At 38.1% G+C, this 115,343-nt stretch carries 94 protein-coding genes (2 of these 94 cut by a window edge); 43 read left to right on the top strand and 51 right to left on the bottom strand.

The genetic code is table 11. The features are described from left to right. Window positions 1–1,059, top strand: the 3' portion of a protein-coding gene (gene recF, locus ABR854_RS14620) for a DNA replication/repair protein RecF (protein ID WP_350266155.1). 24 nt of this gene lie to the left of the window's left edge; only the last 1,059 of its 1,083 coding nucleotides appear in the window; its start codon lies beyond the left edge, outside the window; the stop codon is at window positions 1,057–1,059. Window positions 1,060–1,112: 53 nt separating this feature from the next. Here recF and ABR854_RS14615 read toward each other — a convergent pair whose 3' ends face one another. From ABR854_RS14615 to ABR854_RS14585, 7 genes are all read right to left on the bottom strand, one after another. Further along, a complete protein-coding gene (locus ABR854_RS14615) occupies window positions 1,113–3,554 on the bottom strand; it encodes an endonuclease MutS2 (RefSeq protein ID WP_350266154.1) in 2,442 nt (813 codons plus the stop codon). A gap of 136 nt (window positions 3,555–3,690) precedes the next feature. After that, window positions 3,691–4,740 carry a 6-bladed beta-propeller gene (locus tag ABR854_RS14610; RefSeq protein ID WP_350266153.1) on the bottom strand — a complete coding sequence of 350 codons (1,050 nt, stop codon included), beginning with the start codon at window positions 4,738–4,740 and terminating at the stop codon, window positions 3,691–3,693. A 35-nt stretch (window positions 4,741–4,775) separates the two neighbouring features. Then, window positions 4,776–5,585 (bottom strand): metallophosphoesterase family protein, encoded by an 810-nt coding sequence (locus ABR854_RS14605; protein ID WP_350266152.1) that lies wholly within the window; start codon window positions 5,583–5,585, stop codon window positions 4,776–4,778. Window positions 5,586–5,713: 128 nt separating this feature from the next. After that, window positions 5,714–7,201, bottom strand: coding sequence for a gluconokinase (locus tag ABR854_RS14600; RefSeq protein ID WP_350266151.1), 1,488 nt, complete (start codon window positions 7,199–7,201; stop codon window positions 5,714–5,716). Window positions 7,202–7,305: 104 nt separating this feature from the next. Next, complete coding sequence (gnd, locus tag ABR854_RS14595) at window positions 7,306–8,208, bottom strand: phosphogluconate dehydrogenase (NAD(+)-dependent, decarboxylating) (protein ID WP_350266150.1); 903 nt, start codon at window positions 8,206–8,208, stop codon at window positions 7,306–7,308. Between the two features lie 120 nt (window positions 8,209–8,328). Beyond that, a complete protein-coding gene (locus ABR854_RS14590; protein ID WP_350266149.1) occupies window positions 8,329–9,852 on the bottom strand; it encodes a SusD/RagB family nutrient-binding outer membrane lipoprotein in 1,524 nt (507 codons plus the stop codon). A 204-nt stretch (window positions 9,853–10,056) separates the two neighbouring features. Continuing rightward, complete coding sequence (locus ABR854_RS14585; protein ID WP_350266148.1) at window positions 10,057–13,212, bottom strand: SusC/RagA family TonB-linked outer membrane protein; 3,156 nt, start codon at window positions 13,210–13,212, stop codon at window positions 10,057–10,059. Window positions 13,213–13,358: 146 nt separating this feature from the next. Here ABR854_RS14585 and ABR854_RS14580 point away from each other — a divergent pair, with 146 nt between their 5' ends. From ABR854_RS14580 to ABR854_RS14560, 5 genes are all read left to right on the top strand, one after another. After that, window positions 13,359–14,237 carry a helix-turn-helix domain-containing protein gene (locus ABR854_RS14580; RefSeq protein WP_350266147.1) on the top strand — a complete coding sequence of 293 codons (879 nt, stop codon included), beginning with the start codon at window positions 13,359–13,361 and terminating at the stop codon, window positions 14,235–14,237. Window positions 14,238–14,322: 85 nt separating this feature from the next. After that, a complete protein-coding gene (locus tag ABR854_RS14575; protein WP_350266146.1) occupies window positions 14,323–15,849 on the top strand; it encodes a gluconokinase in 1,527 nt (508 codons plus the stop codon). 37 nt (window positions 15,850–15,886) lie between these two features. Next, on the top strand, window positions 15,887–17,158 hold the full coding sequence (locus ABR854_RS14570; RefSeq protein ID WP_350266145.1) for an acyltransferase family protein: 1,272 nt from the start codon (window positions 15,887–15,889) through the stop codon (window positions 17,156–17,158). 3 nt (window positions 17,159–17,161) lie between these two features. Beyond that, window positions 17,162–18,022, top strand: coding sequence for an alpha/beta fold hydrolase (locus ABR854_RS14565; RefSeq protein ID WP_350266144.1), 861 nt, complete (start codon window positions 17,162–17,164; stop codon window positions 18,020–18,022). A 60-nt stretch (window positions 18,023–18,082) separates the two neighbouring features. Continuing rightward, entirely contained in the window at window positions 18,083–18,502 is a 420-nt protein-coding gene (locus ABR854_RS14560; protein ID WP_350266143.1) for a nucleoside-diphosphate kinase, read from the top strand. A gap of 73 nt (window positions 18,503–18,575) precedes the next feature. Here ABR854_RS14560 and ABR854_RS14555 read toward each other — a convergent pair whose 3' ends face one another. The 4 genes from ABR854_RS14555 to ABR854_RS14540 all read right to left on the bottom strand — a co-directional run bounded on the left by ABR854_RS14555 (window position 18,576) and on the right by ABR854_RS14540 (window position 26,500). Beyond that, complete coding sequence (locus tag ABR854_RS14555) at window positions 18,576–19,565, bottom strand: Gfo/Idh/MocA family protein (RefSeq protein ID WP_350266142.1); 990 nt, start codon at window positions 19,563–19,565, stop codon at window positions 18,576–18,578. Window positions 19,566–19,610: 45 nt separating this feature from the next. Continuing rightward, window positions 19,611–21,488: a T9SS type A sorting domain-containing protein gene (locus tag ABR854_RS14550; protein ID WP_350266141.1), complete on the bottom strand. Its 1,878-nt coding sequence runs from the start codon at window positions 21,486–21,488 to the stop codon at window positions 19,611–19,613. Between the two features lie 124 nt (window positions 21,489–21,612). Next, window positions 21,613–22,845, bottom strand: coding sequence for an NADP-dependent isocitrate dehydrogenase (locus ABR854_RS14545; RefSeq protein WP_350266140.1), 1,233 nt, complete (start codon window positions 22,843–22,845; stop codon window positions 21,613–21,615). A 334-nt stretch (window positions 22,846–23,179) separates the two neighbouring features. Beyond that, window positions 23,180–26,500 (bottom strand): carboxypeptidase-like regulatory domain-containing protein, encoded by a 3,321-nt coding sequence (locus ABR854_RS14540; protein WP_350266139.1) that lies wholly within the window; start codon window positions 26,498–26,500, stop codon window positions 23,180–23,182. A gap of 266 nt (window positions 26,501–26,766) precedes the next feature. On the opposite strand from ABR854_RS14540, the gene ABR854_RS14535 reads away from it, so the two are divergent. The 3 genes from ABR854_RS14535 (at window position 26,767) to ABR854_RS14525 (ending at window position 29,634) form a co-directional block, all read left to right on the top strand. Next, window positions 26,767–27,672 (top strand): DUF3089 domain-containing protein, encoded by a 906-nt coding sequence (locus ABR854_RS14535; RefSeq protein WP_350266138.1) that lies wholly within the window; start codon window positions 26,767–26,769, stop codon window positions 27,670–27,672. Window positions 27,673–27,712: 40 nt separating this feature from the next. After that, complete coding sequence (locus ABR854_RS14530) at window positions 27,713–28,780, top strand: mannose-1-phosphate guanylyltransferase (protein WP_350266137.1); 1,068 nt, start codon at window positions 27,713–27,715, stop codon at window positions 28,778–28,780. A gap of 158 nt (window positions 28,781–28,938) precedes the next feature. Beyond that, window positions 28,939–29,634 (top strand): DsbA family oxidoreductase, encoded by a 696-nt coding sequence (locus ABR854_RS14525; protein WP_350266136.1) that lies wholly within the window; start codon window positions 28,939–28,941, stop codon window positions 29,632–29,634. An 88-nt stretch (window positions 29,635–29,722) separates the two neighbouring features. Here the strand turns inward: ABR854_RS14525 and ABR854_RS14520 are convergent, their stop codons facing one another. The 6 genes from ABR854_RS14520 to ABR854_RS14495 form a co-directional block, all read right to left on the bottom strand. Continuing rightward, window positions 29,723–30,475 (bottom strand): LytR/AlgR family response regulator transcription factor, encoded by a 753-nt coding sequence (locus ABR854_RS14520; protein ID WP_350266135.1) that lies wholly within the window; start codon window positions 30,473–30,475, stop codon window positions 29,723–29,725. Further along, on the bottom strand, window positions 30,472–32,565 hold the full coding sequence (locus tag ABR854_RS14515) for a histidine kinase (RefSeq protein WP_350266134.1): 2,094 nt from the start codon (window positions 32,563–32,565) through the stop codon (window positions 30,472–30,474). Before ABR854_RS14515 ends, ABR854_RS14520 begins: the two co-directional genes overlap by 4 nt. Window positions 32,566–32,568: 3 nt before the next feature. Beyond that, complete coding sequence (locus ABR854_RS14510; RefSeq protein WP_350266133.1) at window positions 32,569–33,207, bottom strand: hypothetical protein; 639 nt, start codon at window positions 33,205–33,207, stop codon at window positions 32,569–32,571. A gap of 144 nt (window positions 33,208–33,351) precedes the next feature. Further along, the gene (locus ABR854_RS14505) at window positions 33,352–35,526 is read right to left on the bottom strand and encodes a TonB-dependent receptor (RefSeq protein WP_350266132.1); all 2,175 of its coding nucleotides are present in this window, start codon (window positions 35,524–35,526) and stop codon (window positions 33,352–33,354) included. 147 nt (window positions 35,527–35,673) lie between these two features. Then, complete coding sequence (locus ABR854_RS14500) at window positions 35,674–36,024, bottom strand: YraN family protein (RefSeq protein WP_350266131.1); 351 nt, start codon at window positions 36,022–36,024, stop codon at window positions 35,674–35,676. A gap of 83 nt (window positions 36,025–36,107) precedes the next feature. Continuing rightward, the gene (locus tag ABR854_RS14495) at window positions 36,108–36,767 is read right to left on the bottom strand and encodes a phosphatidylserine decarboxylase family protein (RefSeq protein WP_350266130.1); all 660 of its coding nucleotides are present in this window, start codon (window positions 36,765–36,767) and stop codon (window positions 36,108–36,110) included. A 143-nt stretch (window positions 36,768–36,910) separates the two neighbouring features. Between ABR854_RS14495 and ABR854_RS14490 the strand changes: the two genes are divergently transcribed. From ABR854_RS14490 to ABR854_RS14480, 3 genes are all read left to right on the top strand, one after another. Further along, on the top strand, window positions 36,911–39,493 hold the full coding sequence (locus ABR854_RS14490; RefSeq protein ID WP_350266129.1) for a tetratricopeptide repeat protein: 2,583 nt from the start codon (window positions 36,911–36,913) through the stop codon (window positions 39,491–39,493). Between the two features lie 83 nt (window positions 39,494–39,576). Then, window positions 39,577–40,314 (top strand): ABC transporter ATP-binding protein, encoded by a 738-nt coding sequence (locus ABR854_RS14485; protein WP_350266128.1) that lies wholly within the window; start codon window positions 39,577–39,579, stop codon window positions 40,312–40,314. A gap of 113 nt (window positions 40,315–40,427) precedes the next feature. Next, window positions 40,428–40,913: a DUF2911 domain-containing protein gene (locus ABR854_RS14480; RefSeq protein WP_350266127.1), complete on the top strand. Its 486-nt coding sequence runs from the start codon at window positions 40,428–40,430 to the stop codon at window positions 40,911–40,913. 115 nt (window positions 40,914–41,028) lie between these two features. Here the strand turns inward: ABR854_RS14480 and ABR854_RS14475 are convergent, their stop codons facing one another. The 3 genes from ABR854_RS14475 to ABR854_RS14465 form a co-directional block, all read right to left on the bottom strand. Further along, on the bottom strand, window positions 41,029–43,161 hold the full coding sequence (locus ABR854_RS14475; protein ID WP_350266126.1) for a S9 family peptidase: 2,133 nt from the start codon (window positions 43,159–43,161) through the stop codon (window positions 41,029–41,031). Between the two features lie 41 nt (window positions 43,162–43,202). Further along, window positions 43,203–44,027, bottom strand: coding sequence for an SdiA-regulated domain-containing protein (locus ABR854_RS14470; protein WP_350266125.1), 825 nt, complete (start codon window positions 44,025–44,027; stop codon window positions 43,203–43,205). A 106-nt stretch (window positions 44,028–44,133) separates the two neighbouring features. After that, a complete protein-coding gene (locus ABR854_RS14465; RefSeq protein ID WP_015028821.1) occupies window positions 44,134–44,355 on the bottom strand; it encodes a DUF2795 domain-containing protein in 222 nt (73 codons plus the stop codon). Between the two features lie 222 nt (window positions 44,356–44,577). Here ABR854_RS14465 and ABR854_RS14460 point away from each other — a divergent pair, with 222 nt between their 5' ends. After that, window positions 44,578–44,916, top strand: coding sequence for an L-rhamnose mutarotase (locus ABR854_RS14460; RefSeq protein WP_350266124.1), 339 nt, complete (start codon window positions 44,578–44,580; stop codon window positions 44,914–44,916). 64 nt (window positions 44,917–44,980) lie between these two features. Here the strand turns inward: ABR854_RS14460 and ABR854_RS14455 are convergent, their stop codons facing one another. Next, window positions 44,981–47,491 carry a PspC domain-containing protein gene (locus ABR854_RS14455; RefSeq protein WP_350266123.1) on the bottom strand — a complete coding sequence of 837 codons (2,511 nt, stop codon included), beginning with the start codon at window positions 47,489–47,491 and terminating at the stop codon, window positions 44,981–44,983. A gap of 106 nt (window positions 47,492–47,597) precedes the next feature. Further along, the gene (locus tag ABR854_RS14450; protein WP_350266122.1) at window positions 47,598–47,927 is read right to left on the bottom strand and encodes a PadR family transcriptional regulator; all 330 of its coding nucleotides are present in this window, start codon (window positions 47,925–47,927) and stop codon (window positions 47,598–47,600) included. Between the two features lie 282 nt (window positions 47,928–48,209). Here ABR854_RS14450 and ABR854_RS14445 point away from each other — a divergent pair, with 282 nt between their 5' ends. The 4 genes from ABR854_RS14445 to ABR854_RS14430 all read left to right on the top strand — a co-directional run bounded on the left by ABR854_RS14445 (window position 48,210) and on the right by ABR854_RS14430 (window position 53,594). Next, window positions 48,210–49,535, top strand: coding sequence for a sensor histidine kinase (locus tag ABR854_RS14445; RefSeq protein ID WP_350266121.1), 1,326 nt, complete (start codon window positions 48,210–48,212; stop codon window positions 49,533–49,535). 162 nt (window positions 49,536–49,697) lie between these two features. Continuing rightward, window positions 49,698–51,023 (top strand): vanadium-dependent haloperoxidase, encoded by a 1,326-nt coding sequence (locus ABR854_RS14440; RefSeq protein ID WP_350266120.1) that lies wholly within the window; start codon window positions 49,698–49,700, stop codon window positions 51,021–51,023. Between the two features lie 268 nt (window positions 51,024–51,291). Continuing rightward, window positions 51,292–51,717: an Hsp20/alpha crystallin family protein gene (locus ABR854_RS14435; protein ID WP_350266119.1), complete on the top strand. Its 426-nt coding sequence runs from the start codon at window positions 51,292–51,294 to the stop codon at window positions 51,715–51,717. A 344-nt stretch (window positions 51,718–52,061) separates the two neighbouring features. Continuing rightward, the gene (locus ABR854_RS14430) at window positions 52,062–53,594 is read left to right on the top strand and encodes a Do family serine endopeptidase (protein WP_350266118.1); all 1,533 of its coding nucleotides are present in this window, start codon (window positions 52,062–52,064) and stop codon (window positions 53,592–53,594) included. 1 nt (window position 53,595) lies between these two features. Here ABR854_RS14430 and ABR854_RS14425 read toward each other — a convergent pair whose 3' ends face one another. Beyond that, window positions 53,596–53,718, bottom strand: coding sequence for a hypothetical protein (locus ABR854_RS14425; protein WP_350266117.1), 123 nt, complete (start codon window positions 53,716–53,718; stop codon window positions 53,596–53,598). Between the two features lie 36 nt (window positions 53,719–53,754). Here ABR854_RS14425 and ABR854_RS14420 point away from each other — a divergent pair, with 36 nt between their 5' ends. Next, window positions 53,755–55,035 carry a M16 family metallopeptidase gene (locus ABR854_RS14420; RefSeq protein WP_350266116.1) on the top strand — a complete coding sequence of 427 codons (1,281 nt, stop codon included), beginning with the start codon at window positions 53,755–53,757 and terminating at the stop codon, window positions 55,033–55,035. A gap of 61 nt (window positions 55,036–55,096) precedes the next feature. On the opposite strand, the gene ABR854_RS14415 is transcribed toward ABR854_RS14420, so the two are convergent. Continuing rightward, entirely contained in the window at window positions 55,097–56,098 is a 1,002-nt protein-coding gene (locus tag ABR854_RS14415) for an SMP-30/gluconolactonase/LRE family protein (protein ID WP_350266115.1), read from the bottom strand. A gap of 186 nt (window positions 56,099–56,284) precedes the next feature. Between ABR854_RS14415 and ABR854_RS14410 the strand changes: the two genes are divergently transcribed. From ABR854_RS14410 to ABR854_RS14390, 5 genes are all read left to right on the top strand, one after another. Beyond that, window positions 56,285–56,962, top strand: coding sequence for an AlbA family DNA-binding domain-containing protein (locus ABR854_RS14410; RefSeq protein ID WP_350266114.1), 678 nt, complete (start codon window positions 56,285–56,287; stop codon window positions 56,960–56,962). 53 nt (window positions 56,963–57,015) lie between these two features. Beyond that, window positions 57,016–57,228, top strand: a complete 213-nt coding sequence (locus tag ABR854_RS14405) for a DUF8507 family protein (RefSeq protein ID WP_350266113.1) — start codon at window positions 57,016–57,018, stop codon at window positions 57,226–57,228. Window positions 57,229–57,231: 3 nt separating this feature from the next. Next, the gene (locus ABR854_RS14400) at window positions 57,232–57,645 is read left to right on the top strand and encodes a putative toxin-antitoxin system toxin component, PIN family (RefSeq protein WP_350266112.1); all 414 of its coding nucleotides are present in this window, start codon (window positions 57,232–57,234) and stop codon (window positions 57,643–57,645) included. A 121-nt stretch (window positions 57,646–57,766) separates the two neighbouring features. Then, entirely contained in the window at window positions 57,767–58,714 is a 948-nt protein-coding gene (locus ABR854_RS14395) for an NAD(P)-dependent alcohol dehydrogenase (protein WP_350266111.1), read from the top strand. A gap of 18 nt (window positions 58,715–58,732) precedes the next feature. Next, window positions 58,733–59,263 carry a GrpB family protein gene (locus tag ABR854_RS14390; protein ID WP_350266110.1) on the top strand — a complete coding sequence of 177 codons (531 nt, stop codon included), beginning with the start codon at window positions 58,733–58,735 and terminating at the stop codon, window positions 59,261–59,263. Here ABR854_RS14390 and ABR854_RS14385 read toward each other — a convergent pair. The 3 genes from ABR854_RS14385 to ABR854_RS14375 all read right to left on the bottom strand — a co-directional run bounded on the left by ABR854_RS14385 (window position 59,258) and on the right by ABR854_RS14375 (window position 61,190). After that, window positions 59,258–60,052 carry an amidohydrolase gene (locus tag ABR854_RS14385; protein WP_350266109.1) on the bottom strand — a complete coding sequence of 265 codons (795 nt, stop codon included), beginning with the start codon at window positions 60,050–60,052 and terminating at the stop codon, window positions 59,258–59,260. The genes ABR854_RS14390 and ABR854_RS14385 overlap by 6 nt on opposite strands. 89 nt (window positions 60,053–60,141) lie before the next feature. Further along, window positions 60,142–60,717, bottom strand: coding sequence for a peptide deformylase (gene def, locus ABR854_RS14380; RefSeq protein WP_350266108.1), 576 nt, complete (start codon window positions 60,715–60,717; stop codon window positions 60,142–60,144). An 8-nt stretch (window positions 60,718–60,725) separates the two neighbouring features. Beyond that, the gene (locus tag ABR854_RS14375; RefSeq protein ID WP_350266107.1) at window positions 60,726–61,190 is read right to left on the bottom strand and encodes a GNAT family N-acetyltransferase; all 465 of its coding nucleotides are present in this window, start codon (window positions 61,188–61,190) and stop codon (window positions 60,726–60,728) included. A 20-nt stretch (window positions 61,191–61,210) separates the two neighbouring features. Between ABR854_RS14375 and lipB the strand changes: the two genes are divergently transcribed. Further along, window positions 61,211–61,927 (top strand): lipoyl(octanoyl) transferase LipB, encoded by a 717-nt coding sequence (gene lipB / locus ABR854_RS14370; RefSeq protein WP_350266106.1) that lies wholly within the window; start codon window positions 61,211–61,213, stop codon window positions 61,925–61,927. 130 nt (window positions 61,928–62,057) lie between these two features. Next, window positions 62,058–65,249, top strand: a complete 3,192-nt coding sequence (locus ABR854_RS14365) for a WD40/YVTN/BNR-like repeat-containing protein (protein WP_350266105.1) — start codon at window positions 62,058–62,060, stop codon at window positions 65,247–65,249. 190 nt (window positions 65,250–65,439) lie between these two features. Here the strand turns inward: ABR854_RS14365 and rpsG are convergent, their stop codons facing one another. Then, the gene (rpsG, locus tag ABR854_RS14360; RefSeq protein WP_188767177.1) at window positions 65,440–65,907 is read right to left on the bottom strand and encodes a 30S ribosomal protein S7; all 468 of its coding nucleotides are present in this window, start codon (window positions 65,905–65,907) and stop codon (window positions 65,440–65,442) included. Window positions 65,908–66,052: 145 nt separating this feature from the next. Continuing rightward, window positions 66,053–66,463 carry a 30S ribosomal protein S12 gene (gene rpsL / locus ABR854_RS14355; RefSeq protein WP_015028867.1) on the bottom strand — a complete coding sequence of 137 codons (411 nt, stop codon included), beginning with the start codon at window positions 66,461–66,463 and terminating at the stop codon, window positions 66,053–66,055. 411 nt (window positions 66,464–66,874) lie between these two features. Between rpsL and ABR854_RS14350 the strand changes: the two genes are divergently transcribed. The 4 genes from ABR854_RS14350 (at window position 66,875) to ABR854_RS14335 (ending at window position 71,236) form a co-directional block, all read left to right on the top strand. Beyond that, complete coding sequence (locus tag ABR854_RS14350) at window positions 66,875–67,582, top strand: hypothetical protein (RefSeq protein ID WP_350266104.1); 708 nt, start codon at window positions 66,875–66,877, stop codon at window positions 67,580–67,582. A gap of 193 nt (window positions 67,583–67,775) precedes the next feature. Next, a protein-coding gene (gene prfB, locus ABR854_RS14345) for a peptide chain release factor 2 (RefSeq protein ID WP_350266103.1) occupies window positions 67,776–68,850 on the top strand; the annotation gives its coding sequence in 2 pieces (ribosomal slippage) (window positions 67,776–67,835 and window positions 67,837–68,850; 1,074 coding nt in all). A 273-nt stretch (window positions 68,851–69,123) separates the two neighbouring features. After that, a complete protein-coding gene (locus ABR854_RS14340) occupies window positions 69,124–69,717 on the top strand; it encodes a HupE/UreJ family protein (RefSeq protein WP_350266102.1) in 594 nt (197 codons plus the stop codon). Window positions 69,718–69,856: 139 nt separating this feature from the next. After that, a complete protein-coding gene (locus ABR854_RS14335; protein WP_350266101.1) occupies window positions 69,857–71,236 on the top strand; it encodes a protein-disulfide reductase DsbD family protein in 1,380 nt (459 codons plus the stop codon). A gap of 316 nt (window positions 71,237–71,552) precedes the next feature. Here the strand turns inward: ABR854_RS14335 and aat are convergent, their stop codons facing one another. Both aat and ABR854_RS14325 read right to left on the bottom strand, forming a co-directional pair. Beyond that, entirely contained in the window at window positions 71,553–72,170 is a 618-nt protein-coding gene (gene aat / locus ABR854_RS14330) for a leucyl/phenylalanyl-tRNA--protein transferase (protein WP_350266100.1), read from the bottom strand. A 126-nt stretch (window positions 72,171–72,296) separates the two neighbouring features. Next, window positions 72,297–73,292: a toxin-antitoxin system YwqK family antitoxin gene (locus ABR854_RS14325; protein ID WP_350266099.1), complete on the bottom strand. Its 996-nt coding sequence runs from the start codon at window positions 73,290–73,292 to the stop codon at window positions 72,297–72,299. Window positions 73,293–73,407: 115 nt separating this feature from the next. Between ABR854_RS14325 and ABR854_RS14320 the strand changes: the two genes are divergently transcribed. Continuing rightward, window positions 73,408–74,151: an SAM-dependent methyltransferase gene (locus ABR854_RS14320; protein ID WP_350266098.1), complete on the top strand. Its 744-nt coding sequence runs from the start codon at window positions 73,408–73,410 to the stop codon at window positions 74,149–74,151. On the opposite strand, the gene folK is transcribed toward ABR854_RS14320, so the two are convergent. From folK to ABR854_RS14305, 3 genes are read right to left on the bottom strand one after another with little or no spacing between them, the layout of a single operon-like run. Continuing rightward, entirely contained in the window at window positions 74,138–74,632 is a 495-nt protein-coding gene (gene folK / locus ABR854_RS14315) for a 2-amino-4-hydroxy-6-hydroxymethyldihydropteridine diphosphokinase (protein WP_350266097.1), read from the bottom strand. The two genes, ABR854_RS14320 and folK, sit on opposite strands and share 14 nt — an antisense overlap. Continuing rightward, entirely contained in the window at window positions 74,629–75,387 is a 759-nt protein-coding gene (locus ABR854_RS14310) for a phosphoglycerol geranylgeranyltransferase (protein WP_350266096.1), read from the bottom strand. Before ABR854_RS14310 ends, folK begins: the two co-directional genes overlap by 4 nt. Further along, the gene (locus tag ABR854_RS14305) at window positions 75,368–75,781 is read right to left on the bottom strand and encodes a hypothetical protein (RefSeq protein ID WP_350266095.1); all 414 of its coding nucleotides are present in this window, start codon (window positions 75,779–75,781) and stop codon (window positions 75,368–75,370) included. Before ABR854_RS14305 ends, ABR854_RS14310 begins: the two co-directional genes overlap by 20 nt. Before the next feature lie 209 nt (window positions 75,782–75,990). On the opposite strand from ABR854_RS14305, the gene ABR854_RS14300 reads away from it, so the two are divergent. The 4 genes from ABR854_RS14300 to ABR854_RS14285 all read left to right on the top strand — a co-directional run bounded on the left by ABR854_RS14300 (window position 75,991) and on the right by ABR854_RS14285 (window position 78,936). Then, on the top strand, window positions 75,991–76,791 hold the full coding sequence (locus tag ABR854_RS14300; RefSeq protein WP_350266094.1) for a penicillin-binding transpeptidase domain-containing protein: 801 nt from the start codon (window positions 75,991–75,993) through the stop codon (window positions 76,789–76,791). Window positions 76,792–76,981: 190 nt separating this feature from the next. After that, the gene (locus ABR854_RS14295; RefSeq protein ID WP_350266093.1) at window positions 76,982–78,217 is read left to right on the top strand and encodes an exo-beta-N-acetylmuramidase NamZ family protein; all 1,236 of its coding nucleotides are present in this window, start codon (window positions 76,982–76,984) and stop codon (window positions 78,215–78,217) included. A 106-nt stretch (window positions 78,218–78,323) separates the two neighbouring features. Next, complete coding sequence (locus ABR854_RS14290) at window positions 78,324–78,530, top strand: hypothetical protein (protein ID WP_350266092.1); 207 nt, start codon at window positions 78,324–78,326, stop codon at window positions 78,528–78,530. 1 nt (window position 78,531) lies between these two features. Then, entirely contained in the window at window positions 78,532–78,936 is a 405-nt protein-coding gene (locus ABR854_RS14285) for a PIN domain-containing protein (RefSeq protein WP_350266091.1), read from the top strand. 173 nt (window positions 78,937–79,109) lie between these two features. Here the strand turns inward: ABR854_RS14285 and ABR854_RS14280 are convergent, their stop codons facing one another. From ABR854_RS14280 to ABR854_RS14265, 4 genes are all read right to left on the bottom strand, one after another. Next, a complete protein-coding gene (locus tag ABR854_RS14280; RefSeq protein ID WP_350266090.1) occupies window positions 79,110–80,309 on the bottom strand; it encodes a molybdopterin molybdotransferase MoeA in 1,200 nt (399 codons plus the stop codon). Window positions 80,310–80,477: 168 nt separating this feature from the next. Continuing rightward, the gene (locus ABR854_RS14275; protein ID WP_350266089.1) at window positions 80,478–81,215 is read right to left on the bottom strand and encodes a hypothetical protein; all 738 of its coding nucleotides are present in this window, start codon (window positions 81,213–81,215) and stop codon (window positions 80,478–80,480) included. A 58-nt stretch (window positions 81,216–81,273) separates the two neighbouring features. Then, complete coding sequence (locus tag ABR854_RS14270; RefSeq protein ID WP_350266088.1) at window positions 81,274–82,407, bottom strand: XdhC family protein; 1,134 nt, start codon at window positions 82,405–82,407, stop codon at window positions 81,274–81,276. A 17-nt stretch (window positions 82,408–82,424) separates the two neighbouring features. After that, window positions 82,425–83,570, bottom strand: a complete 1,146-nt coding sequence (locus tag ABR854_RS14265) for a cysteine desulfurase family protein (protein ID WP_350266087.1) — start codon at window positions 83,568–83,570, stop codon at window positions 82,425–82,427. Window positions 83,571–83,875: 305 nt separating this feature from the next. Between ABR854_RS14265 and ABR854_RS14260 the strand changes: the two genes are divergently transcribed. Next, window positions 83,876–86,431, top strand: coding sequence for a phosphoenolpyruvate carboxylase (locus ABR854_RS14260; RefSeq protein WP_350266086.1), 2,556 nt, complete (start codon window positions 83,876–83,878; stop codon window positions 86,429–86,431). A gap of 100 nt (window positions 86,432–86,531) precedes the next feature. Here the strand turns inward: ABR854_RS14260 and ABR854_RS14255 are convergent, their stop codons facing one another. Next, window positions 86,532–88,439 (bottom strand): 3-coathanger stack domain-containing protein, encoded by a 1,908-nt coding sequence (locus ABR854_RS14255; protein ID WP_350266085.1) that lies wholly within the window; start codon window positions 88,437–88,439, stop codon window positions 86,532–86,534. Window positions 88,440–88,526: 87 nt separating this feature from the next. Next, window positions 88,527–89,717 (bottom strand): anhydro-N-acetylmuramic acid kinase, encoded by a 1,191-nt coding sequence (locus ABR854_RS14250; protein WP_350266084.1) that lies wholly within the window; start codon window positions 89,715–89,717, stop codon window positions 88,527–88,529. Between the two features lie 176 nt (window positions 89,718–89,893). Between ABR854_RS14250 and ABR854_RS14245 the strand changes: the two genes are divergently transcribed. The 4 genes from ABR854_RS14245 (at window position 89,894) to ABR854_RS14230 (ending at window position 96,366) form a co-directional block, all read left to right on the top strand. Beyond that, the gene (locus tag ABR854_RS14245) at window positions 89,894–90,607 is read left to right on the top strand and encodes a GDSL-type esterase/lipase family protein (RefSeq protein ID WP_350266083.1); all 714 of its coding nucleotides are present in this window, start codon (window positions 89,894–89,896) and stop codon (window positions 90,605–90,607) included. Between the two features lie 238 nt (window positions 90,608–90,845). Beyond that, window positions 90,846–92,138 (top strand): acetylxylan esterase, encoded by a 1,293-nt coding sequence (locus ABR854_RS14240; RefSeq protein WP_350266082.1) that lies wholly within the window; start codon window positions 90,846–90,848, stop codon window positions 92,136–92,138. Then, the gene (locus tag ABR854_RS14235) at window positions 92,135–94,219 is read left to right on the top strand and encodes a ComEC/Rec2 family competence protein (RefSeq protein WP_350266081.1); all 2,085 of its coding nucleotides are present in this window, start codon (window positions 92,135–92,137) and stop codon (window positions 94,217–94,219) included. Before ABR854_RS14240 ends, ABR854_RS14235 begins: the two co-directional genes overlap by 4 nt. A gap of 53 nt (window positions 94,220–94,272) precedes the next feature. After that, entirely contained in the window at window positions 94,273–96,366 is a 2,094-nt protein-coding gene (locus ABR854_RS14230; RefSeq protein WP_350266080.1) for a TonB-dependent receptor, read from the top strand. A 79-nt stretch (window positions 96,367–96,445) separates the two neighbouring features. Here ABR854_RS14230 and ABR854_RS14225 read toward each other — a convergent pair whose 3' ends face one another. Continuing rightward, entirely contained in the window at window positions 96,446–97,639 is a 1,194-nt protein-coding gene (locus ABR854_RS14225) for a lactonase family protein (protein ID WP_350266079.1), read from the bottom strand. A gap of 181 nt (window positions 97,640–97,820) precedes the next feature. Between ABR854_RS14225 and ABR854_RS14220 the strand changes: the two genes are divergently transcribed. Next, the gene (locus ABR854_RS14220; protein ID WP_350266078.1) at window positions 97,821–98,399 is read left to right on the top strand and encodes a GNAT family N-acetyltransferase; all 579 of its coding nucleotides are present in this window, start codon (window positions 97,821–97,823) and stop codon (window positions 98,397–98,399) included. A 50-nt stretch (window positions 98,400–98,449) separates the two neighbouring features. Here the strand turns inward: ABR854_RS14220 and ABR854_RS14215 are convergent, their stop codons facing one another. Then, on the bottom strand, window positions 98,450–99,652 hold the full coding sequence (locus tag ABR854_RS14215; protein WP_350266077.1) for a pyridoxal phosphate-dependent aminotransferase: 1,203 nt from the start codon (window positions 99,650–99,652) through the stop codon (window positions 98,450–98,452). 201 nt (window positions 99,653–99,853) lie between these two features. Then, window positions 99,854–100,660: a crotonase/enoyl-CoA hydratase family protein gene (locus ABR854_RS14210; protein ID WP_350266076.1), complete on the bottom strand. Its 807-nt coding sequence runs from the start codon at window positions 100,658–100,660 to the stop codon at window positions 99,854–99,856. A 225-nt stretch (window positions 100,661–100,885) separates the two neighbouring features. Between ABR854_RS14210 and ABR854_RS14205 the strand changes: the two genes are divergently transcribed. Then, a complete protein-coding gene (locus ABR854_RS14205) occupies window positions 100,886–102,535 on the top strand; it encodes a hypothetical protein (protein WP_350266075.1) in 1,650 nt (549 codons plus the stop codon). Window positions 102,536–102,598: 63 nt separating this feature from the next. Here ABR854_RS14205 and ABR854_RS14200 read toward each other — a convergent pair whose 3' ends face one another. The 6 genes from ABR854_RS14200 to ABR854_RS14175 all read right to left on the bottom strand — a co-directional run bounded on the left by ABR854_RS14200 (window position 102,599) and on the right by ABR854_RS14175 (window position 111,908). Then, window positions 102,599–104,995, bottom strand: a complete 2,397-nt coding sequence (locus ABR854_RS14200) for a M1 family metallopeptidase (protein ID WP_350266074.1) — start codon at window positions 104,993–104,995, stop codon at window positions 102,599–102,601. Window positions 104,996–105,250: 255 nt separating this feature from the next. Next, a complete protein-coding gene (locus ABR854_RS14195) occupies window positions 105,251–105,694 on the bottom strand; it encodes a peptidylprolyl isomerase (RefSeq protein ID WP_350266073.1) in 444 nt (147 codons plus the stop codon). 86 nt (window positions 105,695–105,780) lie between these two features. Continuing rightward, on the bottom strand, window positions 105,781–106,767 hold the full coding sequence (gene moaA / locus ABR854_RS14190; RefSeq protein WP_350266072.1) for a GTP 3',8-cyclase MoaA: 987 nt from the start codon (window positions 106,765–106,767) through the stop codon (window positions 105,781–105,783). Between the two features lie 332 nt (window positions 106,768–107,099). Further along, window positions 107,100–107,342: an ATP synthase F1 subunit epsilon gene (gene atpC / locus ABR854_RS14185; RefSeq protein ID WP_188767103.1), complete on the bottom strand. Its 243-nt coding sequence runs from the start codon at window positions 107,340–107,342 to the stop codon at window positions 107,100–107,102. Between the two features lie 84 nt (window positions 107,343–107,426). Beyond that, complete coding sequence (gene atpD, locus ABR854_RS14180) at window positions 107,427–108,932, bottom strand: F0F1 ATP synthase subunit beta (RefSeq protein WP_350266071.1); 1,506 nt, start codon at window positions 108,930–108,932, stop codon at window positions 107,427–107,429. Window positions 108,933–109,313: 381 nt separating this feature from the next. Then, window positions 109,314–111,908, bottom strand: coding sequence for a hypothetical protein (locus tag ABR854_RS14175; RefSeq protein WP_350266070.1), 2,595 nt, complete (start codon window positions 111,906–111,908; stop codon window positions 109,314–109,316). A gap of 218 nt (window positions 111,909–112,126) precedes the next feature. Here ABR854_RS14175 and ABR854_RS14170 point away from each other — a divergent pair, with 218 nt between their 5' ends. Further along, entirely contained in the window at window positions 112,127–112,972 is an 846-nt protein-coding gene (locus tag ABR854_RS14170; RefSeq protein ID WP_350266069.1) for a UbiA family prenyltransferase, read from the top strand. A gap of 136 nt (window positions 112,973–113,108) precedes the next feature. On the opposite strand, the gene ABR854_RS14165 is transcribed toward ABR854_RS14170, so the two are convergent. Next, the gene (locus tag ABR854_RS14165; RefSeq protein WP_350266068.1) at window positions 113,109–113,621 is read right to left on the bottom strand and encodes an RNA polymerase sigma factor; all 513 of its coding nucleotides are present in this window, start codon (window positions 113,619–113,621) and stop codon (window positions 113,109–113,111) included. A 320-nt stretch (window positions 113,622–113,941) separates the two neighbouring features. On the opposite strand from ABR854_RS14165, the gene ABR854_RS14160 reads away from it, so the two are divergent. Then, window positions 113,942–114,862, top strand: a complete 921-nt coding sequence (locus ABR854_RS14160) for a sugar phosphate isomerase/epimerase family protein (protein WP_350266067.1) — start codon at window positions 113,942–113,944, stop codon at window positions 114,860–114,862. A gap of 94 nt (window positions 114,863–114,956) precedes the next feature. Here the strand turns inward: ABR854_RS14160 and ABR854_RS14155 are convergent, their stop codons facing one another. Next, a protein-coding gene (locus ABR854_RS14155) for an MFS transporter (protein WP_350266066.1) crosses the window boundary here: on the bottom strand, window positions 114,957–115,343 show its 3' portion. Its footprint extends 948 nt past the window's final position; 387 of the gene's 1,335 nt are visible here — the last part of the coding sequence; its start codon lies beyond the right edge, outside the window; its stop codon occupies window positions 114,957–114,959.

Genomic DNA, 115,343 nt, shown 5'->3' with positions numbered 1-115,343 from the left:
TCAAATTTCAAAAATTACGAAGAAGCAAACTTTACGTTTTCGAGTCAGGTAAATTGTATTGTGGGCGAAAATGGCAGTGGAAAAACAAATTTGCTTGATGCGGTCTATTTTTTGGCCTTGAGCAAAAGTGCCATTCATAGCCAAGATGCTCTCAATATCAACCACGATGCCGATGTGATGATGATTGACGGTGTTTTTAGGAAAGGAGATAAGAAGCATCAAATTACTTGTTCGATTCAACGTGGGCAACGTAAGGTTTTACTACACGATAAAAAGCCTTACGAACGTCTTGCCGACCACATTGGGCAGTTTCCTGTGGTTTTGATTGCCCCAGACGACACCGAATTGATAAAAGATGGGAGCGAAGGCCGTCGTCGTTTTTTTGATGGAGTACTTTCGCAAATGGATAATAGTTATCTGGCTGATTATCAGCATTATAATAAACTTCTCGACCAGCGTAATAGCCTATTGAAAATTTTCTTTGAGCGAAATTTCCTCGACCAAGATTTACTCGATACGTACTCCGACCCCTTGGTGAAACTTGCCATCCGAATTTTTGAACAACGGAGAAACTTTATCAAGAAATTCCTGCCAATTTTTAAGAAACATTACCAAATACTCGGTGAAGGCCGTGAAGAAGTAGAAATTATTTACGAATCAGAAGTGGCGAGTGGAGATTTTGTGAAAGAATTTCGACTAAACCGTCAAACCGACGTAAAAGCCCAACGCACCACGAAAGGCATTCATAAAGACGATTATGTTTTTGAAATCGACCGTTATCCAGTTAAAAAATTTGGCTCGCAGGGACAACAAAAATCGTTTGTAATGGCTCTCCGATTAGCTCAGTTTGAGATGTTGGAGGAATTGAGAGAAGTAAAACCCATTTTACTATTGGATGATATTTTCGATAAACTCGACGACCGCCGAATTCAGAAACTCATAGAAAGTATTGATAATAAGACTTTCGGGCAGGTTTTTATCTCAGATGCTCGCCCCGAACGAACCGAAAAGATTTTAGAAAATGTGAAGGCTGAGATAAATTATATTAGGACGAGGTAGATGTAAGGCGAACAGGATACGAACGTCGCTCGGTTCGCCCCACAAATCACAAATCATTTCATCTTCACAATCGTAACGCCCTGTCCTCCACGGTCGGCGTGTTCGTCGGATGTACTGGAAACTTGCTTGTACCCACGTAAATGCTGACGAATGAGTGTGCGTAAAATACCATCACCTTTGCCATGCACAATTCTTAATTCAGGATAGCCGAGCATAATTGCATCGTTCATCAAACTATCAACTTCGCCGAGAGCTTCTTCGCTGCGTTTGCCTCTTAAATCAATATTGAAGCTGAAATTGACCATTTTTTCGTTCATGTCAATGCCCGAAACTTTGGCTTTTGGACTTTCTTTAGTGGCTTCCTTGTACTCTTTCTTGCTCATTTTCTCCAAACGATTGAGCTTGATGTTGGTTTTGAGTTCACCAATAGCCACTTCAATATCTTTTCCTTTGATGGCCAAAACTTGTCCAATGGTTGGCTGCCCTTTGATTCTCACATAATCATTTACACCAATATCTCCGCTGCCAGTTTCCCATTCTTCACCCACAGGAGCTTTGGCTTCTTCTACTTTTTGCAATTTGAGTTCTTTTTGCTCAAATTCTTGTAATTCCTGACGAATAAGCTTCGTGATATCTTTCTCGGCTTTGCCTTCTTTTATTTCACGAATCGTATTTTCTATTTTGCGGTTGGCTTCTTTTAGTAATTCTTTGGCTTGGGCTTTGGCTTCGTTCAGAATCTTCTTTTTCTCCACTTCTAAGAAACTTTTCAAGCCAGTATATTGCTCAAGGGTGGTGGTAAGTTTCTGATTTTTCTCAATAAACTCTTTGTTTTTTTCTGAGAAAACCTTTCGCTCAATCTCCAATTCCTTAATCAATTTCTCAAAATCAATCTGCTGTGTGCCGAGTTTTCGCTTGGCATTATCAACGATTTGTTTCGATAAACCAATCTTTTGAGCAACTTCAAGAGCAAACGAGCTACCAGGCTTTCCGATTTCGAGTTCGTAGAGTGGTTCTAAATGCTCGGCATCGAATTTCATTGCACCGTTTACCGTTCCGTTATGTTTATCGGCAAAAACTTTCAGATTTGTATAGTGCGTGTTGATTACACCATGAGCGTTCGATTTTAGTAGTTGCTCCAAAATCGACTCGGCAATTGCACCGCCCAAACTTGGTTCTGTTCCAGTTCCAAACTCATCAATCAAAAATAAGGTGAATTTATTCGCAAAATTCACAAAATGTTTCATATTTGTGAGGTGCGAACTATACGTACTTAGGTCGTTCTCAATGCTTTGTTCGTCGCCAATATCAATAAAAATATTCTTAAAAACGCCTACTTTCGAGTCGGGCGAAACTGGCACGAGCAAACCACATTGAGCCATGTATTGCACCAAACCGATGGTTTTGAGCATGACCGATTTTCCACCTGCGTTGGGGCCAGAAACCAACACAATTCGGTTATCTTTATCGAGTTTTATGCTCAGCGGTACTACACTTTTAGATTGTTTTTTGAAAGAAAGATACAAAAGCGGATGCTTGGCTCTGTACCATTCAAGGGCTTGGTTTTCGACCAAAAGTGGGGCAGTTGCATCAATTTCTAAGGCAAACTTGGCTTTTGCACCAATAAAATCTATGATTCCAAGAAAAAGATAGGCTTTACGCAACGCAGGTACGTGCGGGCGAATGAAGTCTGTCAAACGCTCTAAAATCTTTACGATTTCTCGACGCTCACGGGCTTCTAAATCTCGGATTTCGTTGTTAGCCTCTAAAACTTCAGCGGGTTCGATAAACGCCATTTGTCCAGTTGCCGATTCGTCGTGCACGAAACCTTTGACTTTACGTTTGTGTTCGGACAAAATCGGAATCACCATGCGACCATCACGCACCGTGAGCGACATTTCATCGCCAATCCAACCACTATTGCGAGCCGTACGGAGGATTCGCTCCAAAGTTTTTCGTAAATCGCTTTGTTCAGAAATCAATCGACGACGAATATCCATTAATTCGGGGGAAGCGTTATCTCGTACTTTTCCTCGCTCATCAATGATTTTATCAATTTGCGAAATCACCGCTGCCCAACCATCGGCACTACTTTTTCCATCGGCCAAAATGGGGAGAGAATTCGTAACGAGTGTTTTAAGTTCGGGGTAAATGTGGTCTTCTTTTACCTTAAAGAAATGAATGATTTGCTGAATCGTGCGAAGTGAGAGTTTTATTTCAAAAAATTGCTCTTCGCTCACAAAAGCACCTTCGATAGCCGCACGAGAAAGGGCTTCGCTGACATCAATATAATTTTGTTGCGGAAAATCAGACTCGGTTTGTAAAATCAACTTAAACTCGGCCGCTTGGCGATGCAAACGGTCGATTATCTTGAAATCATCAGAGAAACGAATTTTTTCGACAAAAGCACGCCCGAGCGAGCTCACGCAATGCTCGGCGATGTGTTCACGGATTTTATCGAAACCTAACTTTTGTTCTATATTTTGGGGATAAAGCATGAAAATTTGTGGTAAATCAAGTATTTGTAAGCCAATAAGTAGCCTAACTATTTTAGGCTACTTTTGTCTGTATTAAAATACAAATTTACCACAAATTTTGTTCGTTTGGGCTATTTATTGGTAAGATTAAGTACCGCTAAACCCTTTCCAACATAATTGGATAGGTTTTACGAGAAGCCCATTGTGGCACATAAATATTATCGTTGCTATCGACGCACACATCGTGTGGGTGCAAGAAAACCTTAAATGGGTCTTGTTTGCGTTGCTCTTGAAGTTGATTATTTTGATAAATTGGCTCACTTCCACCTGGGGTCGAAACAACTCGGTCATTTTTGTCCAAAATCGTGATATAACCAGAGTTCGGATAAGAATCAGACGTTGAGCGGAAAGCTGCACCGTAAAGATTTTCACCTTTGATTACGGGGCGACAAATATAAGTTCCTGGTAATGCAATCGTTGAAATATATTTACCATCGAGTGTAAAGCGTTTCCAACAGTTTTCGATTCTTGAAGTAACAATTAGCGTTGGATTTTGCTTGTTTCGAGTATCAACTACAATGCCGTGATTACACTTAAATTTATCTACGCCATCGCCGCCACCGCCCCAATGACGAATGTATTTGCCTTTTGAATCGTACTGAATTACATAATTTAAGCCATAGCCATCCGTTACAAAAATATCGCCATTGGCAGGATTTACGGCACTTTCGGTTGGTTTAAACTGAGCTGGATGGTCATAAACGCCCGTTTCTTTTGGATATTCTATCTTGAAAATTTCTTTTCCTTTTAAATCTGTCTTGATAACTTGATGGCGGTCGGTATCGCAAATGAGTAGAAATTGCTCGCCCCCTTCATTCAAAAGCGTTAATCCGTGACCGCCAATGTAGTTTGTTCCCCACGTTTCGAGCAGTTTTCCTGACTTATCATAAATCAAAACATTGTTTTTGGTTTCGTTGCCGAGCATAATTAGGCGGCCTTTGGCATCTTCTACCATTTCGTGGCAGTCATTTACGGGGTTTTTCCCAGCATCCAAAACACCCCAACCAACTTTTACTCGGTATTTGTGTGTGTTGTGTCCGATGATTATTTCATCGTTTTTGCCAAAACTGACTTCTGGAAAAGCCGAAATGGCAGTCGTGATTCCTGTAATTTTCAAGAAATTCCGACGAGTCAAAAATTCATTCATTAGTTTGTTATAAGGTTGAATAAAATGGGTGAATATTACACAGTTGCTTCGTTGATTTTAGTTTTGGGATTCATGATGTAGGTCAGAAGTTTATTTTCCTTCTGTAATTCTACGATTCTATAACCTCGGTAGGTTGTTCCCCAATTTCCGCCGATGTGAGAATCAAACATATACGGAATACCCTCGTGCGTTTTTACATTTTCTTGGTCGTGGTCATGGCCGTTGAAAACCGCTCGAACATTTTTGTATTGTTTCAATAATTCTTGAAATTCTTTGCTATCCACGGCATTATCAGTCCATTTTACGGGCGTGATATGTATAAAAATAAAGATGTTCTTCTTCTTTTTATGCTCATCGAGTTTTGATTTAAACCATTCGATATTGGGTGGAAGATATTTTCCTTCCACATTTGAAGTTGTACCGAACAAAAAAGCGTTATTTCCTAAAACATAATCGTAGTTGACAGGCACACCCCATACACGCTCCCATTGCTCGGGCGTGGCGTGGTCGTGATTGCCTTGTGTAACGAAATAGGGCATTTCGAGGTCATCAAAGAGGCTTTTTGCTGTCGATAAGAAATTTATATCATCATGAATAATATCGCCATTGATTACACAAAAATCAAATTTTTGCTCACGATGTTGAGCATTAACATTATTGATGAAGGTCTCAAAGTATGCTTTATAATCGGTTTTGGGTTGACCAAAATGCCCATCAGAAGCAACTACAAATCGGAGTTTTGATTTTTTGGAAGATAGGTTTTCGGCAAATGCAGGAATGATACTGCCATCGGCCAATAGGAATGTAGCAAATGATATTTGTTTGATAAAGTCTTTGCGATTCATGGTCAGAATAAATGAATAGTTTTAAGCAATGAATTTGCATCATTTATTTGATTTCAACAAAAAACCGAGCGATTATTTAATGAAATATAACATTGAATAGTCGCTCGGTGATTGGAATGAACCGAGTTTTAGAATTCGTCTTGGAGTTTTATGTACAAACGCTCAAATTTTTGGTGTAATTGCTTATAAAGTTCAGCTTTTGTTGTATCAGGCAAAAACACTTTTGAGGTGGTTTGGGCTGAAGTTTTTGCTTCCAAACCTAAGCCTTTTAATGCTAAAAGCACAGCTCCCCAAGCCGAACCTTCAACATTATCAGTGATGACGACTTTTTTCTGAAAAACATCAGCTACGAGCTGTAACCAAAAATCACTTTTGGCAAAACCTCCGCTGGCACAGATTTCGTCAACTGGAAATTTCTCCATCAATACTTTCCCGACCGAATAGAGATTCAAAATCAATCCTTCCATGACGGCACGGGTCAAGTGTGCTTGGGTGTGATTGATGCTTAGTCCGAAAAAAACACCTTTGGCATTGGCATTCCAAACGGGTGCTCTTTCGCCTAAAATATAGGGTAGAAACAATAAGTTTTCTGCTCCTGAGGGTGTTTTTTGAGCCTTTTCTATCAAGTCTTCGGTCGAATTGCTGGTTTGTAAGACTTGTTCTTTTAGCCATTGCATCACTACCGCACCATTATTTGTTGCTCCGCCAACAACGTGCTGAGTTGAGGTGAGTAAATAATTGAAAGTTCGCATTTGAGGGTCGGTGTAGTATTCGTCCACACAAATTCTGACAGCTCCGCTCGTACCCATTGTGAAGGCCAACTTATTTTTACCCATTGCTCCAGTACCAAGATTGGCCAGCGGGCCGTCGGCTCCACCGATGAAGAAATTAATTGATGTATCATCGCCGATTTCACCACCCCGTCCGACTTCGTCAGGCCACCCCTCCTTGAAAAAAGGAGGGGAAACTTTTACTCGCTTTATTTTCTGTCTTGAAAATGTCGTCGGGACTATTTTGGGTAGTTTTTCTTCTCCAATTCCAACCAAATCTAAAGCTTTTTTGTCCCAGCATAAATCTTGGATATTCATCATGCCAGTGGCTGAAGCGAGCGATTCATCTATTTCATATTCGCCAAAGATTTTGTGCCATACATATTCTTTGATGCCAATAAATTTATGGGCTTTTGCAAAAACTTCGGGTTCGTTTTCTTTCAACCACAAAATTTTACAGAGAAATGAAAAAGGATGAATAGGCGTACCCGTTCGGTGATAGATTTCTTTTCCCTCGCTGCTTGCTTTCAGCTTGCTTCCAATTTCAATGGCACGGTTATCTGCCCAAACGATTAGGTTTGTTAGAGGTTTACCGCTTTCATCAACCGCCATAATGCTGTGCATGGCCGATGACATACTCAGTGTTTCGAGTAAGGAGCGTTTATCCAAAAAAGCCAAGCATTGATTAACTGCCTCGTAGATTTCGTCGGGATTTTGCTCACTCCAATTGGGTTGATGGTGAAACATTTCGTAGGAAATGCTCTTTTGGGTCAGAACTTTGCCCGAAATATCAAAAACAACGGCTTTTGTACTGGTTGTGCCTATGTCAAGTCCTGTGAAGTACAATTGAAAAGAATTTTGAATGAGTGACACATAATTTTGAATGATAGAATGAGTGAATGATAGAATATTCTGTGAAATCTTTATTCTATCATTCAAAACTCTATCATTCACTCATTCTTTTCCACAGCGTGTCCGCCAAATTCATTTCTTAAAGCTGCCACAACTTTTCCTGAAAATGTATCGGTCTGTTGCGAGCGATAACGCATCATTAAAGAAAGTGCGATTACTGGCGTAGCAACGCCCATATCAAGAGCAGTTTCGAGAGTCCATTTGCCTTCGCCTGAAGAGTGCATAATTCCTTTGATGGCATCGAGTTTTGCATCTTTTCTAAAAGCATTTTCTGTCAATTCCATCAACCAACCACGCACTACTGAACCATTATTAAAAAGTTTGGCAACAGCTTCAAAATCAAGGTCGTAGTTCGATTTTTCAAATACTTCAAAACCTTCGGCAATGGCTTGCATCATACCGTATTCGATACCGTTATGCACCATTTTTACAAAGTGCCCGCTACCTGCTTCGCCAGTGTATAAATAACCGTTTTCGAGAGAAATGTCTTTGAAAACTTTCTCGACATACTCAAAAGTTGATTTATCGCCACCAATCATGGTGCAAGCTCCGTTCAATGCTCCGCTTGTACCGCCACTTGTGCCACAATCGAGAAACTCGATTTGTTTGGCTTTTAGGGCGTTGTATCTTCTTACGGAATCTTTAAAATTTGAATTTCCGCCATCAATAACAATATCTTTTGGCTTCAAATATTCGCTTAATTCTTCGATAACACCATCAACAATTTCGCCCGATGGCACCATCAACCAAATTACTTTACGTCCTTTGAGTTTGCTGCATAAACTTTCTAACGAATATGCACCCAAAATGCCGCCTTCTTCTCCGATTTTATCAACCGATGCTTCATTTACATCATGAGCAACTACTTCATAATTGTTGTTTCTGAGATTTAGAGCCAAATTATAACCCATTTTACCGAGTCCTACGAGTCCGATTTGCATAATTTCTTCTAAAATTTATATATATTTTGATTAGTGCCATAAAAATACGAAACCCTACCAACAAATTCGGATAATTGAATAATTTCTCCTGATTTATTGATAGGGTTCTTGAAAAATGGCTTATTTATCCCACCAAACTTTGGTGTCTAAGTCATCGGCTCCTTGACGGCCGATGGCTTCTTTTACATTGACACTATTAACCGAAATTTCGGAGTTTGGATAGGTTAGGCGACGAATAAATGTGCCTTTAATTCCCTTCCCTGGAAATGGATTTGGTGTAAGTATAGGGAAACCACTTCGGCGGAAATTAGCAAATGCCTCTGGACCATTTAAGAAAGAAGCTATCCAATATTGTGTATTGATTTGCTCTAATGCGGTGGCAGTGTTAAATGGATTTTCTGTCAAATATGCTGTAATTGCAGTGGGAGCAACAGCTGCGTTTGCATCATAACTGGCCAATTGTTCCATGTGGAGTCTAACACCTTTGTTGAAATATGCTTCTGCCGTTGAGCCTGTTACCCAGCCTCTCTGGGCAGCTTCTGCCAGCAAAAGTTGCGTTTGAGCAGCCGTTACCAAGAAATTTGGAGCAGTGTTTTTTGCCATACGAGTTCTATCTACTTGCGTAAAATCATAGAAGCTCGCCAATTTATTCTTTGCAACTTCGGCTGAGATTGTACTATTATCAAAACCAAAAGGCATTCCTATTTGTACGGCTGGTTCAGAGCTTGCCCTTGATGCTACTTGCTCTGGACCTGATTTAGCTCCAACGTATCGAACCGCAATTGATTTCAGACGAGGGTCGTTTGTTTTCTTTAAGTAATCAACAAATGGAGCTGCCATATAAATATTAGCGGCTTCGGTTGAATTCAGCATATTACCTACGGCATTCACATAATTGGCATCGTGGCGAACCATTGCATTTTCGGTGTTAAGTTCCATTACGCCTGCTGCTACGGCTTTGCCTACAACTGATTGTGCTTGAGCGGCATCTACTTTGCTCAGACGCATACCCGCACGAAGCAAAAGAGAATTAGCAAACTTTTTCCATAAAGCGATGTTTCCGCCATACAAAACATCAGCGGCCTCTACGGTTTTTGCAGCATCTAAAGCTGTTGAAGCTTCGGTCAATTCTTTAATTATTGCAGCATAAATGGCCTGTTGAGTATCATACTTTGGCAATACAATTTGCTGCGTATAGCCTTTGGCTGCATCTGCGTAAGGAATATCTCCGTAAGAGTCAGTAGTTACCATATAAGCGTAGGCTTGTAAGATACGAGCCATGTTGTAGAGGTTTGAACGTGCAGGCAAATCTTTTGTTTGGTCGATTACGTCTTGCGTGTTTCTGATAACCGTACGGTAATATTTTTGCCAGTTCTGAACCGTATTATCACGGCTATCTTGATTAAAGTTTGCTCCCGTTAAAACCCCAGAGTTAGGCGATACCATTTGTTGTACGATGCCTTCTTCATAAATGACTGTACCTGGAGCATACGTGCAATTGATGGTCGCATTATTCAGTATAAAAACTGGGTTTACAGATGTTGCGGCTGTTTTATTGATATTCAGTTCGTCGAAACCTTTATCGCAGCTTGTTAGCCCCCAAAACGGAATAGATAACAATAAAGCTTTTACTATATTTTTCATTTCAAATTCATTTTTAAATTGATTACTTAGACTTCTGAGGCTTATGAAACTGTTTTAGTTAATATTGTTAAGTTCAAAATGACAAATTTTCGTCAATACTGCGTTGTTAAAAATCTAATTTTGCTCTGCAAAACTTCGATTTTAACGCCTTGTTTTGCCAAAAATTGGCCTATTTTGATTCATAAAACTTAACTTAAACAGTTTCTAAAACTTCACATTCAAATTAAAGCCCATGCTTCGGGTTGTTGGTAAACCGTGCGACTCCATACCAACAAGGTTATCAGAAGAATAACCAAACGATTCAGGGTCGATATTATCTACCCATTTTTTGAGTAATAATACGTTATTGGCCACTATGCTAAGTTTTGCTCCTTTGATGACAGAATTTTTAGGCAAAAACTTCGTGAAGTCATAGCCAGCCGTAATCTGACGCAATTTCCAGAAACCTCCGTTGTAAACAACTGGTTCGATGAGGGCCAATGAACGAACTACCGACCAGTAATCTTGTACGTTTGCTTTTACTGTATTTGGCTCGCCTTTTTCGTTTACACCAACACCAATAACGCCACCAGTATCACGACCAACAAGGGTATTTTTGTGTAAACCATGACGATAAAGGTTAAAGTTTGAACCCGATAACATCATGTTTCCTAATTTGAAATCAATCAATGCTGAGAGTGTAATACCTTTATAATTGAAAGCGTTATTGATACCACCTACCCATTTTGGTAAAGCACTGCCATACGAAATCAAGTCGGTTGTGCGAAGTGGAATACCATTTGCACCAAAAATCTGTTGGCCATTGGCATCACGACGATACCCGAAACCATAAATCTGACCCATTTCTTGACCAACTACTTGGCGAAGTTCTCCGTTGAAAACGTGTGTTCCAACCGTAATTCTTTCGCCAGGGGTATCTGTCAATAAGCTGAGTACTTTTGTTTTATTGTAAGACCCATTTAAAGTAATATCCCATTGGAAGTCAGAGGTTTTCACAGGAACTAAGCTCAATAATGCCTCGGCACCATTGGTACGGCTACGTCCGCTATTGATGAGGGTATTAGTAAAGCCCGAAGCATCAGAGATTTGTGCCGAAACGATTTGGTCGGTTGTAATTTTTTGGTAAACCGCAAAATCTAAACCTACTCGATTATTAAATAATTTCAATTCGATACCCGCTTCTTTTTCTGAGGCACGCATCGGACGAAGGTTTGCGTTTGGAAGTGTATTTCCTGACGAACCTCCAACTGGCTGCATTGCTCCTGCTGGATTACTCAACAAGTTTGAGTTGATACCATAGAATAGATTGTTAGAATAAGGCGAAACGTCAGTATCGCTACCAACCTCGGCATAAGCAACTCTCAATTTACCGAAATTCAACCAACTTGGTATATTATTGAATGATTGCGAGAAAACATAACTTCCCGAAACCGATGGATATAAAATGCTACGATTCTCGGGCGAAAGTGTCGAAAACCAGTCGTTTCTTGCGGTTACGTTTACGAATAAGAAGTTTTTGTATGAAAATTCACTCGAACCATAGATTGAGTTTACGGCTCTTTCAGATAAACCATAAATTGGGTCTTTTACACGGCCGTTCATAACTGTATATAAACCTCTCACAACAAAATCCTGAACAGCAGTAGAGTTCAAATCCGAACGACGATACATTTGATTTCCACCAAGATTGACATCAACACCAAAATCTCCGAAAGTTTTTGAAGCAGCAATCAAGATGTCGGCATTGGTTTCTCTAAATCTTCTCGATTCTTGTGTAAATGCACCATTCACAAAACCCGCAGGTGCGGCAGCCAACGAAGCTGTACCCGTTGCGAAGTTATTGAACTCTTGGTCACGTGACCAAAAATCTTGTCCGACACGACCTTGAATATATAGCCAATCAGTAAGATTATACTTTACCGAAACATTACCAAAGATTCTATCTCTACGAATATTCTGAAATTGCTCCGATAGCGTAAAATACGGGTTCGTACGATTCATGAATCTTGAATAGATGTATTCATTTCCTGTGGCATTAAATTTCTTTTCTTCCAACAAACTCAAAGGCATTGAGTTAGCCATATTTGATAGGGCAGTCGGAATCGAGTTATCTTGATTAGCAACGTTTGGTGGGTTTCTATTAAACTCGTTTGAGTAGTTGATATTTCCTGCAAAACTCAGCTTCTTCGATAAATTATATGAAAAACCTAAATTGAGGGTTTTTCTGTTGAAAGTATTATTAGGTACAATACCTTTATTATCCATATTTGAAAAAGAGAGATTCATGCCACCTTTTTCGCCCGAACTTGACAATGAAATAGTATTAGTGAAGTTTTGTCCGTTGCGGTAAAACTTACGAATACGATTATATTGTGGCTCGTAAGGAACACTCACACCATCAAATAATACTTGAGTCATACCAGGTTGAAACTTCTCGCCAAACGACCATTGACCCGAAGTTGGGTTGGCTGCTGTTGGACGGACTCCATTTTCGCCTTGACCATATTCATATTGATAATCAGTAAAATCTAAAGGAGTTTCATTCGTAAAGTTGGTGTTAAACGTTACGCCAAGACCTTTGTTATCGCCTCTTGATTTTGTTGTAATCATAATTACACCATCTTTTGCACGAGAACCATAGAGTGCTGCCGCAGTAGCCCCTTTCAGTACAGTCATGCTTTCTACATCATCAGGGTTGATAGATGATAAACCATCGCCACCATCTGATGTATTTCCACCACCTCTCACGCCGATTGAATTATCAGCACCTGCATTACCAGGGTTTGTTCCAAAGTTAGTATTATCAATCGGCACACCATTGACAACAATTAAAGGGTTATTTTGTCCAGAAATTGATGATTGACCTCTGATTCTGATTTTTGAGGTTCCAGCAGGGCCTGTTCCTAAGCCCGAGATATTCACACCCGCAATTTTTCCCGTTAGGGCATTCATCAAATTAGGCGTGCGATTTTCGGTCAATTGGTCTCTTCCTACGGTTGAGGTAGCATAACCTAATTTTTTGGCCTCTTTCTTGATACCCAAAGCAGTTACGACCACCTCATCGAGACGTTGAGCATCTTCATCCAGCGAAACATTAATTACTGATTGGTTTCCGATTTTAATTTCTTGAGTTTTGTAGCCAATAAAGCTAAAAACAAGCGTAGCGTTAGACGGAGCATTGACACTAAATGAACCATCGGCACTGGTATTTGTACCAGTGTTTGTGCCTTTTACTTGCACCGAAACACCAGGTAATGACACGCCTTCTTTAGAAGATGTGACCTTTCCCGATATTTTTTGTGCATACAAAACTGCTGATGTACACATCAACAGCATAAATAATAGTAGTGTTTTTTTCATGAGTTAAACGATAAGTTTATTTATTAGTAGCAAATTTCTGAAAGGTTTTCGGTATAAACTTCTAAATAAATTCAGCGGTGAATTTTGTAACGATTGCGTGAAATATTTGTAATATTTTTATGTGATTTTTAATAGTAAATAATTAGATGTCTCAGTTTTCTTTTCATAAGGGCAAATCGACAGAGCTTTTGGCTTTTCCTCACCTTATTGAGTTTTTTCTAAAAAAGACTCAGCAGGTGCTGCCAAGTTCGTTGCCTTTAAGAGAAAATCATGGGTTGAGAATTATTTATGTTTTGGAGGGAAAGTTAGACTGGGTAATTGATAATCAGCAGATTACGGCTTTTCCAAACGATGCTGTTTTGGTTTTCCCTAAACAAAAATTTGGGGGGGCAAAAGAAATGTGGGATGTTGGAGTGGTTATTTCAATTAGTATTAGTCCTCGTTTTTTTTCGGAAGAAGGTGAGTTAATCTTAGGAGATTGGAGCGGTATTTCCGAAATCGAACAAAAGCTTATTGGCAAACTTTTCTCGCTCAATAAAAAACCTGTCTTGCAAAATTTTAAACCATTAGGAGAAATTTTACAAAAAATTAAAAACGAAATAACAATCAACGAATTAGGCTTTAAAACTCGCATAAATCACTTATTGGATGAACTTTTGATTAGTATAGCTCGTCAAATGAGCAAGCAAGATAACCAACGAAGAGATTTTTCGCAGACTTTCCAAAAACTCGACCATGTTTTGCGTGAAAACCTCGCTCATCCGTGGACGGTGGAAGAAATGGCAGTCATTGTAGGTTTAGGAACAACAGCTTTTACCGAAAAAGTAAAATCATATTCGGGTTTTTCACCACTCAACTACTTGATAAATTTAAGAATTTCGGAAGCTATTCGCTTGCTAAAATCATCAACAAATAGTTTGACAGACATCGCTCTCGACACAGGGTTTTATTCGTCCCAGCATTTTTCAACAACATTTAAGAAACTAACAGGCTATACACCAGGGCATTATAGAAAAAATGAGTGAAGCGGTACGCCGCCCGTTTTGAATGAGTGAATGATAGAATTTAAAAGCTATTCACTCATTCAACATTCATTCACTAATTGAGTATATGGAAACTATCATAACAATCGACATCGAAACAACTGCGGTACGAGTTATCGCTTTTGACCTAAAAGGCAAGCAAGTAGCTGCTCGAAAAGGTACATATCCGACTTTTCATACAAAACCAGATTATAGTGAGCAAGACCCCGAACAAGTTTTTATTACGGTGCTTTTTGTACTAAAAGGCTTGCTCAACGACCCACTTTTTATAAAAAAAAATAAAGTACTTACTATTGTTTTTAGTTCATCAATGCATAGTGTTTTGCCTGTTGATAAAAACGGTGTTCCGTTAGGCAATGCTATTATTTGGGCTGATAATCGGGCAAGTAAGGTTGCAACTGAACTAAAAAACTCGGCTTTAGGTATAGAAATTTATCGGGCAACGGGTACGCCTATTCATCCGATGTCGCCGTTGGCAAAAATAACTTGGATAAAAAACCACGACCCCGAACGATTTGCAAAAACAAGTAAATTTATTTCGTTGAAAGAATATATTTTGCACCAATTCACGGGCGATTATTTGATTGATTATAGCTTGGCATCAGCAACGGGTCTTTTTAATATCCATGATTTAAAATGGGAACAAAAATCACTTGATTTTGCTGGAATTTCGAGTGAACACCTTTCAAAACCAACTTCAATTTTTAATGCTGACCTAAAACTTCGGCCTGCTTTGGCAAAATCATTGCGACTTTCGGATAAAACCAAGATAATTGTGGGCAGCAGTGATGGTTGTTTTGCAACGCTTGGTTCGGGTGTACTTGGCGAAGGACAGGCAACAATCTCGATAACTTCGAGTGGTGCGGTGAGGGTTGCAGGAAATGAGGTTTTGCAAGATGAAAAACAACGCTTCTTTAATTATATACTTGATAAAGGACGTTATATTTCGGGCGGACCAACTAATAATGGTGGTGTAGCTTTTGAGTGGTATGCTCGCCAATTCGGCAATTTCAATAATGGTCTTGACTTTGAAGATAGCCTCAGCGATTTGTTTAAAGATGCAGCTCAAGTGTCGGCAGGAGCAAACGGGCTGCTTTTTTTGCCTTATTTACTGGGCGAAAGAGCTCCACTTTGGAACGCCAATGCTCGTGGGGTTTATTTTGGCATAAATATTACGCATGAGCAACCACATTTTGTGCGAGCAACAATCGAAGGGATTTTGTTTGAGATTTATAGCATCGGAAAAATGCTTCAAACCTATCGCAAAATTGACAATTTGTATGTCAACGGAACTTATGCGACCTTGCCTCTTTGGTCGCAAATTATTTCGGATATGTTTGGAAAACAGGTCAATATCAACGACAACCATGATAGTGCCAATGTGGGGGCAGCGATGTTGGCTTTGACAGAAATGGGTATTTTTAGTTCGCTCGAAGAAGCTGCTAAAACTATTCAATCGTCTAAAATCTATCAACCAAATCAAGTAAATCATCAAAAATACCAAAAGTTTTATACGATTTTTGAAAGATTAAGCTACAAACTCACCGAAGAATTTGATTTGATTGCTGAATTACAACAAAATCAAGGGGATTGATTATCTTTCGGGAAAAATCAACAAACCCTAAGCATTAATGAAAGAACGCCTGACCTCAATTGACGTTTTTAGAGGCATGACAATCATGCTCATGACGATTGTAAATAATCCAGGCGACTGGGGGCATATTTACGCTCCACTCGAACACGCCGAATGGCATGGCTGCACACCAACTGATTTAGTTTTTCCGTTTTTTCTATTTATTGTAGGAATCTCTACGGTGCTTTCTATGCCTGTGAAAAAGTTTGATAAATCGGTTTTAGAAAGAATCATTACTCGTGCATTAAGAATATTTCTCTTAGGCTTATCGCTCAATTTTTTCTCAAAAATCCATCTTGGCTCTCTCGAAGGTATTCCTTTGATGCTTGTTCGCTTGGTTTTTACGGCTATCATAACGGTTTTATTACTCGGTGAATATGATCGAAAAAAGCAACTATACGTGGCTGTTGGACTATTTGCTTTGATGATGATTTTGTGTTTTAGAGGTTTTGAAGACTTCGCTTCGGTTAGAATTCCTGGGGTTTTGCAGCGAATAGCGGTTGTTTATCTGATCGTCTCGATTATTTATGCCACAACTAATACAACCGTGCAAATTATCATTGGTTTAGTGTGTTTGCTGGGCTATTGGGCTTTGATGGCTCTCGTTGATGTGCCAAATGTAGGAGCGGCTAATTTTGATAAAGGTACAAATCTTGCTGCTTGGCTTGACAATTATCTACTGTCGGGGCATCTTTGGGCAACTTCAAAAACTTGGGACCCAGAAGGTATTTTAAGTACATTGCCTGCTATTGGAACGGGTTTGGCGGGTGTTTTTACAGGAAAATTGCTCACAAATGATTTTCCAAAAAACAAAAAAGCGGTTTATCTGCTTTCGGCAGGTGTAATTGCTGTAATGATTGGCTTACTTTGGAATGATGTTTTTCCGATAAACAAAGCCTTGTGGACGAGTTCGTACGTATGTTATGCAGCAGGAATTGCCTTGATGGTTCTCGGAGCGTTGTATTTTGTGATTGATGTACTTGGTGTCGATGCTTGGACAAAGCCTTTTGTGATTTTTGGTGTGAATCCGATGTTAGTTTTTTTCTTTTCGGGAATAATTCCACGAGTTTTGAATATGATAAAAATTGCTCAGCCCGAAAATCTTGAAAACCCTACTGCTGGTTTAGTTTCTTGGCTTTATAGTCATTGGATTGAGCCATTTTTTACCGAACCCAAAAACGCTTCTTTGGCGGGGGCTTTGACTTATTTGGTGATTTGGTTCGTTATTTTGGTTTTGTTTGATAGAAAGAAGATGATATTTAAGGTTTAACAAATGCTCAAAAAAACAACTAAACGCCTATTAATCAGTTACTTGTTAATTTTAGCTGTGGCACAATTATTTTCGGGTTGTATGACTTTTCGGTTGAGTAAGGCAGATATTGATGAACAGTTTAAAAATACTACTTTCAGGCCAACTGAGCATCGAATCAAAGTTTTGGGTAGGGAAATCAATTATGCTGAAATCGGAAAAGACTCGCTACCAGTTGTGTTTTTTGTGCATGGTTCTCCCGGTTCATGGAGTGCGTTTAGTGGTTTTATGAGAGATGAAGATTTGCTAAAGAAAGTAAAAATGGTATCGGTAGATAGGGCTGGATTTGGTTATTCTGATTTGGGAAACGGTGAAAAATCTTTGGAGAAGCAAGCTGCTTATTTAAAGCCAATTGTCGAAAAATATAAGCAAAAAGACAAAAAACTCATTCTCGTTGGTCATTCGCTCGGCGGCCCAATGCTTGCTCGTATGGCCATTGATTACCCCGAATTGATTGATAACCTGATTTTTGTAGCACCCTCTATTGACCCTACGCTTGAGCCTGCTCGTTGGTATCGTTATATTTTAGATTCGGTTTTTATTCGCTACATCATTCCTCGCTCATTTCGGGCGTCAAATTTGGAGATTTTATATTTGAAAGAGGATTTAGAAGCTATGCTTCCTTTTTGGAAAAATATCCATCAGCCCACGATTGTGATTCAAGGTAAAAAAGATGTTTTAGTGCACCCAGATAATGCAAAATTTGCCCAGAAGATGCTCATTAATGCCCGAAGTGTACAAATATGGCTCAAAGACGATATGAATCATTTTGTGCCGTGGTCAAATCCAGAATTGATAAAAGAGGCAATTTTGAAGTCTTTATAAAGACATTCCCACAAAAAATAAGTAATTTTGTAAAAAGTATTAAACAAAATATTATTACACATGGCAACAAACAGAACATTCACGATGATTAAGCCACACGCAGTGGAAGCAAATAATATCGGTGGAATTACGGCAATGATTGAAGCGGCAGGCTTCAGAATCGTAGCAATGAAAAAAACACAATTATCGGCAGCACAAGCAGGTAAATTCTATGAAGTACATAAAGAAAGACCTTTTTATGGCGAATTATGCGAAATGATGTCTTCTGGCCCAATCGTTCCGATGATTTTGGAGAAAGAAAACGCAGTAGCCGATTTCCGTACTTTGATTGGTGCAACAAATCCAGCGAATGCCGAAGAAGGAACAATTCGTAAAAAATATGCAATATCAATGGGCGAAAATGCCATTCACGGTTCAGATTCTGACGAAAATGCGGCTATCGAAGGTTCGTTTTTCTTTGGAGCTATTGAGCAGTATTGATTTTAGACGACAGTCAATAGACGACGGGCGACAGTTTTTTCTATCGACCGTTGTCTGTTGACTATCGACTATTTTAATCTATTCCTTCATAAATAATTCCTGCTTTTTGTCTAACCTCATCTAAGAGGCTTATCAGTTTAACGCTCATCGAAAGTGGCATTTTTTCACTTTCTTTTTTTCCTTCTCTCACACACTGACTTACTTCTTCAATCTCGAAATTATAACCAAAAGTTTTTCGTGGAAAATTGAATTTAACTGGCTTTTTATCGGTCTCAAAAAGCGTAATTCGCTTCGCCTCCATAAATCGACCTTCGATATGAATATAGCCATTTTCGCCGTAAATCAAGGCTTCTGTGAGCGTACGTGACTTGAGTGTGCAACTCAAATTGGCCGTTGCTTCGTTTTTATAACCTAATACAAAACTTGTGGTTTCGTCGATTCCAGTTTCTCCGAAATTACTAACCGCTTGTATTTCAGAAGGATAGCCTAATAAAAGCAAACTCAAATATGCAGGATAAATACCAATATCAAGCAAAGCCCCACCACCCAAATTAGGATTTAGTAAACGTTTTTCAGGCAAAAAAGGAGCATTGAAACCAAAGTCAGCTTGTACATTTCGTACTTTTCCAATACGTCCTTCGGCAATTAAATCTAAAGTTTTCTGAATGGCAGGAATAAACCGTGTCCACATGGCTTCCATCAAAAATGTATCGTTTTCACGAGCCGCTTCCACCATTTTCTGCACTTGCTTTAAGTTCATGGCAAAAGGTTTTTCGCACAAAACAGGTACTTTATGTTTTAAGCACAAAAGTGTGTTCTCGGCATGTGAAGTGTGCGGTGTGGCGATGTAAATAGCTTCTAAATCAGGCGTTTGAAAGATGCTCTCGTAAGAATCGTAGAAATAGGGGGCATCGTAGCGTTCGGCAAAATCTTTGGCTCGTTCGAGCGAGGATGAAGACGCAACGGCATGAAGTTGGGCGTTTTTTACAGATTTCAAGTCTGTGGCAAATTTTTCGGCAATTTTACCTACACCAATAATTCCCCACTTGATATTTTTTTTCATCTTAAATCAGTTTCTTTTGAGAAGCTAAATTAAGCAAAAAACGTTTTATCGGATAATTATTTTTTCGGTGAGTTTGGTTTTGCCCATCTCCAAAACGAGAAAGTATAAACCAGCATTTATGGAGTTTGGTAATAAGACCTGCGTTTTTTGATTGTCAAGCACAATGCTTTCGATAGGAACTGGCAAACCGATGATGTTTAGTAATTGAATTTGAAAGATTGGTTGGTCAAAAGTTTCAATTAAGAAATTATTATCATCAACTGGATTTGGGAAAATAGTAACTATTCGTTCCGAAATATTGGGTTCTGAACTAAGAATAGAAACCGTTACAGTGAGTGTTTTGTAGATAAATTCTTTTCCCGCCGCATCATAGAACTTCAAACGGTAATAGTTTTTGCCCAAAAATGGCTTTTGGTCGGTATAAGAATATGATTTTTTAGTTGTAGAATTGATTGAAGCAACAATTTGACTCATAACATTAAACTTGATACCGTCAATGCTTCGCTCAACTACAAAGTTTTTAGATTGTACTTCGGTTGAGGTTTCCCAGGCAACTTTTACATATTGTTCGGGCGTAATACTCGCTCCGTAGGTCTTTATATCTACTGGCAATTGGTTTCCAATTTTTACTGCCCAAAAATCTGTTCCTCCTTTGTTTTCGGTCACATCTCCATCAACCGAGTCGGAATTTCCTGCAATAATAAAACCACCATCGGTTGTTGGAAAAGCTCCACGAGCAATGTCTGAATCTGCTCCACCAAACATTGTGTGGCTGCTTATCACACCCGAATTTTCGATGTTTACTAACCAAATATCGCCCACAGGCCCGTTGGGTTTTACTTTTCCGATAACCGAACTGCTCATTCCCATCGCAAAGAGTTTGCCTGTGCTTGCTTTTTTTATGGTGTAAAGTCCATCAATATCGTCTCCGCCAGTCAAAACTTTCCAAAGTAATCGCCCTTCGGTGGCTGAGTATTTTACTAAAACGCCATCTTTTTGACCCAAATTTGGGATCATGTCGCCATTGGTCGAATTGGTTTCTCCTACAATTATATAGGCATTATCGGAGGTTTCTATGGCCGAATACGCCATGTCCAGATTTGTTCCGCCCAAAGCCCTTAGCCATAAAAGTTGGCCATTGGCATCGGCTTTCATAATGCAAAAGTCAATAAAACCTTTCCCTGCACCTGATATTTCGAGATTTGAACCTTCTGTTCCACCCACCATCAAAAATCCACCATCAGCACAAGCAATGACTTCGTTCATAGAATCGTTTGAGGCACTTCCGTAAGTTCTTGTCCACTGAATATCGCCAGTTGAGTTGAGTTTCGACAGCCAAAAATCGGTTGTATTTATAGGATTAATTGTCGCTCCGAGGATATATCCGCCATCGGCAGTGGGTTTGATTGTAGGTTTAGCATTTGCATCGGCTCTGGCAAAGGAAATTTCGCCTACGCTATATCCGCTGGCTATTACCTTTCGCCATTCTATTGAGCCATCAGTTTTTAGTTTTAGAAGAATCAAGCCACCACGAGAACCATTTCCTGCGGCTTCTCCATCGGTTGAGGAAGTTGTCGCAACGAGTAAAATACCATTATCTTTAGTTTCCAAAACATCGGTTGCGACATCATCTCTTGTACCACCAAAAGTTTTTGTCCATTCAACTTCACCCCAATTATTAAGTTTTACTACCCAAATATCGCTTCCTCCAGCACCGCTAAATGCTTTTGAGGCAGGTACATCGCCGTCTCTATTATTATTTGTCGAACCTACGATTACATAGCCGCCATCGGTGGTTGATGTACTGGCGTAGGCATATTCATTGTTTTTACCACCCAAACTTTTTTGCCAATGAATGGCCAAGTTTTGGGAAAATGACAGTGTTTGGAAAGCCGAAAATATAAATACCAGTAAAAACCTCATTATGACCTTTGTTGCGGAAGATTAATTTTCAGAAAAATGCAACAAACTTCGTACCATAACCACAAAAAATAATGCCCCAACCGTTACAGTCGAGGCATCTGGGTTTTTATAGAGGGGTTTATTATTACTTTGCAGCTAACTTAACCTGTAAATTTTGGTCAATAGCATCTAAGAATTCTTCTGTATAAAGATAGTGATCTCCGTGTTTCACTTTGTTTCCGTGAATACAAACCGCTAAATCTTTAGTCATTTTACCTGACTCAACCGTTTCAACACAAACTTGCTCTAAAGCTTGGCAGAAATCAATTAATTCTTGATTGCCATCTAATTTACCACGGAACTCTAAACCACGAGTCCAAGCAAAGATAGATGCAATTGGGTTTGTTGAAGTTGGTTTTCCAGCTTGGTGGTCACGGTAGTGACGAGTTACTGTTCCGTGAGCAGCCTCAGCTTCCATTGTTTGGCCATCTGGTGTAACGAGTACCGATGTCATCAAACCCAATGAACCAAAACCTTGTGCTACTGAGTCAGACTGAACGTCTCCATCATAGTTTTTACAAGCCCAAACGAACGAACCGTTCCATTTCAAGGCAGAAGCAACCATGTCGTCAATCAAACGGTGTTCGTAAACGATTCCCGCTTCTTCAAACTTAGCTTTGTAATCTGCTTGATAGATTTCTTCAAAAATATCTTTGAAACGACCATCGTATTTCTTCAAAATTGTATTTTTTGTAGAAAGATAAAGTGGCCATTTTTTGTTTAATGCTACATTGAAACACGAGTGTGCAAATCCACGGATTGATTCATCTGTATTGTACATACCCATTGCTACGCCACCACCTTTGTAGTTGTAGATTTCGTATTCTTGTATAGTTCCATCTTCTGCTTCAAACTTCATTGTTAGTTTACCTTTTCCTTTCACAACGAAATCAGTTGCACGGTATTGGTCACCAAAAGCGTGACGGCCAACAATGATTGGGGAAGTCCAGTTTGAAACCAAACGAGGAACATTTTGACAAACAATTGGCTCACGGAAAACAGTACCATCCAAGATATTACGGATAGTTCCATTTGGTGATTTCCACATTTGTTTCAAGTTAAATTCTTTTACACGAGCTTCGTCAGGTGTGATAGTTGCACATTTGATACCAACGCCATATTCTTTGATAGCATTTGCCGAATCAATCGTTACTTGGTCGTTAGTTTCATCACGATACTCAATTCCGAGGTCATAGTACTTGATATCAACATCAAGGTAAGGAAGAATTAATTTTTCTTTAATAAATCGCCAAATGATACGAGTCATTTCGTCGCCATCTAACTCAACTACTGGATTTGCTACTTTAATTTTTGCCATTTTTCCAAATGCTCCTTACCCCAAATAGGAGACTGAGTTTATATTAATTTCATTGTCTTGGGGCGATTATAAAGAATAATAAAGTAGTCCATCGTCAATAGTCCATCGTCAATAGTTTGGTTCTCTTCAAAATCTTGACGTACTTTCTTTTTGACATCTAAAACGCCTTTTTATTCCTTAATTGACAAGAATAATTTTTTACTGCCACAAAGGTAATTGATTTACATAAATATTCTAAGATTTGGGCGAACAAAAAAAGAGCCTCCAAATGGAAGCTCTTTTCTGACTTAAACCAAAGAAAATTATGAAAATTAATAAAATCGTTTGTTCGTTATTATTTGTTCAATAATTCGTCGAACGTAATAGCTACGTAGTACATTGAGCCAACGGCTGCACTACCATAAGCCTGAATATATGGTTTACCACCAATATTAGTACCACCCAATTTGATGATAGATTTCATTGAAGCTAATTTGTAGCTTACTTGGGCATCAAAAGTTGTTACGGCTGGTACGCTTGTATTAGTAAATGATGTAATACCAGTTGTAGTTGGCTGGTTGAAACTTGCTTGCCAAACAAACTCATCTTGGTGTCTTAGATTTACATTGAAACCAAATTTATCACCACTATTCAAGCGTTTTCCAAAACTAACATTGTAGCGATTTTTCGGAGTATTATAACCTGCATATTGTTGTTCTGGACTTGCGGTAAAACCTTTTAAGTTATTCTGAGCAAAGTTCATCCCTACATTATATCCTTTGTTTAGGGAATAATTAGCACTAATCGCAAAACCATTGGCTGTGATAATTTCTTTTGAATTTATTACACGTGAATATGCCGCACGAGTAGATGCACCGCCAAGTCCCGATTCAATCGGTAAACCTGGAGCAGCAGCAGCCGTTGGTACAAGTATCGCAGTTCCACCAATAAAGTTGGTGTATTTACTTGTATAGAAATACGAGTCAATGAATAATTTCTTAGCAATTAAACCTTTGTAACCAATTTCATACGAAGAGATTCTTTCAGGTTTTAAATCTGCTACTTTATACTTAGGCAATGCCGCTAAACCGAATGCTGGTGCAACTTGAGCAGTAACCCCTGGCACATTTGCAGCGAGGGCTTTGGCTAACTCAGCATTGAATGCTGGTTGGAAATTAGCTGCAATAGCGGCTGGTAAATTGGCGGCTACTCCTGCTTGAATACCTGCCTGTGTTGCAGGTAAAGCTAATTGTTGTTGAACAGCAGTTTGGATACTTGCTTGTGTTGTAGGAAGTGCCAATTGTTGGGCAACACCAGCTTGAATTGCTGCTGTTGCTGCTGAAGCTGATAATTGTCCTGCTGCTACTAAGGCATTTACCTGTGCAGTCACACCTTCTGTTATCTGTTGAGTTACAACCGCTAATACTCCTGTTTGGATTTGTTGAGTTGCACCAGCAGTAACTGCCGCCAACACGCTTTGTTGAATGGCTGCGTTTACACCCGCAGTAATCGCTGGAGTTGCTTGTGCAGTTACGGCAGCAGTCGCATACGCTTGTGCTTTAGCCAAAACATCAGCAGTGAGATATTTTGTTGGGTTTCTTGAAAAATCAGTCAATGTTGCTAAATCTACACCATTTGCCAAGTTGTATCTTGTATCAAACTCAGGTTGAGCACCAATTAAAGTTCCTGATGGGGTTGCTAAGTCGATGTATTGGTTTTGAGTAGTCGGAATACGATACCCTGTTTGGTAAGAAACACGGAAGTTTTGTTGTCCAAATGATGCAACGGCCGATAAACGAGGTGTGAAAAAGCCTTTAAAGTTTTGGCTTTTGTCATAACGAATCGAAGCCGATAATTTTAGATGGTCACTAAACAAACTTTTTGCTGCTTGTAAGAATGCACCATATTCATTGATTGGAATAGTACCTGAGCGTCCTTCTTTTGTATCAGAGAATAGTGTTCCGTTTGAGCGTAAGCTGTACTGACGAACGTTTGCACCAGCCAATAAATCAATAAATTTGATTTGATTTTTGAAGTTATAAACCCCTTCAGCGTGATACATATTTGTTTTATCCAAGAAAGCACTACCCTTTACGCCATCTTTATCTACATCTACGATAGCTTCTTCACGGTATTTTTCGAGTAATGTATTAAATTCCGCAGTGCCAGGTTTTGGCATTCCTTGGTCTGCTGCATTTCTTGCTGTTAGGTGAGCTAAGTCTTCGGCTTGTCCTGCACTACGAGCAGCTACAAATGCTCCTACATATTGGCCAAACCAAGTTGCATGAGGTTTGATACTATTCAACATTTCCACAGCAGCCAAACCAGCTACATAAGATTCGCCCGAACGCTCTTGAGTTGTATAGGCTCTCAAAGTGAAATTATCACCTCTCAACTCAACTTTAGCTTGAGTTAGATTAAAATTACGAAGTGAGTATCTACCAGTTCCTGTGTAAACGGTTGTTCCGTAACCATAATTTACTTGACCAACTAATTCTACTTTATCATTGATACGATAATGTGCGGCCAAGTTAGTTTTGAAACTCTTGGTATTATAATCAACTAAATCTCTTTCTAAGAAACCAGTTCTACTAACATTGGTGCTTGGTACTAAGCTCAATGCTGCTGCTGGTAATAATTTAGCAGCGATTAGTCCATTGGCAACAGTTGTCATATTTGCTTGTACTTCATCACCGTAAACATTCATTCCATCATAATCGGTTTTTACACCTGCTCCTCTTGTGCCATCTTGTACACCGCCCAAGTTTAAGTTTGTATAATTTGTTGCTTGCCAATCTTTAGCCGCGATGTAAGCCAAGTTTACTTTGAAAGCAAACTTATTGTTTTTTGATGCTTTTGCATAACGCATCGAGAAATCAGTCAATGGTGTATTTACAACATCACGATTGCTGGCACTCATCACACCTGCTTTTAAAGTTGCACTCAAACCTTGGTATAAAAATGGGCTTTTACTATTCATTAAAACCAAACCATTGATAGCATTTGGGCCATAAAGGGCCGATGCGGCACCTGGTAAAACCTCAACACTTTCAACGTCAAGCTCTGGCATACCTACAATATTATCAACAGGAAAGTTTAGACCTGGAGCTTGGTTGTCCATTCCGTCAATCATTTGTACGGTACGAGGATTTCCCGTAGCACCAAAACCACGCATGTTGATAGATTTAAATAACAAACCTTGTGTTGTCATATCAATACCCTTCATATTAGCTAAGGCATCGTAAAAAGAAGGTGAGGCCGTTTCACGAATTGTGCGAATATCCATCTTTTCGATAGCCGCTGGAGATTTCAGAACGGACTCTTCAACTCTTGAAGCCGATACGACAACTTCTTGACCTAATACGGCTTGCTCTTTCAAAGCAATATTAATAGCGGCTGAATTTCCAGAAACATTTACTTCTTGACTTTCATATCCAACTGAAGTAATTAATATTGAAAATGGTGGTGGGGTCGATACATTGAAAGAAAACTCACCTTTGGCATTGGTGATTGTTCCTACAACTTTACCTTTTACCTGCACACTTACTCCAATAAGAGGCTCTTTAGTGGTAGCATCGGTAATGGTTCCAGACACTTTTGTTTGAGCAAAGGAAAGCTGTGTAATTAGAAAGCAGCATATTCCGAGCAAACATTTTTTAATGGAAAGTTTGTACATGAGAATATTGGTTAGTGGTTAACAAAACGTATTTTTGTGTCAAACTTAGAAAAGAAAATAATAATATGCAAGCATACTATTATTAGTTTGTATTAAAATGTTACAATTTTAACAAAAAATAATTATATATAATGCAAAAGACGATTTTTATATCCATATTTTATTTTTTGTCGATTTTATCCGCTGAAATTTTCGCCCAAAACTCGGTTGTTTTAAAATCAAATTTTAAGCCTCAATTTACCCCCTCAGCCCCTGATTATTCACAAATGAGTGCTTGGGCTGCTTTACCAACTATTGAAGACAAAGCAGATAAAACACCCTTAAAGTCGAATCTGACCGAAAATCAAAAAGATGCCAAGGCGGATGTGTTCTTTCTTCACCCAACTACTTTTACATACGAACCTAAAAATCAATATCAGTGGAATGCTGATGTCAGTGATACTGAACTGAACGAGAAAACGGATAATTCTACTATTCTCAATCAAGCATCTGCTTTTAATGGTTCGGGCAAAATTTATGCTCCTCGTTATCGTCAGGCACATTACTATTCTTTTCTGACGCCAAATATCGAAGATAAAAAGCAAGCTTTAGATGTAGCGTATTCTGACATTAAAGCCGCTTTTGAATTTTATCTAAAAAACTGGAATCAAGGTCGGCCAATCATTATTGCCTCACATAGCCAAGGAACGGTTCACGCTAAACGATTATTAAAAGATTTTTTTGATGGAAAGCCTCTCCAAAAGCAACTTGTAGAAGCATATTTAATAGGAATTGCTACTCAGCCTGATACTTTTGAGAATATCAAGCCAAGTAAATCGGCTGAAGAATTCGGCGGTTTTGTCTCATGGAATACTTATGCGAGAAATTATTTACCAGAATACTATGAAGACGGACTCAGTACAGCAGTTAGCACAAACCCACTTACTTGGAAATTAGATGAAGAATTTGCCCCAAAAGAACTCAATAAGGGTGGCGTTGGTTATAAATTCACATTCGTCAAGCAAGCTGCTGATGCACAAAATCATAAAGGTGTTTTGTGGATTAATAAACCATACATTAGAGGCAGAGCATTTATCAATATAAAAGTATGGCACATTGCTGATATAAATCTTTTTTGGATGAATATCAGAGAAAACGTAGCTTTACGTTTAGAAACATATCTCAATAAATAATAGAAACTTTAAAAGCCAATTTTAAGACAATTTTCTATCAATGAACAATAATTACGTTATAATCATGGCTGGAGGAGTCGGAACAAGGTTCTGGCCATTTAGCCGCTCAAATAACCCTAAACAATTTCATGATGTACTGGGGATTGGAAAAACAATGATTCAACAAACTGTTGAACGCTTTGATGGAATTTGTCCAAAAGAAAATATCTATATAGTTACGAGCAAAGAATACTATGATATTACAAAGCAACAGTTGCCTTATTTGAATGACGACCAAATTTTGCTTGAACCTAATCGTAGAAATACGGCTCCTTGTATTGCGTATGCGTGCTACAAAATTGGGGCTAAAAACCCCAATGCTAATATTGTTGTTGCTCCTGCTGATCATATTATTTTGAAAGAAGAGGAGTTTCGCAAGCGAATTAGTATTGCGTTACATTTCTCAGCAAAAAATGATGTGTTAGTTACACTTGGTATCACACCAACTCGCCCAGATACTGGTTATGGATACATTCAATTCTCAGAGTCAGAAGGTGACATTAAGCGAGTGGTAACTTTTACCGAAAAACCAAACTTAGAGTGGGCAAAGAAATTTGTTGAAAGTGGTGAATTTGTTTGGAATGCTGGTATTTTTATTTGGAATGTAAATGCCATCAAGAAATGTTTTGAAGCATTCTTACCCGAAATGGCAGAGGCTTTTGAAGAAATCAAGGCCGATTATTATACAGATAATGAAGCCGACGCTTTAAACAAAGCATATCCACAATGCAAAAATATTTCGATTGATAACGGAATCATGGAGCGTGCCGAAAATGTATTTGTGGTACTTTCTGACATTGGTTGGTCTGATTTGGGTACTTGGAAGTCTTTGTATGAAATATCTGATAAAGATGAAAACCAAAATGCGGTTGATGCAAATGTAATGCTTTATGATACTCAAAATAGTATCATAAAAACTCCAAAAGACCGCTTAGTTGTTCTGAGTGGCTTAGATGGATACATTGTAGCAGAGTTTGATAATGTGTTGATGATCTGTAAAAAAGAGGATGAACAAAAAGTAAAAGAATTTGTGGCTGCGGCAGGAGTGAAAGGCAAGGAGTTTGTGTAGTAGCCAACAGTTTGTGGCCAGCACAGTCCATAGCGTCATTCAATACAATTTTAGTCAAGAATGTACAAAATATTTAAAAAGGGGTTCGATTTATCGAACCCCTTTTTTTGAACCAAATTTCAGCTTCGTAGGTTTTATTTGAAAAACAATTATACAGAATGAACAACAAACCATTGCAAATAGATATCGTGTCTGATGTGGCGTGTCCGTGGTGTTATATCGGAAAAAAACATTTAGAAAAAGCTCTCGAAAGGTTTGATAGTCAGCCAGTTGAGGTTACTTGGCATCCTTTTCAACTTGACCCAACGATTCCAGCCGAAGGGCTTGATAAAGAAGAATACTTTCTTAATAAATTCGGTAGCAAAGAGCGAATCGAGCCAATGTTTCAGCGTGTGGTAGGGGTGGGCGAGCAGGCAGGCATCAAGTTTGATTTTGATAAAATGCCAAAAGCTATCAATACGATTCCGTTACACAAAATGCTACACATTGCCCGTGAAGAAGGAACGCAAATAGAGTTAGAAGAGAAGTTTTTCAAGGCATATTTTACTGATGGTATTGATTTCTCTGAGAAAGAGCAACTCATTGCTTTTATGGAAGATTTTGGTTGGTCACGTGAAAAAACGGAAGGTATTTTAGCCAATGAAGAAATTACTTATCACGTTACGCAAGAAATCAGACATTTTCAGAATTTAGGTGTTTCTGGTGTTCCTTTTTTCATCTTGAATAATAAATATGCCATCAGTGGAGCTCAGCCAACAAGTGTATTTTTGGATACTTTGAATAAAGTTGCCGCTGAAATGCAGCCAGTTGAAGCCCTTGGCGAGGTTTGCGATATTGACGGAACGAATTGTTGATAATAGATTTTAGACAAGGGACAAAAGACATGAGATAGAGTAAATTATTTTTACTTTTTTCTCTTGTCCTTTGTCTAATATCTCTTGTCTAAATCTCCATCAACTTCTTCAAATTTTCTCCATAAGCTGAGCCTGTTTCTATTTTCGAGGCTTTTGTATCTCGCATAATTACCAGATATTTTCCGCTGAAATACTTTTGTAACTCTTTGATTAAGAGAGAATTAATGATTGACGAGCGACTTACTCGGATGAAGTTTTCTGGCAGTTTTTCTTCTAAAGATGCTATTGTATAATTGGTCAAATATTGCTTTCCGTCGGTCGTATTCAAGAAAACGTATTTGTCTTCGGCTTCAAAAAAGCTGATTTCTGTCAATGGAATAAACAAAATCTTTTCGCCCGATTTTACCGAAATCGAATGAATATCTTTCTTAGGTTTGAACTGCTCAATTAGTTGCAAAAGACTATTATTCATTGAGCTCTCGCCCGTATTTGACTTTAATTTACGCAGTTTCTCAACGGTCTTTTCCAATCGTTCGGTTTCGATGGGTTTGAGTAAATAATCAATCGAATTTTCTTCAAAAGCCCTGATGGCATATTGGTCGTAGGCAGTAGCAAAAACCACCAAAGGCATAAAATCAAGTTGAGCGAGCATTTCAAAACCAGTCATTTCGGGCATTTCGATGTCCAGAAAAATCACATCGGGTTTGTGTTGTGTTATTTTTTCGAGTCCTTCGTGGCCATTTTTTGCTTCTGCAATTATTTCAAAATCTTCAAATTTGCCCAAAAGCCTTTTTAACCGTCCGATTGCCAGAGGTTCGTCGTCGATGAGTATCGTTTTCATTTTTTCTTTATCGTAATTATTACCGCTTTATATGCGTCGTTGTTCTGAATTTCTACTTGTGCATCTTTGCCATAAATCAATTTAAGTTTATCGTTGATGCTTCGCAGACCGTAACCTGATGCCATTTCTTCGGGAAAAGGTTTTCCAGAATCGTGTACCGAAAGAATAATTGATTCGTCTTTCTGATAAATTTTTACCTCAATTCGCCCTTCTCCCGAAATCTTTGCAATGCCATGTTTGATGGCGTTTTCGACCAAAGGCTGCAATAAAAACCTCGGAATCTGAAAATCTTCAAGGCTTTTGTCTAATTCGGTTGCAAACTTTAATCTATCACCAAAACGTACTTGTTCAATAGAAAGATAAGTTTTTACAATCTCCAGTTCGTCGGCAATGCTACTAAAATGTTCGTTGTTGCGGTCGGTTGTGTATCTAAAAAGCTTTGATAGAAGAATTGTCATTTCTTCGGCCTTATCGGGGTCAGAATGCACCAAACTTGCAATACTATTGAGCGAATTATACAAAAAATGAGGATTGATGCGTGCCTGTAAAGCCCCAAGTTCGGCGGTTGTTTTGAGTTTTTCGAGGTTTAGGAGTTGATATTCTTGCTCCGAAATCTTGCGGGTGATTTGTCGGGTATGTTGCCAATAATAAAAATACAAAGAACTTACAATTGCAGGAATTGCTAAATACCAATGCCTATTATTGCTTAGACCGTCGGCGGCTATATTAGAATAACTCAAGTGAAAAACACTGAGGAATATCTGACAAAAACGCAACAATATGTAAGTGAAAGCAATGATTGTTAAATATTTGAGTGATTGATAGTGAACTTTATTATCTAAGAGTTGTATAAACGTTGTTACGCCCGCATGTGCACTCAGACTAATTGAAATGTTTGATAAAAACACAATCTTATCAACACTTGATAGCGTATTTTGTGGTTCAATGAGTTGTAATACAAAATACACAATACTGCTCAGTCCATAAGTAATTAGTAAGCAAAAGAGCAGACCAAAAATAAAATTACCAATATTGAAATTAAAACTTGGTTTGTTATCGGTGGCTTCTTGACGTTTGATAAAACTGTTCTGTGGCTTTTCGTCTTTTTCTAAGGCTCCAGATATACGTATAGTTCCGCCCGTGCCTTTTACTTTTACGGTTGGGCCACCGCCGTTGAGTTTTCCTACGAGTTGGTCTTGGGTTCGATAGCCTTCAAAATTTTGAAGTGGCGGCACAACAACTTTCGAGCTTGAAATATCAACATCAATGGCTTGATTGAGCGGCAAAGCCACTTTAATATTTCCGCCCGCCGTATCGAGCCAAATATATTTGCTAACCGATTTTATTTCAGCTACAATATTACCTCCTTTGGTATTTGCCCCAATATCGCCTTCAATGCCGTAGAGCTTAATGTTTCCGCCCCAAGTTGAGCATTGAAGCTCGCCTTTCAAGCCTTCTCCCAAAATATTTCCGCCCGATGTACTGGCATAAACTTTCCCAGTTTGGTTTTTTATTTTAATATTTCCACCGAGTGTTTTTACGTGTACATCGCCAGCGTTATCGCTCAAAACAACTTTTCCTCCCCAAGTTTTCGCATCAATATTGGCATCGCACTGATTGATTTCTAAACGCCCGCCCATTGTTTTTCCTCGTAAAACGCCTTTTGCGGCACTAATAAACAGATTTCCGCCCCAAGTTGTGAAAACATGATTGGCGTCTATGTTTTTTAAATAGATATTACCTCCGTAAGTTTTAGAGTTGGCCGAAATATGTTTGGGCAATGAAATTCGGAAAGACGTTTTCTGAAAATTAATCCAGTTGTATGGGTGAAAATAATTGGGTTTTGAAAGAATATTCAGCGTTTCGCCGACGGTTTCGATGCTTACAGGGTTAATTTCTGAATCAATCGAATCTAATCTATCGCTATTCAGGAATAAAGTTAGCAAACTTCTGACTGAGGCAAAAATTTCGATTTTTACGACACTTTCTTCTGTTCCGATGATTTCTATATCACCAGCGAAAGTTGTGAGCTGAAGGTTTTTTATTCCCTCAGCATTCACTTCCTTTATGTATGTTGCTAATGAGTTCATTTTTTATATCTGAGAAAGCATCCATTTAGCAACTCTTTCGCCCCAACTTGGTGCAATGCTCGATGCGGGTTTGAATTTCGCAAATTTACTGATGGCATCTTCAAAAAGTGGTTGAGATTTTTTCTTACCGCCACCAAAAGCTTCTGGTGTGTAGAAAACTCCTTGTCCAGCCAATAAGGCGGCTCTTGGATTTTCGGGGTTTAATTGATTAGCTTTTGCTAAAGCTGCTCCTACAACTACACCGTATTTTTGCCAACGGTCTTGCGGCGAAACCGCCATTTTAGCACTGGCAATGTAGGCTTTCATCACCTCAATTTCGTCATTGTTGGGTTGTAGTTTTTCGGCGATAGCTATAAACTTCTCGGCCTTTTCTAAAATGATGTCTTTTTTATCGACATCGGTTTCGGCGTAGTTTAAGTTTACTAAACCATAAGCCGCCCAATAGTTTGGCAACCATTCTTTGGGTTCGGCAGCAGCGATGCGTTCTAACTGACTAACGGCTTGCTTGTTGTTTTCGGTGTTTTCAAATTCGCTGAGCAAATCGACAGCTTTTTCCATTGCTGAAATGTAGGCAGGGTTTTGAGCAAAAGTTTCGGTAATTACCAATGTTAATAGGGTGATTACAAATAAAATACGTTTCATATTGATTAATGTTTAAATGTTAAAAAAAATAGCTTTTTCTGATTTGTTGATTCAATTTATGTGGACTTTTGTTGCTGAAATATTGATTTCTGACGAATGCTTGTTTTTGAGGAGTAAACTTCGTTTTTGAAAGAATGAAAATTATCAATTTTCTAAATCGGCTTCTTTTGGTTTTCCGAGTTGTTTTGAAAGATTCATCGAAATACCTAAAAAGAAGGTTCGGTAAACTGGCGGTGTAACCTCAAAACGTTGTTTGCCATCTGCTGAGTAGCGGTAGCCAAATACATTTTTTCGAGCAAAAATATTATCCAATGCTGCATAAAATACCACAAAATTGCCTTTAATCACTTTTATATAACTCGCCGAAAGGCTCACGTTTTGGTACGGCTTCATGTAAGTCGGCGAAAACGAGGTTGTGGCAAAATCATAGTTTGGTCGCCCGCTTGTGTGCGTGAAAGTTACGCCAACATTTGTACTGATTTTTTCAAGAAATTGCTTGTAAACCACACTAAAATTGTGTTTTGAAGCAAACGTTGGAGTAGCTTCTTGCTGATAATTTCTGAATAAGCGTTTAGTATCTAAGAAAGAATACGTGAACCAAAAATCCCCGTTTTTGATGCTTTTCTTATCTCTAAAAAATCCATCAAAGCCTTGAGCGTAGCCAAACCCGCTATTATCGGTTTTTCCAATCGGGAAACGATAAGGGTTTGGGTCGTAGAAAGTGGTATATTCTCTTACTAAATCTTTATACTCTTTTCTGAAAGCCTCTACTCGAAATGTTCGGTCGTTTTTGATCACTTGATAATTCAGAATCAAGTGATTGGCTAACTCAAAATCTAAGTTTTGATTGAGATAAAGATAGTTTTTCTCAGGTGTTTGGTAAAACTGCCCCGCCGCCAACGAAATTTGACTGTATTGACCCATTTTGTAGGCCAAAGAGATTCTTGGAGCAATATTGCCTTTATTTATCACGTTCGTGTATTCGCTTCGTAAGCCAAATCTTCCTGCCAATTTTGGCGTGATGTAGAGTTCGGTTTCTATGAAAGCCGTTCCATAATTTTCATTTAATCTAAAATCATATTGATTATAGATATTGCCGACTTTGATGTTGTGAAACTCCGTACCAAACAAAACCGAACTGGCATTATTTCTTCCGAATAGGCGAGTCATGACTGCTCGTGCCTGTGTACGCTCATCGAGGCGGTCGTTTGCGTTGCCTCCGACTGTTAGTTTATCGGTATTATGGCTGTACGAAAGTCCAGTTTGTAAAATCCATCGACCTTCGTCAAAGTTTACTTGATAAGTTCCATTCGTGAAAACATTGCGGTTTTTTAGGTCAAATTTGTACTTTGTGCCAATTTCCTCATAAGATGGAAACAAAATCGTAGATTGATTATCGGTGTAAGTGCCGTAGATTTTCAACGAACTATTTTTTGTCAGATTTTCATTAACTGTCAGCGAAGTGCTGATTCCCTGCGGCATTTTATCGAAGACAATATTCGACGGAATCGCCTTGAAGTAAGGCGAAAGATTGGTATAATAAACCGACCCCGAAACGCTGCCTTTGTGCGTGTAAGTTGCTCCAATGCCCGCCATGTTAGCATTCAGATTCCAACCACTGGCGTTATCGGTTTTGTCTTTGGTTTGCAATAAAAGCACCGACGAAAGTGCTTGACCATATTGTGCTGAATATCCACCCGTGCTAAAAGCTGTTCCTTTAAACATAAAAGGCGTGAATCGTCCACGTTGTGGCACATCGGGTGTACTACTAAAAAACGGATTCTGCACAATCATGCCATCAATTACGGTTTTGGTTTCGTTGGCCGAGCCGCCACGCACAAAAAGTCCTTCTTGCTCACCTACTCGCTGCGAACCTGGCAAAAGCTGCATGACGGCTGTAATATCTGCACCACCACCTGCCGTTGTTACGATGTCGAGTGGTTTCAGCATGACCATTTTTTTGCTGTCTGATGCCTCGAATGTTCCTGCCGTAATCGTCACGGTATTCAGTACATTCATGGCTTCTTCTAACTTAATAATAAGTTCTACTATTGGCTTATCCAATTTTATTTTCTGCTCGAAAGGTTCATAGCCTACAAAACTTGCCGAAATAGTTGCAGTGTCTTTCTGATTGGTTTTGAATGTAAAATTGCCGTCTAAATCGCTGGTTGCACCATCGTAACTGCCTTTTACGAAAACATTGGCACTCGGAAGAACATCACCTTTGCGGTCGGTTACTTTGCCTTTGATAGTTGTTTGGGCAAAAACAGTTGGAAATAATAAAAGTTGAAATAAGAAAAGAGGTAATAGCTTTTTCATTGATTTGCGTTTTTTGATGACACAAATTTATTTTTGAAAAGCTCCTTAGATTAGCGTTTTCAGACAAACGCCTGTTTTTGAAGAATAAACTTAGCAGATACTGGAGTGAAAGTGTTGGAAAAATTAAGAATGTAGAGTTAAGAATTTTTAGAAAAACGCATCTTCAAAGTGCATAATTTCAAATTTCTCGCCCACAGTTATGGCAATAATGTCGAAACGAACATTTCCGTGCCAATCGTGTTCGTAAATGTAGTTTTCGGCAGTTTTGATAATAAGACTGGCTTTTGCTTTTGAGATAGTTTGTTCGGGAAAGCCATGAGCAACTTCTGACCTCGCCCGAACTTCCACAAAAACTAACCAGCCATCTTTCAGAACAACAATATCTATTTCGCCTTTTCCGTGCGTGTAGTTTTGGTCGAGAATTTCGTAGCCTTTCTTTTCCAAGAATTTGGCCGCCATTGCTTCGGCTTTATTGCCCGTTTCGTTGTGTTCTGCCATTGATTGTAGGACAGGTTTACAACCTGTCAATGACGTAGTTGATAAAAATAACAAAAAAAGACAGGTTAAAAACCTGTCCTACATTACATTAATTCTGCTATTACGGTTTCACCGCCAACGGGCTTATCATCGATGTTGACTAAGATTTTTGCATCCAAAGGCAAGAAAATGTCAATTCTTGAACCAAATTTGATAAATCCAAACTCCGAACCTTGCTCTACGGCTTGTCCTTCTTTTACATACCAGCAAATTCTACGAGCCAAAGCCCCAGCAATTTGGCGGAACAAAACCTCTGTGCCGTTGTGGTGTTTCACGACGATTGTCGTACGTTCGTTTTCGGTGCTTGATTTTGGGTGCCAAGCAACCAAGTATTTTCCTGCGTGATATTTGGCGTAAGTTACAATTCCCGAAATCGGATTGAAATTGATATGCACATTGAGTGGTGACATAAAAATCGAAACCTGACGGCGTGGGCCTTTGAAATATTCAGTTTCTACCACTTCCTCAATTACCACTACTTTGCCATCGGCAGGAGCAATTACGTGCTTTGGATTTTTAACAGTGGTGCGAGTTGGTTTGCGAAAGAATTGAACTACAATCACAAACAAAAATAAACTCACGATGAGCAATAACGTGTGTAAAATTTCTTGTTCGGGTAAAAAATATCTTAATGCCGCATTGGCAGCTAATAGTCCAATAATTGTCAACGAAATCGTTCCTGTGCCTTCCTTATGAAGTGTCATTTTCTGAGCTGTTTAGTTTTTTAGAACCGCAAATATAATCAAACAATGTTTTTACGTTATCTTCACGGCTCAAATATTTATAATGCGTGTGCAAAAGCTGTGGATAAGTTGGTGTTTCACGTGGAAAAACTCTTGATATAATTATGCAAAAACTCTTTTTTTGGCAAAACTGGCCTAAAAATGAACGATTAAGCTTTGTTTTTATTCTTACGATACTTTTTACCTCAATTATATTACTTTCTTTTTACTGGTTCAAAGGTTTAGAAAATGTCATTCACTGGGATATTCTCAGCGAGCTTGACGAAATTCCAGCCGCTTTAGATACATTCTCTGATGGCAGACTGAAGTTTACCATCAACGGAAATGCCTATATTGTCAAAGAGCGTTATCTCGCTTCAATGATGGATATTAACCTTTTGGCAAATCATGTTTTTGCAGTATTATTTATCTTAGGTCTGAATTTACTATTGAGTGCATTTTCGGGTATGAGTCGATATTGGTTTTTGGGTGGAATGGTTCTACTGGCAGGTATTCTGATAACTTTTCATCTCGAAATCGTCTTTAATTCAGTCAATCAACTGCCATTTTTAGTGGCTTTTGGTGCGTTTGCAGGTTTAGCTTTTTACTTCAATACTTTTGCTCCTCAAATCAATGCCTTAAAAAGGTTCTTAGCGTTTCTTGTTTTGAGTACGGCTGCGGCGGCCTTGATTGGCTTTACGGCAAAAGCGACAAACCCAAGTTTGGCAGTTTTTTCTTATGGATTGCTTTCGGCAATTATTCTATCAGCGATTTTTATCTTATTGGTTGCCCACGAAATCTCGGCCAGCTTAGTTTGGGTTGTGTCGAATTCGGGAGTGAAAAATCGCAATCATATTCCTTCGTTCTTAGCAATTTCGAGCATTTATTTGCTCAATGTTCTTTTAATTTACCTCGAAAAATCTCAGTATATAGACTGGAATATTATTTCCATAAATCCAGTAGCTCTTTTTGACATTTCTATGCTTTTGGGAATTTGGGGTTTCAGAGATTATTCGGAGCAATCGAATTTCTTTGATTTTCGGAGCATTGGCTCTTGGTTTTATTTGGGACTGGCCGTTATCACAACCGCTACGATTGGCTATGCCTATGCAACCGCCAACGACCCACTCATCGAAGCTTTCGAGGATTTTATCTCGTATGCTCACGTAGCGATGGGACTTTGCTTTTTCTTTTATGTGCTGATAAACTTTACGCAACCACTTCAAAAAGGTTTGGAAGTGCATAAAGTAATTTACAAACCCAAGTTTTATGAATTGTTACTTTTCAGAATGGCGGCGGTAATTTTGGTTTTCATGCTGATTTCATTCAAAAACTATAATAATTACTTCCAAACCAAAGCGGGCTACTATAATGCCATTGCCGACTATTATACCGCCACCGAAGATTTTCAGGCCGCTGAGACATTTTATAAAGAAGCTTTACATTTTGATATTCGTAACCATAAATCAAATTATGCTTTGGCGTCGTTGGCTCTAAAAAACGGGGATAAAGAAAATACAGGTTTATTTCTGAAAAATGCTTTAGAAAAAAATGCCAGTCCATTTGCGTATGCGGGTTTGAGTAAGGTTTTGCAGGAAAAAGATATGTTCTTCGATGCTCTTTTTACTTTGCGTGAAGGCGTGAGTAAATTCCCGAAGAATCAACAACTTTTAACTAATATTGCTTATCTCTACGAAAAAACAAAAGTGCTTGATTCGACTTTTTATTATCTGAATTTAGCAAAAACAAACTGTTCCGACTGCGATTTGGCGGAATCTAATTTGTTGGCGTATCAATTAAAATATGGAGAAAAAGATTCTCTCTACAAATCATTAAAGGCATCAAATCCAAAACTCGGAGGAGATAATAGAGCAACAAAAAGCATGAGTCTTCGTGCAAATAGGGCTGCTGCCGATAAAATTTTACAGGTGCAGGCAACGACAAATATCGAATTAACAAAAGATTCTGCCATTAACGTAAGCCAATTTGCCTTGCTTTATAATTTATCGTCGTTTAATAATACCATGTTTCCGTATTCGAGTAAAGATTTACAGAATATTCAGCGAAAAGAAACAAACAACGATTTCTTTGAAGATTTGGAGTTTGCTATTTCTTGCCGAAATTATTTCAGCGAAAATAAACTTGAAGGGTTGAAACAACTGGCTGTTTTGGCCAATGATTCAACCAAACATAAGCCTTTGTATAATCAAGTAGCTGGAATGTGGTTTTTGCAACAAGGCGTGTATGATAAAGCGGTGGAATTACTCAGCAAAGCGGGCGATGTTTCATCGGTTGAAGTTTTACAAAAACAAAATTATCAACAAACAATTGCCGACTTCCAAAAAGAAAAGTCTGAGGAAATATTTAAAACTGCATTAACTAAAAAAGCTGACTTTGATAAGATTTTGCAGGAAAATCCCCTAAATCCTTATGTTTTGAGTAAAGTCACGGATTTTTATAACAATACGCTCAAAAAGCCTAACGATGCTTATAATTTCGTTTTCAGAGCGGCGGAGTTAAACGATACTTCCGCCGAAATTTGGAAGTTATACACACTACAATCGCTCAAAATTGGCTTGACCGACTACGTGGCCGATGGTTTAGCAAAAGTACAACAACTAAGTAGCCCTGCCGATTATCAAGCATTTCTTTCCATCTATCAAGCCCAAAAAGCATTGATGGAAAAAACAAAGGATGGTTTTGAATAGAATAATATCTTTGAATATTGAATAGTAAAATGAGTGAAAATTACTCGCTCATTCACTCATTCACTCATTCAACATTTCTTCTCATGAAAATTATCGAAACAACCAATATTTCAAAACGCTACATCATGGGTAGCGAAATTATTGACGCCTTAAAATCGGTCACGATTTCGGTCGATAAAGGTGAATATGTAGCATTTATGGGGCCTTCGGGGTCGGGCAAATCTACCTTGATGAATATTATTGGTTGTTTGGACTCCCCAACGGGTGGACGCTATGTTTTGAACAACAATGACGTAAGTCGTATGAGCGAAAACGAACTGGCCGAAGTCCGAAATAAAGAAATTGGTTTCGTTTTTCAGACATTTAACTTGCTTCCTCGTCAGTCAGCCCTCGAAAACGTGGCTTTGCCTTTGATTTATGCGGGATATACAAAATCGCAGAGAACTGAAAAAGCCATGCTCGCTCTCAAAAATGTTGGTCTTGATAATCGAGCTCATCACAAACCTAATGAGCTTTCGGGTGGTCAACGCCAGCGTGTAGCCATTGCTCGTGCGTTGGTAAATGACCCAAGTATTCTATTGGCCGATGAGCCGACAGGTAACTTAGATACGAAAACTTCTTACGAAATCATGGAGTTGTTCGACCAACTATATTCCAAAGGAAATACCATCGTAATGGTTACGCACGAAGAAGATATTGCCAAATATTCGCATCGAATCATTCGTTTGCGTGATGGGTTATTGGAATCAGACAAAATAAATCCAGAACCAACCAATCCACGAGAAATGGCTAAACTTTATGCTCAAAAAGTAAAAGAATAAAGCATTTATCCATTTAATCAAAAAGCGTGGGATTATTTTTATAAAAACTAACATATTTCAAACTAAAATACATTCTTTATCGTTTATAACCATATATCACAAATCTAACTTGTATGAAAAAAGTATTATCATTTTTATCATTAATGCTGGTTGTCAGCACATTATCATTTGCACAAAGCCCAAGAGTTTCAGCTGAAAGTACGAATGTAAAAGTTTCTTACGGTCAACCTTCTAAAAAAGGTCGTGTGATTTTTGGTGGATTAGAAAAGTTTGGAACAGTATGGCGTACTGGTGCTAATGAAGCAACCGAAATCACCTTCAAAAAAGATGTAAAATTTGGTGGTAAATCTGTGAAAGCAGGTACTTATTCTTTATTCTCAAAATTAGGTGAGAAAGAGTGGACTATCATCTTGAATAGCGAATTAAAACAATGGGGTTCATACGGATACGATAAAATCAAAGATAAAAACGTAGCCGAAGTTACAGTTCCTGTAAAAACATTAAAAGACGTAGTAGAGAAACTTACAATCACTACTGACGACAAGACTTTAACCATTTCCTGGGATACGACGAGTGTGAGCGTACCTATGGAGTTTTAGGGTTTAGGTAAGTGTAGTAATAAAAAGCCGAGGTTTTGCCTCGGCTTTTTTTGTGGCTTGTTCATTTTGTTCGTTCTTCGCTCCCTGAGCGTAGTCGAAGGGAACGAAACGTCATTTACTTCTTCCCAACAAATCTTTCAAAAAACTCATAAATGCGTAGCATACGGTCGATTCTTTGGCGTACATTTCCTGTGCGTGAAAGCTCGTGCGTGCCACCAGGCATTCTTACGTATTCTACTTCTTTGCCCATGATTTTCATTGATTTATACATCATTTCGCTCTGAATGACGCCCGTGCGAAGGTCGTTTTCGCCGTGTTTGATGAGCAATGGTGTACGAATTTTATCAACGAATGTATAAGGAGAGTTGGTTTCTAAGACTTTTTCTTGCGTATCATTCCACGGATAATTGAAATAACTCGGAATCAAACGCCATGCGTTTCCTTCACCTAAGAATGTAGTGAGGTCATACACACCACGTTGAGCAAAAGCTGCTTTGAAACGATGGTCGTGAGCTACAATCCAAGCGGTCAGATAACCTGCATACGAGCCACCTGTGATAACTTGACGAGAAGTATCAACCCATGATGCTTTGGCTGCATCAGTTGCCGCTGCGAGTACATCTTCGGTTGGGCCAGTTCCCCAATCTTTGATATTAGCACGCAAGAAATCTAAACCATAACCGCCCGAACCACGTGGATTGGCATAAACCACACCATAGCCTTGCGAACAAAAGTACTGATGCTCATGCCACATCGAAAACTCGCCTGGCCCCCACATGGCGGTTGGACCTCCGTGCATGTTCAATAAAAGTGGATATTTTTTGCCCGCTTCTAAATTAGTTGGCTTCATTATCCAATATTCTACTTTTTGGCCTTTTGAGTTGGTATAAGTTCGTTTTTCTGGAAAACTTAAAGCTTTATTCTTTACCCAATCATTTACCGAAGTCAATTTCACAGGATTTTTCATCTGTAAATCGGCCACATAAAGCTCATTTGGATTGGCAACTTCGGTTTTTGAATAAAGAATTTTATCGGCCGATAAATCAAAACCTAAAATTCCTGACTCAAAATCAGTTAATTGCTCCACTTTTTTACTTGCAACATCAACTCTATAAATCGGCTGTCCACCGTTTGATTGTGCTGTAAAATAAACATATTTCATGTCTTTCGACCAAGTTAGTCCACCAACCGAGCGGTCAAACTTGATTAATTGTGGATTCGAGCCATCGGCTTTGGCAATATACAATTCACCAATATTTACGCCTTGCGAATTTGATTTTGTATAAACAATGCTTTTTCCATCGGGCGACCAAGTTACACCACCGAATGATTTACCTTTTTCGCCCAAAAGTACTTTACGATTCGAGCCATCGGGATTTATTACTAAAATTCTATTATCTTGTTCACGGTCTGGGTGGAGTAATGAATCGAGGGCTGTTTGTACTGCAATTTGTCCATCTTGTAGCCATGCTCCACCGCCATAACTTCTAAAACCTGTAGTGAGGGGCGTAGCTTTTGCACCTTCTTTTACTTCGATTGTGTAGATATGCGAAAAATTCAACTCTGGCTGAGTAGTAGCTTCGCCTTGAAAAGTAAGACGATTGATAACCTTCGCTTTTTTATCTTCGACATCTTTCTCTAAATAAGCTCTGATTTCTTCGATTGTACCATCGGGATTTGGTTTTACGCCTTTGGCAGGTTTTAAAAATTCATTTTTAGCAAAACCAGGTTTTTCTAACGACCAAGCAGGAATACCTTTCGAAGGATTCAGTACAGAATCTTTCAAGAGTTCGGTCAGAGAAAGTCCCACACTAAATGAAATTTTTAAACCATCTTTCGACCAGTTCGGATTTGAAGCACCGTATTTTGAATCAGTTAGCTGAAAAGCCTCACCACCATCAAGCGGCATCACGAAAATCTGCGATTTACCTTTTACATTTCGAGCAAAAGCAATTTGTTTACTATCAGGCGACCACGATGCACTACCCACGCTTTCAGTTCCACGGGTAATTTGCTTAACTGTCTGAAAATCAGTCAAAAATAAATGGGTGCGGTAGTCGTATTCGAGTTTGTTTTCTTCGCTTGGTTCGGAAGTTCGCAGCGAGTAAATGGCTTTTTTTCCATCGGGAGCGATACTAATAGAACCAATTTGTTTAATTCGAGTAAGGTCTGTTACTAATACTTTTTCTTTGCCAATTTGGGCAAAAACTAAGTTTGAGATGAAGATAAGGGTTAGAATTATTCTCATAATTGATTGTTTTTGAAGTTTACTTGGTAAAAGTACGAAATTTAGTTTTTCAGGTAATCAAACTTTAAAATATAACCGTTTGCATCTGTGCCTTCTGATGAAATATATAAATCGCCATTGGGTGTGAAGCAAATACCTTCGGGCTGAACGAAAGTTTCGGGGTCGAGTTCGATGAGGGTATTTTTTTCTCCTTCGGGTGATAAAATCAAGAGTTTTTTTCCTTGTGAAGAAATTACAAAAACTTCGCCTGTAATTGGGTGTACGGCAATGCCCGACGGTGCAAATGTTTTCTTTCCATCGCTTCCTTTTATCATATCTTCGTTGATAGTCAGATATTTATCAAATTTTTCGGTACTTAGCGAGTAAGAATAAATGGTCTTTTTATCGTTTTTATCCTTGTCTTTTTCTTTCGTTACGAGCAAAAGGCTTCGGGTTTGTGGGTGATAACTCAGTCCTTCGTATTCTTTTACGTCTTTATCTGAGCAATCAATTTTTCTTTCCGAGCCATCGCTAATTCGGAAACCTTTGATTTTACCATTGCTTTTCATGATAAAAATCTCGTCATCAACCACCTCAATGCCTTCATAGTCGCCGTTTTTACCAATGTCGATTGTTTCTGTAACCTTCTGCGAAGTTAAATTGTAGATAAAAACTGTGCCTTTTTCATCGTTTACGCAGGCAAGCTGATTTTCTTTGTAGAACGATAAACCCGAAATTTCTTTCAAACTTGTAGGCATTTCCATTTTTAAAGTTGGCTTTTCAATCGAATAGTTAAAGGTATATGGTTCGCCTTTTTTCTTCGGAAAACAAGCAATAACAATCAGTATAATGACCAAAACAACGGCAATGCCTTGAAGAATATTCATTTTCAATGGATTAAGGGTGTAAAACAACAAAGCAACAACCAGACGAAACTGATTGTTGCTTTGCAAACTAACGAATAATTTATGCTAACGAATCATGAATTCGTGCTTAATATTCGTCTTCATTAAAGAAAAAGTCATCTTTGGTCGGATAATCGGGCCAAATCTCCTCAATGCTCTCGTACGGCTGCCCGTCGTCTTCAAGTTCTTGTAGGTTTTCAATAACTTCAATGGGTGCTCCCGAACGAATCGAAAAATCTATCAACTCATCTTTTGTAGCGGGCCACGGAGCGTCCTCTAAATACGACGCAAGTTCGAGTGTCCAATACATAGTCTATATTCCTTTTTAGTGTTACAAAAAATTTAAGGCTGCAAAAGTATAACAAAAATTTACTTCTCAAATGAAATAACGAAAAAATCTATTTAATTTCAAACGTTTTTTACGAAAAATATTGTAGAAAATAGAAAAAACATTTCCAGTCAATAACAAAAACTCTGATTATCAATTAATTATATCTAAAAAAAGTATTCAAAAAATCCCCCATTTTTTCTAATGAAACGCTTCACCCTTGCTCTTGATTTAGTCGATGACCCAGTTTTAATTGCCGAATATGAAAAATTACACGAACGTATAGCCGACGACATAGCCAAGAGCATTACGGATGCTGGAATTACCGAAATGGAAATTTACAGAATTGGCAATCGTTTATTTATGATTATGGAAACCGACGATGATTTTTCGTTTGAAAGAAAATCAGAAATGGATGCCAATAATCCTAAAGTTCAGGCATGGGAAGCATTTGTTTGGAAATATCAACAGGCACTCCCAATGGCCAAACCTGGTGAAAAATGGCTAATTATGAAGCAGATTTTCAAACTAACGAACCAATAAACAAAATGAGTGAATAAGGCTCGAAGCATATTCACTCATTCTATCATTTCATTCGCTCAATGTTTTACTCTCGGCTTATTTTGCTTGCACCGCTGGTGTTTGAGTCAAAATCTTTTACTTTTCCGAAACTGATATGACTTGCACCGCTGGCATCGGCTCTGGCTTGGTTGATTTCCATGCGTTTGGCATTGATGTGGCAAGCTCCCGAAATATCCATGTTTACTTTTTCGGCTGTGCCTCTTAAATCTGCTTTTGAAGCACCTGAAGCATCGAACTCAATTTTACGAACCTCCACATCAATCGCCGCTTTTGATGCTCCAGTAAGCTCGATGTCTAAATCTCGGTTTTTATCTTTAAATCCTAAAACTTTGATAGTAGATGCTCCCGAAATATCAAGGCCTTCGAGCGATGGCATCGTGATGTTGATCCTAATGGTTTCGTGTCTTCTACTAAACGAAAACTTATCTTTGTGGCCGATTTCGAGGGTATTATTACGAACTTCAAAATCAATATCATCCAAATCGTTTTGGTCGTCGGTATCGGCAATTACTTCAAAAGAGTTTCCTTTACGAATCGTCACGACAAATGCTCCACCTACTTCTACTTTGTCAAACCCATTCACCTCAAATTTCTTTTCATGTTGTCCTTTTTCTTCAAAAACACCATAATCAAAGGCTGAGTCGTCGTCGTCATCGTAGTTGTTATCTCTGAGAGCTTCACGTTCTTCATCGCTGAGTTTTGGACAATCACGGCACACCATACCCGAATCACGCTTCATTACATACGTGTATTTGTCAACATCATCGCCATCAATATCGAAATCATGTTTATTCCAATCTCTACGATATACACTGTAATAAAAACTCTTCGTTAACTTAAATGGCTTATCGTAAGGTACGTAGAGTGTCATTTCGAGGTCTTGTCCACGGAAACGAGCGTTTTCTGGTAAAGTTATGTTTTGGTCGAAAGTCAATGTCGAATCTTTTTGAGCAATGTTATAGACAATCGCCTTTGCGAAACCTTCAGCTTCGGCTCTCGTGCGTCCTGATGACTCGAAACGTTGTTCGAGTTTCAAATCTGTTCCTTCATAGCCTTCTACATTTACTTTTACATCATCTTCGATACGAATTTCGTCGAAATCATTATCGTAGTTATTGTTGGCATCAAGCACTAAGGTTTGTCCTGCAAGCGTATAAGGGAAGTTTTTAGTTTGTTCAAAACGTCCTTTTTTCTTGAAGTTAAGAGCATACTTTGTTGCTAAAATGCCTGTTCCCATCAAACCAGCTAACCAAAGTCCCAAGAGCGAAATCCAAAAATTACGATTCCCGATTCTTCTATTTGAAAGTAAGGTCAAACCCGTCAGCAAAAGTGCTAAGAAAGGTGTAAACATGGCCAAGAAAGCAAAGAAACCAGCCATTGGGTGAATATCTTGCGAGAAGATTTTGAAAGGACTATTATCAAAGAACTCGGTTCCTTCAATTCCTGACGTCACGCCAAAGAATGCTGCAACGGCCGCCACGATGCCAACAATCATTGCTAAAGAAAACAACATCAACATGACACCCGCCAAAACTCTGGCAACTGGCCCGAGGTGTTTTAAAACTTCGCCCAAAGCCTTGATAACCAAACCTACTAAACGGAAAGGGAATAAAAGGATTTTTGTAAGAGCGTTTTCTGGAGCATTTTTATCAACATTGATGCTTTCTTTGATATTGGTTTCGATGTTAGAAAGTGTAACTGGCTCGCCTTTCATTTCCATTTTTTGTGTGAGGGTCTGAGCTTTTGGTGCTACAATCCAGAGGATAATGTATGCCAAGAAACCCGTTCCGAATAAAAACACACTCAACACAAAAAGCAAACGAATAACTGTAATGTCAACTCCAAAATAAGCAGCTAAACCACTACAAACACCGCCTAAAACTTTATTATCATTATCACGGTAGAATTTCTTGATTTTTTTGTCTTCGTCGAGGTTAAAGTTTGGCGGGAAAACTACCCAACAAACAAAATAGCCTAAGAAAACAAAGCCTGAAATTGGTCCGAGGTCGTCATCAATTGGTGGTAAACCTAAGAACAACAACAAGAAAACAATTCTTGCCCAAACCACATCAATATTGAAATAATGTGCCAAACCAGCTAAAACACCGCCCAAAGCTTTACGTTTTACATCACGATAAAGACGTTTTGGTTGAGCTGTTTTAAAACTATCAGATTCTTGGCTTCCTGCTGTTGACTGATTAGGGTTAACTGTTGACTGCGAACTGTCTGCTGTTGACTGAGAAGTGTTTCTCAAATCTTCTTCTTCTTCGATTGCTTCAAAGTCTGCCACACTACCCATTGATTTGATGAGGTCGTTTACGCCTTCATGCGTAATAACTGGCTGGCTTTCAGATTTTTGATTTGTCCAGAATTTTTCGGCAATACGAGCCTCAATATCCGAAACAATCTCTTGGCTGCCTTCATACGAAGCAAAGTATTGTTTTATAGAAGCTAAGTAAGCGTTTAGTTTTTCGTAGGCATCTTCTTCGATATTGAAAACCATGCCTGCTATATTTATTTGTATAGTCTTTTTCATTGTCTTATTTATAAAAAAATCGTTCGCTGTTAGATGCTTGATTTAGGGTAATTAGATTAGGTGATTTCGAGTGAATAAAACTGAAAGCCCGAAAATCAGATTTTAATTATTTCTTGCTTATAATTGTTGTAACTGACTCGGCGAGTTCGTTCCAAGTATTGTTCAAGTTTTCTAAAAACATTAGCCCTGTATCAGTCAATACGTAGTATTTACGTGGCGGGCCTGAAGTTGATTCTACCCATTTATAGTCGAGCAAGCCTGCGTTTTTCAGACGAGTCAATAAAGGGTAAAGCGTACCTTCAACAACCATTATTTTGGCGTTGATAAGTTCGTAGAGAATTTCGGAGGCGTAAATCTCACCCCTCGAAATTATATGCAGAATGCAGTACTCCAAAATCCCTTTCCGCATCTGCACTTGGGCATTTTCTAAATCCATATTTTTAATCCCTTATCTTTCAAAAGGGGGAATTTAAAAAGTTTAAGTTTTCTTTAGTATCAGCAACAGCTTTCTGATGATGACGATACAAAGATATAATAAGGTACTATGCAATGCAAGATACTTGGTTAAAAACTTTTTGATTTTCTGATGAGTGGTAAAAAGAATGTATAAAACTTGTATTTTTGAGGATGGAAATTTTGCTATTATTGACTCTTTTTGCTTTGGTTTGTAAAAAAGCAAGCACCTAAATCTCCATTTTTCAATTTTACAGACAAAATTATGAGACATTTTTCGATTGGAATAATTTGGAGATTAACCATCCTGACATTACTACTGGCCGCTTTTGCGTACTTTGTGCTTCAAAAACAGTGGTTTTTATCATTTTTTATTCTGGTCGGCATCTGCATTAGTTTTTACTTGCTATTCAGCTATGTCACATCCGTCAATCGAAAACTGGCACGTTTCTTTGAATCGGTTCGTTACGCCGATTTTGCCGTAAAATTCAGAGCCGATAATAAACTCGGCAAAAGTTTTGAAGAAGTAAATAATCAACTCAATGGAGTTTTAGATGCTTTCCGCCAAGCCCGTGCCGAAAAAGAAGCAAACTTACACTATATAAATACCATCGTTCAGCATGTAAATGTGGGTTTACTTTCGTTTGATGCTTCGGGCAAAATCGAATTGATTAATAATGCCGCTTTTCGTACTTTAGGTATTTACAGACTTCGTAATATTTCGGAATTAAGCAACAGCGTACATATCGGACTTTACGAAATCCTAAAAGATTTACCTTCGGGTGGCAAAACACTTTACATAACTTCCAACGAACAGCAAATCACGATAAACTCCACGGCCGTTAGCCTTCGAGGAAGAGTCATAAAACTGGTTTCTCTACAAAATATTCAATCCGAACTACAAGAAAAAGAACTCGATGCGTGGCAAAACCTCACAAAAGTGCTTCGTCACGAAATTATGAATTCGGTTACGCCGATTGTTTCGTTGGCCAGTACGATGCGAGAAATTATAGAAATAGATTTATCCGAAAAAACGGAAATTAAAGAAACCGTCGATGATTTGAAAGAAGCTCTCCAGACCATCGAGAACCGTAGTAAAGGCATCATGAATTTTGTGAATGCTTATCGAGAATTTACCACAATTCCGAAGCCAGTTTTTACCGAAATCACCGCCAAGCAGCTCGTTGGAAATCTCACGAATCTGATTTTACCTCAGATAAAAGCCAAAGGAATTAGCCTTCAAACCAACATAAAACAAGATTTTTCGCTCATTGTAGATAACGAACAGATTGACATGGTTTTGATTAATCTGATGAAAAATGCCATCGAAGCAGTAGAAAATAAATTAAATCCAGAAATAAAAATTTCTATTTATCAAGCTGATAATCAAAGATTTATAGAAGTTTCAGACAATGGAAGTGGTATCGAACCCGAAGCCATCGAAAAGATTTTCATTCCGTTTTATACGACCAAAAAGACTGGTTCGGGTATTGGCTTGAGTCTTTCTCGACAAATTATGCAAATTCATGGAGGTAATCTGAAGGTAATTTCTAAAGTAGGCGAAGGCAGTAAGTTTTTGGTTATTTTTTAAGTAGTAATTTTCCAGCAAAAAAGAATTTTAACAAAAGATTCTAAAAAAAACCATGTATTTTTGTGTTTTTATGTAGGACAGGTTTTTAACCTGTTAAATAAAACTGTATTGACAGGTTAAAAACCTGTCCTACAAGTACTTAACCATTTACATTTTTAGAAGATGAAACCTCTTAAACACTTGCTTACGCTCGTATTGATTGTTTTGTTTGCCAATGGCTGTAAGCAAAAAACGTCGGCCGAATACACTCCACAAGTCAACAATCCCGATTTTTATCATGATTGTGTCAATCAACTTACTGACGTAATCGTGCATGATATTTTCACTCCGCCAGTGGCAAGTCGTATTTATTCGTATGCGAATCTTGCTGGATATGAAGCACTCGTTTCGGGCGATAAAGATATGCCTTCGATGGTTGGTAGAATAAAAGACTTCAAAGAAGTGCCAAAAATCGAAGCGGGTAAAGAATATTGCCACCAATTGGCGAGTATTAAGGCGTTTATGACGGTTGCCCGTGGGCTTACGTTTTCGGTTGATAAATATGATGACTTCGAGAAAGCCTTGGATAAAAAATTTGAAACTGCAGGTGTGCCAAGCGATGTTATTGAGCGTTCGGTTGCTTATGGAACTGCCGTAGGAAAAGCGGTTTTAGATTATTCAAAAAAAGATAATTACCCACAAACAAGAGGCTTACGTTATACTTTACAAAACAAACCTGGTACTTGGACTCCAACTCCGCCATCGTATGCCGATGCCATCGAGCCAAATTGGGGTAAAATCAGACCGATGATTATTGATTCGTCTTCGCAGTTCTTGCCACCGCCGCCATTTCCTTATGATTTGGCCAAAACCAGTCCATTCATGAAAGAAGTAACCGAGGTTTATGAAATTGGTAATAAACTTTCAGAAGAAGAAAAACGCATTGCATGGTTTTGGGACGATAACGCTTTCGTGATGAACGTACAAGGTCACGTAATGTTTGCCGATAAAAAAATGACCCCAGGTGGGCACTGGTTGGCTATCGTAAAAACAGTTTGTAAAGATAAGAAAGTAGATTTTGTCAAATCAGTTCAAGCATATCTATTGGTTTCGATGGCTTTGCGTGATGCTTTCATTCAATGTTGGGAAACCAAGTATCGTTTCCATAAAATTCGTCCCGAAACGATTATCAATGCCAGTGTAGATACCAAATGGGTGCCGTTCTTACAAACGCCACCTTTCCCAGAATATACAAGTGGACACAGTACGATTTCGGGAGCATCGGCCGAAGTAATGACTGAGCTATTTGGCGAAAATGTTTCATTTACTGACTCTACCGAGGCCAAGTTTGGCCATGGGGTTGGGCAGTTTAAATCGTTCAATGAAGCTGCCGAACAAGCATCTATCAGTCGTGTGTATGGTGGCATCCACTTCCGTTCGGCTTGCGATGAAGGTTTGGTTGCAGGTAGAAAAATTGGTAAACTTGTGATGCAAAAAGCTAAGAAATAAAAATAGATTTTATTCAATAATAGAAAGGATTTGGCTTCGGTCAAATCCTTTTTTGTTTTTAGGCATTTAAAGTTAATTCTCACTTTCTGCCTTTGAGTCAGTTTGAAAAATTACAAACAAGACAATTTGTCATTATATAATTCTTGGAAAACACAAAATTCGGTCAAAAAGTCCGAAAAAATCAACTGGTACACAAATTGATGAAATGTTTGCGTCGCCACAACGGTGTGGCATAAAAAAGAAACAAACATTAAAATCAATAAAAATCATGGCAACATTAGTAAGAAATTTCGCACCAGTTTTCCCTGCAGTATTAGGTAGTTTTTTAAATGACTTCGAGCGTGTAGCTCCTGCACACACACATTCGTTTCCAGCAGTAAACGTTATCGAAAGTGAAGAAGCTTTCAAAATCGAATTAGCTGCACCGGGTTTGAAGAAAGAAGATTTTAAAGTAAACGTTCACGAAAATACTTTAACTATCTCGACTGAGAAAAAAGAAGAAAGCACCGAGACTGTTGGAAAATACACTCGTAAAGAATTCAATTTCAGTACATTCAAGCGTTCGTTCACTTTACCAAAAACTGTGGATAGCGAAAAAATCGTAGCAACCTACAACGACGGTATCTTAGGCTTAGAACTTCCTAAAAAAGAAGAAGCAAAACCAAAAGAGCCTCGCTTGATTGAAATTGCGTAATTGATAGAACGGGTCTTTAAGCCCCGTTCAAACTTTAAAATAAGGGCAAAATGCAAATCTACTTTGTATTTTGCCCTTTGCATTGATTAAAAGTTATTCCTTAAAATAACCGTTCATAACGCAATAAGATTCGGTTATCCAACGCAACTTACTTTTTCAGTTAAAATTTGTTAAAATTCATCAAATACCCGAATTTACATCAATACTTTTACGTTAAATTTGCATAAAACAAAAACAAGCCTTGTTTCGTTATAAACACAAAACTATTTGAAGAAACATTACTAATAATTGAAAAAAGTCGATTAGATAAATAATATTAACTGTAAAACAACGGCATAGAAAACATGAATAACACAGTAAAAACCATCGGTATTGCTGTTTTGAGCAGTATCGCCACGATTGGAGGTTATCACTTGCTCGGATTGCAAGGAAATAATGTGATTTTTAGTGAGGCATCAAAACCTTCACTCACTCGTTTAGCAAACTACGACGGTCCTGCTGGCGTACCAGGCGATTTTACCTACGCAGCCGAATTATCAACACCATCGGTGGTGCATATCAAAGCAAAGTCGGTACGAGCAGTATCTCAGCAACGCTCAATTTTTGATGATTTCTTCGGTGGCGAAAATCCTTTCGGACAACCTCGTAATCAACAGCAAGAGTCATCGGGTTCGGGCGTTATCATCACTAATGATGGTTATATAGCAACAAACAATCACGTAATCGAAGGTGCAACCGAGTTAGAAGTTGTAACCTCTGACCACAAATCATATACCGCTAAAATCATCGGTACAGACCCTTCGACCGACATTGCGGTTATTAAAATCGAAGGAGGAAAACACCCTGCAATGACTTTTGCCAACTCTGATAACGTAAGAGTAGGCGAATGGGTTTTGGCTGTTGGGAATCCTTTCAACTTAGAATCGACAGTTACAGCGGGTATCGTAAGTGCGAAAGGACGTAGCATTGGTATTTTGGCCGAAAAACAGCAACAACAAATGTATCGTCGTTATGGCGAAGACGGACGTCAAAGAACCAGTGATGCTATTGAATCATTCATCCAAACTGATGCAGCCGTAAACCCTGGTAATAGTGGTGGTGCTTTAGTAAATCTCAAAGGTGAATTGATTGGTATCAATACAGCTATTGCCAGCCCGAATGGTGCTTATGCCGGTTATGCGTTTGCCGTTCCTTCTGAAATTGTAAAGAAAGTAACAGCCGATATTGTAAAATACGGAAACGTACAACGTGGATATTTAGGCATTAATTTGGAAGAATTAAATAGCAAAAAAGCAGAAGAATACAAAACCAAAACCGATGAAGGCATCTATGTGGCCGATGTTGTAGAAAACGGTGCAGCAAAAGCAGCGGGTATCCAAAAAGGTGACGTAATTGTGAAAGTTGATGGAATGGATACTAAGAGCGGCCCGAAATTACAAGAAATGATTGGTCGTAAACGTCCAGGTGAATCAACTCGTGTAACGGTAAATCGTAATGGCTCGTTGAAAGACTTCGAAGTAACTCTTCGTAATCGTGATGGTGGAAAAGACATCGTGAAAAATAACATCGTTTCAGAAAGCAAAGTTCTTGAAAAATTAGGCGTAGAATTGGCCGAACTTTCATCAACTGACAAGCAACGCATGGGTATTCAGGGTGGAGTAATGGTGAAGAAAATCTATGAAGGGGATATTGCTGATTATACACAAATGCGTGAAGGTTTCGTAATTATGAAAGTGGGAGATAAACGCATCAATTCGGCAAATGATTTCAAGGCAGCTATCAAAGAAGCCAAAGAAAATGAAGAAGAAGGCGTAATGATTTGCGGAACTTACCAAAGTTCGGCTCGTACGACCTGCTACGGATTGAGTTTAGAGTAAATTAAGTAAAGAGTAAATAAAAACGCACTTGTGTCGATAAACTTTTATCTTCATAAGTGCGTTTTTCTATGTAGAAGGTTAAAATTTTACTTTTTAGCCATACATTTACGGCATCGTTTTTCATAAACACCATATTCGATAAATTATAAATAGATTTTTGATGATTTTAGACCGAACCATCGCTCCACCATCAAGGAAAGTAGAACACGTAACTATTCCGACTGCTGAAAAGATAAATCTTGATAATAACATTCCACTTTATACAATCCGTGCAGGCGAGCAGCCAGTAATGCGTTTGGAATTGATTTTTGATGCAGGTAGTAAATTTGATGCCATTGGCGGAGAATCTCTCTTTGTTTCAAAAATGCTTACAGAAGGTACAAAAAATCATAAAGCCGCCGAAATTAGCGAGTTTTTCGACCAGTTTGGTGCTTTTACCGAAATCACACAATCGTTTGAGCGTTTGGCTATTACGGTTCATGGACTAACCAAGCATCTGACAAAACTTTTGCCGATGCTCAAAGAAATGATTTCGGAGTCGATTTTTCCTGAAGCTGAGTTTTCAATGCAAAGAAATATCGCTTCGCAAACCCTTAAAGTCAATCTCGAAAAAACTGCTTTTGTGGCCAGTCAAACTTTCAGAGAGCAGATTTTTGGTGCAAATCATCCTTATGGAAAATCGGTCAATCAAGCCATTATCGAGAATATTACTCCCGAAGCGGTTCGTGAGTTTTACGCAAAACAAATCAGCGGAAAACTATTCACGATTTTTTTATCGGGAAATTTCGGTGAAGAAGAAATAAAAGCCTTGAACGAAAGTTTTGGACAAATGCCAGCAGGTTCACCAGAAAAATTAGAAGAGAAATTTCCTGAAACTCCAAAAGTTGGCGAAAACCTACTTGTTAGTCGCTCTGAAAACTTACAATCTTCAATTCGAGTTGGTAGAAAATTATTCAATCGTTCGCATCCTGACTTCTTTAAATTTATTGTAACCAATACGATTTTTGGTGGCTATTTCGGCAGTCGATTAATGAAGAATATCCGTGAAGAAAAAGGTTTTACCTACGGTATTTCATCATCGTTGATTCCGCAAAAAGAAGGTGGTTATTTGATTATCGGAACTGATGTGAAAAAGGAGTTTACTCAACAAACCATTGACGAGATTCACAAAGAAATTATTCGCTTACAAACCGAACAAATTTCAGAAAATGAACTCGAAACTGCCAAAAATTACATGATTGGCTCGTTTGTAGGCTCATTGAATACGCCATTTGAGGTAGCTGACCGCCAAAAAGTAGTGATTTTAGAAAACTTACCGAGCGATTTTTACCAAAATTATATTCAGCAAGTAAATGCAGTTTCAGGCGAAGATGTCATGGAAATTGCTAATAAATACCTCAATGCCGAAGAACTTTGCGAAGTTGTAGTAGGAGGGAAGTAATAATAAATACTCTCAAAATTTTGAGCCACACTTTACATGCAATAAAGTGTGGCTCAACTATTTAAAAACCAACGCCAATTGTCTGCGTTTGTACTTTTAACAAATACATATCAGCCGTAATGTAAAGTACCGAACCATCGTTTCCGAATGCACAGTTGGCCGTGGCTTCGCCAGTATCAATTCTGCCCAATAATTTAGCTTCGGGCGATAAAATCAAGATTCCTCCCGGCCCTGTTGTAAAAATATTGCCTTTTTTATCAATTTTTAGTCCATCGGGCAAACCTTTTAGTCCTTGTTTTACCATTGATGTCATATCATAGAAAACTTTCCCTTTACCTACTTTTCCATCAATAAAAACTGGATAAGCCATCAAATACGCACGGTCAGGGTCAGACTGTGCCACGTAAAGTGTTTTTTCATCGGGCGAAAACGCCAAACCATTTGGGCGAGTTAAATCATCAATTATTAATGTCGTCTTCCCTGTTTTATCAACTCGATAAACACCAAAAAGTGGCGTTTCACGACTTGGGTCATCTTCTTTTTGGCGTAAACCATAAGGAGGGTCGGTAAAATAATAATCTCCGTTAGATTTCTGTACGACATCATTAGGGCTATTAAATCTTTTTCCCATATAATTATCGGTCAATGTACGTTTTCCACCAAAAGTTAGTGGCATTTCTGCTAATCGGCGGTCGCCGTGTTCGCACGAAACCAGATTTCCTACTCGATTGATAATCAAACCGTTGCTTCCTGGCTCGTCGCTGTATGGTGGAATTCCAGTATAACCCGAAGGTTTTAAAAACTCAGTAATTTCTTCGCCTTTTTTCCAGCGATAAATCGTATTGGCTGGCACATCCGAAAACAACAGATATTCGCCATCTTTTACCCAAGCTGGGCCTTCTGACCAAATGAAACCTTCACCCAAAACCTCAATTTTGGTGTTCGCATCTAAGATTTTATCTAAGGCTGCATCATAACGGTCGATTTTACCAATGGTTTTTGATTGGGCAGTAATAATATGAGTACTCATAGAAAATAGTGAGAAGAATAGAATTTTTTTCATGATTGATTAGGTTTGTACAAAACAAACGAAATTAAACGAAGTTATTCTAATATGTGTTAAATACTTGAAAATTTTGTTGCGGTTTTTTGATAATCAAGACAAAAAGCTATATTTTTAAAAAAGATTTTTACGTTCTTTCCACCACACAAAACTGCTGTAAAGAACCAAAACCCAATCATTCGAGAAATGATGGTGGACTACCAACCAACCCAACAATCAAAAGTTGATTTACGGGTATTAAAAGAACTGGTTCGCCACGGCGAAAACAAGTTCGTAGAATTTAAACTAAAAACCAATCACCCTGAGAAAATTGTCAGGGAAATGGTTGCTTTCGCCAATACTGATGGTGGAAAATTGATTGTGGGTATCGGCGACGACAAAAGCATAAAAGGCTTGAAATTTCCCGATGAAGATGAGTATATTCTGCAAAAAGCCATCGAAAAATACATTTACCCTGCCATTGATTATCGTCTCGAACGCCTAATTGTTGAGGGCGAGCGTGAGGTTTTAATTTATGATATTCAGAAAAGTCCGTTTAAGCCTCATTACGTAGATATTGATGGGATTGCCGAAAATCGTCGGGCGTACGTGCGTGTAGCCGACCGCTCAGTGCAAGCCAGCAAAGAAATGCGAGAAATCCTGAAAGGCGAACGTAAAGGCTTGAATATCAAGTTTAATTACGGAGAAAAAGAACAGATTTTAATGAAATATTTGGCCGAAAATCCAACCATCACGGTAGATACCTACGCCAGCATTGCCAATATTCCACGAAAAGTGGCTTCTCGGACTTTAATAGTTTTGGTGTTGGCCAATGTCATAAAAGTACAACCCCACGAAGTGCAGGATTTTTTTGTGGCGGCTTGATTATATTTGAAACTTCAGTTTTTTTACTATTTTTGTTTAAAATTGATATAAACATGGTACATTCCAGCTTGCATTTTACGAATCTTCAACAAGAATTACTTAGACTTTTTGCTCATGAAGTTGAAGAGAGAGACCTTATGCAAATAAAAGACCTAATTGGTAATTACTTTGCTAATCGACTCTCGTCAATGGCAGATGATGCTTGGCAACGTAATCAATGGACTAACCAAAACATGGATGATATTTTGAATGACCCTAATCAATAAATCATGAATGTTGTATTAGACACCAATGTTTTACTTGTTTCGTTGCCATCTCATTCAAAATACCATGTTATTTACAAAGCTTTATTAGATAAAGTATTTGACTTATATCTTAGTAATGAAATTCTAACAGAATATGAAGAGCAGTTAAGTCTTAGGCTTGGCTATAATCGAACCGATTTAAATCTCCGTGAATTACTAAATCTTTCAAATGTCCATTGTATAGAACCTTTCTATTATTGGAAACTTATCACGCAAGACCCCGATGATGATAAATTCTGTGATTGTGCTGTTGCTTGTGGTGCTGACTTCCTTGTAACTAATGATAAACATTATGGGGTTTTAGCCCAAATCCCTTTTCCTCCCATTACAACCATTAGAGCTGAGGAGTTTTTGGAAAAGCTCCAAATACTAAAATAAGCGATTATATATTACTAATTCTACTCAAAATTTCCCCAAACAAGGCCTTTTTATTGCCTTTTGTCAATATTTGGTGGTTTATTTTGCTGCTTAGCTTTTGTTTTGAATCAAAAACAAGAGTATGAAAGCTATTATAAATACTGAATACGGCTCGGCTGATGTGCTGAAACTACAAGAAATTGACAAACCTACGCCAAAGCCCAACGAAGTTTTGGTGAAAATTTATGCAACAACCGTCAATCGAACAGATACGGGTTTGCGTTCGGCCGAATATTTTATTTCAAGATTATTCACGGGGCTTTTCAAACCAAAATTTCATACACTCGGTAGCGAATTTGCGGGAATTATTGAGCAAATCGGCGAAAACGTAAAGTCATTCAAGGTTGGAGATGAAATATTTGGACTAAGCACTTCAACCTTTGGCACTCATGCCGAATACCTCGCCATACCCGAAAGTGCATCTATTGCTCTTAAACCCAAAAACTTCACTTTCTACGAAGCCGCTTGTATTGGTGAAGGCCCGTACTTAGCTCTGAATTATTTAGCAAAATTCAAGATTGATAAAAACACTCAAATACTCATCAACGGCACGTCTGGCTCAATTGGTAGTTCAGGTTTACAACTGGCAAAGTATTTTGGGGCGGAAGTAACAGCCGTAACCGATACTAAAAATCTCGCTTTGGCAAAGACTCTCGGAGCAGATTTTGTGGTAGATTATACGAAAGAAGATTTTACGGCCACCGATAAAAAATTTGATTTAGTTTTTGATGCCGTTGGCAAAAGTTCGTTTTTCAAGTGCAAAAAACTATTGAAAGAAAACGGTACTTACTTCTCGACCGAATTGGGGTATTTGTCTCAGAATGTCTATTTGCCACTTTTCACCAAGAAAATTATTTTCCCGATTCCGAAAGATACGAAAGAACAAGTAGAGTTTTTCAAAGATTTAGCCGAAAAAGGGCATCTGCGTGCCATAATTGATAGACAGTATAGTTTAGAGGATGTTGCCGAAGCACACCGATATGTTGAAAAAGGAATGAAAGTGGGAAGTGTTTCTATTAAAGTTGTTTGATTAGGATAAGAAAAAACGATGCTGATTCAAGAATATCAAGAAAAATGGGTAGAAGATTTCAAGGCTATCGAAAGTGTTATTACTGATGCTTTGATAGGTCTTAATATATCTATTGAACACGTTGGAAGTACCGCCGTTCCAAAGTTGGCAGCCAAACCAATCATTGATGTTGATATTGTTTACGGAAAAAATGTTCCTTTTGAAATCCTAAAAAAGAAATTGGAAAAAATAGGGTATTATCATAATGGAAATCAAGGAATTATAAATCGAGAGGTATTTAAAAGAAAAAACTGGTGGAGTAAACACCAAATACTCGACACAATAACACATCATTTATATGTTTGCCCAGTTGATAGCGAAGAATTACAAAGGCATATTGCATTCAGAAATTATCTGATTGCTAATGAAGCTGGCAGAGCTGAATATCAACAACTAAAATATGAGATTGCAGCCGCAGCAAACCAAGATAAAAAGCAATATGCAGCACTAAAAGAGGTGAAAGCGAGAGCTTTTATAAATGACATTCTTACAAAAGCTGGCCAATTATAGATTAATCACAAACTTATCAGCATCTAAATAAGCAGGAAAACGTTGACGGAATTCGTAGAGAGAAGAGCGGTCGAGTGTGTGGTGGTAAATAACTTCGTTATCAACTTCACGGAAAAGTACTTTTCCAGTAAAATCAATGACCGCCGAATTGCCCGAATGAGGAAAACCGTTGCCATCCTCACCCACACGATTTACACCTACCACATAACTTTGGTTTTCGATGGCACGAGCCACTAAAAGCGAATCCCACGGGTACATACGTATTTGAGGCCAGTTGGCTACGTAAATCAGTAAATCGTAGTCGAGATTAACGTTTCTGCTCCAAACAGGGAAACGCAAGTCATAACAAATTAACGGACAAATCTTCCAGCCTTTAATAGTCTTGATGAGTCGCTTAGTGCCTTCGGCGTACACATCATTTTCTTTCGCCATTCTGAACAGGTGACGTTTATCATAAGTATCAACTTCACCTTCGGGCGTCACCCAAAGCAGGCGATTATAATAATTTTCACCTTCTTTAATAATCACACTTCCCGTAATGACCGCTCCAGTTTGTGCAGCCATTTGCTTCATCCAACGAGTCGTTGTGAGATTCATGGGTTCTGCAAATTGCTCAGCTTTCATCGAAAAGCCAGTCGTAAACATTTCGGGTAGAATGATTAAATCAGTAGGCTCATTGATGTCAAAAATCTTTTCTTCAAGCATAGCCAAATTTGCCGTTGGGTTTTCCCAATGGAGATTTGTCTGAATCAACGAAATTCTTAGATTTTGGCTGCTATTTTCTGACATTTTGCTAATTTTACATCTATTGGCTGGATTTGTTCGGTGGCTGAGCGAATCGGACTGCCGAAGCAGCCGAAGCCACCGAACAAATCATTTTATTTAGGAAACTTCATGCGATACTCAATATCCACATCACCTTTGGTGATATTGGTGAGTTTTTTCTTCAACATTTGTTTTTTCAACGATGTTAGGTGGTCAGTGAACAAAATACCATCAATGTGGTCATATTCGTGCTGAATAATTCTTGCTGCCAAACCCTCGTAAGTTTCGGTATGTTCTACCCAATCGGTATCAAAATAACGAATCGTAACAAACTCTGGGCGATACACATCGGCTCTTACCCCAGGAATGCTCAAACATCCTTCTTCATACGCCCACTCATCGCCATCTTCTTCCAAGATTTCTGCATTGATAAACACTTTTTTGAAATCAATCAACGAAGGGTCAATGTCTTCTTCGGTTTCTGCACCTTCGTTGATAGGAGTGCCATCAACCACAAAAAAACGAATATCCATGCCAATCTGCGGAGCTGCCAAGCCAACTCCCGATGCAGCGTACATGGTTTCAAACATATCGGCTGCTAATTTCTTAACATCCATTTCTCCTTGCACAATATCACGGGCTTCTTTTCTCAGAACAGGGTCTCCGTAGGCAACAATTGGGTATATCATCTTCTTTACTATTTATCTATTTTTAACATTTTCCGGAGAATAAGTCTGTTATCTTCGCTATTCTCCTTTATCTCTATATTTTCAATTAAAAAGCCATTTTTCAAGGCAAAAATCAGCATCGCTCTGAAACGATTGCGAGTTTTGAGTATAATCGAACGAAAACCTTGCTCAGAAACCCATTTTCCTTGTTCGTTTGCCAATTGGGCAGCAATTCCATCTTTTCGGTTTTCGGGTAGAACTCCACCGAGCCAACTATAAAAACTACCATCTCGGTAGCGGTCATATCCGACCTTAAAGCCAACGACCTGATGGTCTTTTTCGGCAACTAAAATCAAGTATTGTGTGTTTGATAGTCGTTGGAGGTATGCTGCTTCGTCGTAATTACCACTCGAAAATTCGGGTATTTTTTCAGAAATTTCAATACATTCGGCAATTGTACCTTCACGAATAATTACATTTGCATTGGCGTTCATGCCACAAAGTTACGAAACTGATGAATAATAATCTTAATAAAACAGTACAGTTTATTGATTTAGGTCTAATTGATTATCAAGAAGGCTGGGATACGCAAGAAAAACTCTTCGCCGAAATCATTGATATTAAAGTTGCCAACCGAGGAATTACCCCCGAAGAACAAAAAATTACACCTAATTATTTGCTTTTTTGTCAACACCCGCACGTTTACACACTCGGAAAAAGCGGAAAAATAGATAATCTTTTGCTCAACGAAGAAGGTTTGCAGGAAAAAGAAGCAAAATTCTACAAAATCAACCGTGGGGGCGATATTACTTATCACGGGCCTGGGCAGTTGGTCGGTTATCCGATTCTGGACTTAGAAAATTTCTTTACGGATATTCATCGCTATATGCGTTTTTTGGAAGAAGGTGTAATCCTAACTTTAGCTGATTATGGAATCGAAGCGGGAAGAATAGATGGCCTAACAGGCGTTTGGCTTGATGCAATAGAGCAGAAAAATCCAAGAAAAATCTGTGCAATGGGTGTTAAATCGAGTCGTTGGGTAACGATGCACGGTTTGGCCTTGAATGTAAACACCGATTTGAATTATTTTCAAAATATAGTACCATGCGGCATCGACGACAAAGCAGTGACTTCAATGGCCACCGAACTCGGAAAACTAATTGATGTGCAAGAAGTTGGAGCAAAACTAAAAGGCCATTTAGGTCGCCTTTTTGAAATGGAATTTGCATAAAAACTCACCACTAAGGGACTAAGGAACACTAAGTTTCACCGAGAAAAACTCTATGTTTCTTAGTGTTCCTTAGTCCCTTAGTGGTTAAAAAATAGTATCTTTGAATAAACTTAAAAACCCTTCAACAAACATGAAAAAAAACTACTTTCTGAGTTTTTTCCTAATCACTTTGCTCTCTACGGCAGCTTTTGCCCAAAAACTCAACACCGATTTATTCAAGAAAATGAAAGCCCGCAGCATTGGCCCAGCCGTAATGTCTGGTCGAATCACTGCTGTTGATGCCGTTTGGGAAAATCCCAACATCATTTATGCTGCTTCTGCATCGGGTGGTGTTTGGAAAAGCGAAAACGGTGGCACAAAATGGCAACCTATTTTTGATGATATGCCATTACAAAATATCGGCTCGATAGCCATTCAACAATCAAATCCTTCGGTGGTTTGGGTAGGAACAGGCGAAGGAAATCCTCGAAACTCAATTAATTTAGGAGCAGGAATCTACAAATCGCTCGATGGCGGTAAAACGTGGAAATTGATGGGGCTTGAAAAAACTCGCAATATTCATCGTATTTTGATTGACCCTACAAATCCAAATGTGATTTATGCGGGTGTTATCGGAAATCCTTATGCCGAACAACAAGAAAGAGGCGTTTACAAAACAACCGATGGTGGTGAAACTTGGCAAAGAGTATTGTTCACGAACGATAAGTCGGGTGTAGCAGATATGATTATGGACGCCAAAAACCCAAATAAACTCTTTGTGGCAATGTGGCAACACAAACGCACGGCTTGGGATTTCAAATCGGGCGGTGAAGGTTCGGGCCTTTATGTAACGTATGATGCAGGAAAAAACTGGAAAAAACTCTCTAAAACTGATGGTTTACCAGAAGGTGATTATGGCCGAATTGGTTTAGCGAGTTGTCGCTCATACCCAAATCGAGTATATGCCTTGATTGAAGCGACCAAAAACGGACTTTATCGCTCCGATGATGGTGGTATGAAATGGGAGAAAGTAAATGAAGACCCAAAAGACGTGACAAATCGCCCGTTTTATTTCAATGATATTTTGTGCGACCCAAAGAACGAAAATCGACTTTATAGCCTTTATCAAGTAATTTCGGTGAGTGAAGATGGCGGAAAATCATTCAAAACTACTGCCACTTTCGACCAAGCTCATGCTGACCACCACGCTATCTGGATTCATCCCGAAGACAATAATTTTATTATTAACGGAAACGATGGCGGCGTTTCGATTTCGAGAGACAGAGGTAAAACATGGACATTTGCCGAAGCATTGCCTTTAGGACAATTTTATCACGTAAATGTCGATAACGAAATTCCTTATAATATTTATGGTGGCTTACAAGATAATGGTTCGTGGCAAGGCCCAGCCTATATTTGGAAAGAAGGCGGAATCAGAAATTATAGTTGGCTTTCGGTCAATGGTGGCGATGGATTCGATGTTATGCCTGACCCCGAAGATGCTCGTTATGGTTATGCTATGTCGCAAGGTGGATTTTTGGGCAGATATGATACCAAAACTGGGCAATCGACCATGATTCGTCCGCCACAAGTTGATATTAAAACTCGTTTGCGTTTCAATTGGAATGCTGCCATTGCTCAAGACCCGTTTGAAAAAGGGACGATTTACTACGGAAGTCAGTTTGTGCATAAAAGTCAAAATAAAGGTTTGACCTGGGACATCATTTCGCCCGATTTGACAACCAATAATCCAGAACACCAAAAGCAAGACCAAAGCGGTGGACTTTCTCTTGATATTACTTCGGCCGAAAACCATAATACGATTCTTACACTTGCTCCATCTCAAAAAGAAAGAGGCGTACTTTGGGCAGGAACTGATGATGGAAATGTGCAGTTAACGAAAGATTTTGGCAAAAATTGGTCGAATCTTACTTCTAAAATTAGAAATTTTCCGAAAGAAGGATGGATTTGTCAGATTCAAGCATCCAAATACAATGCTGGCGAAGCCTTCGTGACTGTTAATAATTATCGTCAAGGAGATTTTGCTCCGTATGTTTTCCGCACGAAAGATTTCGGTCAAAACTGGGAGCGTATCGTTGATGAAAACAAAGTGCGTGGTTATGCTCTTTGTTTCTTGCAAGACCCAACAACGCCCAATTTAATGTTCTGCGGTACAGAACACGGCCTTTGGGTAAGTGTTGACGAAGCAAAAACTTGGACACAGTGGAAAGCAGGCCTACCATCGGTTTCGACAATGGATTTGACAATTCAAGAGCGTGAAGCCGATTTAGTAGTTGGTACGTTTGGTCGTGCTTTATATGTTTTAGATGATATTCGCCCACTTCGTAAAGTCGCTCAAGCATCTACAAAGGTTTTAGATCAAAAACTCGTAGCTTTTGATTCTCCTGATGTTTATTTGGTTGAATTTACGCCACAAATTGGCTACAATACTATCGGTGATGGGATGTATGAAGGTGAAAATCGTGCTGCAGGTGCAAGAATTAGTTATTTTGTGAATATACCTAAAAAAGAAGAGAAAAAGCCCGAAGATAAAAAAGACGCTTCTGCTCCAAAAGCACCAAGTATTAAATATGATACAGTTTATGCTAAAATCTATGATGAAGTAGGCAAACAGATTCGTACGTTATTCAGTGTGCCTGATACTTCGGGAGTGCAACGCATCACGTGGAATTTAACCGAAAAAGGTATTCGCTACCCAAATACTCCAAAACCTAAAAAAGGAGCTGCCGAACCAAGCGGAATCAATGTTTTACCAAGCAAATATAAAGTAGTGTTAAGTTTTGGCGACCAAAAGGATTCGACTTATGTAAACGTAAAACCTGACCCAAGATATAATTTCGACCGCAGTGCAGAAGTGGCTAAGAGAGATATTTACGAACGCCTAAAAGTGAACGTTTCTAAACTCACTGAAGCAACCGACCGTCTCACCGAATCCAATGATATTACAGAAAGGCTATTGAATCAGGTAAAAGATATCGAAGGCAAGGAAATTGAAGATTTCAGAAAGCAAATAAAAGCAGTACAAGATACTATCAAGGCAAAAAGAGAACTTATTGTGGCAAGGCCGCTTGAAAAACAAGGTTACGGTCGCCCATACAGAGTAACTCCACTTACAAAAGCCCAAGAGTTAATGATGTATTTGGGTAATCACCAGTCTTCGCCATCAAAAACTGAATCAATCATTTTAGAGCAATTTGATGGTCTTACGAGAGAATCTATCGCTAAAATCAACGCATTTTTTGCCAACAACTGGCTCGACTTCAGAAAGAAAGTAGAATCAATGAAGTTGAATATGTTTAAAGATTATGAAATGATTCGATAGTATCCATTATTCAAAATAAGTTTAATTTAACGACGGCAAGGTTTTGAACCTTGCCGTCGTTGTTTTTGCCGAAAAGGATTTGTGGCACACTTCAAAAGTATGCCACAAATTTTCTGCCCCCACAAACACAAAAAAGCCGCAAATACTTTCCAGCATTTGCGGCTTTTTATATATTGATTCTTTAAATAAATTAGAATCTGAAGTGCGAGAATGCTTTGTTAGCTTCTGCCATTCTGTGCGTATCATCTTTTTTCTTCACTGCCGCACCTTCACCTTTAGCCGCAGCGATGATTTCGCCAGCTAAACGCTCAGTCATGGTTTTTTCACCACGTTTACGTGAATATCCAATTAACCATTTCATACCTACTGATTGCTTACGGTCAGCACGTACTTCCATCGGAACTTGGAATGTTGCACCACCTACACGGCGGCTTTTTACCTCTACTGTTGGCATTACGTTAGATAACGCTTTTTTCCACAACTCAAGGCCATTTTCTTTTGTACGAGCTTCAACTAATTCTAAAGCACCGTAGAAAATTGTGTATGCAGTACTTTTCTTACCGTCATACATCAAGTTATTTACAAATTTTGTTACAGTTACGTCTCTGAACTTTGGGTCAGGAAGCACGTAACGCTTTTTTGGTTTTGACTTTCTCATTTGTTTAAATAAGGTTTCGTTCTTGAAAACTAATTCACCTCCGATTGCTCCGAGATTACTACCCTGTTGTTAAGCTGTATTATTGAAAAACTGAACGTTAATCTTCTAACCGAAAACTTTCAACTGGAAATTACTTTTCAGGAAATTATTTTTTCTTTCCTTTTACTGGAGCTGCTACTTGACCTGGTTTAGGACGTTTAGCACCATATTTAGAACGGCTCTGCTTACGGTTGTTTACACCGGCAGTATCCAATGCACCACGGACGATGTGGTAACGTACCCCTGGAAGGTCTTTTACACGACCACCACGAATCAATACGATTGAGTGCTCTTGCAAGTTGTGTCCTTCACCTGGGATGTAGGCATTTACTTCTTTTTGGTTTGTTAAGCGAACACGAGCAACTTTACGAAGTGCTGAGTTTGGCTTCTTTGGAGTCGTAGTGTAAACACGAGTACAAACGCCACGACGTTGTGGACATGAATCCAACGCCGGAGACTTAGATTTCCAAGTCATTTGTTCTCTGCCGTTTCTTACTAACTGTTGTATAGTAGGCATTTTGTTAAAAAATTGTTTTCGTTAGATACTAATTTCCAATTAGGGCTGCAAAGGTACAGGTTTTATTCTAAAAAGAAAAACTTTTATTAGAGATATTCTTGATTTATTGCTTTTTTGTTTGTAAAAGCTGAAAATTGAAACTATTGTAAAGAGTTTTGGAGGCTAAAACAACTTTATGACTAAGTTAAATCAAATAAAATCTCACATTTTCTTCGAGAAAAAACGTAAATCAAAGCTTCCATCAAGAAGCTGATAGTCAGTTTTTTAGGTTCAATAATTTGTTTCTTCTGAGTTTCTACATCAATTTTTTATTATTTCTTCTTCCAACCAATTCAGCAAATTTAGTATCTCTTTTAACGACCGGTCAGAAAATTAATCAACATAAAATCAAATTTTAAAAAACAGTAAAGTATGAAAAAGTGGATGTCATATAGTTGTATTGCTTTGGCAATGGTGTTTGCGTGGGCGTGTGATAAAAACGAAGTTAATAGCAACATGAGCGTGGTTTCGAGTTTCGAGAATGGTTTTGATGGCTGGAGTGTAGATTTGGCCGAATATAATACTTCGATGGATAGCAGCATGATAGAATTTAAGTATGCTGTCGCAAAAATCCCTTCGGATTCAACCAAAAAGGGCCTACGAGTGCAAAGCCATAATCGTAGTGATGATATGTTTATGTATGCAAAGAAAAAAATCAACGGTTTAGACAGCAAAAAAACGTATGAAGTTTTCTTTGATATTGAACTCGGTACATACTTTCATGCCAATAGCGTCGGAATTGGTGGTTCTCCAGGAAGTTCGGTTTTTGTAAAAGCGGGTGCTTCATCAAAAGAACCAACTAAGTATTTAGAAGGTGATTTTTATAAATTCAATCTTGATAAAGGAAACCAGTTAGAAGGGGGAAAAGAGCTTGTAACAATCGGTGATGCCTCAAATGGTCTTTCGGAACCAGGTTTTAAGGTTGTAAATCGTAATAACACAACTAAACTGGTAACAGTAAAACCAAATGAAAAAGGTGAGATTTGGCTATGTGTAGGTACAGATTCTGGTTTTGAAGGCTTGACGGTCTTATATTATGATAAAATAAGTGTTTCGGTTAGAGAAAAGGCTTCTTTGTAAATCAAATAAATAATATTAATCCTTTCGTCTGGCTTTATTAGACGAAAGGGTTTTAACTATTAGTACATTCTCCATTCAAACATTCGCTTTTCTTTCGCTAATCTGCTGTTTTCTAAGCAATTATCTGTAATTTTGCACCTCAATTGAGAAACACTCGTTTTTCATTACCTTAAATCATTCATTCACAAATAATATGACTACCGAACAATTGAAGGAGTTAAAGGCCAGATTAGCGGCCTTGAGGGGGTATCTTTGACTACGATAGCAAGAAAGAACAACTCGAAGATTTAGAAAACCAAACCGCTCAACCCGAATTCTGGACTGATGCCACCAAAGCTGAAAACGTAATGAAACAAGTACGTATGCTTAAAGGTTGGACTGTTGGCTACGAAAATGCCGATGCTGCCATCGGCGACCTCGAAACACTTTATGAATTTTATGAAGGAGGCGAAGTAACCGAAGAAGAAGTTGACGAGGAAGGTAAAAAGGTAGAAACGATACTCGAAGAGCTGGAGTTAAAACGAATGCTCTCGAACGAAGAAGACCAAATGAGTGCCATTCTGGAGATAAATGCAGGAGCAGGCGGAACAGAAAGCCAAGACTGGACGAGTATGCTCATGCGTATGTATATGATGTGGGCTAATAAGAAGGGATATAAAGTATCTGAACTTGATTTTCAAGATGGCGATACGGCGGGTGTAAAATCGGTTTCATTGCAAATTGATGGGCCAATGGCTTATGGTTTCTTGAAATCTGAAAACGGTGTGCATCGCTTGGTGCGTGTTTCGCCTTTTGATTCTAATGCCCGACGACATACATCATTTTCATCGGTTTTTGTTACACCATTGGTTGACGAAACAATTACTATTGAAATAAATCCTGCTGATATCGAAATCCAAACCTCTCGCTCAGGCGGTGCTGGTGGACAAAATGTCAATAAAGTAGAAACCAAAGTACAGCTTACGCACAAGCCTACGGGAATCGTAATCGTTTGTCAGGTTGACCGTAGTCAGCTTGGTAACCGTGAGCGAGCCATGCAGATGCTTCGCTCGAAACTTTATCAGTTAGAAGTTGATAAACGTAATGCTGCAAGAGCAGAAACTGAAGCTGGAAAAATGAAAATAGAGTGGGGTTCGCAGATACGAAGCTACGTTTTAGACGACCGCCGAGTAAAAGACCATCGAACAAATATTCAGACATCAAACACCGAAGCGGTATTGAATGGCGATATTGATGATTTTATAAAAGGTTATTTAATGGCCAATTGATTATACAAAATGTAAAAAGGTCTGTAAATGTCTATCAAGAAGGCATTTATAGACCTTTTATTGTACAAATATAGATGTATTGCTTTTCTTTCTTTGATGCTACGATATTGTTTGACATCCAGCAAAACCGATTTTTTTTCTGATACTCATGGTTTACTGATTTTTCGTTGTAAATTTAGTCAATCAATACAGATCTTATAATTTTGTTGGATAAATCCTATTAAAAACAACTGCTTTTTGAGTTGATTCAAATAATGACCTAATCCTATAATCATGAGCGAGTTTTTTATTTATTTACAGCTTGGTTATCAACATATTACCGATATAAACGGTTACGACCACATTTTGTTTGTGGTGGCTCTTTGTGCAATTTATAGAATCACTGACTGGAAAAAAATACTCTACCTCGTTACTGCATTTACGATTGGGCATTCAATCACACTGGCATTAGCCGCTCTCGAACTTATCGAATACAGTACTGATTTGATAGAATTCCTGATTCCTGTCACAATTATTTTTACTTGTATCTCTAACTTTTTCCACCGAAGCACCGAAAGCGTTCTTGATCCCGAAGAGTTTTCGAGGGTACGTTATTTTTTTGCCATGATGTTTGGTCTTATTCACGGGATGGGTTTTTCTAATTACCTGAAAAGTCTTCTCGGAAAAAACGAAAGTATTGTTGTGCAATTATTGGCTTTCAATATTGGTCTCGAATTTGGTCAGTTGCTCATCGTGGCGGTAGCCATTACACTATCATTTTTGGTTTTAGATGGTTTCAAGATGAAAAAACACTCTTGGAATCTTTTTTTATCTGCTTTTGTGGCTGGGGTAGCCTTCAAACTCATGACCGAAAAATGGTATTTTTAAAGGAGAAGTAAATTTGATAATCTTTTAAGGGGTTTATTATCAGTTACTTACATTCTTAATTCTACATTCTTAATTGTTCATCAGCACTTTTGCACAGATTTTGTGTTATAAATAAGATAAACACTATTTTTTATTGTTCATGCAAGAAAGCACATCACTTCTCGGTTTTCTCTTAACGGCATTTTTGGCGGGTTTTGCGTCAATTTTTATGCCTTGTATCTACCCAATCATGCCCATGACGGTGAGTTTCTTCACGAAACAGTCGCAAGGAACTCGTAAGGCCACTTTTTATGGTTTATCCATCATGTTTGTGTTCGGAATCATCGGTTTGGTAGCAACAGTTTTTGGAGCTCCATTTCTCAACTTCATTAGTACACACTGGATTCCAAATCTTATATTTTTTGTCATTTTTATCATTTTTGGCATTTCTCTTTTGGGTGCTTTTGAAATCGTTTTGCCACACGAAGTTGTTAATAATATTGATAGAATGTCGGAAAAAGGCGGACTTGTCGGTATTTTCTTCATGGCTCTTACACTCGTAGTGGTATCGTTTTCGTGTACTGCTCCTTTTGTGGGTTCGTTACTGATTATGGCGGCAAAAGGCGAAGTTTGGCGACCACTTTGGGGGATGTTAGCTTTCGGGCTGCCATTTGGCATTGTGTTTACTTCATTGGCGATGTTTCCGCAGTGGCTCAAAAGTTTGCCAAAATCGGGTGGTTGGATGAACGAAATGAAAGCCGTTTTCGGAATTTTGGAGTTTGCTTTAGCACTTAAATTTTTAAGTAATATCGACCTTACTTATCACTTTAATTATATTTCTCGAAACACTTTCTTAGTTATCTGGATAATTATTTTTGCTGCCATCGGGCTTTATATTCTCGGAATCCTTCGCTTGCCAAAAGATAGTAAAGTGAAGAAATACAACATTCCAAGAGTGGTTTTCGGGATTTTATTCCTTGCATTTGCGGCGTATATGGTTCCCGGAGTTTCGCACGGAAAAGAACTAAGTTTATTGTCGGGGCTTTTGCCTCCAAAAACAATCGCTACAACAGTTGCTGATGGTTCAAAACTCAGAGATTTACCGCACGAATTGAAAGGATTCTATGATTATGATGATGCCCTTGCGTACTCGAAAGAAGTCGGCAAACCCCTTTTCATAGATTTTACAGGCTATGCCTGTGCAAACTGCCGTAAAATGGAAGAAAACGTTTGGCCAAAACCCGAAGTCTTAGAAAAACTCAAAAACGATTTCGTGATAGCTTCCTTATATGTTGATGACAAAAAGGAACTTCCAAAAGAAAAACAATATACTTCGAAATACGACGATGAATTGAAGGTAACGATTGGGGATAAAAACATGGATTTGGAAATTGTAAAATACAACAACAATGCTCAACCGTACTACGTTATTGAAGATTCTAACGGAAAACTGATTGTAAAGCAGCCAATTGGCTATACTTCAAAAGAAGAATTTTTGAAGTTCTTGTATGAAGGAATCAGCAATTATAAAAGGCCTTGATTTCTGCGTAAAAAGAGAAAAGCCTCAGTGTTCTTTGTGAACGCTGAGGCTTTTCTTCATATTTTATTAGACCTCTTTTCAATGAAATTGTTGAAAAGTAATAATAGAATGAACTACTTAGTCCGTAGGACTTTCATATTGGCGGCCGACGCTCGGTAGCATAAAATCGAAAAAGTATTATCAGAATGCCGTAGGTATTCAACTAATAGGCGGTTTAGTTGAATACTTACGGCATGGCATTCTGATAATTGACCCAAGACCCAATGATTGTTTCTACCGATATGCAAGTCCTACGGACTATGGATTTGGATAATTGTTATCTATTAAACAAATGCTCAAATTCAAATTCGGTAAAGCGGGCCTTTTTTGCGGTGGCTTGTCTAAGCAAATTAAGATACTGAAACTTCGGAATTTCAATTGCTCCAAAACGCTTTACATTGTCATTAATAAATTGAGTATCAAGCAATTCAAAGCCTTGTTGGCGAAGTGTTTGAATCAAATAATGAAAAGCCACTTTTGAGGCATTGGGTTGGGTATAAAACATTGATTCACCAAAAAAAGCCGCTCCGATAGAAACCCCATAAAGCCCTCCGACGAGTTCATTGTTTAAATAAGCCTCTACACTGTGGGCCAGCCCCATGCCATTTAGTCCAGTATAAGCATCAATAATTTCTTCTGAAATCCAAGTATCGTCTGAGTCGCTTCGAGCAACGGCACAGCCACGCATGACCCCCTCAAAATTATGATTAAAGCGAATCTCGAAATAGTTTTTGTTGAGTACAGGACGAAGCGATTTTGGTGGTTTGTAGGTATCAATCGGAATAATAGCACGAGGGTCGGGCGAATACCAATAAAGTGTCCCGTCCGAATCTGCCATCGGGAAAATACCATTTATATAGCCATAAATTAAGTCGTCAGGCGTAAGTTTTGTCATTAAATAGTTGTAGCTATATGCTAACAAAATTAAAGAAAAAAATAAAAAAAACTAATTTTGGCACAACTGTTTTCTGAAATTAAAGAAATTTCTGTTGACAGTTGACCGTCGTCGGTTGACTAAAATTTAGTTTTTCTTAATTTTGGGAGATTCAAATGTGATTTTACCCTTCTCATCATATTCATAAACTATGTACGATTCAAAGCCGTTATCGTAGCAGTCTTTACCGTATTGGGTTTCTTTCTTGCGGCGGTTTCCTGTTGGGTAATATTCAACCCAACGTCCTACTTTTACGCTATCGTCCATCATGCCTTGCTCGGCCAATGTTCCGCTTTCGTTGAATGTCAGATATTCGCCAGTTACCTTTCCGTAGAGTTTTGGCTTTACTTCTTTTATTTTAGTATGGTTTTCATCATAAAAACTTATTTCCGAATCTTGGTAAAAACCTCGTTCGTAATATTCTTTATTCAGCAAATTGTAATTTTTATCATATAATTCCCAACGGCCATCTTTTGCTCCGAGATAATACCATCCCTCTTCGACCACTAAATCACCCAAGTATTTTTTATACGGCCCGTGCATTAAATCATTCGTAGCTCTGTCTCGCCCGATACCTTCAACGATTCTATTTGCTTTGCGGTCGTACCAAAACAAGTGTCGGTTATACGGATTCGGTTGCGTAAATTCTTTGAGCGTATAAAATTCTAAGAAAGTCAGGTTATTTCCTGTTCCTTGTCTGATTAGTTGTTTTTCAACTTTAATTCCTTCGTAATCACGGCCATTAAATTCTTTTTTCAAGCCTTTAATTTCCTTTTTTACATCTTTTATGGTCTTCTTGAGCTTTAAACCTAAGTCGGGTAAAGTTTCGGTGGCAAACTTTTTGGCATCATCTACGCTCGAAATATTGTTTCCTCCTGGCAAAGAAGCCGAAGCTTTTGGTGTGGTTACACCCACTGGAAGTTTATCCAGTTTTTGTTGAATGGTTTCTTTTTTATAGCCTTTTTCGCCTTTACGTTTTGCTTTTGGTACGGCATCACTTGTTTGGGCATCAGCCATTGAAAACGATAGCAGAACAAAAGACGAAACGGAAGCAAGTTGGTATATTTTGTGGTAAAGTTTCATTTTCGATAATAATGATGGTAATTTTGCACTTTATTTACAACGGAAAATTTGAAAAAAAATTGAATTTGGGTTTCGTTTCTCTCAAACCCGAATATCATAAATTGATATAAAGATAATGAAAGAGTGGTTTGTAGAATGGTTTGATACTTCTTTTTATCATCAACTTTATAAGAGCCGAAGCTACGAAGAAGCTCAAATGCTCATTGATAATCTCGAAAAAAAGCTTGGTTTTGCACCAAATAATACCTTTCTCGACCTTGCCTGCGGAAAGGGCCGCCACGCTATTTACCTAAACTCAAAAGGCTATGATGTAACTGGCATTGATTTATCTCGAAATAATATCGAAGCGGCTAATCAATCAGCCAGTGAGAATTTGCACTTTTTTGTGCATGATATGCGAGAAACTTTCCGCCCAGACTCTTTCGATTTTGTCCTAAATTTATTTACAAGTTTTGGATATTTTGAAGAAAACTACGACAATTTTCGAGCCATAAAAGCGGTTGCCGAAAATTTAAAATCGGGCGGAACACTTGTGCTTGATTATATGAATAGTGCCAAAGCCGTAAAGAACCTAACAAAATACTACGAAAAGGAAGTTGACGGCATAAAATTCGTTATCACAAAGAAAATCGAATATGGTTTTATTGTAAAAAATATTGACTTCGATTACGAAAACGAACATTATCATTTTGAAGAAAGAGTCAAGATTTTGACTTGCGAAGATTTTAGGTATTATTTCCGAAAGGCAGAATTGACTTGCAAAGAAATTTACGGAAGTTATGACCTAAACCCTTTTGATGTAGCAGAATCTGACCGAATGATTTTTGTTGTTCAGAAAGTACCAGCTAATTTGAACTAAAGATTGTTATGTCGCCCGAATCTTGACATTTTTCGAGTAATTCAAGATTTTTCTGATTCAATTTTGGGTGAATAAAGGCTGGAGCGATTTCGCAGAGCGGCACTAAAACAAATTTTCGTTCTTGAATAAAAGGGTGCGGAACTACGAGGTTTTCGGTAGAAATTATCTCGTTGTCGTAATACAAAATATCAATATCAATGCTGCGTTCGCCCCACTTGATTTCACGAACTCGCCCCATATCTTTCTCAATTTTTAGCACTAAATGAAGCACAACACTCGGCGAAAAACTTGTTTCGACTTCAAGAACTTGGTTCAAAAAAGCATTTTGTTCGGTAATTCCCCATGCAGCGGTTTCATAAATGCTCGATTTTGAGCGAATTTTACCAACTTTTTCTTCAATTAACCTTTGTGCCGTCGAGAGATTTTCTTCTCGATTCCCTAAATTAGAACCTAAGCCAAGAAAAATTTGATGGGGTTTCAAGCAATTGATAAATTAAAGGTTTGAACGGCTTCGGCAATTTCGGAAAGTAAAGCGGGGTTTTTCTCGAAAGCATTGCCAATCACAATAATATCTGCCCCTGCTTCGAGAGCTGCGGTAGCTTTTTCGGGCGAATTTATTCCTCCTCCAACAATCAGCGGTAAACTTATGTTTTTGCTTACTTTCTCAATCATTTTTGGCGAAACAGGATACATCGCTCCGCTTCCGCCATCCAAATAAATCAATTTCTGACCAAGCATTTCGCCTGCCATTGCTGTACAAACTGCAATATCGGCTTTGTCGTGCGGAATCGGAGTGGTATTACTGATATAAGAAACTGTAGTTTGTCGTCCGCTATCAATAAGCATATAGCCTGTTGATAGAATTTCCAATCCACTTTGTTTGAGTAAGGGTGCTGCAATAACGTGCTGGCCAATCAAATAATCAGGGTTTCGGCCAGAAATTAACGAAAGTAGCAGAATAGCATCAGCCGTTGGCTCAATGTGTAGGCTATTGCCTGGAAAAATAATGACAGGAATATTAGTTTTCTGGCGAATGACGGCAATCATTTCGCCCATGATATTTTTCGTAATCAAGCTACCGCCAACCAAGAAATAATCTACTCGGTTTTCGGCACAAGCATATAAAAAAGTTTCAAAAGAATTTAACTCAACTTTATCGGGGTCGAGCAAAACAGCCAAAGATTTTTTTTGTAATTGCTTGTTAGTTAATATTTTATCAAGAATTTGTCTCGACATTTTCGGTGGCGTCGGTGGTAAGGTTTTCTATAATTTCCAAAAGTTTATTTTTTGCAATAGTCAGCAAAACCGACGTTGCAACACCTTTTAGAGCAGCCCATACGAAAGAATCTTCGTCGTTGTCGTCGTCTTCTTGTACGATTGGCTTAGGGTCAAGCGAAATTTTTTGTTTAGCCGAAGGCAAAAGTAATTCTGTCAGAGCGTAGGCAGTTAAAACCACTCCTCCGATAACCAAAGCATTTTTGCCCACTTTCTTCAAATCTCCGATTTGTGTTTCGATGGCCTCCAGATATTTATTGGCCGACTCCTGCAAAAATTCTTTACGCTCTTCACGGCTAACTCCCTTTGGCGGAACCACAGGAACATTAATGATGCTTTCGTTCGATTTTTTCACTTCACTGCTAATTTTTGTTCAAAAGTATTGAAAAATGCCCAAAAAAGAAAAGCCAAACGTTGATTTATGACTTTGTGCCAGCAAAAGCAATAGTATTTACTGATAAAGTGTTAGTTTTGGTTGAGATTTGTATTGTGGTGTTCGTAGGAACCTCCAATTTGGACGTTCCCTCGGGTAAAATTTGACCATTAAAAAAATACTTATTTGAAATGAAACTTTGCTATTTGGTTTTATTGATTGGTTTATTTAGTGGTTCTAAGGTTTCGGGGCAAACTGATTTACAGCGAGCTTTTCGAGAATGTGGCATCAAAGGAAGCACCACAATCTATGATTACAAAAATCAGAAGTGGATTTATTCAGACTCTATGGATGCTCAAAAGTTGAGTTTACCTGCTTCGACCTTCAAAATCATAAATTTATTGATTGCCTTAGAAACAAAAGTAATCAGAGACGAAAACGAGGTTGTGAAGTGGGTCGGCAAAACCGATACAACGCTTTATGGCTACCGACCAGAGATTTATAAAGATATGACCGTGCGGGAAGCATTTGAAGTATCAGCTGGCTGGGTGTTTATCGAATTGGCCAAGAAAATAGGTCGAAAGAATTATACAAAGTATCTGAAAGCCTGCCATTATGGCAATGTAGATTTATCGGAGAAAGGTGCTGATTTTTGGAATTTTGGACATTTTGGAATTTCTCCACAAAATCAAGTTACATTCATGAAGGCTGTTTATGAAGAAAAACTGCCTTTTTCTAAGAGAAATTACGAGATTTTGAAAAAAGTAATGGTTGTAGAGAAAACTAAAGATTATACAATCAGAGCTAAAACTGGTTGGACTCGTGACGGTGGCATTGATTCGGGTTGGTGGGTTGGATATGTGGAAAGTCGAGAAAATACTTATTTCTTTGCCACTCGAATTTCAAAAAAACGTTTAGAACCGAATCCAAATTTTGGTCAATGCCGAAAAACAATCACCAAAACGATTTTGAAACAAATCAAAGCAATTTGAGTTAGTTACTGGTTAATTTGTTGCTGGTTTACGTTGATTGCATTAAACGCTTAATGGGTTGGTGAAATGTGCCGTTAGGCACTAAATATTGGTAGAAATAAAAATGTCACATCGATTTAGCGTGCCGTAGGTACGCAACTGACAGGCTTCTAAAATTCAAGAAAATAAACATTAACAATCTATAAACTTTATGAAAAGTCCTCTTTTTAATCTTTTTATTGCCTTCGGAATTGTGGTATTGTTTGCCTGTACAAAAAAACAAGTAGCCAATAAATATACCGTTTCTACGAATCAGAAAACTCAAATCATCACTGGAGCTGACCAAATTTCAGAATATTTGCCCCTGCTAAAAGGCAAAAGAGTAGCGATGTTGGTCAACCAAACTTCAATTATCGGCAAAAAAGCCAGTGTTGATAGTTTATTAAGCTTGGGTGTAAACATTGTGAAAGTCTTTGGCCCAGAACACGGTTTTCGTGGAAATGCCAGTGCAGGGGCAAAAGTAAACAACGAAGTTGACCAGAAAACAGGTATTCCGATAATTTCACTTTACGGAAAAATCAAACGTCCGTCCAAAGAACATCTGGCTGATGTTGATGTAATGATTTTTGATATTCAAGATGTTGGAGCGAGATTCTACACCTACATCAATACGCTTTCTCATGTGATGGAATCTTGTGCCGAAAATGGCAAAGAATTAATCATTCTCGACCGACCGAATCCAAATGGTTATTTAGTTGATGGGCCAATTTTAGAAAAACAGAATTATTCGGGCATTGGTATGTTTCCGATTCCGATTGCTCATGGCCTTACGATGGGCGAATTTGCCCAAATGATTAACGGTGAAGGTTGGCTTCCAAATAACCTAAAATGCAAGATAAAAATTATCAAAATTGCCAATTATAACCACGATATGTCTTATGAATTGCCAGTTTTTCCATCTCCAAACCTTAATTCTCAGCAGTCTATTTTGCTTTATCCAAGCACTTGTTTGTTTGAAGGTACAATTTTGAGTCAAGGTCGTGGCACTTACATTCCGTTTACGGTTTTGGGAGCTCCAGCCCTAAAAGGAAAATACGATTTTAGCTTCAAGCCCGTAAGTATTCAAGGCATGAGCGAAACGCCACTTCACCAAAATGAAGATTGTTATGGACTTGATTTAAGAAAATATGACACGAATATTCTCAGAAAAAGCCGACAAATCAACCTTTCATGGATGATGGAACTTTACAAGGCGTATCCGATGAAAGATAAGTTTTTCGACAGAACCCAAAGCAAACAAATGGGCGACATTAATAAATTGGCAGGAACAGAAAAATTCAAACAACAAATCATTGACGGCGTTTCGGAAGCTGAAATCCGCAAAAGTTGGGAACCAGCTTTGAGTGATTTTAAGGTTTTGAGAAAGAAGTATTTGATTTATCCGTAAAAAAGCATTTGTGCCACACCTAAAACTGTGGCACAAATAACAAATATTTTCAGATAGTTAAAGTTCATTAAATTTTACTAAAACGTATATTTGTAAAAAACTCTATATGGTAACATCAAGAACCAATAAACAAAAAAAGCCAGTTATTCCGTTGTTGAAGAAGGGCAAACTTAATATATATTCTCCCGAGCAAATCAAAGCTGCGGGAGGAATGGATAGCTTTTTGGATATCGTAGCTAATAAAGAACCTATTTCTATGCCTGATTTCGGATTTACTGAAAGTCAGTGGAAGGAGATGGAAAAATATTTATGAGATGATACTTGATACAAATATCATAATCAAACATATCCGAAAAAGAATCGAAATAAACCCAAGAGGGGTAGTGCCAATTGTTGTCGTTGGGGAATTACAAGCATTTGCCTTGAAAGCAGATTGGGGTTATCAAAAAATTCTTTTATTGGAATCTATTCTTCAAAAATTACCAATCGCAGATATTCAAGCTGAAATAATTCCCTATTACGCACAAATTGATGCTTACAGCCAAAATGCTCTAAAATCGACACCTTTGCCATTAAAAACACCTCGAAATATGGGTAAAAACGATATTTGGATTGCCGCAACAGCCCTTTATTACGATTTTGAACTATGGACAAACGATAATGATTACGACCATCTGATTCCATTAGGTTTAAAACTAATTAAGGATGAGGTTGAATAGCTTTAACGATACACAAACACCTTTTCCCTTTTCAAACAAAATATTTGGCATCGACCAATGCCCTCAGAGTCCCCTACGTGCCTTCAGGAGACAGGTTTTGAGAAAGAAGTATTTGATTTATCCGTAATCTTGTAAGTTAATTTGTGGCACACTTCAAAGTGTGCCACAAATTTTTATCTATACACAAAAACCTTAAAAATCTCTCCCTTTTTAAACAAACTTCTTTCCAACGGCAATTCGAGAAAAGCATCAGCTTCTACTAAGTTTGCCAAATCGCCTGAGCCGTGGCCTTCTACAGGCGTTGCCAAAATTTTACCAGTCAATGTATAAGAAAGCTTTGCTTGCAAGAAAAACGTTAGTTCGGGTTTGAACGTAAAATCTTCTGATAACTCGGCCATTAATTGCTGATTTTCAAGGTCTTGCGAAGCATCAAGCCACTTTTTGAAATAGCGATTGAGGCACATAAATGTAGAAACTGGATTGCCTGGTAAAGCAAAAACTACTTTTCCATTAGCCGATTTTCCAAACCAAAAGGGTTTTCCTGGGCGTTGCGAAACTTTATGAAAAAGTTTTTTAACTCCTTGATTTTCAAGTGCGTGTGGCACAAAATCAAATTTCCCTGCCGAAACTCCACCGCTTAAAATCAGCACATCGAACGTTTCCATAAATGCTGCAATTTTTGCCTCAATGATTGCTTGGTCATCGGGTAAAAGCACATTCTCAGTTTCAAGTCCCCAATTTTTGAGCGAAGCTTGTAAGGCAAATCCATTGGAAGTGCGTATCTGATGCGGCAATGGCGTTTCGGTAATCGGTACGATTTCTTCACCCGTTGAAATCACTACCGCACGGAGTTTTCGTTGTACTAAAATTTCGTATTTTCCAATCGTAGCCGCCACACCGATTTCGGCAGGAGAAAGTTTTCGACCTTTCGGCACAATTACATCACCCGTTTTACGGTCAGAACCTTGTGGGTGAATGTTTTGCCTTGCTTTGATTTCGTTTATGTCAATCGTAATTCGGGCCGTTTTATCTTTTATTTCAATATCTTCATATCGAATGACAGCATCAGTTCCGAGCGGAATCATTGCCCCAGTCATTACTTCAATACAATTTTCGGGGTTTTGTAAGGTTTTTTCGTGGCTTCCTGCCGCCGCAGTTGCTTCAATCAAAAAACTGGTTTGTCCTTTTGAAAGTTGCTCGTGTCGAATGGCTATGCCATCCATCGTAACTCTATTGAAGGGCGGAAAATCACGGTCAGCACATAAATCTTCGGCTAAAATTCGGCCTAAAGCATCATTAATGGATACTTTTTCGGTGGGAATTGTAAGGATATTTTCTAAAATGAGTTGTTCGGCTTGTTCGACAGTTATCATTATTTTATCTAAAATTTTAGGCAATTTACGAAGTATTTAGCACTAATTTTCTTCAAAATCACCTCTTTCTAATTGCCGACAAAGAACTATTGGTTAAAATTACGCAAAACACAATTCTTAATAAATATCATGACTACTTGAAAGCGTAAGCAAAGAGGCTCAGTACAATTAAAGAAATGACAAAGTAGCTTTTTTCTGACGTAAAATACCGTCAACTAATAGTAGAAGTCCAACAGAAAAAAGTACTTTACCGTATGTAAAAAGGTGCTCAGGAGGCCCATTAAAGATAAAAAGGGAAGTGTAAACATAAATATCGACCACAACTAAAAATATTGTTCCACAGACAATTTCATACCAAGCTCGCTTAAAAGGTGAAAGTGTCAAAAAGCTAAAAAATACAATTAAAGAAGCAATGACCATGAAGGCTATGACAATAAAAAAGCCCAATGGTCTGCTTGGAAGATAATATTGAAAGATTTTGATTGCCGAAAAACTAAAGGAAGTAATTGTCAGTAGGAAAGAACCAATAGCAGTCATCCAAACATTTTTTGAAATTTTATCAAAAGAGGATTTACTACCTAAAAATATGCTTCCGAGTATGCAATAAGAAATAATATTATTGCTGACAATAACCACAAATTGATTATCTTGATGAATAATGTAATGATAAATTTCAGGAATAATACAACTAATAAGAAATAATATTAAAAGACAAATCACTTTCCTTTTTTCTTTGTTGAGAGGAAAAATCAAGTAGCCTAACAAAAAAATAGTTGGTGCTTGATTAAGGGTTTTTGCCAGTAAAACTTCGTCCCATTTCAGATAAGTGGCTAAAGGAAGAAATTGAAAGAAAGGGCCCGTAATAAGTACTAATATCAAATAAAATGTAACAAAATTAGCGGTCATAGGTCAGTTTTAGCAAAAATATTCGACAAAAGTATGACCATTAGCCCTAAGAACAAAATTAATTCTCATAAATAGGTTTCGTCCTAAATTTTAGTCGATTTCCATCTCTTCCTGAGAAAAATGCACGAATTTCGGCACAAACCGAAAGGGCGATTTCTTCAGGCGTTGCTGCACCAATATCTAAGCCAACAGGGCTGTAAATTCGTTCTTTTTGTTCGGCTGTTAGAGAAATGCCTTCTTCTGTCATTCTATCGTACATTTTTATCGTACGTTTTTTTGGTCCTAAAAGACCAATGTATTTGATGTCGGTTTTCAGTAACATTTGCAGGTTTCGGTAGTCAGTTTCGTAATCATGACACATTGAAATAGCTGCGGTGAATTTATCAATTTCTGGTTGGTAGTCTTTTGGAACAACAGCATCAGCCATTTCTGAGAGCGAAGAGTGCATCTTGGTAGGATTACAAATACAAATCACTCGCCAGCCCAGCTCTTTTGCTACTCGCACCATCGGATAAACATCATAGTTACTACCAAAAACATACAGTTGTATGGCAGGCGGAATCACTTCCAGAAAAAGCGTTAGCTTCGTACCATTTTCTAAAATATATTCTTTTGAAACTGATTTCGTGGCGTTTAATGCTTCTTTTATTTCTATTTTTATATTTTCTTTCAAAGCATTTATTGGAAAAATTTCGTCGAAATGAGCATCGTTGTCAAACCTAAAAACTTCGCCCAAAGCAATGTCTGAATGTACTTTATTGATGCTTGTCACGGTAACAACTAAATTAGGCGTTCGTTGATCAATGCAACTTTGGAGTTGTCGGACAGCATTATTTGGATTTTGTGGGTCAAGTGGCGTAATCAATACATCAATGATGCCGTTGCAGCCAAGGCCAACGCCAATTTGGTAAGGGTCGTCGTCGGTAGTATCATAAGTAATTAAGGTTGCCTTGTTTTGCGACATCGCCAAACGTGCCTTTTTCAACGCATCACCTTCTAAGCATCCACCACTTATTCCTCCAATCCATTCGCCCGATTCTAAGACCAACATTCTTGCACCTGTACGACGATATGATGAACCTTCAACTCTCACAACTGTTGCCAAAGCGGCCTTAGTTTTACTAAAATCTATATTCAGATAGGCTTCCGTAATTTGCTTGATTTCTTTCATGTATATTCTGTAAAAAGGCATTTTTTAATTGTCAATTTTCAATGAGCAATTATCATTTTTTCTACGACGTTCACTACGTGTTCGATGGCTAAATCAATATCACTTTCTTGAGTCATTCTTCCCAAACTAAACCTAACTGAACTATAAGCCGATTCATCATCAAGACCCATTGCTTTCAGCACATAACTTGGTTCGGTTGAGGCGGAATTACAGGCCGAACCATTAGAAACCGCAATTTCGTTGAGATTCATCAATAGCTGCTCGCCATCAATTTTTCCAAAGCTTATATTTGTTGTATTTGGTAATCTATTTTGTCGATTTCCATTCAATTTAACCGTTGAAATTTGCTTTAAAATTCCTTCTTCGAGCCTGTTTCTCAATTCAGAAAGTCTTTTTATTTCTGCATCTATTTCTTCTTGGCAAATCTGTGCTGCTTCGCCCAAACCTACAATTCCTACAACATTGAGTGTACCCGAACGCATTCCTCGTTCGTGTTTACCTCCATCTTGTTGGGCTATAATATTGAGTTTTTTTCTGATGTATAAAGCTCCAACACCCTTTGGCCCATAAAGTTTATGCCCCGAAAAATTAAGCAAATCAATTTCATCTTCCAGTACATTTATTGGGATTTTTCCTACTGCTTGCGTAGCATCGGAATGAAATAAAACGTTATGTCGATGTGCAATTTCCGCAATCTGCTTGATTGGGTAAATTACACCAGTTTCGTTATTGGCCGCCATGACCGAAATTAGAATTGTTTCTTTTTTGATGGCTTTTTCGAGACTTTCTAACGATATATTTCCTTCTCTATCAACATCTAAGTAAGTTGTTTCTGCCCCCAGTTTTCCTAAATGCTGACAAGTGTCCAGAACTGCTTTATGTTCGGTTTTTACAGTTACAATATGATTTCCTTTATGACGCAATGCTTCAAAAACACCTTTGATTGCTAAGTTAACGGCTTCGGTTGCTCCGCTCGTAATAACTATTTCTTTCGACGTACAACCCAATAAATCGGCAATTTGCTGACGAGCAGTATCAACTGCTTCGGCAGCTTTCCAGCCAAAGGCGTGAGAGCGACTGGCTGCGTTTCCGAAGTGATCGGTCAGATATGGCATCATTGCCTCCAACACTCGTTTATCGAGTGGAGTAGTGGCGTTGTAATCCATATATATTGGGTACTTCATTTATTCTTTTTTCTAAATATGTGCAAAGTAAAAACAAAGATTGGATAGATGAATTGATAATCTTGTAAATGTATCATCAAAACTTATTACTTACTAAACAACGTTGCGTATAAAAAGATTAGTCATTAATACTCTTTTTCTTCATGGCTAATTACTTTCGTTTATGCCTATACTTAAATTTTTGTTTTATGTTTTGAAAAATTTTAATTTTTCCAAGAAAATCCAAACTTTATTCGGTTAAAGTGCCATAATGCAGTATGTTTTTGCGTATTTTGCTTGTCAAAACCTTAAATACTTGCAAAATAATGCCAAAAAATTCTATCGAATCGGTTTTTACACAAGAGGTTCATAATAAATACCTTGTATTTAACACGCTTTTTTCGAGATTGCCTTACGATAAAATGGCTAAGATTGGTCAGTTAATGCCTTTTCTGCACGATTTATCCGAAGTTGGTTTTGAACAAGGAAAAGACCCCAAAACAATCATTGATTCTTTCTTTAGTCAATACACAACGATTAAAGACGAAAAAGAGAAAATTGATTTGTTGTTTCGCTTCATTACTTACATTGAGCGTCAGGTTGTTTTGTTTGATAGTATCGAAGATTCTGCTTTTGAAAAACTTACGCCACTCAATGGAAAGGGCACTTTGCTAAGTACGCTTGATTTGGCGGTTCAGCAAAATAAGCTTGAAGATGTAAAGCAAAAACTCAAGAACTTTAAGGTTCGTGTAGTATTTACGGCACACCCAACTCAATTTTACCCAAATAGCGTTTTGCGTATCATTCAAGATTTGGAGGAGCTTATCCCGAAAAATGACATCAATGGCATTGATGCCTTGCTCCAACAACTCGGAAAAACGCCATTTATCAACGACCAGAAACCTACACCTCTCGAAGAGGCTCAAAGTATTATATTCTACCTTCGCCACGTTTATTATCAAGTAATTGGTGAAATTCATGAAAAAATCAATACTTATCTTCAAAACGAAGTACAAGATTTTAGTCCAGTTCTTGAGCTTGGCTTTTGGCCAGGTGGCGACCGTGACGGAAATCCGTTCGTAACTGCCGAAATCTCGAAGAAAGTTTCGCAAGAATTACGCACAAGCATCTTGAAATGTTATTATAATGATTTCAAAATCGTTTGTCGTCGTCTGACTCTCAAAGGTATCATGCCATTATTGACTAAAATCAGTAATCGTATTTATACCAACATGAACGGTCTGAAAAATGACTTAACACTTGATGAATTATTGACATCATTGTATGAAGTTCGTGAATTACTTATCACAAAGCACAATTCGATTTTCTTAGACCTTTTTGATAGATTTATCCAGCAAGTAAAACTTTTCGGACTACATTTTGCCAGCTTGGATATTCGCCAAGATAGTAGTATTCACGAAAAAGTAATGGAGGAAATCAACCAAAAATATGCGATTTCACCGAAGCCATATTCTGAATGGACACATGCTGAAAGACTACATTTCTTGACTGAAAGAGAGCTTTTAATCAATGAAGATGACTTTGAAGAAGCCCTCACAAAAGACACATTCAAGACCGTAAGAGCAATTCAAGAAATACAAGCATTGAATGGCGAAAGAGCTTGCCATCGTTATATTATCAGTAATTCGACTTCGATATTTTCGGTGTTGGAGGTATTAGCATTGTTCCGATTCTGTGGTTACAAAGAGCAAGAAGTGAATGTTGATGTGATGCCACTCTTTGAAACTATCGAAGGACTTGATGCTGCACAAGCTACGATGTCGGCACTTTATCAATTGCCATATTATAAAAATCATTTAGCTCTTCGCAAAAATCAGCAAACAATTATGCTTGGTTTTTCGGATGGAACGAAAGATGGCGGTTATGTGAAGGCAAACTGGGAGATTTATCAAGCAAAGGAAAAACTTTCAAGAGTATCGAAGAAAAATCAAATAGAAGTAATGTTTTTTGATGGTCGTGGAGGTCCTCCTGCTCGTGGAGGTGGAAAAACGCATCAGTTTTATGCTTCGCAAGGCCCAACGATTGCTAATAACGAAATTCAGATTACGATTCAAGGGCAAACTATTACTTCAATGTACGGCTCAAGAGCTCAAGCGATGTATAATTTTGAACAATTGATTTCGGCAGGAATTATCAACGATGTTTTCCAAGATGATAGGTCAATTATTGATAAAAAAGAACGCAATTTGATTGATGAATTGGGCGAAGAAGGCGTAAGAAAGTATTTTGAATTGAAAGAACACCCATTGTTTGTATCATATCTCGAAAATAAGAGTCCGCTTAAATATTATGGTTTGACTAATATTGGAAGCCGTCCAAGTAAGCGTAGTTCGGGTAAAAAATTGATGCTCTCAGATTTAAGAGCGATTCCGTTTGTAGGTTCGTGGAGTCAATTAAAACAGAATGTGCCAGGATATTTTGGTTTTGGTTCAGCTTTGCAAAAAGTTATCGAAGAAGGTCGTTTGGAAGATTTGAAATCGCTTTACCAAAGTTCGCTTTACTTCAAGACTTTGATGGAAAATAGCATGATGGCATTAACAAAAACCTATTTCCCACTCACAAACTATATGAAAAATGACCCAGAATATGGCGATTTTTGGAAAATTCTCTACGAAGAGTATTTTTTGACTGTAAAAAATATGCTTTTGGTTTCGGGACAAAAAGTTTTGATGGAATCGGAAGAGCTTGGTAAGTTATCAATCAATTATCGTGAACATATTGTGTTGCCTTTGCTCACAATTCAGCAATATGCTTTACAGAAAATCGAAGAAACAACCGACGAAAAAACTCGTTTAGTTTACGAAAAAATGGTAACTCGTTCGTTGTTTGGAAATATTAATGCCAGCAGAAATTCAGCGTAAGGTTCTTATATAGTTAGTAAAAAAGGAGTTTTTCATGCGAAAAACTCCTTTTTTATTGCCGTACTCTGTGGACTTATCGTCTATCGACTGTGGACTTTTATCAATCACACCCCAAAATAAAAGCCTTAAAAACTGCACCTGATTTTGCTTCAAAACCTGGTAGAAGCTCTACTTTAGTTTTGGCATTATAATCAATTTTGCCACTTAACTGAATAATCTGGTTACTCTGAATTGATTGTTTACTTTCATAAGCCGATTCGGCTGTATTTACTGAGCCATTCAAAGATAAACTACTCGGAAAACAAGAAGAAACAATTACAGACTGTGGCGAAGAAGCAGAACTTATGCAATGTAAAGTTTTGCATTGAACTGTATATGCTGCCGTTGCAGTAGGTGCAAAAGTAAGCGGATTTACACTCGCTCCCGTTGACCAAATATAACTTCCATTGCAGTTTGCCCCAGTTAGCGTCAGATTTTCGTTTGGTCTTATCTGGGTAGCCGAAGTTGTGAAAGATGGATTTGTAGCCAATGCAAAACTTGTCAAATCAATAACTGGACTGAAAAGAACTTTTTTTGATACTTTTCTTACATTAGCTGCTATTCTTGCGGCCGAAACATTAATAGTAGCAACACTATCCAAAGTTCTCCAATTAAGATTTTCGTAACCAGCAGGCGGAATATTTGTATATTGACAACAACCACTATAATTAAATCCAACGGACTCTTGAACAGTATTTTGTCTATTCGACCACGCATATTTGCTATAACCAGCAGGTACATTCAACGAAATCGGTGCAGAAGGGTTCGCAGAATTACAGGTCAATGAGATTGCCAGCAGGGGGGAAGCCATCATTGGAGTTGAAGTAGTAAAAAAAGTATTATCAAGGCTGGCGTTCCAAGCATTGGCAAACTCAATTTGTCCTGCATAAGTATCAAAGTGAATGCCATCTGTTCTATTCTCCGAACCATGAATATTATCAGTGTTGGGCCCAGCAAAAACATTAGGCACAGGTGGGAGATTGGGGTCATTATTGAAGCCAGAAATAAGGGTATTTTGGCCAAGTATTGGACCATCATGCGGGTTAGGGTTTCTCGAAACTCTTGCCACAACCCATGCCAAACTATTATGTTCAGCATTTTCGCGGGTTTTATTGATTACGTTTTTGACATTCTCATAATATGGTACCAAAAAAGTTTCGGGATCACTCTCTCCTTGATGCCAAAGTATACCACGTAGCCCTGTCAGACTCCCATAATAAGCCACACTGTTTTCTAAAGCACGATATGGAGCTCCCAAATCTTGGCGTTTCCAACTTTCTCCGTTATAAGGTAACCCTTGAGCCGATTTACTCCAGTTTTCGCTTGAAGTGCCACCGTGAGCTGCTCCATAAAATAAAATCGGAACATCTAATTTACTCGCCAGCAAGTCTCCCAATTTTCCCCATGCCCAAGGCACATAATGAAAAGGTCCTATTTTTCCCGAATCACCAACCATTTTTGAGAATCCAATCGGTAATCTGTTATAGTCAGTCAGATTGTCGCTATAGTTAATTGAATTCACACGGTCGTCAGTAGCAGGCGTGCTTACGCCTGCTCCTCCTTGTGCGTTCGACTGTCCAGCAATTGCAAAAACTTCACCCACACCTACTTTTTGAATAGTCTTGGTATCAATCAGGGCATTGTTTTTATAGGCTCTTACTTCTAAACTATACCAACCACCTATTGCGGTGAGTGTGCCATAAAAATAACCGTTATTTGGATTTGTTTGTATTGTAGTCCATGCCGTAGTTGTACCCCCTTGCTGTGCAACAACTCTTGCATCAATTCTATCAATTGCCGAATAATAAGTGCCAGCAATATTAATTTGAGCTTGATTTGAATTATTTCTTTGAAATATCATTCGCTCAACTGGGTGTGAAATGGCAATTTGAGAGAAGGCTTTAGATGAAAAAATACACAGCATACTTAAAAAGAAGGCGTGTCTTTTGGTTATCAGTTTTGGTAACATTATTGTAAAGTTTTACTCAGGCTATTTCTAATCCAACGAAATAGGCTGATGTTTCGCTTATGAAAGATTATACAAATGTGGCAAAAATCAATTAGGAAACGAAACTTTTCCCATACTAACACTCGGAACACCTTTCCGTGAACCAAAATCTGTTTGTCCGCCCGCAATGGCTTCATTGGCAAGAGTTGCGAACAAAACCGCTTCTTTAGCATCGCCAGAAATACCTAAATCATCGGTTTTCTGGAAATCGAAATTTGGCAAAACTTCTTGTAAATTACTCATAATTAAAGGATTATGCACACCTCCGCCGCTTCCGTAAACTTTGTAAGAATCTGATTTAAATTGTAAAATTGCCTCTGCAATAGTTTCGGCTGAAAAACGGCATAACGTAGCCAAAATGTCTTCGTGTGAAAGCTCAAGTGTTTGGCTTTTTTCTTGGGCATTTGTCAAATATTTGAGATTGAATAATTCAGGGCCTGTTGTTTTCGGAAACGGCATCTCAAAAAACTCGTTATTTTTTAGTTCATTCAATAATACTTGATTAACCGTACCTTTACTTGCAATCTTTGCATCTTCATCATAAGGTATGCCAAAATGTTTTTTCACATACGCATCAATCAATGTATTTCCAGTACCTGTATCGGTCGCAAAAACTTCGTTTGCATCCAAATTTCCTGCTAAATACGTAAAATTGGCAATCCCTCCCATATTTAACAAAATACGATTTTCACTTCGTTTTGAGAAAATCAAGTAATCTCCATAAGCTGCCAGTGGAGCTCCTTCACCTCCTGCTGCACAATGTTTTTGACGAAAGTCTGATAAAGTAATAATTCCTGTTTTTACAGCAATATGGTCACCATCACCAATTTGTAATGTAGCATTCGGGAATTTTTCGAGTCCATGAAGAATTTTTGGAGCGTGAAAAACCGTTTGCCCGTGACTGGCGATTAAGTCCACATCATCGGCTGAAATATTCCATTTTTTCAAACAATCATTAATGATTTCGGCGTGAAGATTCCCAATCCAAGGGTTTAGCACGCAGAGTTGTTGAAACTCTATGGTTGATTTAGCAAAAATCTTTCTGATTTCGTCCTTAATTTCTTCATCATAACTCACCGTTTCAAAGGCCACAATGCTTACTTCGGTATCTCCGCCACTGCCTCGAAATTTGCATAATGCCACATCAAGCCCATCCATCGAAGTGCCTGACATTAAGCCAATTATCGATCTTTCTTCTTTTTGAGCAATCTTATAAAGTTTGTCGATGTTTTGATTCATTATGTCTATATTTTGAATACAAAGCTAAATCATTTTAGACACGATTAAAAAAGATTATTAGTTTTACAAGATTTGATTTCTTGCGATTTGAACGATAATAAATTAGAAAACCAATAGTGTTTTCTGTATTTTTGATAATCTATTTTTCTATAATAAATTCAACCCTAACAAAACTCATGATAAAAAAGACTTTATTTCTTCCTATTTTCTTGTGTTTACTTACAATCGCTTGCCAACGGACCTTAACACATACACCCATTGCACCGCCTGATGAAGTTGATTATAAAATCGACCGACTCGAAAGTGAAATTGTGAATTATGAGAAAAAAGATGCCGAAATTGGCTTAGAAAAATTGCAAGGACAAACTATTTTCTACGGAAGTTCGAGTATCAGACTTTGGAAAACTCTGAAAGAAGATTTTGCTCCGCTTTCGGTCATTAATCATGGTTTTGGGGCGGCTACCTTTCCCGAAATGACTTATTATGCCGAACGAATGCTCGTGCCGTATAAGCCCAAAACGATTGTTTTGTACTGTGAAAATGATTTATTCATAGGAAAACCACAAAGAACTTTTGAGCAAGTATTCGATAATTTTGCCGAATTGGCTACTTTAATTCAAAATAAACTTCCGAAAACGAAAGTTTACTATATTTCGATGAAACCTTCAATTTCAAGAAAAACCGATTGGCCGAAAGTTGCAAAAGCCGATGCCATGATTGAAGATTATATCAAAAAGCATAAAAACTTTACGTACATTGATATTCGCCCAGCGATGTATCGCCCGAATGGCAGTATTAATGGTGATTATTTCGTGAGTGATAGCCTGCACATGAAACCCGCTGGATATGATGCGTGGACAAAAATTATTAAACCTTATTTGATAAAATAGTTTTCGTGAGTTTAATTTCTCCTCCTTTTTCAAGGAGGAGTCCCCGAAAAAAGCACATTTTCATGTGTTTTTTCGGGGGAGGTGGTAAACATTGATAGATTAAAGACCTAAAAAACTTCTTCTATGCTGAAAACCACCCCGTCCGACTTCGTCAGGACACCCCTCCTTGAAAAGGAGGGGAAATTAAGAAAACTTACACTTTTTACAAAAACATTCAACCCTAAAACCTTTATAATCAATGAAAAAACTCTTCTACATTCTCTCTTTTCTGCTCGTTAGCAGTTTGGCTTTTGCCCAACCAGCTACGCAAATGATAAAAGTTATGGTTGCACCTGACCATGAAGATTGGACGTATAAAATCGGTGAAAAAGTAACTTTCTCAGTAACGGTTCTCAAATGGGGAAATCCTTTGAAAAATACAAAAATCACTTATCAGATTGGCCCAGAAAAGTTTGAAACAAAGAAAGATAGTGCTACTCTGAAAGATGGAATGATAAAGCTCGATGGTGGGACAATGACAACTTCGGGCTTTTTGCGTTGTACGGTCATTGCCAAAGTTGATGGAAAAGAATACCGAAATCTGGCAACTGCTGCTTTTGAACCCGAAAAAATTCAACCAGCACTAGAAATGCCGAGCGATTTTATGGATTTTTGGAATAAAGCAAAAGCAAATCTCGCAAAAGTGCCGATGGATGCAAAAATGACTTTGCTTCCCGAACGATGCACCGAAACTGTGAATGTTTATCACCTAAACCTTCAAAATTATAAAGAAGGTGGCACAACTCGCTTATATGGCATTTTGTGTGTACCGAAAAAAGAAGGAAAATATCCAGCTTTGTTGCGTGTGCCAGGTGCGGGCGTGCGTCCGTATGCAGGTGATGTTAGAACTGCCGAAAAAGGAGTAATAACTTTAGAAATTGGCATTCACGGAATTCCCGTAACGATGGATTTGGGCGTTTATACCGATTTGGGAGTAGCCGCACTCAGCGGTTATTGGGCTTATAATTTAGATAATCGTGACCAATATTATTATAAAAAAGTATTTATGGGTTGTGTGCGTGCCAATGATTTTTTGGTAAGTTTACCACAATTTGATGGCACAAATTTGGCCGTTGTGGGCGGAAGTCAAGGTGGAGCTTTGTCAATTATTACGGCTGCTCTTGATTCTCGTGTAAAATGGGCAGCTCCGACTTACCCAGCTATGTCCGACATGGTTGGTTATCTGAAAGGTCGTGCGGGCGGTTGGCCACATATTTTTGATAAAAATAATCCGCACCATAATACTGAAGCCAAAATTAAGACTGCTGCGTATTATGATGTGGTAAATTTTGCCAAAAACCTTAAAGTGCCGTGTATTTATTCGATGGGATTCAATGATGAAACTTGTCCACCGACTTCGATGTGGGCTGCGTATAATTCGATTTCTTCACCAAAAGAATTAAAATTATATCAAGAAACAGGTCATTGGACTTTTCCCGAAGAAAACGAAGTTATACAAAATTGGTTACTCGATAAATTAATCAAGAAATGAAATTCACCGCTTTTCCAGTAGTCAGATACTTGCTGTTTTTTATTTTGGGGATAACTGTTTTCCTGCTCACGCAGGCTGGCGGCGTTCCGTCTGACGGTGGTTTACCGTTTTCTCCAACAATTATCTATTACTTGATTGGCGGTTTATTGATTGTTTTCATCGCTTCAATTTTTACGCAAAAACCTATTCTGCGTGGAACAACACTCATGTTTATTATTTTCTTGGCTGGTTGGTTGCTCACTTATCAGAAAACCGCTATCAATCAGCCAAGTCATTATACTAATTTGCCACAGTTTACTCATTATCAAGCTGTTATTATTTCAAATGCCGAAACCAAACCCAAAACCTACAAAGTTGAAGCAGAAATAAATGCCATAAAAGTGGATGGTAAATGGCAAAATTCTACTGGTAAAACACTCCTTTATTTCAACCGACAAGAGTCAGAGAAACCGCAATATGGCGATGTTTTTTTGATAAAAGATATGCCCCGTGAGGTAGAAGCCCCGAAAAACCCAGAAGAATTTGATTACCGTAGGTTTATGCAATACCGAGGGATTTATGCCCACCATTTTTTGTGGGGACAGGAATACATCAAAATGGGCCACGAAGCACCATCTAAAATTTTGGAGTTTTCGTACAAAGCCAATCAATATGCCGATAGCGTTTTTAAGGCTCGAATTCAAACGCCCAACGAATATGGTGTTGCGAGTGCGATGGTTGTTGGTTTGCGTGATGATATTGACAATGAACTGCTCGATGCCTATTCTGCTTCGGGGGCGATTCATGTGCTTTCGGTGTCGGGAATGCACGTTGGAATCTTGTTTTTGTTTCTCGGCTGGATGTTGGGTTGGATAAAAAAGCGTGGAAAATACGGCAAACAAATCTTTGCTTTGGTCGTGATTCTGCTTTTGTGGGGATATGCTGTTTTTACTGGGCTTTCTTCAACGGTCTTGCGGGCAACGGTGATGTTTTCGTTTATTCAAATCGGAACGGCCATCGACCGCCGACAAAATATCTATAATACACTCGCTATTTCGGCACTTTTGCTACTTTGTTGGAATCCCTATTGGCTGGTTGATGTAGGTTTTCAGTTATCGTATTTGGCCATTATTGGCATTGTTTTCTTGTATCCTTATCTCAATCAACTCGCAACGCCCAACAATCTGATTATCAGAAGTTTGTGGGAAGGTACTTGTGTTTGTTTCTCCGCACAGTTGTTTACTTTTCCGTTGAGTGTTTATTATTTTCATCAATTCCCGACGTTTTTCCTCATTGCCAATCCATTTGTAGCGTTTTTCTCGTTTGCGGTTTTGCCTGCGGGTTTACTTCTATTGCTGGTTGCCCCCATTCCTTTTTTATCGGATATTGTTACGTTTATCTTGAAATACTCACTCGTTTGGCTCAATAAAAGCATTTTTTTCGTAGAAAAACTTCCCTTTGGTACGCTGAAAGGTTTTTCGATGTCAATTCCCGAAATGCTGTTTTTGTATGCAGCAATCCTGCTAATAATTCTCTTTTTTCTACGCTCTGAAATCAAATATCTGCGAGTTAGTTTATTGATTATGAGTATTTTAGTTTGTCTGAATATTACGAAGGATTATTTTCAAAGTAATCAAAAAGCATTGACTTTTCATTTTATTCCTAAAAAGTCGGGTATAAGCATCCTTGATGGAAAATCCGCCACGTTCATTGCCGATACGGCTCTGTTAAGTAGCAAGAAAATCTATGATTTTCATCTTAAAAACTATTATGATAAACACGGAGTTGTGAATAAAAATCTTTTAGCGTTAAATCAGTACGCCAACAAACAAGGCATAACTTTTCTGGATTTTGAGGGAAAACGAATCTTGTGGTTACAACAAAAATTCAACGGAAATTTGCAAGGAAATGCCGATTATGTGTTGCTTTCAAACAATGCCATTAGGAAATTAGAGCCAGCATTCAGTAAATTCCAAACGGGCTTAATCATTGTCGATGATTCTAATAAACGATACGTAGTAGAAAATCTCAAACACCAAGCCGATAGCCTACACCTCAATCTTATTTCTTTGTACGATACAGGTGCTTTTTCGATTGAATAAAAGGTCTGTACCTCTGGTCTGACCGATTTTAACATATGTTTAATTCTCAAATAATGCTTAAAACTTACCTTTCTAATACGCTGTTTATTGCTTTTATCGCTCTAAATTGTTTTGCCCAAGAAGCTGATTCAACCAAACAACTCAACGAAGTTGTAGTGCGAGGTTTTGAAACCGAACGCAAGTTGAGCGAAACCGCTGCATCGGTTAATGTGCTTACTATCAAAGATATACAACGTTTTGAAAACACTTCGCTCGTGCCAGTTTTCAATACTTTGCCAGGCGTACGCATGGAAGAACGCTCGCCTGGGAGTTATCGTTTGGCCATTCGTGGAAGTTCGCTGCGTTCGCCTTTTGGAGTTCGGAATGTAAAAGTTTATTGGAATGATATTTCGCTGACCGATGGCAATGGAAATACTTTTCTGAACTCACTCGATATGAATACAATCGGCAATGTCGAAGTAATCAAAGGCCCCGCAGGAAGCATTTATGGTGCAGGAACGGGCGGCGTTGTGCTACTCGAAGGAGCAAAAGCCGATGGAAATAACATCCGAAAAGGTCACACAAATTATATAAATACTGGCGTGGCTTATGGCAGTTATGGCTTGCAAAATAGAAATTTTTCGTGGAATGTGGCTTCCGAAAAAGTCAATTCGGTGCTGAGTTATGCCCATGCCCAAACCGACGGCTATCGACAAAATAGTGCGGCCGTGCGTGATGTGCTAAGTTGGCGTTCGAGTTATTTCGTTTCGCCCAGTAAAATCTTAAATATCAGTACTTTATATTCGGATATTAAGTACCAAACCCCAGGCGGACTCACGCAAGCACAGTTTGAAAAAGACCCAAGTCAGGCACGTTTGGCTACGGCAACTTTGCCAAGTTCGATTCAGCAAAAGGCAGGAATTTATCAGAAATTATTCAACATTGGGGTTTCGCAAGAATACCGTTTGGATGCTCATTGGACAAACGTAACGAGTATTTACGGAACTGTTTCCGAACTACGAAATCCATTTATTACGAATTATGAAATCCGTAACGAACAAACTTTTGGAGGAAGAAGTCGAATGAATTATTCGTTTGATATCGGGAATTTGAAAAATCGCTTAACCGTGGGCGGTGAACTCCAAAAATCAGCTTGGGTGATTCGTAATTTTGGCAATAAAGCGGGCGTTATTGATACTTTACAGACCAACGATAACGTAGCGGCTTGGAATTATTTCTTGTTTGGTCAACTCGAAACCGACTTGCCGCAAAACTTTATCCTGACGATTGGCGGTAGTTATAATCGTTTCAAGTATGATTTTACTCGCTTGTCGGATGCTCCGAAAATTAAGCCAATTTCAGAATTATTGCCAGCGGCATTTTTGCCAAGAATTGCCCTTTTGAAAAAAATACAAGATAAAATCTCGGTTTTTGCGAGTGTGAGTAGTGGTTTTTCTCCGCCAACCGTTACCGAATACATCAGCGGTTATCAAAATAGTACGTTTGTGCCATCGCTCGCTCCCGAAAAAGGTATCAACTACGAAATCGGTACTCGTGGAAATCTGCTAAAAAAACGAATCAATTTTGATATCACGGCCTATTCATTTCGCCTAAAAAACACCATCGTTCGCCGCACCGACAATGCAGGGAGAGAAATCTTCACGAATGCAGGAAGCACACTCCAAAACGGACTTGAATTATTACTAAATAGTTTGATTATCAAGAATATAGACAAAGAATTTATTCAAGAATTGCGAGTTTTTACGAGTTATACGTTCAACGATTATAGCTTTAAAAACTACCTTCAACTCAAAACCGATTTATCGGGTAATGCACTTACAGGCGTGCCTCGTCAAGTGTGGGTTTCGGGCGTGGATGTACAAACAAAAAAGGGCTTTTACCTCAACTCAACCCTCAATTTCACCGACCGAATTCCGTTGACTGATGCTAATACGGTTTATGCCAATTCTTATAAATTACTGAATGCAAGAATTGGCTATCGTAAAAATTTTGAGCGAATTGGCTTGAATATTTACACCGCAGGAGATAATCTGCTCAATGAAGTATATAGTCTCGGCAATGACATCAATGCCGTAGGAAATCGTTTTTTCAACACCGCAGCTCCAAGAAATTGGCAATTTGGGGCGAGTTTGAGTTTGTTTTTGTAAGATTTGTAGCACAAGGTTGTTCGCAACTCCGATTCTAACTTGTTTTGCTGTGTAACAAGTTAGAAACCTGTCCTACAAATTACTCCACCTCCACCATTTTCAAACAAACAGGTACAGGTACTTCAATTTGCTTTCCTGTTGGCGATAATTTTCCTGTTTTGGCATCTCTTTTAAAAATTACAATATTATCTGTCTCTTGATTAGCTACCAAAACGAATTTTCCATTGGGTGTAATCATAAAGTTACGAGGTATTTTTCCTAAAACTGGTTCGTTGCCGATGTAGGTTAGTTTGCCAGTTTTTTGGTCAATGCTATACATAACTATTGTATCAGTAGTATTATTAGGAGCAAAAATTCCATTTTTATTGCCCGCATCCACAAAACGGTTTGAGCCATACAGAAACTTTCCGTCGGGCGAGATATGAATATCGGCACAAAAACTCTTGTTTTTATCTTTAAAATCTTTGGCAAGCGTCGTTATTGTCTGAATAGGCGATAATTTACCCGAAATATAATTGAAAGCCGTAACGGTACTACTTAATTCTTGAATCACATAAGCAAATTTACCGTTTGGATGAACCGTAAAATGGCGTGGCCCCGAGCCATCTGCTACTTTCGTAAAAGCAGGTTTTCCTTCCAAAAGTTTACCATTTTTAGCATCTAAACTATACGTCATAATTTTATCAATGCCCAAGTCTGGTACAAAAATATCTCGATTATTCGGGGCAATATTTACCGAATGAACGTGCGGTTTTTCTTGACGACCAGCATTTGGGCCTTTACCTTCGTGATTGATGGTTTGTGTAGCTTTTCCAAGCGAACCATCGGCCTCAACGGGCAAAATCGACAAATTTCCTCCCGAATAATTTCCGACTAAAACCCATTTTCCCGTTTTGTCGATGCTGATGTGGCAAGGGTCGGCTCCGCCCGATGATTGGGTATTGAGTTTAGTCAGATTTCCTAATTTTTTATCAAAACTATAGGCTGTTACCGAGCCATCGCTTGTTTCGGTGACAGCATAAACAAATTTTTGGTTGGGAGAAACTGTCAAAAATGATGGATTTTTGATGCCAGTAGCTTTACTAACAGCACTAAATTCGCCAGTAGCGGTATTGAATTTATAGACATAGATTCCCTCACTCGGATTTTTAGTGTTGGGGCGAGTATATGTGCCAATGATTAGATATTGCTCATCTTTCGACTGAGATTTGCTGATTTGTGGCAAAAATAATAAGCTACCAAAGAAGGTAACTAAAGCTTGTTTGAAGTTCATGAATAGAGGAATAAATGGCGTAGTTTGAAAATAATTTTTCCAAAGATATACTAAGATTATCTTGATTTCAAGATTAATTTGATGGACAACTTACGTTTAGAATCTATAAAATAAAAATTCAATCTCCGAAATCTTGTAAATCATTTCAATCGTGCCTTAATTGCGGCTTTCAAACTTTACTATGCAGGAATCAACGATAAAACCTATTATTACGACCGTCAAGAGCGACGATGATGTTAGAGGAATTTTAGCACTTCAACAAAAAAACCTCAAGAAAAACCTTACAACTGAGCAAATCCAAAGCCAAGGATTTGTAACGGTAGAGCATGAATATGCAGTGTTAAAGGCAATGAATGATGCTCAACCGAGCGTTATCGTAAAAGATGGCGATACAGTTGTGGCTTATTGTTTGGCGATGTTACCACAATTCAGAAACGATGTCCCAGAATTAAAAACCTTATTCGAGGCAATTGATGAAATAGATTACGAAAGTCAAAAACTGAGAGATTTTAATTATGTAGTAATGGGACAAGTTTGTGTAGGAGAAGGCTACCGCAGCATGGGCTTTTTTGATGGAATGTATCAGAAACTCCGAGAAGAATTATCCGCAAAATATGAAATGTGCGTAACTGATATTTCAACTAATAATACTCGCTCATTGAAAGCTCACGCACGAGTAGGGTTTATTCCTGTGAAAGATTTTGAAGATAAAAATCTAAATGAAGTTTGGCGAGTAGTTGTTTGGGATTGGAGGGTATAAAAAAGGACGGCATCACTCAAAGCGATGCCGTCCTTATATTTATAAAGTGCTTACTTCAAATTAGCCAAAGCCGCTTTTACTCTTGCAACTGCTTCAGTAAGTGCTTCGTCAGAAGCGGCAGTTGAAAGACGTAAACAGTTTGGAGCTCCGAATGAGCCTCCACCCACAAGTGCTACGTGGGCTGTCTCCAACAACCACATACACAATTGGTCAGCATCTTTGATAGTTACATTTCCGTCAGATTTTCCGAAATAATAACTTACATCTGGGAATGCGTAGAACGCTCCGTCAGGCATATTTACTTTGAAACCTGGAATATCTCTCAATAAACCAACCACTAAATTACGACGACGTAAGTAAGCTAATTTCATTGATTCTGCCGCCGAAGTATCGTCCCAAGCAACAACCGCTGCACGTTGAGCGATTGAGTTAGTTCCCGATGTTACTTGTCCTTGTAGTTTCTCTACAGCATCAGCAATCCATTTTGCTGCGGCAATGTAGCCCAGACGCCAGCCAGTCATAGCAAAACCTTTAGCAAAACCATTTACTGTAATTACACGGTCTTTCAATGATGGAATAGAACCCATGCTGAAGTGTCCTTCGTCAGTAAAGTTGATATATTCGTAGATTTCGTCAGCTAAAACGAAAATATTTTCATGCTTTTCGATAACCGCAGCCAATGCTCTCAATTCAGCTTCACTATAAATCGAACCAGTTGGATTATTTGGCGAAGCATACATTACGATTTTCGTACGGTCTGTGATGGCTGCTTCTAATTGCTCAGGTTTTACTTTGAAATCATTTTCAAATTTTCCCTCTACAATTACCGATTTTCCTTCGGCCAATTTTACCATTTCTGAATAACTTACCCAATATGGAGATAAAATAGCTACTTCATCACCTGGGTTAATCAAACAAGAAATAACATTTGCCAAAGAATGTTTTGCTCCCGTTGAAACCACAATATTCTCTGGTTTCCAATCTATATTATTCTCACGTTTAAGTTTGTCTGCAATAGCCTTTCGTAGTTCAGGAATACCTGCTACGGGCGTGTAGTGGTGAAAACCAGCGTCGATTGCTGCTTTTGCAGCATCGCAAATGTGTTTTGGGGTTTTGAAATCTGGCTCTCCAACTGAGAGGTTGATTACTTTGTGTCCCTGTGCCGCTAATTCACGTGACTTTTTCGACATACCAAGCGTGGCAGATTCTTCCAACGCATTGATTCTGTCAGCGACTAAATTTAATGCAGACATGATACTTTTTTGTAAAATTGATAATAAAATTGAAGAATTGAGTAAAACTGCTCAAATCGGGTGCAAAATTACTTCCTTTCAAATTGAAAAACCACATTTTTTACAATAAAGATTTTAGATAAAAGACACGAGACATGAGAAAAGTTTTGAATTTTTACCATTTTTCCTCTCAAATCTTTTGTCTCTTGTCTAAAATCTTTATCAATTCTCGAAATTAGCATCACGTTTTTGCATTTTAGCGGCAAAGGCCTCTTGAAGGTCGTTTGAGAGCAACATGGCGGCATTCCAAGTTGCCATGTAGTTGAGTCCGTCAGCCACTGAGTGGTCACGGGTGTGAAGCAAAATATGTTTTGTTCCACGAATCGACAACGGTGATTTTGACGCAATCGTAGCAGCTATTTTCATTACTTCCTGCATCATCGTAGCTTTATCAGCAAATGAGCGATTGACGATACCAATTTTCTCGGCTTCTTTCCCCTCTATATTTCGGCCAGTATAGGCCATTTCTCGCACCAGTCCATCGCCAATGAGTTTAGGTAAACGCTGCAAAGTACCTAAATCGGCCACCATTCCCATATCAATTTCTTTGATTGTAAAATAAGCATCATCGGTGCAATAACGCATATCACAACCACAAACTAAATCTATTCCACCACCAATGCAACCACCATGAATGGCTGCCAAAACAGGTTTTGAGCAGTTTTCGATAGCATTGATGGGTGCTTGCAGACGAAACACATCTTTACGCACACGCTCACGTCGGCGGGCATCACAGGCGATGTTGGTCTGAGAAACTGACATCAACAGACTCAAATCAATTCCTGCACAAAAATGCTTGCTTTCGCCACCTTCGAGTACTACAACTCTTACTTCGGGATTTTCGTCGAGGTATTCAAAAACTTCGGTGATTTCGTCCCAAGCAGTTTGATTCAAAGCATTGGCTTTTTCGGGGCGATTGATTATCACATGAGCAATATGGTCTTCGATTGATAGTTTGAGTGTTTGCATGATGGTTTTGTTGTCTAAATTATGTTGAATATCTAATATCTCTGTTTGTAAAGTACTTACTATTTTCCAATACCAATCATTGTAAGTTGCTGAAAATCAATAACTTGTCAAAACTAATAGAATCCTAATGTCAGATATCAAAATTCTGTTGCAACTTTGAGGCAATTATATAGGCTAAAAAACTCTTTTTGAAAAATAAATAGAGACAAGATATTCAAAAAAGCAATGAAAACACAACGGCTCTTTACTGTTTTTCTACTCATAAGTTTATCTCCTTTTGCATATTTCTTTACCAAATATGCCGTTAGCCTACCTTTTTTTGATGATTACTGGGCTGTTTATGATTTTACATGGATGGCTGAAAAAAAATATAGAGAAAAAGGTAATATAATTCCAGATTATCTCTTTGCTTCAAATTTAGAGCATATTATTGCTTACACCAAGGGCACAGCTTTAGTTCTGTATGTTTTTCTCAGAGAAAAATTTAGTTTAATATACATGATGATTATCGGCAATGGGTCTTGGTTTGCAAGTATATGTATGATGGCTTGTGTATTTAAGAGACATACGGGGGCATCATGGCTTTGGCTTTCACTTTTTCCTTTAATTGGAATCTCGCTACAATTCTACGAAAACTACTTTTGGGGAATGGCTTCGCACCAAAATTTTTCGGTTATTCTTTTTTCAATAATTGCTTTATATTGCTTGTGCTTCATAAAAAATCCAAGATTGTGCTCTTTTTTGGCTCTATTCTTTGCTGTTTTGGCCTATCTCACGAGTAGCACAGGTATCATGGTATTCTATACAGGAACTCTCTTGCTTTTTTTACAAAAGAGGTATTTCGGTGGAAGTATTTGGCTCACTTTTTCTTTAATCGGTACGATTATTTTATCAAAAATGTCAATGACTGATAATAGTATCATGCTTGAAATTGATAAAGTTTTAAATACGCTGAGGTTTATTGGGGGAATTGCACATTTTGAAGGAGATAGTACACTTTCACTAATATTAGGGGTATTATCAAGCTTGGGATTACTATACTACATCATTAAATCTGATATTTTAAAAGGTGGAAAACCAGACAGGGCCGAACTATTCTTTTTTGCAATAGTGCTATTTGCAATGCTTGTAGGAGTTGTTGCAGGGCATAAACGTCCAGATGTTCTCATCAGTCGCTATAAAGTTTATTCTACTATTATCATCTTATCACTCATTCCCCTTTTGTATCTTAGATTTTTTCAAACCCCAAGCCGCGTTAAACACTTATTTTTGACAATTACGCTCTTTTTGGCATTTTTTTATAACATACTATCTACTTGGGTATATTCGTATGATATAAAAAAAAATTATGAGTATTTAGTGGCAGATACGTATAATTGGTATGTAAACGATAAAATCACAGCTCAGTTTCAAGCATTTTGTGATAATGATTATTATAAGTCTTTAATGAAAGACCTAAAAGTGCAAGTACCCACCAACGGAAATGTTGATTTTTTAATTAAAAATCTAAAGAATACAACAAAATCAGCGGAAGGAATAGCAATAAATACATCTTATAAAGTGGAGAATACAGTTGCGGGTTGCTCAATGAAAAAACTAAGCGTTTCTGCGGTCTTACCTGATAATATATCTTCAGCAGATGACTTTTACTTGGTTCTATCATCCGAGACAAAGGATTTTGTTTTTTCTTTTTTCCCTCAGCGAAATAGTTTATTAGAAAGCATAAAAAAACAAAGCAATTTTAGCCAAACTTTGATGCAGACTGCTTATTTACAGTATCTACCTGTGGGAAATTATGAAATGAGTATCGTGCGTTTGGGAAACCAAAAACCTTTGAGGTATAGTAATCAAAAACCGATTTTGATAAAGATTTAAGTAAAAAAGCGTGAAGAACTCAGTTCTTCACGCTTTTTTACTTAAATCTTGCGATAAACTTCTTTATTTCTTATCACCACTCGTTTGAGTTCCGGCTGGTTTGTTTTTCAATGCTTCTTGCATTGGGTTTGAACTGCCACCGCCAAAACTTCTTTGCTTAAAGGCCTGGAATTTTGTTGGTTGCTCAGGCTCTTTCGGGAAAGCATTATCCGAAGTGTCAATATCTGGAATTTCGTGATAAGGGTCAAGTTTAAATTTGGCTACTTTTTTAGTTGTTACCAACGTTTTCTTTACTTCTTTATCGTTCAAACGCCAAATTTCGGCTGGAATTCTTACGTCTTCTTTAGTACCATCTTCAAACTGCATTTGAATAATAATTGGCATAATTAAGCCACCTTTATTTTTCAGATTTACTACGTAAAAATTCTTTCCTTCTTCGATGAGTTTTCTATCATCTTCGCTCAAAGTTGATAAATATTGTTCGTATTTTTTCTTATCGGCATCAGTTACGGCATATCTATCATAGGTATTATAGAAATCCTTCATGGTTGGGTCTGCCTCAACAACGGTTTCTTTAATATCGGTTTTATTACGGATATTACTCAAAGTCTGTGCTTTTGCATCGGCATCGGCTTTAGCGGCTGCTTTTAGCTTGGTTGGGTCTTGGCTGTCGATACTATACCATTCTACATTGGCAATTGCTTGGTCGGCAGGCTCAACGCCGTAGAACCAGCCTTTCCAGAACCAATCTAAATCAACACCCGAAGCATCTTCCATCGTGCGGAAGAAATCTGCTGGTGTTGGGTGTTTAAATGCCCAACGGCGAGAATATTCTTTAAAAGCATAATCAAATAATTCACGACCCATTACGCTTTCACGCAAAATGTTCAGACCAGTTGCAGGTTTTGAGTAAGCATTTGGGCCAAAAGTTCCTGGCAAAATATTATCCGAACTACTCATAATAGGATTTTGTTTGGCAGCATCAATTTTCATGTAGCCAGTAATTGCCTGTGGCTCAATCCCGCCTACTGGGAAATTTCTGTCCCACTCTTGCGAAGCCAAACATTCCAAAAATGTATTCAAACCTTCATCCATCCACGACCACTGACGTTCGTCAGAGTTGACAATCATCGGGAAGAAATTATGTCCAACTTCATGAATTACTACCGAAATTAAGAAGTTTTTTGTGCCTTCCGAGTAAGTACCATCAGCTTCAGGTCTTGCTCCATTGAAGCTCATCATTGGGTATTCCATACCGCCAACCGAACCATGCACTGAGTAAGCGACTGGATAAGGATAAGCAATGCTACGCTTTGAATAACTTGTGAGCGTGTGTGCAACCACTCTCGTTGAGTATTGTCCCCAAAGTGGATTAGCTTCTTTCGGGTAAAGCGACATCGCCCAAACTTTTTTGCCTTCTACATCAACTTGCATGGCATCCCAGATAAATTTACGAGAAGCCGCAAAAGCAAAGTCACGCACATTTTTAGCAGCATAAACCCAAGTCTTTTTGCCAGTTGGCTGGCCTTGGGCGGCACTCCGCTTCTCAGCAGCTTCTGCTTCTTCTTGCGTTACGATGGCAATTGGAGTTTTAGTGTTTTTTGCTTGCTCCAAACGCTTGATTTGCGTAGTTGTCAAAACATCTTTTGCATTTTGAAGTTCGCCCGTTGCACCAACAACCATGTCGTTTGGAACAGTCAGAGCTACTTTATAATCGCCAAATGGTAGTGTAAACTCGCCTTGACCTAAAAATTGTTTGTGTTGCCAGCCGTTTACATCATCATAAACCGCCATGCGTGGAAACCATTGAGCAATCTCATATAAAACATTTCCATCCTTCGGGAAAAGTTCGAAACCACTTCTTGCTCCACTTCCTTTCAAATCTACGATATTAAATTTCCAATCAACTTGTAACGTAAAAGCCATGCCTTTTGCCAAAGGTGTTGGTAAATCAATACGCATCATGGTTTCGTTGATGGTATATTTCAAATCTTTTCCGAGAGCATCTTTTACAGCCGAAATCTTATAGCCATAATCTTTAGCATTTGCTCCAGTCATATTGCCCAAAGTATTGAAACTTGCACCATTAGCTGGGTTAATGGCAGATTGACCAATGCTTGTACCCATCGAACCTTTTGCAAAGAGATTTTGGTCGAGTTGCAGCCATAAATACCTTAATTCTTCGGGGGCGTTATTGGTATAAGTGATTTTTTCAGTTGCTGTTATCGACTGTTTTGAGTCGTCCAGTTCAGCCTTGATGTCGTAGTCGGCTTTTTGTTGCCAATAATCTCTCCCAGGGCTACCCGCTGCCGTACGGAAAGTGTTTGGTGTAGGCAATGCCGCTCCTATTTGTTCAAATCGGGTATTGGCATTGTATTCGGTAGTGGCCGCAGGACGTTGGGCTTGAACCACCAAACTACAACTTAGGGTAAGTAGGGTAAAGATGGATAGTTTTTTCATATAAAATGGATGAAGTTTGATTTTATGCGAAGATAGAAAGAAATAATTATTTTTGATGAAGCAAAAAGAAAAAGCTACTCGATAAACAAGTTTCGGAGTAGCTAAAAATCAATATCCTACAAAATTAGAACGCTGATAACGCAGATACAAGTAACGCAGATTCACACAGATGTTTAAATCAGCGTTTATCTGCGTTTGAAAATCAGCGTCATCAGCGTTCTAAAATCTCATTGATTGTCAAACAATGATAAAACATTAGGCATCAACTTCAATGATATTGATTTTTTGGATTTTATCGCCTTGACGAATCGCATCAACAACATCAAGACCTTCAATGACTTTACCGAAACAAGTATGATTACGGTCTAAGTGTTGCGTATTTGAGCGGTTGTGGCAGATAAAAAACTGCGAACCACCAGTATTACGACCACGGTGAGCCATCGAAAGTACACCTTTATCGTGGTATTGGTTATTTCCTGTCAATTCGCAAGGAATTGTATATCCTGGGCCACCAGCACCCGTACCAGTTGGATCGCCACCTTGAATCATAAAGTTTGGAATCACACGGTGGAAAATCAAACCATCGTAGAAACCTTTTTTTGCTAAAGTAACAAAGTTATTTACTGCAATCGGAGCATCTTGCTCATAAAATTCGATTGTCATTGTACCTTTGTCGGTAATCATTTCTGCTTTTAACATACTTTTTTTGAATTTGGTAATTTGTAAAGTTTTATTCTAATTTTAATATTCTATCATCCTATCATTGAATCATTCTCTCATTGGATTTATCCACCAATCGTTGTCATTGATTCTGAAACTACGCTTGTACGACGATTTTCGGCCTCAAAACCATCTTTTGCTCGATTTTGAAGGGCATCATAAATGCGTTGTTTAATTTCTTCATTAGATAATTTCTGACGCATAAAATCTCTTACATTGAAAACACCGTCATCGTACAAACAAGTTCGGAAACTGCCCGTAGGCGTTACACGAATACGATTACAAGTACCGCAGAAAGTGCGACTAAATGCTGCAATTACGCCGACTGTTCCTTTAAAGTTGGGAACATGATAGTTGTAAGAGGTAGAGTTTGGTTCGTCTTGTAATTTGTACAACTCGGGGTGAGCCGAACGAATCAAATCTATAATTCGCTTATAATTCCAAAATTCCATTTGTTCGGGGCGAAGTCCTTCCCCGTTAAATGGCATTTCTTCGATAAATCTCAATGAAACGTTTTGATTGCGAGCTAATTCGACCATTGATAAAATATCTTCGTCGTTTTTGCCCGCCATCACTACCGTATTGATTTTTACTGGAATATCATGTTCGAGAAGTGCTTCGAGTGTTGCCCAAACCTTCGGAAATTCATCTCGGCGGGTAATTTCAAAGAATCGTTGGCGGTCGAGCGAATCAAGGCTAAGATTAACCGAACTGATGCCAATTTTCTTTAATTCTGGCACTAATGGAGCGGTAAGTACACCATTGGTCGTAATATTGATTTTATTGATTCCCTCAATTTCCGACAATTTCCACAGAAAAGGAATAATATCTCGACGAACAAAAGGTTCTCCGCCCGTAATTCTGACTTTACTAATGCCCATTTCGGCCAAAATCGTGCAAAGTCGAATCATTTCTTCGTAGCTCAATAAATGCGGTTTGGGCAAATATTGGATTCCTTCTTCGGGCATACAATAAAAGCAACGCAAATTACAGCGGTCGGTAACGGCCAATCGCAGGTAATTAATGGGTCTTCCGTGATTATCTATGAGCATCAATACGATAAGTAATAGTTACATAACCTATTTATAATCTTTGAGGTTCAAAAATTATTGATGGTTGTTGTTGTTTATTGTTTAAGTAAATAGACAATACTGCATGGTAATTTTTAAATCAGTGTAAATCTGTAAAAATCAGCGTCATCTGCGTTCCTTTTTTGACAAAATTAGCACGCAGATGACACTGATATAGCAGATTACCACAGATTTTTCACTATAAAATAAAAATTGTCATGTAACATTTAAATATACTCTCATTTCGCATAAAAAACCAAAAGAGGCACAGAATTCTCTATGCCTCTTTCGGATATTCTTTTCAAGAAAAGTTTTTAAGCTACTGACTCAGCTAAAACCAAAACTTTATTTTTGGCTGCTTCAACTACGCCACCATCCACAACGAAAGTTTCTTTTTTGCCGTTGGCTTCGATAACTAAGTTTCCTTTAGCGAGTGTGCTAACGATGGGTGCGTGGTTATTCAAAATTTGAAATCCACCGTTGCTTCCTGGTAAAATTACCGAGTCAACAACACCAGCGTAAACTTTCTTATCAGGAGTAATTATTTCTAAGTTCATTTTGCTTCGCAATTAAGAATTAAAAATTGAGAATTAGGAATTACTGATTCCATACATTCTTAATTCTTAATTCTACATTCTTAATTATTTAGACGCTTCTGCGATTAATTTTTCTCCTTTCACAACTGCATCTTCGATAGTTCCTACTAAGTTGAATGCAGCTTCTGGAAGGTGGTCATAATCTCCATCCATGATTTGGTTAAAGCCTTTGATTGTATCGTTGATGTCAACCAAAACTCCTTTCAAACCTGTAAATTGCTCAGCAACGAAGAATGGTTGAGATAGGAAACGCTGTACACGTCTTGCACGTGATACTGTCAATCTATCTTCTTCGGAAAGTTCTTCCAAACCAAGGATTGCAATAATATCTTGTAATTCTTTGTAACGTTGTAAGATATTCTTCACACGTTGAGCTGTGTTGTAGTGAGCATCGCCCAATACTTGTGCCGACAAAATACGTGAAGATGAATCAAGAGGGTCAACCGCAGGATAAATACCTAACTCAGCAATTTTACGACTCAATACAGTTGTTGCATCAAGGTGGGTAAATGTTGTTGCAGGAGCAGGGTCAGTCAAGTCATCGGCAGGAACGTAAACAGCTTGTACTGATGTAATCGAACCACGCTTTGTTGAAGCGATACGCTCTTGCATAGTACCCATTTCAGTTGCCAATGTTGGTTGGTAACCTACCGCTGATGGCATACGACCTAAAAGGGCAGATACCTCAGAACCCGCTTGAGTAAAACGGAAGATATTATCAATAAAGAAAAGGATATCACGACCTTTACCTTCGCCATCACCATCACGGAAGTGTTCGGCTACTGTCAAACCCGAAAGGGCTACACGAGCACGAGCTCCTGGAGGCTCATTCATTTGACCGAAGATAAATGTTGCTTGTGATTCTTTCAAAGCTTCTCTATCTACTACGCTCAAATCCCAGCCACCTTCTTCCATCGAATGTTTGAATTTGTCACCGTATTTAACGATACCAGACTCAATCATCTCACGGAGTAGGTCATTACCCTCACGAGTACGCTCACCTACACCCGCAAATACTGAAAGACCAGCATAAGCTTTGGCAATATTATTAATCAACTCTTGAATCAATACGGTTTTACCAACACCTGCACCACCAAAGAGACCAATTTTACCACCTTTTACGTAAGGAGCAAGTAGGTCAATTACTTTGATACCAGTGAAAAGTACTTCGGTTGCAGTTGCTAAGTCTTCAAACTTAGGAGCAGCACGGTGAATCGACATACCTTTGGTAGTCACTTCGCCCAAACCATCAATCGCTTCACCAACAACGTTGAACAAACGACCTTTGATTTCATCGCCCGTAGGCATCGTGATAGGAGAACCTAAGTGAAGTACTTCCATTCCACGTTGTAAGCCTTCAGTTCCTTCCATCGCAATGGCACGAACTCGGTCTTCACCAAGGTGTTGTTGAACTTCAAGAATTACTTTCTGACCGTTTGCCTTAGTTACTGACAACGCATCAAGAATTGGAGGAATTTGAGAATTTTCGCCTTCAAAACTTACGTCCACTACGGGTCCGATAATCTGAGAGACTTTACCGATATTTGCCATTTATTGAGAATTTTAAATTAAAATCTGAAACGTTGATTTTAGTGTACTCGCATTTCAGCGTGCAAAATTAGATAATCAAGTTCTGAAAAGCAAAACTTGTGACATAGTTTTTGTATTTTTTTTAGAGAAAAGTGCTTTTTCTGCCCTATTTGTTGGAGTAAAAGAGGAAAATTGGTTTAGTAGAAGATTGAAGTTGAACATTTTCTTAGAAAAACAACTTACAGGGTCTATTTATTCGCCTTGAAATTCCTATACTTTATCTCTTTGCTTCGCTTTGTGTATTGAAAAAGCTTAATTTTACAATTGAAGTATAATTTTAATGAAAGTAATCTTCGTTATTTTCGCTTTCACGGTATTTAAGAGAAAATACAAACATTTTTTTTATGACTCTAAAATTTCTTTGTAAGAAATGGTATATTCTTCAGAGTATAGACGCTGATAATCTTTGGCAAATTTCTCATAAGTGCTTTTGGCGAGCGTGTGCTTACCCAAGTGAACTAAAGCTCGGCATTTGAGTGACATCGCAATTTCATCAACCGAATCGAATTTGAAAATATTGTCGGCAATCTCTACAATTTCTTCGGCGTTGTCGTTAATGTTGAGTTTTTTAGAATACGCCAAATATGTATCAATAACTTTGTTGGAGATTTCTCCCTTGAAATCATCAAGCCATTCGTACTCAACGTTTAACAAGAAACCACCACGATTAATAATTTCGGTTAAGATATTTATTTGTTCTACGCTCAGTGTTTTCTTAGTAGTTGTGAGTTTCTGAAATTCAAAATAGTCAATATAGACAAGGTTTGGGTCGAATATGATTTTCCAGTTTCCTGTATCCTTAGTAATTTCAATCGTTGGTAATTGCTCAAAAATACTTTTCAACTTTGTAATATTGACCGAACGATTATTTCTGGCACTATTGGTGGTTTTATCGAACCAAAACATTTCATTCAACTGAGCTGAGTTTACACCTTTTCCCCATTTAATTGAATGAAGAAGCAGGTACAAAAACATTTCTTTGAGCAATGGCGTAAACTGATTGGTTATATTTACCCCTTTACCATTTAAAAACTGAAAACCACCGAATAGTAATATTTGCCCCTTATTGAAATCCTCTTTTGGGTCTATGCCAATTATTTTATCTTCAGTAATAATTTTAGTCTCAACAATTACTTTCTCTTCGGCTGTTGTTGGGCTAAATTGTTGATTTATATTTTCTCTCTTTTTTCTGAGGTAAAACAGTCCTATTAAAAAAGTAATTATCAAAAAAGGTAAGGCATAAAGTATATTTTTGACCAAGTTTTCTGAGAAATTACTCTTCTCTTTGGCTACAACTGGAAGATTTGAGGGTGGAAAATCAAGTGAATAAATGGTGATTTCGGTTGAGTCGGCGGGTGGACGTTCGTGGAAACTTGTTACGCAGAAAAGCTTTGAGTTAGATTCATCAAAAAATAAATCTGCCGTGCTTGCTACATCCAAAAACTTGTACGGAATTTCCTTCGAGATTGGCATAATCTCAGGTTTAGACAACGAACCTTCGATAAGTTGAAGACTTGAGTTAAATTTTAGTTGGTTGTAAATCAGGCCATAGAAAGAGTCATTTTCTTTATTGATAATTAGCGAAGAGGCCACCGCAAAAGGACTTTCTGGCACTTTCAAATCATAGATCTTTCGGGCAGAGTTTGTTTCCCAGTCAATCTCAAATAAATCGTAATAATTTTGTGGATTTAGACCTTGATCGCCCGTTTTTGAGCCAAACCCTCCAAAAATATATGATTTTGTGGCGGTTTTATTTCCCAGTCCAAACATATAACGAGGTTCAATCACATCACCTTTTAGGGTCAGATTTGACCAAGTATTGGTTTGAAATGAGTATTTTTGGATAAGGTTTTTGTATTTATATTGTCCGTAACCGCCAATCAGAGCAATGGCAGAATCGTTGGGATATACAAACTTGTTATGATGCCAATATTCGGTAAGAGTATATTTTTCGTTGGGCGAAATATCCCAAGAATTATTGTTTGAATGATAGTTGAAAAGCTTTTTTTCGTTAAGTCTGATGTTAATATGCCTATTTTTTGATGTTAAAAACAGGCCTAAATCTCCAAAAGTGAATTTTTTGTGCTTTTGTAAAAAATCTTTTGAGCTTAGAGAATCGTTTAGTGTTTTATAAAAAAAAGATTTTTGGTCAGTATTGATGATAAATTTTTTCTGATTAGAATCGAAACTAAAACTTATATTTCCTTTTACCTTAATCTTAGTAAGTTGTTTCCATTCATAATGTTTGCGGAGTAGCCATTGGGCATTTTTAGTGATAGCTTTTTGCCCACCAACAATATCAACTGTTTCATTGCCAAAAATTTCTTTCAATGGCCAGTGGTGTGTAGTTTCCGTACCTGATTTAAGAATGATATTGCGTACATACATCGGAAGGCCATCGCTTGTCAAGAATTTTGGGTTTGAACATTCCCCAAAATAAACTTTGAAACATTGATTAAATCGGAATGGGATATTTCCTGCACCCAGAAGTTTATTATTGCAAAAAATTTGTAGTTGATTATTTTGAATTTTTATTCTAAACTGACTCCATTTAGAATATAACGAAGCAGAATCTAACTGTTGATTGAGTTTTATGTCTGTATCGCCCGAAATTATTCTAAAATTTTGTTGTTTTCCCTGCGAGTCAGATTGAAACAGCAGGTCAATATTTTTATCTTCTTGGGTGATAATTCTGAATACATAACCAAAATATGAACTGACTTTTGGTTTAAATTTTAGTTCAAAGCTTAAATCGAGGCTACTATTGGAGCAAATAGCTTCATCATTGCCCAATACTAATGTTGTTCGTTTATCTGTTACAACCTCATGCCCTAAAAACTCTAACCCATATTCTTGTCCGATTGTGTCGAAGAACAAAAATTGGATAAGTGAAAACAAAATACAAAATATTTTTAGTTGATAGGTTAGTTTGGGCATTGTGTATAAATAGATAAATGAACCTTGAAATTTAACCACAAATTTATCAGCCTTACGAATAATGCGTATAGAATCTGTAAATAAACATATTTTTTAATAATATTGTCTAATATTTTAAAAAATATTAGTATTAAATCAGCAACAAATTTACACATTTTGTTTTAAGTAGTCATTTGTTTATATTTGGGATATACAAAACGCCGTGTTCAACTAAAATAATGACTCCAAAAGACATTCTACTCCATTTAAGGCTGCCATTTTCATTTTTCTTGATGCCTGTTTACTGGTTTGCTATCAGTCAAACTCCGAGTCCGGATAAATCAAAGGCATTTTGGATTCTTATAATCCTTCATGTTTTTATTTATCCTGCCAGTAATGCATATAATAGCTATTTCGATAAAGATGAGGGTAGTATTGGTGGCCTCGAAAAACCACCTGCTGTCGATAAAAAACTCTTCTGGGTTTCGTGGATAATTGATGTGTTCGCAGTAATTATTAGTCTGGTGGTGCTTGATTGGGTGTTTGCACTGATGATTTTTGTTTATGGATTAGTATCAAAGGCATATAGCGATGATAAAATTCGACTAAAAAAATATCCAATTTTAAGTTGGTTTATTGTTGGTTTGTTTCAGGGGGCATTTACTTATTTTTCGGTGATAATGGTTTTTGACAAAGATATTGAGCATTTGAAATCTCAAATTTTACCTTCTATAATAAGTACACTAATGCTGTGGGCGGTTTATCCGATGTCGCAGATTTATCAGCATGAAGAAGATGCCAAGCGTGGCGACACCACAATGAGTATTTTGCTCGGTATCAGAGGAACTTTTGTGTTTACGGCTCTTGTATTCTCAATTGCCTTTACTGGTTTTTTCTTTTATTTCAGTCAGGCAGACTTTGTCACTTTATTGATTTTTAATCTGCCAACGCTTGCTTTTTTCGGTTGGTGGTTTCTGAAAACATTAAAAGATAAAGATCAGGCAAATTTCAGAAATACAATGTGGCTCAATTTGCTTGCTTCGGTTTGCCTAAATGGTTTTTATATTTGGTTGTGTGTGAAATAAAAACGTAGGTTTTAATCTTGTTTAACTCCTGTCCGAAAATGAAAAAAGGTTGTCAGCAGAGCATACAACCTTTTTGAACCTTCCTCTTTTTTAACCAAAAACCACAGGATGACTGAAGTCATCAAAAAAATATTATTTAGAAAGCATAAGCATACATATAAAGCTTATCTTTCAATTCCTTTCTTGCAATGTGTATTCTGTTTTTCACAGTGCCAATCGGAATGCTTAGTTTCTGAGCAATCTCGTGGTATTTAAAACCCTTAAAGTGCATCATAAATGGTTGTCTATATGCTTCGTCAAGGGTTTCTACTGCATTATTTATATCTTCCATCGCAAACGATGAATAAGCATCATTATCAACCAAACTTTCAGTACTATTGATATAATGAAGATTATCGGTTGTATCAATAAAAGTATTTTTTCTTACCATACGTTGATAGTTCGTGATGAACGTATTTTTCATAATGGTATAAAGCCATGCTTTCAAGTTTGTGCCATCTGAATATTTATCACGATTCAAGAATGCTTTCATGAGCGTATCTTGTAATAAATCATTGGCATCTTCGTGATCTTTTGTTAACCTCATGGCAAAAGGTTTCAATGACTTTGATGTTTTTGATATAGCGTAGTTGAATTCGATAGCAGTCATAGTTTGTTTATGTTTGTTGATGTAAAGTTAAACAAAAAATAAATACGAAAACAAGTGTTTGTGTAAATAATTTTCAAAAATATTAAACAAATTATTAATACCTTAAAACGTTAATTAATAGATGTTTTATATGAAAATTACATAGTTTTTTTCTTTCGCTCGTTTTTTGTAAATATATTTTTTGTTTAATATAATAGTGATAATGATAAACAAAATATGCAGATCTAAATAAACATATACGTTGAAACGTTAGATTTAGATTTTTCTGAAGCCATTTTTTTTCTAAATTTGATTGAACAAACTTCTATTCAACTATAATTATGTTAAAACTCGGATTTGTAAGTGCGATTCTGGCCGATTTTGGCTTTGAACACGTAGTAGATTTTGCATCAAAACATGGTTTCTCATGTCTTGAAATGATGTGCTGGCCTAAAGAGGGTGGCGAAACTCGCCGTTATGCTGGAGTAACGCACATTGATGTCGATAAACTTGATGCTCAACAAGTAAAATACATTCAATCGTTTTTGCACGAAAAAAACGTCAGTGTTTCGGGCTTAGGTTATTATCCGAACCCGCTTGATGCCGATAAGAAGAAATCAGAATTTTATATTGAGCATATCAAAAAGGTAATCAGGGCTTGCAATACACTTAATATTCCAGTAATGAATACCTTCATTGGGCGTGACCCAAAGAAAAATATTGAAGAGAATCTCAAGATATTTAAGAAACTGTGGAAGCCAATCATCGAAACAGCCGAACAAGAAGGTATAAAAATTGGCATCGAAAACTGCCCAATGTTTTTTACGAACGATGAATGGCCGGGTGGGAAAAACTTGGCAATCAGCCCAGCAGTATGGGACAGAATGTTTGAAACTTTCAAAACGCCACTTTTCGGATTAAATTATGACCCATCGCACATGATTTTTCAAATGATGGACGAAATCAAACCAATTTATCAATACAAAGAGCGTTTGCATCACATTCACTTGAAAGATGTAAAGGTTTATTACGATAAACTGGATAGGGTCGGAATTTTGGCGAATCCGCTCGAATATCATTCGCCAAAACTCGTAGGTTTGGGTGATGTGCGTTGGGGGAAGTTCTTTGCTGCACTGACAGATGTGCGTTATCGTGGCCCAGTAGTAATTGAAGTTGAAGACAAAGCCTACGAAGGAAGCCCCGATGATATTACAAAGGCAATTCTGCAAAGTAGAAATTATATCAGACAATTTTTGCCATAAATTCAATGAGTAAATAACTAAAAAGCCTTCAAAATATATACATTTTGAAGGCTTTTTACATTTACCATTAATCATTTTGCATTAAACATTTCTATCAATGTCCTCCGCCCATTGGCACATTTACATCGCCATCTACTTTCTTAGCCTTGATGAGCATTGTTGCTCCTGCGGCAATCAGTAAAAGTACTCCTGCAAACGTAATGGCTTTTCCAGGGTCATTATTCAAGAAATTTTTCAGAATATACCCAAAAGTAAGTGTTTGAATCAACATCGGAATCACAATCATCATATTAATAATTCCCATATAAACGCCGTAGCGTTCTTTCGGAATTTCACCCACTACAATTAAATATGGAATTCCCATCATACTTGCCCAACCAATTCCAAAACCCGTAATGGCAGGGAAAAGTAAATATTTGTTTTCAATCATCGGAAAGGCCAGAAAGCCAATTCCTGCCAAAATCAAACAGAAAGTGTGTAC

It is taken from the genome of Emticicia sp. W12TSBA100-4 (genome assembly GCF_040253585.1).
Classification (GTDB): domain Bacteria; phylum Bacteroidota; class Bacteroidia; order Cytophagales; family Spirosomataceae; genus Emticicia.
Note: the sequence above shows the minus strand (reverse complement) of the source record. Positions and strands in the feature narration are given on the sequence as shown.

Excerpts from the sequence above, each read along its gene's own strand:
- ABR854_RS14385 (WP_350266109.1), bottom strand. The coding sequence starts at position 60,052 with ATGTCAGAAAATAGCAGCCAAAATCTAAGAATTTCGTTGATTCAGACA.
- ABR854_RS14235 (WP_350266081.1), top strand. The coding sequence starts at position 92,135 with ATGAAATTCACCGCTTTTCCAGTAGTCAGATACTTGCTGTTTTTTATT.
- ABR854_RS14335 (WP_350266101.1), top strand. The coding sequence starts at position 69,857 with ATGCAAGAAAGCACATCACTTCTCGGTTTTCTCTTAACGGCATTTTTG.
- ABR854_RS14615 (WP_350266154.1), bottom strand. The coding sequence starts at position 3,554 with ATGCTTTATCCCCAAAATATAGAACAAAAGTTAGGTTTCGATAAAATC.
- ABR854_RS14450 (WP_350266122.1), bottom strand. The coding sequence starts at position 47,927 with ATGGATTTAGAAAATGCCCAAGTGCAGATGCGGAAAGGGATTTTGGAG.
- ABR854_RS14240 (WP_350266082.1), top strand. The coding sequence starts at position 90,846 with ATGAAAAAACTCTTCTACATTCTCTCTTTTCTGCTCGTTAGCAGTTTG.
- ABR854_RS14560 (WP_350266143.1), top strand. The coding sequence starts at position 18,083 with ATGGCAACAAACAGAACATTCACGATGATTAAGCCACACGCAGTGGAA.
- ABR854_RS14495 (WP_350266130.1), bottom strand. The coding sequence starts at position 36,767 with ATGACACTTCATAAGGAAGGCACAGGAACGATTTCGTTGACAATTATT.
- ABR854_RS14455 (WP_350266123.1), bottom strand. The coding sequence starts at position 47,491 with ATGAAAAAGACTATACAAATAAATATAGCAGGCATGGTTTTCAATATC.
- rpsL (WP_015028867.1), bottom strand. The coding sequence starts at position 66,463 with ATGCCTACTATACAACAGTTAGTAAGAAACGGCAGAGAACAAATGACT.
- ABR854_RS14415 (WP_350266115.1), bottom strand. The coding sequence starts at position 56,098 with ATGAAAAAAATTCTATTCTTCTCACTATTTTCTATGAGTACTCATATT.
- ABR854_RS14220 (WP_350266078.1), top strand. The coding sequence starts at position 97,821 with ATGCAGGAATCAACGATAAAACCTATTATTACGACCGTCAAGAGCGAC.
- ABR854_RS14175 (WP_350266070.1), bottom strand. The coding sequence starts at position 111,908 with ATGCCCAAACTAACCTATCAACTAAAAATATTTTGTATTTTGTTTTCA.
- ABR854_RS14230 (WP_350266080.1), top strand. The coding sequence starts at position 94,273 with ATGCTTAAAACTTACCTTTCTAATACGCTGTTTATTGCTTTTATCGCT.
- gnd (WP_350266150.1), bottom strand. The coding sequence starts at position 8,208 with ATGCAAATCGGACTCGTAGGACTCGGTAAAATGGGTTATAATTTGGCT.
- ABR854_RS14520 (WP_350266135.1), bottom strand. The coding sequence starts at position 30,475 with ATGAAAACGATACTCATCGACGACGAACCTCTGGCAATCGGACGGTTA.
- atpC (WP_188767103.1), bottom strand. The coding sequence starts at position 107,342 with ATGAACTTAGAAATAATTACTCCTGATAAGAAAGTTTACGCTGGTGTT.
- ABR854_RS14295 (WP_350266093.1), top strand. The coding sequence starts at position 76,982 with ATGAAAAGTCCTCTTTTTAATCTTTTTATTGCCTTCGGAATTGTGGTA.
- ABR854_RS14215 (WP_350266077.1), bottom strand. The coding sequence starts at position 99,652 with ATGTCTGCATTAAATTTAGTCGCTGACAGAATCAATGCGTTGGAAGAA.
- ABR854_RS14460 (WP_350266124.1), top strand. The coding sequence starts at position 44,578 with ATGAAACGCTTCACCCTTGCTCTTGATTTAGTCGATGACCCAGTTTTA.
- ABR854_RS14565 (WP_350266144.1), top strand. The coding sequence starts at position 17,162 with ATGCTCAAAAAAACAACTAAACGCCTATTAATCAGTTACTTGTTAATT.
- ABR854_RS14420 (WP_350266116.1), top strand. The coding sequence starts at position 53,755 with ATGATTTTAGACCGAACCATCGCTCCACCATCAAGGAAAGTAGAACAC.
- ABR854_RS14540 (WP_350266139.1), bottom strand. The coding sequence starts at position 26,500 with ATGTACAAACTTTCCATTAAAAAATGTTTGCTCGGAATATGCTGCTTT.
- ABR854_RS14485 (WP_350266128.1), top strand. The coding sequence starts at position 39,577 with ATGAAAATTATCGAAACAACCAATATTTCAAAACGCTACATCATGGGT.
- ABR854_RS14280 (WP_350266090.1), bottom strand. The coding sequence starts at position 80,309 with ATGATAACTGTCGAACAAGCCGAACAACTCATTTTAGAAAATATCCTT.
- ABR854_RS14265 (WP_350266087.1), bottom strand. The coding sequence starts at position 83,570 with ATGAAGTACCCAATATATATGGATTACAACGCCACTACTCCACTCGAT.
- atpD (WP_350266071.1), bottom strand. The coding sequence starts at position 108,932 with ATGGCAAATATCGGTAAAGTCTCTCAGATTATCGGACCCGTAGTGGAC.
- def (WP_350266108.1), bottom strand. The coding sequence starts at position 60,717 with ATGATATACCCAATTGTTGCCTACGGAGACCCTGTTCTGAGAAAAGAA.
- moaA (WP_350266072.1), bottom strand. The coding sequence starts at position 106,767 with ATGCTCATAGATAATCACGGAAGACCCATTAATTACCTGCGATTGGCC.
- ABR854_RS14525 (WP_350266136.1), top strand. The coding sequence starts at position 28,939 with ATGAACAACAAACCATTGCAAATAGATATCGTGTCTGATGTGGCGTGT.
- ABR854_RS14255 (WP_350266085.1), bottom strand. The coding sequence starts at position 88,439 with ATGTTACCAAAACTGATAACCAAAAGACACGCCTTCTTTTTAAGTATG.
- ABR854_RS14445 (WP_350266121.1), top strand. The coding sequence starts at position 48,210 with ATGAGACATTTTTCGATTGGAATAATTTGGAGATTAACCATCCTGACA.
- ABR854_RS14270 (WP_350266088.1), bottom strand. The coding sequence starts at position 82,407 with ATGCCTTTTTACAGAATATACATGAAAGAAATCAAGCAAATTACGGAA.
- ABR854_RS14585 (WP_350266148.1), bottom strand. The coding sequence starts at position 13,212 with ATGAAAAAAACACTACTATTATTTATGCTGTTGATGTGTACATCAGCA.
- ABR854_RS14590 (WP_350266149.1), bottom strand. The coding sequence starts at position 9,852 with ATGAAAAATATAGTAAAAGCTTTATTGTTATCTATTCCGTTTTGGGGG.
- ABR854_RS14290 (WP_350266092.1), top strand. The coding sequence starts at position 78,324 with ATGGTAACATCAAGAACCAATAAACAAAAAAAGCCAGTTATTCCGTTG.
- ABR854_RS14545 (WP_350266140.1), bottom strand. The coding sequence starts at position 22,845 with ATGGCAAAAATTAAAGTAGCAAATCCAGTAGTTGAGTTAGATGGCGAC.
- ABR854_RS14555 (WP_350266142.1), bottom strand. The coding sequence starts at position 19,565 with ATGAAAAAAAATATCAAGTGGGGAATTATTGGTGTAGGTAAAATTGCC.
- ABR854_RS14365 (WP_350266105.1), top strand. The coding sequence starts at position 62,058 with ATGAAAAAAAACTACTTTCTGAGTTTTTTCCTAATCACTTTGCTCTCT.
- ABR854_RS14435 (WP_350266119.1), top strand. The coding sequence starts at position 51,292 with ATGGCAACATTAGTAAGAAATTTCGCACCAGTTTTCCCTGCAGTATTA.
- rpsG (WP_188767177.1), bottom strand. The coding sequence starts at position 65,907 with ATGAGAAAGTCAAAACCAAAAAAGCGTTACGTGCTTCCTGACCCAAAG.
- ABR854_RS14535 (WP_350266138.1), top strand. The coding sequence starts at position 26,767 with ATGAGTGCTTGGGCTGCTTTACCAACTATTGAAGACAAAGCAGATAAA.
- ABR854_RS14480 (WP_350266127.1), top strand. The coding sequence starts at position 40,428 with ATGAAAAAAGTATTATCATTTTTATCATTAATGCTGGTTGTCAGCACA.
- ABR854_RS14400 (WP_350266112.1), top strand. The coding sequence starts at position 57,232 with ATGAATGTTGTATTAGACACCAATGTTTTACTTGTTTCGTTGCCATCT.
- ABR854_RS14300 (WP_350266094.1), top strand. The coding sequence starts at position 75,991 with ATGAAACTTTGCTATTTGGTTTTATTGATTGGTTTATTTAGTGGTTCT.
- ABR854_RS14430 (WP_350266118.1), top strand. The coding sequence starts at position 52,062 with ATGAATAACACAGTAAAAACCATCGGTATTGCTGTTTTGAGCAGTATC.
- ABR854_RS14575 (WP_350266146.1), top strand. The coding sequence starts at position 14,323 with ATGGAAACTATCATAACAATCGACATCGAAACAACTGCGGTACGAGTT.
- ABR854_RS14425 (WP_350266117.1), bottom strand. The coding sequence starts at position 53,718 with ATGAAAAACGATGCCGTAAATGTATGGCTAAAAAGTAAAATTTTAACC.
- ABR854_RS14570 (WP_350266145.1), top strand. The coding sequence starts at position 15,887 with ATGAAAGAACGCCTGACCTCAATTGACGTTTTTAGAGGCATGACAATC.
- ABR854_RS14195 (WP_350266073.1), bottom strand. The coding sequence starts at position 105,694 with ATGTTAAAAGCAGAAATGATTACCGACAAAGGTACAATGACAATCGAA.
- ABR854_RS14350 (WP_350266104.1), top strand. The coding sequence starts at position 66,875 with ATGAAAAAGTGGATGTCATATAGTTGTATTGCTTTGGCAATGGTGTTT.
- ABR854_RS14530 (WP_350266137.1), top strand. The coding sequence starts at position 27,713 with ATGAACAATAATTACGTTATAATCATGGCTGGAGGAGTCGGAACAAGG.
- ABR854_RS14200 (WP_350266074.1), bottom strand. The coding sequence starts at position 104,995 with ATGAAAAAACTATCCATCTTTACCCTACTTACCCTAAGTTGTAGTTTG.
- ABR854_RS14515 (WP_350266134.1), bottom strand. The coding sequence starts at position 32,565 with ATGAACTCATTAGCAACATACATAAAGGAAGTGAATGCTGAGGGAATA.
- ABR854_RS14245 (WP_350266083.1), top strand. The coding sequence starts at position 89,894 with ATGATAAAAAAGACTTTATTTCTTCCTATTTTCTTGTGTTTACTTACA.
- ABR854_RS14205 (WP_350266075.1), top strand. The coding sequence starts at position 100,886 with ATGAAAACACAACGGCTCTTTACTGTTTTTCTACTCATAAGTTTATCT.
- ABR854_RS14165 (WP_350266068.1), bottom strand. The coding sequence starts at position 113,621 with ATGACTGCTATCGAATTCAACTACGCTATATCAAAAACATCAAAGTCA.
- ABR854_RS14225 (WP_350266079.1), bottom strand. The coding sequence starts at position 97,639 with ATGAACTTCAAACAAGCTTTAGTTACCTTCTTTGGTAGCTTATTATTT.
- ABR854_RS14325 (WP_350266099.1), bottom strand. The coding sequence starts at position 73,292 with ATGAAACTTTACCACAAAATATACCAACTTGCTTCCGTTTCGTCTTTT.
- ABR854_RS14390 (WP_350266110.1), top strand. The coding sequence starts at position 58,733 with ATGCTGATTCAAGAATATCAAGAAAAATGGGTAGAAGATTTCAAGGCT.
- ABR854_RS14490 (WP_350266129.1), top strand. The coding sequence starts at position 36,911 with ATGCAAAAACTCTTTTTTTGGCAAAACTGGCCTAAAAATGAACGATTA.
- ABR854_RS14170 (WP_350266069.1), top strand. The coding sequence starts at position 112,127 with ATGACTCCAAAAGACATTCTACTCCATTTAAGGCTGCCATTTTCATTT.
- lipB (WP_350266106.1), top strand. The coding sequence starts at position 61,211 with ATGAATAATAATCTTAATAAAACAGTACAGTTTATTGATTTAGGTCTA.
- ABR854_RS14340 (WP_350266102.1), top strand. The coding sequence starts at position 69,124 with ATGAGCGAGTTTTTTATTTATTTACAGCTTGGTTATCAACATATTACC.
- ABR854_RS14500 (WP_350266131.1), bottom strand. The coding sequence starts at position 36,024 with ATGGCAGAACACAACGAAACGGGCAATAAAGCCGAAGCAATGGCGGCC.
- ABR854_RS14250 (WP_350266084.1), bottom strand. The coding sequence starts at position 89,717 with ATGAATCAAAACATCGACAAACTTTATAAGATTGCTCAAAAAGAAGAA.
- ABR854_RS14580 (WP_350266147.1), top strand. The coding sequence starts at position 13,359 with ATGTCTCAGTTTTCTTTTCATAAGGGCAAATCGACAGAGCTTTTGGCT.
- ABR854_RS14395 (WP_350266111.1), top strand. The coding sequence starts at position 57,767 with ATGAAAGCTATTATAAATACTGAATACGGCTCGGCTGATGTGCTGAAA.
- ABR854_RS14260 (WP_350266086.1), top strand. The coding sequence starts at position 83,876 with ATGCCAAAAAATTCTATCGAATCGGTTTTTACACAAGAGGTTCATAAT.
- aat (WP_350266100.1), bottom strand. The coding sequence starts at position 72,170 with ATGACAAAACTTACGCCTGACGACTTAATTTATGGCTATATAAATGGT.
- ABR854_RS14210 (WP_350266076.1), bottom strand. The coding sequence starts at position 100,660 with ATGCAAACACTCAAACTATCAATCGAAGACCATATTGCTCATGTGATA.
- ABR854_RS14610 (WP_350266153.1), bottom strand. The coding sequence starts at position 4,740 with ATGAATGAATTTTTGACTCGTCGGAATTTCTTGAAAATTACAGGAATC.
- ABR854_RS14160 (WP_350266067.1), top strand. The coding sequence starts at position 113,942 with ATGTTAAAACTCGGATTTGTAAGTGCGATTCTGGCCGATTTTGGCTTT.
- ABR854_RS14475 (WP_350266126.1), bottom strand. The coding sequence starts at position 43,161 with ATGAGAATAATTCTAACCCTTATCTTCATCTCAAACTTAGTTTTTGCC.
- ABR854_RS14285 (WP_350266091.1), top strand. The coding sequence starts at position 78,532 with ATGATACTTGATACAAATATCATAATCAAACATATCCGAAAAAGAATC.
- ABR854_RS14410 (WP_350266114.1), top strand. The coding sequence starts at position 56,285 with ATGATGGTGGACTACCAACCAACCCAACAATCAAAAGTTGATTTACGG.
- ABR854_RS14405 (WP_350266113.1), top strand. The coding sequence starts at position 57,016 with ATGGTACATTCCAGCTTGCATTTTACGAATCTTCAACAAGAATTACTT.
- ABR854_RS14440 (WP_350266120.1), top strand. The coding sequence starts at position 49,698 with ATGAAACCTCTTAAACACTTGCTTACGCTCGTATTGATTGTTTTGTTT.
- ABR854_RS14505 (WP_350266132.1), bottom strand. The coding sequence starts at position 35,526 with ATGAAAAAGCTATTACCTCTTTTCTTATTTCAACTTTTATTATTTCCA.
- ABR854_RS14470 (WP_350266125.1), bottom strand. The coding sequence starts at position 44,027 with ATGAATATTCTTCAAGGCATTGCCGTTGTTTTGGTCATTATACTGATT.
- ABR854_RS14375 (WP_350266107.1), bottom strand. The coding sequence starts at position 61,190 with ATGAACGCCAATGCAAATGTAATTATTCGTGAAGGTACAATTGCCGAA.
- ABR854_RS14320 (WP_350266098.1), top strand. The coding sequence starts at position 73,408 with ATGAAAGAGTGGTTTGTAGAATGGTTTGATACTTCTTTTTATCATCAA.
- ABR854_RS14465 (WP_015028821.1), bottom strand. The coding sequence starts at position 44,355 with ATGTATTGGACACTCGAACTTGCGTCGTATTTAGAGGACGCTCCGTGG.
- ABR854_RS14605 (WP_350266152.1), bottom strand. The coding sequence starts at position 5,585 with ATGAATCGCAAAGACTTTATCAAACAAATATCATTTGCTACATTCCTA.
- ABR854_RS14310 (WP_350266096.1), bottom strand. The coding sequence starts at position 75,387 with ATGTCGAGACAAATTCTTGATAAAATATTAACTAACAAGCAATTACAA.
- ABR854_RS14275 (WP_350266089.1), bottom strand. The coding sequence starts at position 81,215 with ATGACCGCTAATTTTGTTACATTTTATTTGATATTAGTACTTATTACG.
- ABR854_RS14550 (WP_350266141.1), bottom strand. The coding sequence starts at position 21,488 with ATGAGGTTTTTACTGGTATTTATATTTTCGGCTTTCCAAACACTGTCA.
- ABR854_RS14510 (WP_350266133.1), bottom strand. The coding sequence starts at position 33,207 with ATGAAACGTATTTTATTTGTAATCACCCTATTAACATTGGTAATTACC.